Below are 112070 nucleotides of genomic sequence, written 5' to 3'. Positions count from 1 at the left end.
TATCGGCGGGAATCCGTTGAAAACGCCCGGATTCGATCCGAAAACGGTTTCGCACCGCCGGTACCACCTGCCGGGTGCGGTATGGGCCGATTTCGAATACAGCTCGAACGCGGATTTCGAGATCGACATTGTCGGCTGAGCGGCTCAAAGATCCGTGAAGGCCTCCTTCCCTACCTTCAGAGTAGGGAAGGAGGCCTTCACGGACCGTCAGTTGTGGCCCGGGCCGCGTCCCGGATGGCGTCCACGATGAACTGGTAGCCCGTGCACCGGCACAGGTTCCCCGAGATCCCCTGCCGGATCTCGGCGTCTGTCGGGTCGGGGTTCTCCTTCAGCAGTTCCACCGCCGTGGCCAGCATCCCCGGCGTGCAGAATCCGCATTGCAGGCCGTGGTGCTTCCGGAACGACTCCTGCAGCGGGGACAGTTCGCCGTCCGACGCGAGTCCTTCGATCGTGACGATCTCCGCCCCGTCCACCTGGACGGCCAGCAGGCAGCACGAACGCGCGCTCGCGCCGTCGAGGGTGATCGTGCACGAGCCGCAGACGCCGTGTTCGCAGCCGACGTGGACGCCGGTGAACCCCAGGTCGTGGCGCAGGAAGTCGGCCAGCGTCCGCCGCGGTTCGCAGTCCGCGCGGTAGGTCCGTCCGTTCACCGTCAGGGTGACCGTGATCATGCGCGCTCCTTCGCTCGCGCGATCGCCCGCCGGGTGAGGACCGCGGTCATCTCGCGCCGGTAGCCGGGCGGGGCGTGGAGGTCGGACGGTGGATCCGTCGCGGCGGCGGCGAGTTCGGCCGCGACGGCGATCGCGTCGGCCGTCAGCGCGCTGCCGACGAGTGATTCCTCCGCGGTGGTGGCCCGGATCGGCGTGGGGCCCGCGCCCCCGACGGCGATCCGCGCGGCTTCGCAGACGTCGCCCGACATCGTCACGGCGGCGAAGACGGCGACCAGCGGCAGCTCGCGGCTGCGGCGGCTCAGTTCCTCGACCGCGTGACCGCCTTGACGCGCCGGCACCGAAATCCGGGTCAGCAGTTCGCCGGGACCCAGCGCCGTCCGGTGCGGGCCGAGGAAGAAGTCGCGGGCGGCGACCAGCCGCTCACCGCCGGGACCGTGGACGCCGAATTCGGCGTCGAGCGCGACCATCACCGCGGGCAGTTCCGCGGCGGGCTCGGCGTGCGCGAGACTGCCGCCGATCGTGCCCCGGTTCCGGATCGCCGCGTGCCCCACGTAGCCGATCGCCTCGGCCAGCAGAGGGACGTCGGAGCGTACGGCTTCGGACATCTCTACGACGCGGTGCCGGGTGAGCGCGCCGATCTCCAGCCGTCCGTTGTCCGTGCGCAAAAAGGAAAGCCCGTCGAGGCGGTTGATGTCGACCACCAGCGGAGGCCGGATCTGCCGCAGGTTCAGCAGCGGTACCAGGCTCTGCCCGCCCGCCAGCACCCGCGCGTCCGGCGTACCCGCCAGCGCTTCGGCGGCCTCGTCCAGCGACGAGGCCCGGAGATAGTCGAACGGCGCGGCCTTCACCGGCGTGCTCCCCGCTTCATCGCGGCCAGCAGCCGGGGCGGGGTGATCGGCAGCGCGGTGATGTCGACGTCGTACTCGCGCAGAGCGTCTTCGACCGCGTGCGCGATCGCCGCGCCGCCGCCGATCACGCCCGCTTCCCCCATGCCCTTGAACCCGCCGGGAACGTGGTCGGCGGGCGTCGTCATATGGGACACGGAGAACGGCGGGATCTCGGTCGCGGTCGGCAGCAGGTATCCGGTGAACGAGGTGGTCTCCATCCGCCCGTCGGCGCCGTAGACCAGTTCTTCGTACAGCGCCCCACCGATCGCCTGCGCCGCACCGCCGTGCAACTGCCCGTCCACGATCATCGGGTTGATCACGGTGCCGCAGTCGTGCGCGATCAGGTAGTCCAGCAGCGTCACCACGCCGGTCTCCCGGTCGACTTCGGCGAGGACGGCGGTACAGCCGAACGAGGTCGCGACGTTGACCGGGTCGTAGACCTCGCGCTCTTCCAGCGTCGGCGTCTCGTCCTCGGGCCAGGCGCCGTTCAGCCGCCGGTATGCCGCGTCGCCGATCGCGGCGAGGGTGATCTCTTTGCCCGGTACCCCGTTCACCGAGACCACTCCGTCCTCGATGGACAGATCGTCTGGCGATACCTCCAGCAGGTGACCCGCCACGCGCAGGATCTTCGCCCGTAACCGGGTCGACGCGTTCAGCACGGCCGCGCCGCCGACGGCCGCCCCGCGGCTCGCCGCCGTGCCGTATCCGGTGTACGGGCAGCTGTCGGTGTCCCCGGAAAGCACGGTGACGTGGTCGAGCGGGACACCGAGGGTCTGCGCGGCCACCTGCGCCAGTGTCGTGTGAATGCCCTGGCCGATCGCGGACATTCCCGTGTGGATGGTCACGTGCCCGGTCGAGTCGACCCGCACGACCTCCTCGTCGAAGCCGGAATGACCGAGTCCGGCGAGGTTGACGATCCGGCTCGGCCCGAATCCGGTCAGTTCGTTGTGGAACGAATACCCGATGCCGACACCGTTTCCGCGGCGCTCCGCCCAGCCCGCGGCTTCGACCGCCTTCAGGCAAAGATCCAGGCAGTCTTCGTAGCGGCCGTTGTCGTAGACGAACACCGGGCTCTGATAGGGAAACGCCTCCGGTGGGATGAAGTTCTTGCGCCGCACCGTGTGCGCGTCCACGCCGAGGCGTTTCGCCAGCTGTTCCACGAGATGTTCGTGCACGAAGTTCGCTTTCGGCAACCCGTAACCGCGGAACGACCCGTACGGCGATCGGTTGGTCATCACGGCGACGAGGTTCAGCTCCACGTTCGGGATGGCGTACGGCCCGGTCAGCAGCGCGGTCGTCGTCCAGCACGGGCTGGCGCCGGCGGAACCGAGGACACCGCCGAGGACGCCGTACACCGTGGCACGCAGCGCGGTGATCGTGCCGTCGTCCTTGGCGGCCAGTTCGACGTCGATCTTCTGCTCGCGTGAGTGCGCGTTGGCGACGAAGCTCTCCGCGCGGTCCTCGATGAGCTTGACCGGCTTCCCCGTGCGCCGCGAGAGGATCGCCGCGACGACCTCTTCGGCGTAGAAGTCGAACTTGTTCCCGAAGCCGCCGCCGACGTCGGGGGTGCGCACGCGGATCCGGTCCATCGAGAGCCCGAAGACCTCGCCGAACAACTCACGCGCGAGGTTGGGCGCCTGCGTCGAAAGCCAGACGTCGAGCCGGTCGGCGAACGGGTCCCAGGTCGCCACCACGCCGCGCGTTTCGATCGGTGCGCCCATCTGGCGGGCGAAGCGGAACGATTCGGTGAGCACCACGTCGGCCTCGGCGAACGCGGCGCTCACGTCACCCATCGGGATCGTGCCGGTACCGGCGATGTTGTCCGGCCAGTCCTCGTAAAGCTTCGACGCGCCGTCCGCCAGCGCCTGTTCGAGGGTGCTGACGGCCGGGAGTTCCTCGTACTCGACCTCGATCAGTTCCAGCGCGTCTTCGGCGGTGGCCCGGTCCTTCGCCGCGACAGCCGCGACGGCCTGGCCGGGATACCGCACCTTGCCGACGGCGAGGGCGTGGTGCTCGGACGTCCGCATGTCCGGCAGGTTCGACCAGATCACCGGTTGCGGTGCCTTCGTACTCGAGAGCACGTCTTCGCCGGTGATAACCGCGAACACGCCGGGATGGGTGCTCGCCTCCGTGACGTCGACGCGCACGATCCGCGCATGCGGCAGGGGACTGCGGAGGACCGCGGCCTCCAGCATCCCCGGCACCTGGACGTCGTCGATGTACCGAGCCCGGCCGGTCAGCAGCCGGACGTCCTCCTGCCGGGTCACCCTCGCGCCGATCAGCCCCTCGCCCATGAGCTCACTTTCGCGCACCGACGGCCTTTCGCGCATCGTGCACATGGGTCACTCCCGAGGGCGCGCCAGGCACGCATTTAGTCCTCTAAATGCTCATGGCGGCCCGGTCGGCCTCCGGAAGCCATTGCCGCGCCGGGTCGAAGGGGCGATAACCGGACCGCACGTGCTCGATCAGCAGCGCCAGCGTGGGGTGCCGGTTCTCGCGCCGCCACAGCAGGGAGAACGGGTACACCGGCGTCGGATCGACGAGCGGGATCTGGACGACGTCCGGACGCCAGGGCACGTGCATCTTCGCGCCGACGAAACCGAGTCGGTCCTTCGACTCGCCGATCACCTCGATGTGGTGTTCGAGCCCGAAGTTCGGGCCATCGGTGTCGACGAGGATGCCGAACGCGGGGCACAGCTCCTGCCAGAACTCCGCCCATTCGCCGGCGCGCGCGTTGTACGGCATCCAGGCCGTCAGGCCGGCGAGTTCCGCCATGGCGACCCGGCGTCGCCGCGCGAGCGGGTGCCGTCGGCCGACCAGCAGGTTCGCGGGCTCCAGGTAGGCGGGCGTGCGGTCGATCGCGGGGTCCGGCACGGTGTTGACGCGGGCGAAGGCGGCATCGACCGAGTCGGGCAGCGGCGACCGTCGCTCCGCGCCCAGACCGGGCGTGACGAGTTCCAGTTCGTCGTCGTGGTCGGCGTGGAACGCCCGGATGACTTCCATGGTCGCCAGCCGCGTACCGAGGACGTCGACGCGCAGCGGGCGGCGCCTGCCCTGGAGACGTTCGACAGCCTGATCCGCGAGGCTGATCAACGCACGGGCGTGATTGAGGAACTCCTCGCCGTCTTCGGTCAGCTCAGCCCCACCACGCGTCCGTGACAGCAGCCGCACGCCGAGATCCGCTTCCAGCTTCGCGATCCGCTTGGAGATCGCCTGCTGACTCACCTCCAGCCGGATCGCCGCCTCGCCGAAGTACCGGTCTTCGGCCACCGCGACGAACGCGCGGACCGCGCCGAGATCCAGCTCCACTGTGTACTCCCTGCAACCCGGCACTCCCCACAACTTCCGGCTGTCGACTGCGGCGTGTCGATCGCGCCGCTGTTCGCCGACGCTCAGCGGCTCGGTATCGGCATCACGCCGCGCTGACCCGGATCAACCGGAGCTGCCCGATCTCGGACACGTTCTTCATCAGCTCGGAGTTCACCCAGGCGACGGTGTGGGCGAAGGTGAGGCCGGCTTCTTCGCCCCACGGGTAGGCGGAGGGAGCGTCCAGGTCGGCGTCGGTCAGGCCATCGAGGACGGCCAGCCATTCTTCGCGGAGTCCTCGCAGCCATTCGACGGCGGAGTCCCCGCCGGGCCACGTGATGTCCTCGCGCCCGCGCGGCGTCCGCCGGTTCGCGTGGTCGAGGGCGACGCTCCACCACCAGCCGATATGCCAGGTGAGCCAGGCGATCGTGGGGACGGGAACGGGGTCCGGTTCGGAGTCGGCCCAGTCGGGCCGCCAGGCGCCGTCGTCGTCCCGGTGCACGGTCCAGCAGAGATCCGCGGGTTCCCAGAGGAAATCCCCCGGCTTCAGCTCGGCCAGATGGTACTCGAACAGCGACCAGGTCAGCTCGAACTGCCAACGCGACAATTCGGAACGGGAAGCGGGCACCCGGCGGATCTTCCCCGCGTGGCCGTGAAGGGCGCAACCTGATTACCGTGGCGGGCATGAAGTCGAAGATCCTCTTGGTCGGCGCCACCGGGACGATCGGGACCGCGGTCTCCGAAGCCCTCACCGCGCGCGGGCACGAAGTGCTGCCCGCGTCCCGCTCCGGTGAGATACGGGTCGACGTCGGGCAGCCCGCCACCCTCGACGCGGTTTTCGACACCGAGCCGGGGATCGGGCACGTCGTGTGCTGCGCGGGGAGTGGCTCACTCGTCCCGGTCGACGGCGGCACCGACGAAGAGTTCGTCCAAGGACTGCACGGGAAACTGCTCGGCCAGGTGTTCCTGCTGCGGCACGCGATCCCGCGGCTGCCGGACGGTGGTTCGGTCACGGTGACCGCGGGCCGGATCCCGGAGACGTTGCGCGGCAGCGCGTTCGGTGTCCTGACGAACGTCGGCCTCGAAGCGTTCGTCGCCGCGGCGGCCCGCGAACTGCCCCGCGGCCTCCGCGTCAACGCCGTCAGTCCGGGCTGGGTGAGCGAAACGCTGGCCGCGCTCGGCGAACCGGACGGCGGCACCCCGGCGGCGGAAGTCGCACGGTGCTACGTCGAGGCAGTGGAGAGCGCGAACCTCACCGGGCGGACGCTCACACCGTAAGCCGAACGGCCGCGATTTCGCTTGACCGCCCTGCCACAGTGGATCTTCGTGGCGAACCATGACGACGACAGAAACGAACTCCTCCGACTGGCCGGGCTGGCGACGCCGATGGCGCTGCGGGTCGCGGTCACCCTCCGGTTGCCGGACCGGTTGTCCGGTGACGGCGCGAACGCCAGCGAACTCGCGGCGGAACTCGGCCAGTCCCCGCTCGCGCTCGATCTGCTGCTCGGTCATCTCACGACCTTGGGCGTCCTGGAACGGACGTCGAGCGGCTACCGCACCACCGAATACGGCGCGAATCTCCGCGCCGACGCCGGAAACGGCCTCGCCGGACTCCTGGACATGGAAGCCGCCGGCGGACGAGGCGAACTGGCGTTCGTCGAACTCGCGCACAGCGTCGCCACCGGTCAGGCGGGCTACATCCGCCGCTACGGCCAGGACTTCTGGGCCGATCTCGCCGAACACCCGCAGCTGCGGGAGACGTTCGACCGGCAGATGACCCAGCGGTTCCTGGCGCAGGTACCGAGCTTCGTCGCGGGATTCGACTGGTCCCGGTTCTCCACGATCGTCGACGTCGGCGGGGGGCACGGCAGCCTGCTCGCCGCCATCCTCACGGCCAACCCCTCGATGCGCGGTCACCTCGTCGATCTCGCGCCCACCGCGGCCGCCGCCGAAAAGGAACTGCGTGCGCAGGGCCTCGGAGACCGGATCGAGGTGACCGCGGGCAGCTTCTTCGACCCGCTCCCCGCCGGGGCGGACGCGTATCTGCTGTCCGACATCCTCCACGACTGGGACGACGAGCACGCGCATCGCATCCTGGCCCGCTGCGCCGAGGCCGTGCAGCCGGGAGGCCGCGTCCTCGTCATCGAGGCGGTCGGCGGACTCGGGGCCCAGACCGAGTGGGACCTGGTCATGCTCGTGCTCTACGGCGGCCGCGAGCGGCGTCTCGACGAGTTGCGTGAACTCGCCTTCGCCCACGGCCTGGCCTTCGACTCCCTCACCACGCTGACCGAGCAGCGCAGCCTGCTGGAGTTCCGCAAAGATATTCCTTGACAAGAATATTCCCTTCAGTGAATACTTCTCGGCATGGAGCAGATCGCAGCAGCACTGGGAGACGGAGCGAGGTGGCGCATCGTCGAGCTTCTCGCCGAGCGGCCCCGGTCCGTGGGTGAGCTCGCCGAGCTGACCGGCCTGCGGCAGCCGCAGACCACCAAACATCTCCAGACCCTCGCCCGCGTCGGTCTCGTGACGGTCTTCCCGCTCGGGCAGCGTCGCGTCTACGCGGTCGAGGCGGCTCCGCTGAAGGAATTCGAAAGCCGGCTGGGGGAGCTGATCGCGACCATCCAGGCGAACGAGGGCGAGCGAGATGTCCTCACGCGCTATCAGGCCGCGATCGGCGCGGATTCCGCCGCCGCGGACCGTGCTCGGTGGGCGGACGGGCGCGCGTTCTCGTTCGACCGCTCGCTCGCCGCGCCGCGCGACGTCGTCTGGCGGCATTGGACCGAGCCCGCCCTGCTCGCGTCCTGGTGGGCGCCGCCGTCGATGACCGTCACCGACTGCGTCGTCGAACCGAGGAAGGGCGGACGTGTCGTCCTCGACTATCGCGACGCCGAGGGGCGGTATCGCTCCGAAGGAAAGGTCCACGCCGCGAAGGAACTCGAACATCTCGAGTTCGCTCTCTCGGTGCTGGACGGCAAGGGAGAAACCTTCTTCACCGGTCACTACGACCTGAAGTTCACCGATGCGCCCGACGGGACCCGGCTCCGGCTGGATCTGCGCATCACCGAGACCACCGTCGAGGCCGTCCCCTTCATCGCCGGGATCGAAACCGGCTGGGGCCAGGTGCTCGACAACCTCGCGACCCGACTCACCACTCACGAAAAGGAATGAACGACATGACGAACTCGACCGGCCGCCGCGTCACCGCGAACATCAGCCTCAGTCTCGACGGTCACTACAGCGGCCCCGGCGGCCCTAGAGACATGGGCGCGATCGTTTCGTACGCGACCACCGATGTCGCCCGCGGTCACCTCGCCCGCATCCACGAGAACGCGACGACGGCGCTGCTCGGCAGAAAGAACGCCGAGGGTTTCCTGGGCTTCTGGCCGACCGTCGCCGCCGACGAGAACGCCGACCCGCGAGACCGTGCCTACGCGAAGTGGCTGGTGGACGCGGAAAAGGTGGTCCTCTCCACGACGCTGACCGAGTCCCCCTGGGGCCGGACCCGCGTGGTGAACGCCCCCGCCTCGGAGGTCGTCGCCGAACTCAAGGCGAGCGGCGAGGGCGACATCCTGGTCAACAGCAGCGCGAGCGTCATCAAGGCACTGCTCGCGGACGACCTGATGGACCGGCTGTACCTGATGATCTGCCCCGAGATCACCGGCGGCGGGGAGCGGCTGTTCGTCGACGGCCTGCCCGCGTCGAAGTGGAAGCTGACCTATCAGGAGGTCGGGGAGCTGGGGGAGATGGCCGTGGTCTACGACCGCGTTCGCTGATCTTCGGGTGGCGGCACTTCCCCGGTACATGAAGGCCCCCATGCTTGCGTCTAGCGCAAGCATGGGGGCCTTCATGTACTCCACGCGGGCAAGGCAACTATAAGCCGGTTACCTGTATTATAGTTGTGGTATCGGTACTATTAGTGAAACCTGTCAGAGCGGCAGTACGGAGTCGTGCCATGGACTTGAGCCGGCCGTTGATGACGGTCACCCCCACGCTCGACGGGGACGTCCTCGTCGTACTCGCCAACCACGACGGCATCTTCACCACCGGGCAGTTGCATCGGCTGCTGGCGCGGCATTCGGAGGAGGGCATCCGGAAGGTGCTGCGTCGCCTGACGAAGCAGGGTGTCGTGCTGTCTGACAGGGTCGGAAACGCCTTCGCGTACCGGCTCAATCGTGAGCACCTCGCGGCGGAGCACATCGTCGGGCTCGCCCGAATGCGCAAGACACTCCTGGAGCGCATCGAGGACCGTCTGGAGTCGTGGGAGATCCCGCCGGTGTACGCCGCTGTATTCGGCTCGGTGGCACGCGGCGAGATGACGGAAGACAGCGATGTGGACCTTCTGCTGATCCGGCCGGATGACGTCGAAGACGATCTGTGGGAAACGCAGGTTCACGAACTGGCGGTCGAGGTGACCCGCTGGGTCGGCAACGACACTCGTCCCCTGGAATTCACGGAAGCCGAACTCGTCGACCGCGCATACGACGAGGTCGTCCTGCGGGATGTGGTGCGGGACGGGTTGACCGTGGCCGGGAGCCGGGCTTGGCTGGCCAGTCACTTGAGAAAGAGAAAAGGCTGACGTGCGAACTCGGCAGTGTGACGTGAGCGTCCAACGCGGGCGCCTGGGTAAGGCAAATCAGTTCCTCGAGGCAGCCGACACGATTCGCGAACTTGCCTGCGAGCACGAAGACGTGACCGACGCGTATGTGACCTTGTGTGTGCACGCGGGCATCGCGGCGTCCGACGTCATTTGCTGCGCCAGGCTGGGGAAGCACGCGCTGGGTGAAAGTCATGACGAAGCGATCGGCTTGCTGGCCAAGGCGGACAACGACGTCGCGAAACACTTGAGGACCTTGCTCAAGCTGAAGACCAAAGCGGGTTACAGCCATACACCTGTCACCGCGGACGAGTTCAAGCGCGCGGGCCGGGCGGCTGAGACGCTGGTCGAAACGGCTCGTCGGGCAACGAACGTCTGTTGAGGACTCGACGGATCCTCCACACGCGCTGCCGCGTGTGGCAATGCCGATGTCTGGGGTGGGCCCGGAGAGACTCGAACTCTCACTGGCACGGACCTAAACCGTGTGCCTCTGCCAATTGGGCTACGGGCCCCAGTACCGCCTTGAAATCGTAGCGTGCGACACGATCGGCGTTTCTCGGCGTGGCCGGTGCCGCCGGAGGGGGTGACGTCCTCTAACGTGGGGCCCCGGCAGGTACGTAGCGGCGAGGAGGACACGTGGCCCGCGATCCGGAGACCATCGAGCGTGAGATCGAGCAGGCCAGGAACGCGCTGGTCGCCACGCTCGACCAGCTGGGCACGAAGGCGAACCCCGCGAAGCTGGTGGATTCCGCGAAGAGCGGCCTGCGCGCGAAGCTGGACGAGCCCAAGGTGAAGTACCCGCTCATCGGCGGCGCGGTGCTGATCGGCCTGCTGCTGATCCGCAAGCTCCTGAAGTAGGTCTCAGGAGGTCTGGGCCGCCTTGGCCGGTGTCTTGGCGGGCTCGTCCTTCTTGGCCTTCGCCTCGTCGACGGCCTTGGGGAGTTCCTTGCCCTGCGGCACCGGCGGTTTGCCGGCGGCCTTCTCCTTGGCCTTGCCGTTCGCCGGGGGAGGAACCTCGAGGGGCTCGATCTCCGGGAGCGTGAGCCTCGCCGTCATGTAGGCGGCGGTGAACTCGAGCGCACTGCCGTTCAGCAGGTGCACCACGGTCGACCGCTCCGGCGGGGACAGTTTCTCGACCAGCTGGTCGGCCCGGTCCCGTGCCGCGATGATGCCCGGCGCGCGACCGGTCAGTTCCTTACCGGAGCCGCTGACCGTGACTTTCCAGTCGTCGTCCTCCTGGACGTACGACGCGGTGATCGGTTCGGTCATCCGCCTCACCCCTCTCCCTCGCGAGCATGCGTCACTACTGTGGACTTCGCCACTCCGCCACCATGACGCCGCTTTCGGCAAGCGACGCCCCCTCCTGGTGGAGCTCGTGACTGTCCATCAGAGTTTCTACAGTGTCATCGATACAGTAGGACAACTCTGTGTCACAAGACACTGGTGGCGATGTGCACTGAGTGACGACCGAATGGCCTAATGCACGCGCATCTTCACAGTCGCCTCAGCGGGTCCTCGCCGACAGGCCCGCCCAGAGGATGTCCATCGCGTAGCCGGTGGCCATCTCGGGGCTGACGTCCTCGTGCCGCTCGCACCAGATCGCGAGTCGTTCGCACGCGCCGACGACGAACTCCGCGGAGGCTTCGGCGCGGAAGTCGTCGTCCGATTCGATGTAGTCGCTCATCAGCGCGGCGATCAGGTCGGTCTGCTGGCGCCGGGTCTGCTCGATCTCGTCGGCGGCCGGGGTGCCGATGAGGGCCATCTCGTGCCGGAGGAGCGACCAGGCCTGTCGTCGTTCCCGGATGAAGACGAAGAAGGCGAGCAGGCCCCGCCGCAGCGCTTCCTCGGCGGTGGTGGCGCCCACGGTCGCGCGTTCGGTGACCTCGCGCAGCGCCGCCCGCGACTGCTGGATGCAGGCCAGCAGCAGTCCCTCTTTCGAATTGAAGTACTCGTAGAGCATGGGCTTGGAGACGCCGACGCGTTCGGCGATCTCGTCCATCGAGGCCGCGGTGTAGCCGCGTTCGGAGAAGACTTCTTCGGCGATCTCGATCATCTGTCGTTCGCGCTCTGCCCGTGGCATGCGTTTGCGCTTCGCCGTCGTCACCACAACACTCTACCGAAGGTAACCTACTTCGAGTAAGGTGAACTTCCGGTAACAGGTAATGCGAACGAGAGGTCGGGGCATGGGCAACCGCACCGAGACCGGGGTCGTCATCGTCGGGACCGGCTTCTCCGGTCTGGGCATGGCCATCCAGCTGCGGAAAGAGGGCCGCGAGGACTTCGTCATCCTGGAGAAGGCCGACGACGTGGGCGGCACGTGGCGGGACAACACCTACCCCGGCTGCGCCTGCGACATCCCCTCGCATATGTACTCGTTCTCGTTCGAGCAGAACCCCGACTGGTCCCGCGCGTACTCGCCGCAGCCGGAGATCTGGCGCTACATGCGCGACGTCGCCGACAAGTACGAGCTCCGCCGCTTCATCCGCTTCGGCCAGGAGATGACCGGCGCCCGCTGGGACGCAGACGAGAACCGCTGGCACGTCGCGTCGAAGTCGGGGGACGAGTTCGTCGCGCCCGCGCTCGTCGCCGGGGTCGGCGCGCTGCACCTGCCCCAGATCCCGAAGCTGCCGGGTATCGAGAACTTCAAGGGCCGCGCGTTCCACTCCGCGCGGTGGGAGCATGACTACGACCTGACCGGCAAGCGGGTCGCCGTGGTCGGCACCGGCGCGAGCGCGATCCAGTTCGTCCCGCGGATCGCGGAGGACGTAGAGGAGCTGACGCTCTTCCAGCGGACGCCGCCGTGGATCATGCCGAAACCGGACCGCGAGATGCCGTCCGCCCTGCGGAAGGCGTTCCGCTCGGTACCGCTGCTGCAGCGCGCCTTCCGCGACGTCCTCTACTGGGGACTCGAAGCCCGCGCGATCGGCTTCAACGGACATCCGTGGGTGATGAAGATCGGCCAGCGCATCGCGAAGCACAACATCCACAAGAGCGTCAAGGATCCGGAGCTGCGCCGGAAGCTGACGCCGGACTACACCATGGGCTGCAAGCGGGTCCTGGTCTCCAACGACTACTACCCGGCACTCGCGCGCGACAACGTCGACGTCGTCACCGAGGGTGTCACGGAGGTGCGCGAACACAGCATCGTCGACGGCGCCGGGGTCGAGCACGAGGTCGACGCGATCATCTACGGCACCGGATTCCACGTCACCGACGCCTTCGACGACCTGGAGATCATCGGCCGGGACGGGCGCAACCTCGGCAAGGAGTGGGCGACCGAAGGGATGCGGACCTACCAGGGCATCACCGTGTCCGGGTTCCCGAACCTGTTCTTCCTGCTCGGCCCGAACACCGGACTGGGGCACAACTCCGTGGTGTTCATGATCGAAGCGCAGATCTCCTACGTCGCGCAGGCGCTGCGGCTCGCCCGCGGCAAGGCCATCGACCCGCGGCCGGAGGCGCAGGAGCGGTTCAACGGCGACATCCAGCGCAAACTCGCCAAGGGCATCTGGACCCAGGGCGGCTGCAAGAGCTGGTACCTGGACGCGAAGGGCGTCAACCGGACGATCTGGCCCGGCTTCACCTGGCGGTACTGGCTGGACACGCGCAAGGTGCGGCGCGAGGACTACGAACTCCTCGGTTGAACCGCCGGAAAGGGGAGGTCCGTGAGGGCCAGGATGGGGGCAAGGCCTTCACGGACCAGGGAGCGCCGCGCTCATGAGGGGTTGAGCCGGCGAAGCCTTCCGATGAGATCGACGGTGGAGATGCCGCACAGTTCGGCCATCCGCTCCAGTGCCGAAAAGTCGAGGTGGACCTCGGCGCTCCCGGCGTCGCCCGACCGGTTGAGCCGGTCGTCCGCCCACCGTCTCAGTGGGAGCAGTTCTTCCTGGTCGTCCTTGATCACCAGGCGCAGGTCGATCCGGACCCGGCCGGGTTCGTCCACGAACACGCGACGATGCACCTTGGCCAGCAGATCCTGTGGCAGCTCGTCCATCGCGACGCACAGTTCGACCAGCCGCACCACGGAACAGTGCCGGGTGCCCAGCTCGTAGGTGGCCAGCGTCTGGAGCGAGATCTCGCTCTGCAGACGCTGGTTCAGCTCCTTGCGTGTCCAGCCACGCTTACGACGGAGCTTGCGGAGCTCGTCTCCGAGTATCCGCTGGTAGTTCTCAGCGTCGATCAGCACTCCCCATCCCCTGCCTTGCCAACCTTCTCCACCGCTCACCCCGAGTGACTGACCAGGCGAGCGCACTCACGTGAAGGAAAGTCGGCAGGAGGTCCGCTCTTACGCGGTTTCGGGGGTGCTTTTCGTGGCAATTTTGTCGGCTTGCGCCAACCGGGTTAATCCTGAGCGGCCGAACAGGCGCTTCAGTTGACGCAGGGGACGCCTTCGGCCGTGATCGGCTTCTCGTCGGACTGCTCGGGCGGCGGGGCCGCGGCCGACGAACCGGCCACGTTCTGTGAGGAACCGGAGACCGGTGCGCCGCTCGCCGGCTTGTAGTCCGAGCCGAGGAAGACCATGACGTGTCCGGCTTCGACGCTCTTGTCCTCCTGGACGGTCGGGTTGCCCCCGAGTTCGGCGGCGACCGCCTTGCCCGCCTCCTGCTGTCCCTTGGCGACCCAGATCACCGTCTTCTTGCGCGCGCTGGCCGTGGCCGTGTCGCCCGCGGTGAAGCCCTTGTCGACGAGTTGCTTCAGCACCGTCGCGGCCAGTCCGTCCTTGCTCGTGGAGTTGCGGACGTCGACCGTGGTCGCCTTGTTGGGCGACTCGGTTTGTGACGGCGGCTGCTCGCCGGGCTGCGGGCCGGCGAGGTCCTGGACGAAGTCCTTGACCTGTTTCGGGTCGACCTGGATGGCGACGCCGTCCTCGGGGGTCTTGTACTCGATGTTGACGATCGGGATCGTCCGGAATTCGAGCTGACCGCCGGTAAGCCCCTTCATCTGCTGCGCGAAGCCGAAGATGTCCCAGTTCTGGTTGAGCACGACCGACTTCTTGATGGCCGCGATCAGGTCGTTGAGCCTGCCGGGGTTCGCGAGCGTGCCCGCCGAGAGCACCTTCCGCGCCATCCCGGCCATGAACACCTGCTGGCGGACCACCCGGTCGAGGTCGCCGCGCGGGAGACCGTGGCGCTGCCGGACGAAACCGAGCGCTTCGACACCCGAGATGGTGTGCGGGCCCTTGGTGAACTTCGCGCCGGAGAACTGGTCGTTGACGTCGTCGTTGAGGCAGACGTCCACCCCGCCGATGGCCTGGGTGATCTCGCTGAAACCGAGCAGGTTGATCGCGGCGTAGTTGTCGATGGTCGAGCCGGTCAGCTTCTCGACCGTCTTGATCAGCGTCTTCGCCCCGGCCTCATTGGCCTTCTGATCGATCTCCTTCGGGTCGGAAACGCCGTCTTCCTGCAGTTTCCTGCGCTCGCTGACCATCGCGCGGGCGTAGGCGGAATTGATCTTGTGCTTGCCGAAGCCGCCGGGGATGTCGACGTAGGAGTCACGCGGCAGAGAGATCGCGACGGCCTTGGAGCCGTCGTTCGGGATGTGCACGAAGATCAGCGAGTCGGTGTTCAGCTCGCCGTCGGCGACCCCGGCGCGCAGCTGCGCGAGGACTTCCTTGGACAGCGGGTTGCCCTGCGCGTCCGTACGGCTGTCAAGGCCGACCAGCAGGATGTCGCGGGCACCGTCGGCGGGCTTGTCACTTTCGTCGGAGCCGATGCCGACGTTCGCGAAGGTCAGGCCGTCCATCGCGGCCCACGCGTAGCCGGTCAGGCCCACCACCAGCAGCGAGACGAGTCCCAGCGCGATTTTGGGCCCGCGGAAGGACCGCCGGGGCGTGCGCCGGGGATCGGGGCGCCGGGCCGGCGCTCCCGCCGCTTGACGGGCCGGTGCCGGGCGGGAGCCACGGGGCGGGGCCGGACGGGGAGGAACGCGTCCGGGCGCGTCCTGCCTAGGCCGGGCGGGACGTCGGTCCCCATGCCCATTCCGAGGCGGGTACTCCACGCGGTCTGCTCCTTCTTTTCGGTACCGGTCGACGGTCTTCTCAAGGGACGCATGGTGCCTGTTGAGGGTTGTCGCAGGATTACACATCCCCCCGGAGATGTGGCACGCACCACCGGTTTGCGTTCAATGGTACGGAGAAGGCCTGGTCAGCGCTGTGTGACTCGCGGTTGGGTCAGGAGAGAACGCGGCGGGCGGCGCGTGCCGGGACCAGGCTGGCGGCGGCGGCGAGCATCGCGACGACGATCGTCGCGACGGGCAGCGCGACGGCCGCGGCACTCACCTGCGTCCCGTCGAGAGCCCCCATCAGCGGCGGCGCGCACGCGACCGCGCACACCAGCCACGTCCCGGTCATCCGGCTCGTGCCGTTGCGCACGGTGTGGAGGAGGTACACCCCGAGCAGCAGGTTGACCAGGCTCTGCACTGGCCCGAGTCGCAGCCCGAGGAGGTCGGCGTCGGCGGAGGCGCCACCGAAGCGGGCCAGCGCGAAGCCGAAGACGCCGAGCATCGCGTACGCCATCCCGACCGTCGCCGCGGCGCGGCAGAACACCGCGGCGCGCAGGCCCGGCTCGTCGACCGCCCGCTGTCGCGGTCCTGAATGGCGCTCGAACCACCAGAAGACCAGCACGGCGGGGACGGCCAGCAGGGCGAGCGCGAGCAGGACCCGCGGCCGGGCCAGCCAGCTGAGGCCGTCCACGAACGGGGCCGGCAGGTAGACGACGGCCACGAGCAGCAGCATCGCGGACAGGAAGCCGAGGTAGAGGCTCATCGGAGCGCGGAGGATGAGGCGCGCGGTGGCGGCGACCGCGGGACGGTTTCCAAGCCTGGCCAGCGGCCGCGCGAGGAGGCCGAGCAGCGCGAGCTGGACGAGACCGAGCAGGAGCACACCCCACGGCGCACCCGACAGCGCGGCCGGGGCGCCGGGGCCGCCGAGCAGCATCACCCCTTCACCGCGGACGGCGATCGCCAGGCCCAGTCCGGCGGCACCGGTGAACGCCGTCGCCAGGAGGACACCGCGCGGCGGCCGGACGCCGTCGGCGTGGGCGAACGCGAGCTGCTGGACGAACAGCGCGAGGAACAACGTTTCCGCGTAGCGCGGGATGGCCGAGCCCGACCACTGCGCCGCGACCTCGCTCGCCAGGGTCAAGGCGAGCAGCGCGGCGACGGAGGCCGTTCGCGTCCGGCGGTACAGGCACAGCAGGGCCGGCGCGAGGACGACGGTCAGCAGGAAGACGCCGAGCAGCCAGAGCGGGTGCAGCGCGATCCGCATGACGGTGGCGTTCGTGCCCGTCGGGATCCCCAGCACCTCCAGCGCGAGCGGGACGACCAGCGCGACGACGGCGAAGATCAGCGCTGGGCGCAGCAATGGACTCGCGCGGTCGGCGAGATACTGCGAATAGCGGCCGCCGGTCGCGCGGATGGAGTGCCAGCCGGCTTCGTTGATCCGTCCCACCGCGAAGAAGATCAGCGGACAGAGCTGCGCGAGCCAGGTGAACGGCCACAACGACCGCTCCGGCACGCCGGCCCAATGCACGAGCGCGACGGCGGACTCACCGAGCAGCATCAGCACGACCCCGGCGACACCGAGCAACGCCCATCGGCCGATCGGGACCACCGGCCGCGGCTCGCGGGGGAGCGTGACGGCGGTCCGGCGGGTCCGGGCCCAGCCGCGAAGGCGGAACACCAGCAGCGCGCCGATCACCAGCACGCCGACGATCATCGGGCCGAGCGGGTCGCCGCCGACCGGCGGTCCCCAGCGCTGGTGCCAGGAATTGAGCACGAGACCGGCGGTATAGAGGGAGGCGACGACCTCGCAGGTGCCGCGCGAGTCCATCGGGTTGATGACGCAGGCGGTGTGCATGTCGGCCGAGAGCCGGTCGTCCAGCGCGGTCCGCGCCTCCTGGCCGAGCGGGTGACCTTTGCGTTCGGCGTAGCGGAGGATGTCGTAACCGAGGTCGTGGGCCTTGCAGGGGACGGCGTAGTCCCACTTGGTGTTGTCGTCACCCCACGGTGCCGAGCAGCCGCCGTCGGTGTGGACGGCGCGCACGGTGCCGTCCCGCGCCGTCATCACACCAGGGGTGATGCCGCTGACCGCGGTGAAGTCGGCGGGCAGCTTCGCGATGGCGCCTTCGACCGGGCCCGGGCGCACCAGCGCGTCGACGGCGTTCTGCGCGGCGAGGATGTCACCCGTCGGTGGCCCTTGGTCCGGCGGCGACGCCGGTCGCGACGCGATCAGGCCGAAGCCGAAAACCAGGACCGTGACCAGCAGCAACCAGCCGGACGTCGACCATGGCCGCCGGATTCTGGCGGGAGGGAGGTCGGCGTCGGCTGTCGCTGGCATGGCGTCCAGGGTGCCATCCGCCGATCGGGGCCGACATCCGGATAACCCCCGGGTTCACCCTCTGGTATCCCTGAGCACGGGCGCCCACCGACCGCGTTCAGTCCTCTAAATGCGTGGCGCGGTCTTCGGGAGGAGCGGGTCGTTCCACGTCCTGGGCGAACCGCACCTGGTTCCGGCCGTTCTCCTTGGCGACGTAGACGGCGGCGTCGGCGGCGTGCAGGAGTTCCTCCAGGGAATCACCGTGACGAGGGAACAGTGCCGCCCCGATCGAGGTAGTACGACCGGCGATGGTCACTCGGCTGCCTCGTTTGTCGGTAGTCACTATATGCAGTTCGGCGATTGCGCTGCGCACTCGCTCGGCGGCGAGTTTCGCGGCCGTTTCGTCGATATCCGGGAGAAGGACAAGGAATTCCTCGCCGCCGAACCGGCCGATGACGTCGGCGGGCCGGGTGACCTCGTCCAATTTCCGCGCCACATCGCGCAGCACGTCGTCGCCCGCGGGATGCCCATATGTGTCGTTAATCCACTTGAAGTGGTCGAGATCAATCATCAGAAGGGCCAGGTTGTCGTCCGATCGGGCAGTCCTTCCGAGTGCCCGTTCGGCCGACTCCGACCATCCGCGCATGTTGAGAACACCGGTTTTCGGGTCCGTCCGCGCGTCGTTTTGCAGTTGGTCGATCTCGGCGAGGCGATTGAACACCACCGTCACCACGGCCATCACGATCACCATCGGCGGCATGATCAACAGCAGTACCGCGGTGACCGCGCCGAGGCCGATCGTGATGGCCTCCAGCAGGTTGTCCGCCGCATTGCCCAGTACGGTCGACACCGACGGCCGCTTCGGCGAGCCGAGGGTGAGGATGCCGCCGATGTAGGCGATCTGCACCGCCTCGAAGACCATCCCGGTGATGATCAGGACGCCGAATTCGCCGAGTGTGCCCCAGCCGGAAATCCGTCCCCATTCATGCGGGCCGAACGCGGCGAAGGTGAGCGACGCCAAAGTCACCGAAACGCCGTGGGTGACCGAGGAGAACACGAAGTTGTGCGCCGGCCGCCGGGCGATGAACCAATGCTGGATCCGGACGAGCGCGATGATGGAAAGGGTCAGCGAAAGCGGCAGGATCACCGCGGCCGGGAATGTCCATACGGCCGTGAGGTCGATGAGAACGGTATGGCTGCGATCGCGGCGCCTTTCCTCTTGCCGCTGGGTCAGCTGAATATGCGCCGTGGCGCCGACGGCGAGAATCGCGAATCGAACCAAGTCGATTTTTCCCGGTGCCGTCGAATTCATCGTCGCGACGAACATGATCGCGATTCCGATCGCCTCCATGGCGAAAAGGAACGCGATGAAGCGCTTCGGCCGCTGCCACAGCGCCCACGCCCTGGGGTCGTAGGGATGCCGTTGCGGCGGTTCGGCCTGGTCACCTTCCGGACTTGTCCGCCCCCGTTCGGTCACCGGGACATCGCTCGCGGCGGCGGCTGTCGCCGCCGCATCGTCAAGGTCGCCGGCATCGTCGCCGTGCTGGCGGCGATCGCCGGTCTCGGCTGGCAATTGCTACCTCTTTTCCGCGCGGACGGCACGGCTGAGTAATCTCACCGGTACCGACTGATACACCGTTCGTATTCCACGGCCGGTATCATCCCATCGCATCAGTTGTTCGACACCGGCAAGGGCGGCGGCAGCCGTGTGCCACTGACTCGCCTTGCCCGCGAACACGGACTGGAGGTGGCAATCGTGTCCCGTGATTTCTGATCTTGCTTGCTGAATGTTTTTCGAGACGCGGTGTGGAAGGGGTGACCGATAGTGTCGAGCCGTGACTTCTGAGCCCGGACAAGGTATTAGTTCCCAGCGAGGTGTGCCGGAGGTGAGTGACCGTGTCGAGCCGTGACTTCTGATCCAGAGCCGTTTCAGGTCGGATGATTGTTTCAGACCGAGGTGCCCCAGCAGTGTCCCGTCGAGATTTTCGAGTACGAACCCGCCGGGCGGCCGTGCCGCCCCAGGGGTCGTCCAGTGTGGATTCCTCATGACAACAGCGGTTCCGGGCTGGTTCCGTTGATGTGCCCCCAGCTGACCGCGACCAGGACCGCCAGCAACAGGCCGACCACGCCGGCCAGTGCGATGGCCGAGGTCGCGGCCCCGAGCCGATCGGCGGCGAGCCCGCCGAGTCCCGCCCCTACGCCCTGAGCCACCCGCAACCCCGTGCGGTACACCCCGCCCGCACCGCCCCGAAGCTCGTTCGGGACCCAGGTGATGAACGTGGCGCTCACCGTGATCAGGTACGCCCCAGCCGCACCCGCCGCCGCCAGCAGCAGCAACGCCGGGATCAGCCCCGGTTTGAGCGCGAAGGCGATCAGGGCGACCATCGGCAGTGCCGCCAGCACGCCGAGCAGCTTCCGCCGATGTTCCGCGGAGACGAACCGCGACAGCAGGAACGCGCCGACGACGAAGCCCAGCGGATCGGCGGCCAGCAGCCAGCCGACGGCTTGTTTCCCCACGCCCATCTCCGCGGCGAGCGGTGCGGCCAATCCTTCGGGGATGACGGCGAGGCCGACCAGCCACGAGAACCAGACCAGTACCCGCAGGTGACGGTTGCCGAAGACCTGCTTCACCGCGCCGAACCAGCTTCCGGTGCCGTCGGACGCGGCCGCCCGCCGGGATACGGAGAACCGGACGACGGCCGCGCTCAGCAGGAACGTCGCCGCGTCCAGCGCGAGTGCCCAGCTCGCCCCGACCTGCGACACCAGCAGCCCGCCGCCCGCCAGACCGAGCAGCATGGCGGTGTTGGTCGAGATACCGCGGATGTCCTGGCTCTTGAGATAGAGGTCGTCGTCGGTGAACACCTCGCGCGTCAACGCGTTCTGTGCCGCGTTGCCTGGCGCGTTCGCGAGCCGCGCCAGCACCACCAGCCCGCACAACAGGGCGAGCGGGGTGCCGGGAATCGCCATGATGGCGATCAGGACCGCCTGGATCAGCGAGGAGAAGACCAGAACGGTGCGCCTCGGGTAGCGGTCGGCCAGCTGGGAGAGGCCGAGACCGCCCGCCAGCGCGGGCAGGAAGGTCAGGGAGTAGACCACCGCGGAGAGCAGCGCCGAGCCGGTGCGATCGTAGACGAGGATCGCCAGCGCGACGATGGTGAGCTGATCCCCGATCAGGGACTGCACCTCGGCGAGCCAGAGTGCGCGGAACTCGCGGTTCGCCAGGGCGGCGGTCATCCGCGGCGCCGCGTTCGTCCCCACTACGTGACCACCTCCCCCCGATCGGGTGAACTCAACTCCCTCGCATTCTTGCCTGCCCTGTTACGTGGCGGACGAGGGAGTCACAGTGGAGGGCCGGCCGGACAACATTCAGTATGCCTCCGGCTACAGGGAGACGAACAGAAGACCAGTGAATCCTTACCCCGTTGGGCCGATCGGGCTACGCCGTCCGATGGGCGAGTGACGGCGACCCGACTCGTGCGCGGGTATCTGTGCGCCGATCACCCGGCACTCGCTCGGCGCAACCCGGGCGCCGCTCGCCGCCGCCCGCGTTCCGGTTGGGCTGAATGGGCCAACACTGAGGGGAGACCGGCCGGGAGGCGCAGGCCGGGCGGGTACTAAAGGGGTGAGGGCCATGAACGGTTTGCTCGACGACAAGGCCGTCGTCGTGACCGGGGCGGGGCGGGGCCTCGGCGAGGCGTTCGCGGTGCACGTGGCGAGGGCGGGCGGAGCCGTCGTGGTCAACGACGTCGACGCCGCGCTGGCCGAGCGGACGGCGGAGAACATCCGCCGGTTCGGCGGCCGGGCGGTCGCCAGCGGACACAGCGTCGCGGATCCGAAGCAGGCACAGGAGATCGTCGACCTCTGCCTCGCCGAGTTCGGCGCCATCGACGGGCTGGTCAACAACGCCGGCCTGAACTACGAGGCGCTTCCGTGGGAGGACGACGTCGAGCAGGCCCGTGAACTGGTCGAGGTGAACGTCCTCGGCGTCGTGTACACCGGCCTCGCCGCGATCAAGGCGATGGTCGCGCGCGGCACGCCGGGCTCCATCGTCAACATCTCGTCCGGTGCGTCGCTCGGCCAGCGCAAACTCGGCGTGTACGCCGCCAGCAAGGGCGCCGTCGCCTCGCTCACCTACTCCTGGGCACTCGACCTGGAGGAAAGCGGGATCCGCGTGAACGCGGTCTGCCCGCTGGCGCACACCCGGATGGTGTGGAAGTCCGAACGATCACTGCGGGCGTGCCCGCCGGACCGGACGCCGTCACGGATCGCACCGGTGGTGCTGTTCCTGCTCGGCGCCGGGTCCGACGGGATCACCGGGCAGATGATCCGCTGCAACGGGCCGCAACTGCACGTGATGGGGCAGCCGTACCTGAAGGAACCCATCCTGGAGCGCCCGGTGTGGGACACCGAGACCGTGCAGCGCGCCTTCGACGAGGTCTTCAGCGCGCACTTGGAGAACTACGGCCTCGAAAAGCGTGTCCCGCCCCGGTTGCGCAAGTGGACGGAGTCGACCCGGACCGCTTAGCCGCCTCAGCCGACGACGAACGGCAGCTTCGCGGCCAGGTCGCCGAGTTTCGCCTTCTCCGCGTCGCTCGGCTCACGACGCCCGGTGCCGATCAGCAGCGCGTCCGTGTCGGAGAACGACTCGGGGAACCTCTCCCCGGTCCGCTGCTCCAGGATCTGCCGCGTCTTGGCGAGGCTGTCGTCGGCAGGACCCTTGATGTGCGGCAGGTGCGCGACGAGGTCCAGGTGGTGCAGCGTCCACTCGAGGACGTACGCGGAGAGGAAGTCGCCCGCGGACAGGACGATGTCCCGGGTGGCGACCCGCATCCCGGGGTCGGCGAGGTCGGCGGCCCGGCCGGCGGCGGAACCGACGTCGTCGAGGTGGAACTTGAGCAGCCGGGGCTCCTGGTAGGCGGCCGCGAGCCGGACGATCAGCGCGTCGAGGTCGTCTTCGCCGGTCGGCGGTTTGTCGGAGAGCTCCCAGTAGGTGACGGCGTTGCGCGTCGGCTCGGTTTCGGCGGGGGTGGCGAGGGTGATCAGGACGTCCTGGGCGTCGATCACCAGGTGACACACCAGGTCCTGGACCAGCCACCCGGCGCAGCCGGACGGTTTGGCGAAGTCTTCGTCGGGGGTTTCGGCGACGGCGGCGAGGAGTGCCGCCCAAGAGCGGGAGAAGAGATCCACGGCGGCAAGTTAGCAGCGCGGCGCCGTGGGTGGCGACCCTTTTCGGGACTGAACCGCGCGAAGGGCCTCTTTCAGGTGCTTCGGTGAGCGAGTGCGACGGGGCACCGGACGTTCTGATGCGGTCTTGACCGTCCACAAGGGACACTCGACCTTCGCACCTTCTCAGTACATGATGGCCCCCTTCCTTGCGCTAGGCGCAAGGAAGGGGGCCATCATGTACTTCACGCCGGCAAAGACGCAGGCCAAGGCTTCGCTCTAACCTTCATCTCCACTCACGATCACCGGGACCGACGCCCGACTGTCCGTGGCGTCGGCGGGCCTCAGGAGCCGGCGGCGGGAGCGGGTTCCGGAGCGGCCGCGTAGAGATCGGCGATCGCGGGCGCGTACCGGTCGTTGATGATCCGCCGCTTCAGCTTCAGCGTCGGCGTCACCTCGCCGCTTTCCGGCGTCCACGCCTTCGGGATGACGTGGTAGCGCTTGATCTGCTCGATCCGCGCCAGCCGCGAGTTCGCCGACTCGACGGCCTTCTCGATCTCCGCGAGCACCTGCGCGTTGTCGGCGAGCGATTCGCCTTCGGTGAGCTCGATGCCGTTCGCGGTCGCCCAGCCCGGTGCGATCTCGTCGTCGACGACGATCAGCGCGGTGACGTAGGGCCGGTCGTCGCCGATCGCGACGGCCTGTCCGATCAGCGGGTGTTCCTTGAGCAGGCCCTCGATCTTCGTCGGGGCGATGTTCTTGCCGCTCGAGGTGATGATCAGTTCCTTCTTGCGGTCGGTGATCGTGACGAAGCCGCGTTCGTCGATCGTGCCGATGTCGCCGGTGGCGAGCCAGCCGTCGGCGTCGACGTCCGGTTTGATCGAGCCGTCTTCCTGCAGGTAGCCGAGGAACACGATCGGGCCGCGGACGAGGAGTTCGCCGTCCTCGGCGACCTTCACTTCGATGCCTTCCAGCGGACGGCCCACCGAACCCGCCTTGAACGCCGAGTGCGTGTTGGAGGTGACCGCACCGGTGGTCTCGGACAGTCCCCAGACCTCCTGGATCTCGACGCCGAGCCCGGCGATGAAGTACAGGATCTCCACCGGCAGCGCGGCGGCACCGCTGGAGGCGACTTCGATCTGGTCCAGGCCGAGCATGGCCCGCACCGGGGCGAGCGCGGCGGCGTCGGTCCGCGCGATCTTCTCCGCCAGTTCCGGCGGCACTTCCTTGCCGTCACTGCGCAGTTTGTAGCCCTGCTGCAACAGTTCGTTGGCGCCGAGCAGCGCGGCGCGCTTGTCCTCGGGCACCGAGCCGAGCAGGTTCTTCAGTCCCGCCACCATTTTTTCCCACACCCGCGGGACGCCGAAGAAGCTTTCCGGGTGCACTTGGCCCAGTGCGCCGACGACGCCGCTCGGGTCGCCGACGGTGTGCACGTGCCCGGCCCACACGATCGGCATGTAGATCGACAGTTCGCGTTCGGCGATGTGCGCGAGTGGCAGGTACGCGATGTTCGTGGCGTGCATCGGCGAATCGTGCAGTCGCTGGACCGCGACGGCCTGGTGGATGGCGTTGCGGTGGGACAGCACGACACCCTTGGGATCGCCCGTGGTGCCGGAGGTGTAGATCATCGACAGCGGATCGTCCGGAGCGATCGCGGACCACGTCGTCTCGAATGCCGAGGGATCGGCCGCGTGCTGTTCGGCACCGGCCGCGCGCAGGTCGGCGAAGGACAGGAACCTCTTGTCGTCCTGGGGGACCACGGACGCGTCGAGTACGACGATGTGCCGCAACGCGGGCAGGTCGTCGAGGACCTGAGACCAGCGGCCGAGTTCGTCGGCGCCGGCGAGCACGACGACACCGGCGGCGCTGTGCCGGGCGACGAACCCGATCTGCTCCGGGCTGAGCGTCGCGTAGGCGGTGCAAGGGATCGCGCCGAGATGGGCCGCGGCGAGGTCGGCGATCAGGTGTTCGGGACTGCTCGGCGCCATGATCAGCATCCGGTCGCGGGTGCCGAGCCCGAGCCCGGCGAGGCCGCGTGACACCTCGGCGATGGCGGTGCGGAAGTCACGCCAGTTCAGGGTCGGCTTGCCCTCGATGTCGAGTGACGTGACCGCCGGCAGTTCACCGAATTCTTCGGCGTTGCGGTGAAGCAGGGCGGGGATGGTCTGGCCTTCGATCTGCTCGGCGACGGTCGGCTGGGTGGTCAACGCTGGCCTCCTCGATGCTGCCTGATCAGGCACACTGTAAGGGCTGCCGGCGGTGCTGGATAGAGAATCGCGGCCACGGTCGCCGTCTGCGAAATGTCCACCTTTTCCGTTTTCACCGAGTCAGTTCCGCACAAGGAGGACTCTCGACGATGACCGGTTCGGCACGTGAGTTGATCGACGCGGTGCAGGCGGAACTCGCGCCACACGACGACGGCAACCGGCTCGTCCCGCTGGTGGCGGAGGGCGAGGCGGCGCGGGAGGTCTTCGCCGCGATCGCCGCGGAGGAGTACCGGATCGTCCGCAGTGATCGGCGCAGCTTCCTCATGCTCGCGTCGCGCTCGCAGGAGCAGGGCGCACAGGAGTTTTTCGCGACGCTGGCCTCGGGTGAAGGGCTCGCGCTCGGCAAGCTGCCCGCCCTCGCCGGGGAGTCGCCCGATTTCGAGCCGCGCGCGGGATGCCAGGCGTATCCGGCGTTCGTCGCCTGGTTGGCGCTCAACGGCGAACCGGCGGACGTCATCGTGGCGATCGTGGCCAACTTCGCCGCCTTCGGCCGGTACTGCGCCGCGATCGCCGCCGCGATGCGCGAGCGGTACGGCTTCGACGACGAGGCGTGCGCCTTCTTCGACTTCTTCGGCGCTCCGTCGCCGGAGCTGGAGGAGCTGGCCGTCAAGGCCGTGCAGGCCGCGCTCGACGCCGGGCGACTGTCCGAAAAGGACGCTCGTACGCACGCGCGACTGTTCCAGGCATACGAGCTGGACTTCTGGAACACCCTCGCCGACGATTACCGCCGTGACTGACCTCGTAGCCGAGGCCGCGGCGCTGGACGCGGCCGACCCCTTGGCGCATAAACGGAACTCGTTCGACCTTGACCAGGAGATCGCCTACTTCGACGGGAACTCGCTGGGCGCGCCGCCCAAGCAGGTGGCGGAGCGGGTCGCGTCGGTCGTCCGCGAGGAATGGGGCGGACGGCTCATCCGGTCCTGGTCGGAGGGCTGGTGGGAGGCGCCGGCGCGGGTCGGCGAGCGGATCGCGCCGCTCGTGGGGGCCGCGCCGGGGCAGGTCGTCGTGGCGGATTCGACGAGCGTGAACCTGTTCAAGGCGCTGGTCGCCGCGACCCGGCTCAAGCCCGGCCGCGACGAGATCCTCGTCGACGCGGACACCTTCCCGACCGACGGCTACATCGCCGACGAGGTCGCCGGGCTGACGGGCCGGACGGTACGCCGGGTCGTCGCCGAGGACATGCCGGGCGAGGTGAGCGAACGGACGGCCGTCGCGTTGCTCAATCATGTCGACTATGTCACCGGACGCGCCCACGACCTGCCCGCGCTGACCGAAGCGCTGCACCGCGCCGGGGCGCTGGCGCTCTGGGACCTCTGCCACAGCGTCGGCGCGCTCCCGGTCGAACTGGACGCGGCCGGTGTCGACCTCGCCGTCGGCTGTACCTACAAATTCCTCAACGGTGGACCGGGCGCGCCCGCTTTCCTCTACGTGGCAACGAAGTGGCTGGACCGGTTCGAGCAGCCGCTGGCGGGCTGGGCGGGGGATCGCGACCCGTTCGCGATGCGCGGCGCGTACGAGGCGCACGCCGGGATCGAGCGTGGCCGCTCAGGCACTCCCGACATCCTTTCGCTGCTCGCGCTGGACGCGGCCCTCGACGTCTGGGACGGCGTGGATCGCGCTCTGCTGCGGGAGAAGGGCCTCGCGCTCGGCGAGTTCTTCTTCCGGTGCGCGGACGAACTCCTCGACGGCGCGCGGATCCTGACCCCGCGCGGGAACGATCGCGGGCACCAGATCTCGGTCGTCGACGACGACGCGGCCAAGACCATGGCGGCCTTGATCGAGCGCGGGGTGATCGGGGACTTCCGCCCGCCCAACGTGCTGCGGTTCGGGCTGGCGCCGCTCTACACCACCTACGGCGAGGTGCTCCGCGCCGTCACCACGCTTCAAGAGCTCCGGAGCCGAAACAATGAATTTCATTCGGGAATCGATGGCAAATAGGTGATCACCTCGCCCCCTCGGGGGAGAACGGACGATCTTTCGCGAATTCGCTGTTAATCTCTGTATTCGCTCGCCGCGCGTGTGACGCAGATCCTTCCCCCTGTGGCGTAAGGGAAACCCGCGTCACGCGTCTTGATGGCGAGGCGCGGGCCCGGCGCCTGGAGAAGGAGGGGATCGTGTCGTTCACCTATATCACCGTCGCCGTCGCCGGTGTCGCCTCCGGTTTCCTGCTCAGCGAATTCGGCTCCCGATATCCGGTCGAGACGGTGCTCGTCGTGATCCTGATCTGCGGGGTGGCGACCCTGTGCTGGGCGGGCGTCCGGATGCTCCGGGACTCCTCCGGGAAGGTCGACGCCCTCCTCGATGACGAGCTCGGCGACACCGACGAAGATCATTTCGCCGAATCGGCGGCGATAAGTGTCCGTAATTCTCCATTTCGCGGCGCGAGGGGCGTTACGACGGCGTTCCTCCGCGGGGATGTCGTTCGCAAACCAAACGGTATGTGGAGCACTGGTCCGAAAGCGTGAGCGACGTCACGGCCAGTGTTTTTCCACGGATTTTTCACGGTGAAGCGAGCGCGACGCACTGTGACATGATCGGAGCCGGAGAGGGTCCATCAAGCCGCTGCCTGCGGTAAACCGCCAGGTGACCTACTGGTGAGTCACATGGCAGGTGCCCTGGTCCGCGTGGTGGACTCACCAGGTTCGCAACCCTCTGGTCAGGGAGTCACCGCAGTAACGCGACTACTCTTCGCGTCTGGACTTGACTCACCCGTTTGGGTCTCCTAGCGTCTTCGCGGGCGGAGCGGACCACGCTGTGTTGATCCGGCTATCGGATCCCGCGGGTGAAGAGATCCCCGGCGACCCGACACCAAACTGCCGGAAGGAAAACGGACCACGGTGAAGCAAATTCCCCTTCGACGAGGCCGCGGCTCATCGATTCGTTCGCGCGTTCTGACGATCGCGCTCATTCCGAGTGTCGCGCTGATGCTCGTCGGTCTCGCTATCGGCGGCTATCTGATCTTCGACGCGGTCGACGGACGTGACTACGCGCAGCGGATCCGGGCCGCGGAAGCGCCCACGGTCCCGTTCTTCGGTCAGATCCAGGAGGAGCGCCGGCTGACGCTGCGCGAGCTCGCGGGCGACCGTTCACAGCACGCAGCGCTCGTGGAGCAGCGCGCCAAGACCGACGTCGCCACCCAGGGCGTCGTCAGCTATCTCCAGACCTTGGTCGGCAACTCGCCCGACAGCGTGCAGCGCAACATCGCCACGGTGAACGGACTCTTCCAGAAGATGCCGCAGATCCGGCAGTCGGCAGACTCCGGTCAGTTGCCGCTTCTCGACGCCTTCACCTACTACAACCAGATCCTCGACCAGTTCGTCGAAGGTCTCACCGGTTTCGCCCAGGACGCGCCGAACGCGGAGAACGCCTACCAGCGGATCACCGCGGTGCCGCTGTTCACCGCGATCGACCAGTTGCAGCGGTCGAACTCCCTCGCCGCCGCGGCCGTGGCGGGTGGCGGCTTCACCGACGAGACCTACCGCGCGTACGTCACCCAGGTCGGTTCGTACCGGTCACTGCTCGAGTCGTCCGTGACACGGATGTCCCCGGGCGTGAAGGCGAAGTTCGACCAGCTCGTCGCGAGCGACCCGTGGAAGGCCGTCACCACGGTCGAGAACACGTTCCTGCAGAACAGCAAGGCCACGCTCCCGGTGCCCGAGCAGCTTTGGCTGCAGTCCGCCCGCGGCGTCGGTGACGCGATGATGCGCGGCTTCGTCGAACAGAGTGGCGCGGCCACGACGGAAGCCATCGACGAGGCCGACCGGACGCTGATCACCTCGGCCATCGCCGCGGCCATCGCGCTGCTGGTGGCCATCGGCGTGTTCTTCGTCGCGCTGCGGCTGTCCAACCGGCTCATCGGCAGGCTGGCCCGGCTGCGCGAGGACACCCTCGACGTCGCCGAGATCCGGCTGCCGGAACTGGTGGACCGGGTGCGGGCGGGCGAACCCGTCGACCTCGACGACAAGGGTCACTTCCTCGACCACGGCGACGACGAGATCGGCCAGGTCGCCGAGGCGTTCAACAAGGCGCAGCAGACCGCCATCGCGGCCGCCGTCGAAGAGGCGAGGACCCGTGAGGGCACCAAGGCGGTGTTCCTCAACATCGCGCACCGCAGCCAGGTCATCGTGCACCGTCAGCTCAAGGTGCTCGACCAGGCCGAGCGCAAGCAGGAGGACCCGGAGCAGCTGGAAACGCTGTTCCAGCTGGACCACCTCTCCACCCGCGCCCGCCGCAACGCGGAGAACCTGATCATTCTCGGTGGCGGTCAGCCCGGCCGTCAGTGGCGCAAGCCGGTCACCCTCGCCGAGCTGACCCGTGGCGCCTCGGCGGAGACCGAGGACTTCGCCAGGGTCAAGACGGCGAAGATGCCCGCGATCGCGGTGCAGGGCCCGGTCGTCGGCGACCTCGTGCACCTGCTCGCGGAGCTGATCGACAACGCGACCTCGTTCTCGCCCCCGCAGTCGCGGGTCGAGCTGCGCGGCAACGTCGTCGGCAAGGGTGTCGTGATCGAGGTCGAGGACCAGGGTCTCGGCATCGAGCCCGAACAGGCCGCCGAGCTGAACGCGATGTTGGCCGATCCGCCGGACTTCGGCATCATGGCCCTGTCAGCCGAGCCACGGCTGGGCCTGTTCGTGGTCGCGCGGCTCGCCGCCCGCCACGGGATCTCCGTGCACCTGCGCGAATCCGCGTACGGCGGCACCAGGGCCATCGTGCTCGTCCGCACCGACCTGCTCGCGCCGGTCCCGTCTGATCAGCCGGAGGACGAGGTGGACCCCGAGAGCACCGAGGTGCCGGACTCCGCACCGCTGCGCCCGGGCCGTCGTGCCCGGCACCGCACCGAACTCCCCGCGGAACGGCCGGAGCTCCCGGTGCCGATGCCGGTCGCGCCGCCGGCCCCGGTCTCGCAGTCGCCCGCGCATCAGCCCCCGGGACCCGACTCGCCGGGTGCCGCGCTGCCGCCGCTTCCCCCGCGCATGCCGCGGGTACCCCGGCCCGAGACACCGCGCCCCGAGCCGATCCGGCCCGAGCCCGCGCGTGCCGAGGCACGGCCGCAGCCGGTGCAGCCGCCTGCCTGGCCGCCCGCCGAATCCCGACCGCAGGACGGCCGTCCGCCGCAGACCCGGCGACCCGGCCCCGAGGCGCCCGGCAGGCCACCGCTGCCGCAGCGCCGACGTCAGACGAACCTGGTCCCCCAGCTGATGGAGGACCGGCCTGCCGCACAGCAGGAGGAGGTCCGCGAGGACACCCCCGAGCTGGCCAGGAACCGTCTCGCCGCGTTCCAGCAGGGAACCCGGCGGGCCAGGGACACCGAACCCACCGACGACTACACCGACCTCGACATGTACGGAGATCGTGACTAGATGGCCAACGCGGGAGTCAGTGAACTCGACTGGTTGCTGGATGACCTGGTCAAGCGGGTCAGCGGTGCCGACAGGGCGGTAGTCCTCTCCTCGGACGGCCTGCTCATCGGACGGTCCGGCAACCTGTCGGAGCAGGACGGCGAGCACCTGTCCGCGGTCGCGTCGGCGTTCCAGAGCCTCGCGCGGGGCACGGGACGGCACTTCGGCGGCGGCAACGTCCGCCAGACCATGGTGGAGATGGACCACGCGTTCCTCTTCGTCACCGCGGCCGGTCGCGGCGCGTGCCTCGCGCTGCTGGCCACGGAGGACGCGGACATGGGCCTCGTGGCCTATGAGATGAATCTGATGGTCAAACGGGTCGGCGCGGTGCTCACTTCGGCGCCCCGCGCCGCGACACCCACGTCGCCATGAGCGGGCGGCACGAGTCGTGGTTCGAGGACGAGGCCGGGCCGCTGGTCCGGTCGTACGCCGTCACGGGCGGGCGCACCCGCTCGGACACGATCGGCCTCGACCTGATCACCCTGGTGGTCGCCATGCGCAGTGCGCACGAGGTCGCCGGCTTCGAGCCGGAGTACGGGCGGATCCTCACCCTGTGCCAGAGACCGACCTCGGTCGCGGAGGTCGCCGCGCGCATAGATCTGCCGTTGCCGGTGGTGAAGGTGCTGCTGAGCGATCTCATCGAACAGAACCTCGTGCTGTTCCGCACCGCGACACCGGTCACCGACACCCCCAACAAACACGTACTCCAGGCGGTTCTTGATGGCATCCGGAAACTCTGAGCCCCGGCGATCCTTGACCGCGAACGCGGTCAAGGTCCTCATCGCCGGCGGGTTCGGGGTCGGTAAGACCACGATGGTCGGTTCGGTCAGCGAGGTTCCCCCGCTGCGCACCGAGGAGGTCATCACCGCGGCGTCCGAGGGCGTCGACGACCTCACCGGTGTCGAGAAGAAGACGACCACCACGGTCGCCCTCGACTTCGGCCGGATCACCATCAACCCCGAGCTGATCCTCTACCTGTTCGGCACGCCGGGGCAGGACCGGTTCTGGTTCATGTGGGACGAACTGGCCGAAGGCGCGCTCGGCGCCGTCGTGCTGGCCGACACGCGACGACTTGACAGTTGCTTCGCGGCTGTCGACTTCTTCGAGCGTCGGGGACTGCCTTTCGTCGTCGCCGTCAACTGCTTCGACAACGCGTACCGCTACGGCACCGAGGAGGTCCGGCAGGCGCTCGACGTCGGCATGGACGTCCCGCTGCTGCTGTGTGACGCGCGGGAACGCGAGTCGACGAAGCAGGTACTGACGGTGCTGATGGAGCACGTTCTGGCGCTTTCCGACTTGGCGGCCGGGTTGCCACAGGGTCGCTGACGCCTCACGTCTCGCGTCTCGCGCGCTATGAAGGACGCTTTCCTTGCAAATTTCGCAAGGAAAGCGTCCTTCATAGCATTCGGGGCGGGGTGTGGGGGGAGACTGAGCGCTCAGGACCTGCGGCGCCGAAGCAGGGTGTCGAGCGCGTAGATGCCCGGCCCCACCACCGCGAACAGCAGGAAGATCCAAGAGTACAGCGCGGCCGTCTCACCCTTGTTCTGCAAGGGCAGCAACGCGTCCGGCTGGTGGACGGCGAAGTACGCGTAGGCCATGGTGCCCGAGAGAAGCACCGCGACCGGCCGGGTGAACAGCCCGAGCAGGAGCAGCACGGAGCCGACCAGTTCGATCACTCCGGCGTACCAGCCCGGCCAGGTGCCGACGGGGACGGCGGGCTTGTCGAAGAAGCCCATCTTCTGCAGACCGTGGCAGAGGAACAGGAACGAGATCACGACGCGGACGACGGAGAGGGTCAGGCCTTGCCATTTGGCGGTGGTCGGCCCGGCCTCGGCGTTCGTGGCGGCGGCGGTCTGGGTCATGACGCATCCTTCCGGCTCAAGGTGGTCTAAACCATTGATAACCCTGAGGATGCCGGATAGCCGATGTGCGCGGTACTTGCTTTCGGGGGGTAATTTCCTGTTATGGCTTGATTCAACAACGCCGCAATGAATGAGAACGCGGTAAAGGCCTCTTTCCTGGAATCATTCCAGGAAAGAGGCCTTTCGATTTCCGTTCAGCGGCGGCGGCGCAGCGTGTCGAGCGCGAAGGTGCCGGGGCCGATCGCGGCGATCAACAGGAAGATCCAGCAGTAGAGGGTCGAAAGCTCGCCCATGTTCTGCAGCGGCAGCAGGCCTTCCGGCGCGTGGACGGTGAAGTAGGCGTAAGCCATGACGCCGGAAAGCAGCACGGCGACCGGCCGGGTGAACAGGCCGACGAGCACGAGCGCGGCGCCGACGACCTCGATCACGCTGCCGTACCAGCCGGGCCAGGAGCCGAGTTCGACGGAGCCGCCCGCGCCGTCGACCCCACCGAAGAAGCCGAATCCCTGCAAGCCGTGGCAGAGGAAGAGGAACGAGACGACGATCCGGACGGCCGACTGGATCGCGCCCTGTGCCTTGGCGGCCCGGCCGGTGGCGGCGTCCGTGGTGGCGGTGGTGGTCTCGGCGGGGGTGGTGGTCTGCGTCATCGTTCTGGTCCTTCCAGGAGAGTCTGTGTGGCGGCTTCTGACAACGCGTCGGACGGGCACGACGCGATTCGACATGCGTGCGGAAAGTTTTTTCGCGAGGCGGTCACATCACCCGATCGGCGCAAGGGCACACTGGTGGCCGTGGCGGGTAAAACGAGTGCCGGGATCCTGCTTTTCCGCAGGTCGGGCGAGCTGACCGAAGTACTGCTCGGGCATATGGGCGGACCGTTCTGGGCGAAGAAGGACGCGGGCGGCTGGTCGGTGCCCAAGGGCGAGTACGAACCGGACGAGACGCCGGAGGCCGCGGCGCGGCGCGAGTTCCAGGAGGAACTGGGGCTGCCGGCGCCGGAGGGGGAGTACCTCCCGCTCGGTGAGGTGAAGCAGTCCGGCGGCAAGGTCGTCACGGTCTGGGCGGTGGAGGGGGACCTCGATCCCGCTCAGGTGGTCCCCGGCACCTTCGAGATGGAGTGGCCGCCACGGTCGGGCCGGACCCAGGAGTTCCCCGAGGTCGACAGGGTCGCCTGGTTCGGGCTCGCCGAAGCCGAAGAGAAGCTCCTCAAAGGCCAGCGTCCGTTCCTCGCCAGGCTGGCGGAGGCGCTCAGCGGCTGAGCAACTCGCTCAGTGGCTTGTCGGCCAGCGATCCCAGCACGAGATCGGCGTGGTCGAAGTTCAGTACCGCGGTGATCGCGTTCGGTACCGCGACGCACCGCAGTCCGGCGGCCTTCGCCGCGGTGACGCCGTGGGGTGAGTCCTCGAACGCGATCGCTTCGGACGCCGGCAGGTCCAAGGCCGTGAGGGCGGCCAGGTAAAGGTCCGGACTCGGCTTCGCCTCGTGGAGGTCGCCGGTGAGGACGGCCTCGAACGCGTCCGCGAGGCCCAGCCGGTTCAGCTGCGTGGTGACCCAGTCGCCGGTCGAGCTGGACGCGATGGCCAGCCGCAGACCCTGCTCCTCCGCCTCGGCGAGGTATTCCTGTACGCCGGGGCGCGGCCCCTCGGATTCCAGCAGCGCGGTGACCCGGGCGCGCACGCCGGTGCGGACCGCGATCCGGTCGAGGTTCTCGTCGTTCTTCTCGAGCAGTTCGAACATCGCGACCGCGGTGTTCTGCGTGCCGATCACGGTGTGCCAGACGTCGAGGGGAAGCTCGCCGCCACGTTCGCGGAAGATCTCCTGCCAGGCGGTGAGGACGGCTGCCTCGGTGTCGACCAGCGTTCCGTCGAAGTCGAAGATCAAGGCACCGGTCATGGGACGAGTCTATGTCTTGACTCACTGAGTGGTACGGATTACCGTACGCATTCGTTAGGAAAGTTACCAAACGAACACTGCTTCGAGTACCACGCCGCGCACCCGTCCCTCTCAACCCGCCGCCACGGATTCCCGGGGAGATCGATGTGAAGGCCCGAACCCGACTACTGCCCTTAGGCGCGGCACTCATCCTGCTGCCCACCCTGCTCAGCGGGAACGCTCAAGCCGCTGACGTGCTTCTGTCCCAAGGAAAACCCGTCCTCGTCTCCTCGGTGGAGTCCTCCAGCTACGGCGGACCGCTCGCCGTCGACGGGAAGACCACCACCCGCTGGGCGAGTGCCGAAGGCGTGGACCCGCAGTTCATCCGCGTCGACCTCGGCGGTCCCTCCGCCATCAACCGGGTCAAGCTGAACTGGGAAGCGGCTTACGCCACCGCGTACCGGCTGGAAGTCTCGAACGACGGCTCGGCGTGGACCTCGATCAAATCCGTCACCAACGGCAACGGCGGAACCGACGATCTCACCGGGCTGTCCGGCCGCGGCCGGTACCTGCGCCTCGTCGGCACCAAACGGGCCACCAGTTACGGCTACTCCCTTTGGGAGATGCAGGTTTACGGTACGTCGGACTCCTCCGGTGACACACAGGCGCCCACCGCGCCGACGAACCTCAAGGCGGGCGCGATCACAGCGTCCACTGTGGACCTGACGTGGACCGGTTCGACGGACAACGTCGGGGTCACCGGCTACGAGGTGCTGCGCAACGGCCAGGTCGTCGGCACGACCGAAACCGCGTCCTACACCGACAGCGGGCTGAGCGCGTCCACCGCGTACGCCTACACCGTCCGCGCCAAGGACGCCGCCGGCAACACCTCGGCGGCCAGCAACCAGATCCAGGCCACCACGCAAGCCGGCGGTTCGTCGTTCGTCCTCGCCGCCTCCGGCGACATCGCCGAACAGTGCACCGCGTCCTCGTCCTCCTGCGTGCACCCGAAGACCGCCGCGCTGGTCGGCCAGATGAACCCGGCCGCGGTGATCACCATGGGCGACAACCAGTACGACGACGCCCACATCGAAGACTTCACGAGCTACTTCGACAAGACCTGGGGCAAGTACAAGAGCATCATGCACCCGATCCCGGGCAACCACGAGACCTACGACCACACGCCGCTCGGCGCGTACAAGCAGTACTTCGGCAAGATCGCGACGCCGAACGGAAAGACCTACTACAGCTGGGAAATGGGCAACTGGCACTTCGTCGCCATCGACAGCACGGAGTTCTCGCCCGGCCTCGCCGCGAACGCGATCAGCGACGAGCAGCTGAACTGGATCAAGCAGGACCTGAAGAGCAACACCAAGCCCTGTGTCGCCGCGTACTACCACCACCCGCGCTACACCTCGGGTGACCACGGAGACAACGGCAAGATGGCCACCCTCTGGGAGACCATGGTGCAGAACAAGGTCGACCTCGTGCTCAACGGGCACGACCACCACTATGAACGGTTCTACCCGCAGAACGCCAGCGGGGCCAAGGATCCGAACGGCCCGGTGCAGATCATCGGCGGTGGCGGCGGGGCGACCCTGTACCCGGTGAAGACGGAACACGCGGCCACGGCGAAGGCGATCTCGACCTACGGCGTGCTCAAGCTCAACATGTCGGACAACGCCTTCTCGACCCAGTTCGTCGGGCTCGACGGCAAGACCATCGACTCGTCTCCCACCTACACCTGCCACTGATCCCCGTGATCAGGTGCCGGGTCGCGGCTCGTGTGCACCGCGGCCCGGCACCTCCTCGCGGCGTTGGAGGTCTCGCATGTACATAGCCACCAGTCGTGGCGCGGACGCCGCGGCGGAGGTCCCGAAGAGCGGTGTGAAGCGGGCCGTCACCGGGAACGTCGTCGCGCTCGGCCTGGTCAGCCTCGTCACCGACATCTCGTCGGAGATGGTGACCGCGGTGCTCCCGCTCTACCTCGTCCTCGGTCTCGGCCTCAGCCCGCTGCAGTTCGGCGTGCTCGACGGCCTGTACTCCGGCGTCACCGCCGTCGTCCGGCTCGTCGGCGGGCATCTCGCCGACCGGTGGCAGCGGCTCAAAGCCGTCGCCTGCTTCGGTTACGGGCTTTCGGCGCTGGGCAAGATCGGCCTGATGCTGGCGGGCTCGTCCACCGTCGCGATCGGTGCCGTCCTGGCGGCCGACCGTACCGGCAAAGGCGTCCGGACCGCGCCGCGGGACGCGCTGATCACGTTGAGCAGCGATCCCGAACATCTCGGCCGCGCGTTCGGTGTGCACCGCGCGATGGACACCTTCGGCGCGTTCCTCGGCCCGCTGGTCGCGATGGCCGTGCTGTGGCTCAGCCTCGGCAGCTACGACTCGGTGTTCTTCACGAGCTTCTGTATCGCGGCGATCGGCGTGATCATTCTGCTGGTGCTGGTCAAGGACCACCAGCCGAAGCCGGGCGCCGCACGGCCCAAGGTCTCCTTGCGGGAGACCGCGGGATTGATCCGGCAGGCGTCGTTCCGCCGGATCTGTGTCTGGGCGGCGTTGCTGGGCCTGGTCACCCTCAGCGACTCGTTCCTCTATCTCGTCCTGCAGCGCCGATGGGATCTCGGCGCGGTCTTCTTTCCCTTGCTGCCGCTGGGAACCGCGGGTGTGTACCTGCTGCTCGCCGTACCGCTGGGCAGGCTTTCGGACCGGGTCGGCCGCTGGAAGGTGTTCCTCGGCGGGCATGTCGCGCTGGTCGTCGCGCTGCTGGCACTGCTCGGACCGGTGGACGGCGGCGTCCTCGCGGTGCTGGCGCTGGTGCTGCACGGTGTCTTCTACGCCGCCACCGACGGGGTGCTGATGGCCGCGGCCGGACCGCTGCTGCCCGAGCACCAGCGGGCGAGCGGGCTCGCGCTCGTGCAGACCGGGCAGGCGACGACGCGGATGCTCGCGTCCGTCCTTTTCGGACTCGCTTGGACCGCGTGGGACCTGCACGCGGCGGTCTTGGTCGCCGTCGGAGCGCTGGCCGTCGTGATCGTCGCGGCCGCCGTCATCCGTCCTTTGCGGACTTACGCATGACGGCGCGGATCGTGGGAGTGGCCGGGGCGGTCGTCCTCCTGATCGCGGCCGCCGTCGGCTACGGCCTCTACTCGCGGGATCGCGGCCCGGCCGTCAACTCCGTCGCCGTCGTCACCGGTCAGCCGGTTTCGGTGCAGGCGAAGGGGCAGTTGCTGTTCCGCAACACCGCCGAAGGCCCCGACTTCGGCCATCTCGCCACCGTCCCGGCCGACCGGCCGGGCGAACCCCGGAAGGTGGCCGGCCTCAGCTGCGACCGGTTCGCCGCTTCGGCGGGGACCGCGCTGTGCCTGGCCGCGCAGCCGGGAGTGCTGCCGCCGATGACCGACGTCATCGTGCTGGACAAGGACCTCGCCGAGCTCCGACGGGTCGAACTGCCCGGCACCCCCAGCCGCGGCCGGGTCTCGCCGGACGGGAAGCTCGTCTACTGGACGCTGTTCGTCAACGGGGATTCCTATGCGGAGACCGGGTTTTCGACCAGGGCCGGGATTCTCGACCTGAGGACCGGGAACCTGATGAAGAGCATCGAGGAGATGGGGCTCCTACTCGACGGCAAGCCGTACTACTCGTCCGACGTGAACTACTGGGGGATCACCTTCGCCCCGGACGGCAAGCGGTTCTACGCGACCGTGGGGACGAAGGGGAAGACCTACCTCGTCGAGGCGGATTACGAGAAGCTCGTCGCGAGGATGATCCGGGAGAACGTCGAATGCCCGGCCCTTTCCCCGGACGGGAAGCGGATCGCTTTCAAGAAGCGGGTTTCCGCCGATCCCGCGGCGCCGTGGCGGCTGGCCGTCCTCGACCTGGCTTCCGGCCAGGAGACCTTGCTGGCCGAGACGCGCAGCATCGACGACCAGGCAGCTTGGCTCGACGACCGGACCGTCGCGTACGGGGTGGATTCGGGGATCTGGGCGGTTCCCGCCGACGGCAGCGGCTCGGCGAAGCTGCTGGTACAAAGCGCTAGTTCGCCGGCGGGCGTGTAATGGGCTCGTGAGTGGCGTGGGTCGTTCTATCGAGGGGTAAGGCAAGGTGGTGTGGTCTGCGGCCTTGCTGGCCTGAAGTACATGATGGCCCCCTTCCTTGCGCTAGGCGCAAGGAAGGGGGCCATCATGTACTGGGAAGGGGGCCTGCACGGATCGGGTCTCAGCTGGTGAAGTACTCGATCAGGACCGGGGCCACCGCTTTCGGCTTGAGCATATGCGTTTGGCCTGCGATCGTCCGGTGTTCGGCGCCTGGGACGGCCTTGGCGAGGGCGGCGACACCGTTGCGGATCCACGCCGGGCTTTTGCCGCCGTCCATGACCAGTGTCGGCATGGAGACGCCCGCCCAGCGCTCCTCGGGCAGCGGGGTGCCGTCGTGCAGGCCGTCGAAGAGCGCGGCGTCGTAGCGCAGGGTCGGCGCGACTTTCTTCAGCTTCGGCCAGGTGGGCATGAACTGCATCATGAAAACGACCGGCGCGGGGACGCGGACGCCTTCGCGCATGAACGTCTTGATCGCGCTGCCGGGACGTCCGGTGGCGATGGCCTTCTCCAGCCGCTCCGCGTAGTCGGACGGCACCGGCGGCCGGGTGTCGTCGACGACCAGCGGGAATTCGTACACCGCCAGTTTCGTGATCGGGAGCCCGGCGTTCGCGGCTTCGAGGGCGAGCGCGGCACCGGAGGAGATCCCGTAGACGTAGGCGGTGCCGCCCGCTTCCTTGATCAGCGCGTCGAGGTCTTCGACTTCGCGGGCGATCGAGAACGGTTCGGTGTCCGTGCTCTCGCCTCGGCCGCGGCGGTCGTAGGTGTAGACGGTGAAGTGGCCGGCCAGTTCGGCGGCCAGCGGGGTGGCCGGGCCGAACTCGCGGTGGCACATGGCGCCGTCGACGAGGATGACGGCGGGACCGGAGCCGGTGCGCGTGTAGGCGATGGTGGTGCCGTCTTGCGAGGTCACGGTGCTCATGGCGAGGATTCTCCTGGTTCGGGTCAGCGGGTGGTACGGAGGATGACGGCGGTGACCCAGCCCCAGGCCAGCAGCACGGCGGCCCAGAAGGCGAGCATCACGACGGCGTTCGCGTTGCCGGAACTGATCCCGGCGAAGGTGGCGAAGAACGCGATGCCGGTGGCGCGGGAGTAGACGGCCCAGCCGCGGTGTCCCTCGCGTGAGAAGCGGCTCGCGAACACGAAGGTCGCCACGATCAGCGACAGGAAGCCGACCGAGCCGGCGGCCATGTGCAGGATTCCCGCGGTGCTGATCGTCGCCGGGCCGGTGCCGACGGGAAAGCCGTTACCCGGGTCGGCCTTGAAGACCGCGGCGAAGAGCAGGCTGGCGCCGAAGACGCCCAGCAGCCGTGGTCCCCAGACGCTCCCTCTCCCCGGCTCCAGTGCCCGGCGCAGTCCGGCGGCGCCCGCGAGCATCAGGACTCCGGTGACCAGGAAGTTCGTCACCTGGATCCACCCGGCGTCGCCGTTGCTCAACATGCTCGCCGGGTGCTTGGTGAGGTCGAAGCCGTCGCGGACGGCGGCCTGCGTGAGCGCGGTGACGAAGTACAGCGGGCCCGAGACGGCGCCGCAGGCGAGCAGGGCGCGGGTCGGGATCGCGAGGGCGGTTCGGGTGACGGCGATGGTCATCGTCTCGGCCTTTCGAAGCGGGGTTCGTTGGGCACCACTCTGGTTCCGAAGGCTGAAGTTGTCAAGACAAAAAAAATTGTCGGTGCGGCCTGACATGATGCCCGAGGACGTCGCACTTAGAGGACTAAACGCGGTTTCGCAAGGTCAAAAGGGTGATCTCGCTGGGCGCGAAGACGCGCAGCGGCGGTCCCCAGAAGCCTGTGCCCCGGCTCGTGTACAGCTGGGTGCGCTCGCCGTGGCGCGACAAACCGGCCAGAACCGGTTGGTCGAGCCGGACCAGGAGATGGAACGGCCAGATCTGGCCACCGTGGGTGTGCCCGGAGATCTGGAGGTCGATACCCGCCTCGGCGGCCTGCTTGACCTGCTTCGGCTGATGGGCGAGCAGGACGACCGGCGTGCTCGCGGGGACGCCGTCGAGCGCGGCCGGCAGGTCCGGGCCGTGACCCGGGAGGCCGGAAGCGGCGCCCGTCGGGTCGTCGATCCCGGCGAAGACGAGCGTGTCCCCGCCCTGGCGCACCGGCACGTGCCGGTTGTGCAGCGGCTCCCAGCCGAGGTCGCGCATGTGGTCGAGCCAGGCCTGCGCCTCGCCGAAGTACTCGTGGTTGCCGGTGATGTAGAACTTGCCGAATTTGGCGCGCACCTTCCCCAGTGGCGCGACCTGGCCCGCGCGTTCGGCGACCGAACCGTCCGCGAGGTCGCCCGCGTGAGCCACGACGTCGGCGTCGAGTTCGTTCACCACCTCGACGACCTTCTCCGACCACCTCGTCCGGTCCAGCGGGCCGAAATGCGTGTCGGTGATGATCGCGAACCGAAGACCGTCGAGCCCGGCGCCGAGCCGGGGGAGGACGACGTCGAGTTCCTTGAGTCGCGGAACGCGCCTGGCCTCGGCCATTCCGTACACCGCCAGTGCCACGAAGGCCACCAAGACGACACCCGACACGATCTCCGCCGCACTGTCCACTCCGGACAACTCAAGGACGAGCCGCAGCACGTTACCGAGTACGGACAGGGAGAACAGGAGCCAGATCAGGCCGAGGGTGAGGTCACCGATCTTCGCCGCGAGGTCGCGTTGCCACGGACCGTGGCCGAGGACCATGCACGCGGGCATGGTGAGCACCGCGACGGCGAAGACGGTCGTGCCGAGGTACTCGAGCGCGGCCGGGAGTCCGGGGGCGCCGACCACCGTCCACCACGGCACACCGAACAGGAGGGCGAGGGCGGCGACCAGCGTGAGAACGCGGACAAGGATGCGGGGCATGATGTCGGCCAGACTAACAGCCCATTGGTCTCTACCGCCGTTCTCGCTGAGGGGTGTCTCAGGTACGCAGGCGGGCGTACGCGCGATGTCGCTTCCTGGCCGACGCTTTTCGCGGCGCCTCGGAAGACACTCTTCGGCATGAAGGAATTACGACCGATCGAGCGAGTCGCCTACGCGACCGGGGCGTTCCTGTTCCTCAGCGGCATAGTGCACGCGGTCGTCCTGATCGCCTCGGATGGTTCGTGGACCGGGCCGCTGTCGATGCGCAAGGCGGTGACCTTCGGCCTGTCGTTCGGGCTGACGCTGGCCACCGTCGCGTGGGCGACGTCGTACGTCGCGGTGCGGCCACGGGTGCGCGACCCGCTGCTCGGCGTCTTCACCGTGGCGAGCGTCCTCGAGACGGCGCTGGTGAGCATGCAGGCCTGGCGAGGGGTGCCCTCGCACTTCAACTTCGAGACCGGCTTCGACAACGCGGTGTCGACGACGCTCGCGGCGGGTGGCGGCGTGCTCATCCTGACGGCCGTCTCGTTCACGGCCGCGGCGATGCATGGCGAAGGGGAGACCACGGCCAGCATGCGGCTCGCGGTCCGGGCCGGGCTGGTCGCGCTGCTGGTGGCACTCGGCGCGGGCGCGGCGATGATCGCGAGCGGCGTCGTCGAGGCGAGGGGCGGGAATCCGCAGGCCGCGTACACCACCGCCGGCGCGCTGAAGCCGCTGCACGCCGTGGCGATGCACGCGATCCTCATCCTGCCGGGGCTCGCCTGGCTGCTGCGGTTCGCCGACTGGACGGAACGGCGGCGCGTGCGGTGGGTGTGGACCGCGATCGGGGCTTACGCGGTGCTGACCGCCGTGGTGGGGGTGGAATCGGTGACCGGGGTTTCGCCGCTGGCGGCTTCGGCTGTCGAGATGGTGACCTCGGGGGTCGCTTTGGGGGTGCTGGGGCTGACCGGTGCAGCGGCCCTTCGTGAAGCGGTTCGTAAGCGCTCCCGAGTGCTATGAAAGGCCCCTTCATTGCAAAATTTGCAATGAAGGGGCCTTTCATAGCGTGCGTTACCGCGTTACTTGCCCACGTAAGCGCGCAGGTGCTGTGCCGTGAGGGTGGCACCGGAAGCGACCAGTTCGGCCGGAGTGCCGGTGAACACGACCTCCCCGCCGTCCACCCCGGCGCCGGGGCCGAGGTCGACGATCCAGTCGGCGTGCGCCATCACGGCCTGGTGATGCTCGATGACCACCACCGTGTTCCCGTCGTCGACCAGCCTGTCCAGCAGTGCCAGCAGCTGGTCGACGTCGGCGAGGTGCAGTCCGGTGGTCGGCTCGTCGAGGACGTAGGTCGCCGACTTCTCCGCCATCCGGATGGCCAGTTTGATCCGCTGCCGTTCCCCGCCGGACAGCGTCGTGAGCGGCTGCCCGAGCCCGAGGTAGCCCAGTCCGACGTCGGAAAGCCGGTCCAGGATCGTCCGTGCCTGCCCCGAGGGGAAGAATTCGCGCGCCTCGGCCACCGGCATCGCGAGGACCTCGCTGATGTTCTTGCCCCGCAGCTTGTACGTCAGCACCTCCGCGGTGAAACGCTTGCCCTCGCACTCTTCACAGACCGTCGCCACGCCGGCCATCATCGCCAGGTCGGTGTAGATCAGCCCGATGCCCTTGCACTTCGGGCACGCGCCCTCGGAGTTCGCGCTGAACAGTGCCGCTTTGACGCCGTTGGCCTTGGCGAACGCGGCGCGGATCGGGTCGAGCAGGCCGGTGTAGGTCGCCGGGTTGCTCCGCCGCGAGCCGCGGATGGCCGACTGGTCGAGCACCACCACGTCGTCCCTTGTGGACAGTGAGCCGTGGATGAGCGAGCTCTTGCCCGATCCGGCGACCCCGGTGACCACGGTCAGCACCCCGAGCGGGATGTCGACGCTGACGTCCTTGAGGTTGTGCCGGGTCGCGTTCCGGATCGGGAGCTGGCCGGTCGGCGTGCGGACGTCGGTGCGCAAGCGCGCGCGGTGGTCCAAATGCCGCCCGGTCAGCGTGCCCGACGCGCGCAGCCCGGCGACGTCGCCGGTGTAGCAGATCTGGCCGCCGTTCGGCCCGGCGCCCGGGCCGAGATCGACGACGTGGTCGGCGATCTCGATCGTCTCCGGTTTGTGCTCGACGACGAGGACCGTGTTCCCCTTGTCCTTCAAGAGCAGCAGCAGCCCGTTCATGCGCTGGATGTCGTGCGGGTGCAGGCCGACGGTCGGCTCGTCGAAGACGTAGGTGACATCGGTGAGGCTGGAACCCAGGTGCCGCACCATTTTCACGCGCTGGGCCTCGCCGCCCGACAGCGTCCCGGATTCGCGATCGAGGCTCAGGTAGCCGAGGCCGATCTCCACCAGCGAGTCGAGGGTGCCGCGCAGGGTCTGCATCAGCGGGCCGACCGAGGGATCGTCGAGTTTGCGGACGAAGTCGGCCAGATCGCTGATCTGCATCGCCGAACAGTCCGCGATGTTCAGCCCGTCGATCTTCGACGACAGCGCCGCCTGGTTGAGCCGGGCGCCGTCACAGGCCGGGCACCGCTGGAAGGTGACGGCCCGGTCGACGAACGCGCGGATGTGGGCCTGCGTCGCCTCCTTGTCCTTGGCCAGGAACAGCCGCTGGACCTTCACCAGAAGGCCTTCGTAGGTGGTGTTCATCCCGCCGATCTTCACCTTGGTGGCGGGTTTGTACATGAAGTCTTCCCACTGCTGAGGCGTGTAGTCCTTCAGCTTGACGGCGGGGTCGACGAACCCGGACTCGGCGAGTCCCTTCCAATACCAGCTGCCCGGCGCGAAGTTCGGGACGGTGATCGCCCCTTCGTCGAGCGAAAGCTCTTTGTCGACCAGCTGGTCGACGTCGATGCTGGACACCTTCCCGAGGCCCTCGCATTCCGGGCACATCCCCTCGGGCAGGTTGAAGCTGAACGCTCCCGACGTCCCGATGTGCGGCTGTCCCAGCCTGCTGAAGACGATCCGCAGCATCGTGTGCGCGTCGGTCGCGGTGCCGACCGTTGACCGGGAATTGGCCCCCATCCGCTCCTGGTCGACCACGATCGCGGCGCTCAGGTTCCGCAGCGCGTCCACGTCCGGCCGTCCGACGGGGGCCATGAAGGACTGGATGAAGGCGGTGTAGGTCTCGTTGATCAGCCGCTGCGATTCCGCGGCGATGGTGCCGAACACCAAGGACGACTTGCCGGAGCCGGAAACACCGGTGAAGACGGTGAGACGGCGTTTGGGGATGTCGACCGAGACGTCGGCGAGGTTGTTCTCTCTGGCTCCGCGCACCTGGATCATGTCGTGGCTGTCGGCGGCCGAAGGCATGGCTCTCCCCTGATTGGAACTCTTTAGCCTGTAAAGTGAGGGTAGCAGAGGTTAGTTTATCCTGTAAGGAGTTTGCAAGTGGTCGTCTACGCGGCGCAGGGAGACCCCCGGAAGTCGATGGCCCTGCTGTGGCGGACGGAGCAGGCGGACGCCGAGCGGCCGGGGCCGAAACCGGCGCTTTCGGTGGACCTGATCGTCGACGCCGCCATCGCGATCGCCGACGCCGAAGGCATGACGGGCCTTTCGATGCGCGCGGTCGGCGACCGGCTGGGCCGGACGGCCATGGCGCTCTACACCTACGTCCCGAGCAAGAGCGAACTGCTCGACCTCATGTACGACAAGGCGCTCGCCGAACTGCCGACCTCTCATGACGGAGCCGATTGGCGGGCCGACGCCACGCGGTGGGCGTACGACCTGTGGGACTTCTATCTGCGGCACCCCTGGGTTCTGCAGGTCTCGCAGGCGCGGCCGGTGCTGGGGCCGCACGAATACGTCGTGCTGGAGTCCCTGGTGAAGATCCTGCGCCGGACCGGACTGCCGCCGGTGGTGCTGCGACGGCTGATCAGCGCGCTGTACTCGTGTGTCCGCGAGCCAGCCAGGACGGCCGCCGAATCCCGGTCCGCGGAAAAGGTCACCGGGCAGACCGACGACGAATGGTGGTATGCCCGCTCGGCGCTCCTGCAAGAGGTGTCGCCGGACTTCGCCGAGCGGTTCCCGACGCTGACCTGGATGGAGAGCGAGCAGGCGTTCCGGATGGAGGACGAGACGGTGTCGTATCTGGAGCAGGAGGCGAGGGAGGCCTTCGAGATCTCACTGGCCGTCCTCCTGGACGGGATCGAAGTCGCGATGAAAGCGGAGTAGCCTTCTCCGCATGCCCAGTGATTTCGCCTTGAAGACCATGAACGCCGTCCACCGCGTCATCCAGAAGGTCAGTGGCGGCCGCGCCGGCTGGGAGTTCGCCGGAATGACCGTGCTCGAACTGACCACCATCGGCCGCAAATCCGGTCAGCCGCGCACGGTGCTGCTGACTTCGCCGCTGCGCGAGGGCGACGCGTACGTCATCGTGGCCTCCCGAGGCGGCGACGACCAGCACCCGGCGTGGTTCCTCAACCTCCGCGACAACCCCGATGTCCAGGTCACGCTGAAGGGTGAGACCGCGCGGCCGATGGTCGCGAGCGTCGCCGACAGCGAGCAGCGCGCCCGCCTGTGGCCCAAGATCACCGCCGACTACAAGAACTACGCGCAGTACCAGACCAAGACCGTGCGGGAGATCCCCGTCGTCCTGCTGACGCCGAAGGCGTAACGCGCGGCATCCCCCGCGTGGGCCGGGTCCATCGGCCCTACCGGCGAGTCGGTAAGCCGGGGAGCGTGGACCTCGAAGCCAACTGGCCACGAGAACGCGGGGATGCCGATGTCAGACACCTTGGGTCTCGAGACGCTCGATCGCGAGCAGTGCGTCGCGCTGCTCGCGGGTACGGGGTTGGGCCGGGTGGTGTTCACCTCCCGTGCCCTTCCGGTGATCCAGCCGACGCGGTTCGTCCTCCACCACGGTGCGATCGTGCTCCGGACGCCGTCACAGAGCGCGTTGTTCGCCGGAGTACTCGACAGTGTGGTCGCGTTCGCCGTCGACGAGTTCGCGCCCGACCTGGAATCCGGCTGGTACGTCACCGTCCTCGGCCGCGCTTCCGAGGTGCGTGACCCGATCGTGATCGACGAGCTCGCCACCCTGCCGCTGGACTGCTGGACTGGTCAGCCGGACGCCCGGTATCTCCGGATCCCGATCGAATCGGTCACCGGTCGGAGGATCCTCGGCGCTCGCGGTAACGAAGCACAGTCCGTGATCGACGCATCAGATGAGCTGTCCGGGCGCGTTTGTCATTCCTGACCCCACTGCCCGGGGAGTTACCTCGGGACGGTGACGCCAGTGCGGCGGGTGAGTGCGGCGAGTGACGCCGAGGCGCCCAGAATCCTGGACGCGGTGGCCGGGATCGCCCACGATCTCAGTCTTCCCGACGTCCTGCGGCGGATGGTCGAATCCGCCTGCGAGCTGACCGGTGCGCCGTTCGGCGCGCTGAGCGTGCTCGATTCGGACGAGTTCATCCGCTTCGGGGACGCGTGGGCGTCCCCGCCGCCGGAGGGCGAGGCCCGCGTGATGCCCGTCCGCATGCGCGGCCGCATCTTCGGGATGCTGTACCTCGCCCCCAAGCCGGAGGGCGAGGAATTCACCGAAGCCGAGGAAGACTTGCTCGTCGCGCTCACCGCGGCGGCCGGTGTGGTGATCGAGAACGCCGCGCTGTTCGACCAGGTGCATCGGCGCGAACGCTGGCTCGAAGCCTCCTACCACGTCACCGGCGCACTGCTGGCCGACCAGGATCTGACCGCGACCCTGCGCCTGATCGCCGAACGTGCCCGCGTCGTGGCCGGCGGCACCGCGGGTGCGGTGGCCCGTCCTCGTGGCGACGGCTTGCTGGTCTTCGAGATCGTCGAGCCGCCGGGTCCCGACGCCGACAAACTCGCCGGGATCACGGTGCCGGCCGAAGGCACCGCGACCGGGATGGCGTTCACGTCGGGCAAGCCCGTCGTCGTCCGGGATTACGGCGAGAAGGTGCTTGAGTATCAAGGTGACCGCGCCGCCTCGATGCCCGCGGTGATCAAGGACCTGGACTCCACGGTGGCCGTCCCGCTGATCGTCGGCGAAGAGAAACTCGGCGTGCTCCTGGTGGCGAAGTTCCGCGACAAGACCCCGTTCTCCGCCTACGACGTCCAGCTCGCCGAGACTTTCGCCGCGCACGCCGCGCTCGCGGTCGAATTCGCCCGCGCGCAACAGGACCGCCAGCGGCTCGCCGTCTTCGAGGACCGCGACCGGATCGCCCGCGACCTGCACGACCTGGTGATCCAGCGGCTGTTCGCGATCGGGCTCGGCCTGGAAGGACTCGGCAGGCTCGCGGGGGAACCCACCGTCGCCGACCGCGTGACCGGCTTCGCGCACGAGATCGACCGCACGATCCGCGAGATCCGCAACAGCATCTTTTCGTTGCAGGAACCCGCCGAGGCGCAGGGCAGCCTGCGGTCGGAGCTACTGCGCGTCGCGCTCGACGCGGGCTGCGCGTCCGAACCGAGGGTAGGGTTCGAGGGGCCGCTGGATTCGACCGTGCCGGACACGGTTCGTTCGGATCTGCTCGCGACCCTGCGCGAAGCACTGTCCAATGTGGTCAGGCACGCCGCGGCGACGGTGGTCTCGGTCGACGTCTCGGTCGACCGCGACGGACGGTGGCTGAGGCTTTCGGTGGTGGACGACGGCGTCGGCATGCCCGCCGAACCCGGCCATCGCAGCGGGGTGGCGAACCTCGCCGAACGCGCGGCCCGCTGGAACGGGTCGTTCAGCGTCGAAGCGAGGCCGGAGGGCGGGACTAGGCTCGACTGGTCGGTGGCACTGCCGGTCCGACAGGGGAGTGTGGGATGACGATTTCGGTGTTCCTGCTGGACGATCACGAACTCGTGCGCACCGGGCTGAAGACCGTCTTCGAGGCCGAAGACGATCTCACGGTGGTCGGTGAGGCGTCCACGGCCGCCGAGGCGTTCGTCCGGATCCCCGCGGTCAAACCGCAGGTCGCGGTGCTCGACGTCCGGCTGCCGGACGGGGACGGGGTCAGCGTCTGCCGCGAGATCCGCTCGTCCGTCGACCCGCCGCCCGCCTGCCTGATGCTGACGTCCTATTCGGACGACGACGCGTTGTTCGGCGCGATCATGGCCGGTGCGGCGGGATACATGCTCAAGCAGGTCTCCGGTGGCGCGCTGGTCAAGGCCGTCCGCACGGTCGCGACGGGCGGATCGCTCTTGGACAGCACGCTGACGGCGTCGGTGATGAACCGCCTGCGCGGCGAGAGTGCGCTGCCGGACCCGCGCTACGAACAGTTGAGCCCGCAGGAGCGGCGGGTGCTCGACCACATCGCCGACGGGCTGACCAACCGCCAGATCGCGGAAAAGCTGTACCTGGCGGAGAAGACGGTCAAGAACTACGTGTCGTCCCTGCTGCACAAGCTCGGCTTCGAACGCCGCACCGCCGCCGCGGTCTACGCCTCTCAGCGCCGCAAGCCCACGTCGTGAGTTGGTGATTCGGGTTCTGGCCAAGGGTGTTTTAGGTACCTACGGTGAGCCCGGTAGCCGCCTGGCCATGAAGGACTCATCGAGGGACTCAGAGTCCCCTGACCGGCCCGGGAGGTCTTCCTCAGTACATGATGGCCCCCTTCCTTGCGCCTAGCGCAAGGAAGGGGGCCATCATGTACTTCACGCAGACAAAGACGCAGGCCCCGAGTAGGGTTCTATTGAGGGGTTCGGCAGGGTTCAGGACTGACTTACAGGCCACCCTCGATGTGGAGTGTCCATAAGGACACTGCGCGCCGCCTATTCGCCCGATGATGTACTGATGTCCGGTTATTGCACGGGATCGTGTGGCAAAGAGGGTTGGAACGCTCATCGCCACTCGCGACCCCGCACAAAACGCCCGAATCGGGCACAAGGTCGCGTCTTAGTGTTCCCTGTGGACAGTGGGCGCCTCAGTCCGGCAGCCCGGTCTCCGGCACGCGACACGCCCCCTTTGCCTTACCCCGCTCTAACCCGAATCGCCGCTCACGACCTAGAAGAGCGCGAGCCCGTCGGCGAAACCCGGGTTCTGACGCAGTACGCGGCGCAGTTCGTTGAGCGCCCGGTGCTGGGTGACGCGCACCGCGCCCGCGCTCGCCACCCCGAGCGCGGCGGCGGTCTCCTCGGCGCTGAACCCGAGGATCACGCGGAACACCAGCACGTCCCGCTGTTTCGGGGTGAGCACCTTGAACAGCCGCGCGAGCCGGCGGCCACGGTCTGCCTTCTCGACCTCTTCGAAGGTCGGGTTCCACGGCCCGTGCTGTTCCGGTTCCGGGTCGGGCACCGGTGCGGACGGGTCACGGGCGAGGTTCCGCCGGACGTCGGCGACCTTGTGCGCGGCGATACCGAACACGTACGGCAGGAAACTGTCGTTCTGATAGCTGTAGCGCGGCAAGGCGACAAGGACGGCCATGAGGACTTCTTGCGCGCAGTCGTCGGCACTGGAGACCCCGCGCGTCGTCACGCCCAGTTTACCCACGCAGTAGCGGAAGACGATCGGCCGGAGAAGGCTCAGCAGGCTCCCGATGGCCGGCCGGTCGCCACTGATGGCCGCGCGGATCAGTGCGCCGTCCGGTTCTCCCGGACGAGGCGAATAGGTCGGACGCACGGCCTCGGACACGGTCATCGCGCCGGATGGGTCGTTCTCGGTGTGTACCTGTGCGTTCCCATCGTCCCCACCTCCCTGAAACCCCAGTCCTGCTTGATCCTCCAGACGTTACGGAGGGACGTACGCGCGTCACACCGGTAAAGCAGCCCGGAGTAGTCGGGTCTTTCGGCCCTGGCGTGCTCCGGCTCTGGACTTTCGCCATATTGGTCTAGACAATTAACCGGACGCGGCAGTCGGCCGCCCATGATCCGGAGAGGAATCGCGATGAGGCGTTCCAGATCCCTGGCTTTTCTGGCTGTTTTAGTGCTCACCTTCGCGGGGCTGATAGCGGGAGGCGGCACCGCGAGCGCGGCCAACCTGCTGATCAACCCCGGCTTCGAAGCCGGTTCGACGTCCGGCTGGTCCTGCGCGGCGGGCGCGGCCGTCACCACACCGATTCGTTCGGGCGGTTACGCCGTCTCGGTGACACCGGGCTCGACGACCGGGAAATGCGCACAGACGGTGTCCGTCCAGCCGAACACGACCTACGCGGTGTCGGCCTGGGTGAACGGGAACCCGGTGTACCTCGGGGTCACCGGCGGACCGTCGACCTGGACCGCCGCGACCTCCTACACGCAGCTTTCGCTGTCGTTCACGACGTCGTCGACGCAGACGACGGCCGAGGTGTACGTCCACGGCTGGTTCGGGTCGGGCACCTTCTACGCGGACGACATCAGCCTCGACGGCCCGGGCGGTGGCACCCCGGGCGCGCCACCCGCGCCGGGAAATCCGGCCGTGGGCACGGTGACGAACTCGTCGATCGCACTCTCGTGGGGAGCGTCGGCAGGCACGGTGACCGGGTATCGCGTGTACGAGGGCGGCAAGGTGGTCGCTACGGTGACCGGGACCGCGGCCACCCTTTCGGGGCTGGCGGCCTGTTCCTCGCACAGTTACTCGGTGGCCGCGTACAACAGCGCGGGCGAATCGCCGAAGACCACGGAGGTCGGCGCGACGACCGGCGGCTGCGTCGACACCGGCCTGCCGAAGCACGCGCTGATCGGTTACCTGCACGCGAGTTTCGCCAACGGCTCCGGCTACACGCGGATGGCGGACGTTCCGCCCGCCTGGGACATCATCAACCTCGCCTTCGGTGAGCCGACTTCGGTGACCTCCGGCGACATCCGGTTCACGAGGTGCCCGGTGGCGGAATGCCCGACGGTGGAAAGCGACGCGGACTTCACCGCGGCGATCCGCGCGAAGCAGGCGCAGGGCAAGAAGGTCCTGATCTCCATCGGCGGCCAGAACGGCCAGGTCCAGTTGACCACGACCGCCGCGCGGGACGCGTTCGTCAGCTCGGTGTCCGCGATCATCGACCGGTACGGGCTGAACGGGCTCGACATCGACTTCGAGGGACACTCGCTGTACCTCAATTCCGGTGACAACGATTTCCGCAACCCGACCACGCCGGTCATCGTCAATCTCATTTCGGCGCTGAAGACGCTGAAAGCCAAATACGGCGCGGGATTCGTGCTCACGATGGCGCCCGAGACGTTTTTCGTGCAGACCGGATACCAGTACTACGGCGGCCTCGGCGGTGCCGACAACCGCACCGGTTCGTACCTGCCGGTCATCCACGCGATGCGCGACGCGCTGACCGTGCTGCACGTCCAGGACTACAACTCCGGTCCGGTGATGGGCCTGGACAACCAGTACCACTTCATGGGTGGCGCGGACTTCCACATCGCGATGACGGACATGGTCAAGGCCGGGTTCACCGTGGCGTCGACCGGGTTCCGGTTCCCAGGGCTGCGGGAGGACCAGATCGCGTTCGGCCTTCCCGCGGCGGTGAGCGCCGGCAACGGGCACACCGCGCCCGCCGCGGTGCACTCGGCGCTGAACTGCCTCGTGAAGAACTCCGGATGTGGGTCGTACACGTTGCGCGGCGGTGCGTCCCCCGCGCTGCGCGGGCTCATGACCTGGTCGATCAACTGGGACCGGTACTACGGCTGGGAATTCCAGAACGCCCACGAACCCTTTCTGAACGCCCTGCCCTGAAACGCGTTTCGTCCTCTGAATGCGGTACTTGCGTGCGCATCTACCGCGTTTAGAGGACGAAACGCGGGGAGAGAGGAACGTGGAGCGGGCCCGCACCGTGCAGCTTCGGTGCGGGCCCGCAGTTCGGGGATACTTCAGGGAGAGGGACGTCAGAAGCCGGCGGTGATCCGCGTGAAGTCCCAGTCGTTCTGCGCGATGCCACTGCAGTTCTCGGCGACGCCGCCGTTAGGGCAGCCCCGGTCACGGTTGGTCGACCAGAACGCGAGCCTGGCGATCTTGTTGGTCTTGGCCCAGTTGGTGATCCGGGTCCAGGTGTCGAGGCTCGTCAGTTCCCGCTGGTCCGAGAGACCGTTCATGCCGCTGATGCCCAGGTGGCCGTACGCCGTGGCGTCGTTCCACCCGAACGTCGACTTCAGCTTGTCCCGCAGGCCGTTCGCGGCACTGATGGTGTTGCCGTACATGTCCGCGCCACCACCGAAGTCGAACGGCATGATCGTGTAGACGTCGATCCCGGCGTTCAGCGCCTTCGACTGGTCGATCAGCCGCTGGCCCCAGGAGTTCGGGCCGCTGGTCGTCGTGCCGAAGGTGAGGATGGTCTGGATACCGGGGTTGTTCGCCTTCACGATCTTCAGCGCGTTCAGGACCCGGTCCTGCACGACCGCGTTCTCGAACTCGTCGGTGTTCTCGATGTCGATGTCGATCGCCTTGAGCCCGTAGGCGTCGATCACCTTCTGGTAGGCCCCGGCGAGCGCTTCCGGCGTCGAGCAGTTCGGGCCGAGCTTGTTGCCGCTCCACCCGCCGAAGGACGGCACGATCTGCCCGCCCGCTGCCTTGATCTGCGCGATCGCGTTCGCGTCGACGCCACCCTGCAACGGCCTGCTGCCGTCCCACGCGGGATTGCACCCACCGGAGGACAGGATGAACGCCATCGTGAACCACTTGATCCCGGTCGCGTTCATGACCGTCTGCGGGTTCGGCGGGCTGCCCCAGCCCAGGTACAGATACGGCGCCCCACGGCCGCCGGGCAGCGGCGGATTGCTCGTGGTCGTCGTGGGCGGATTCGACGTCGTGGTGGTCGGAGTGGTCGGCGTCGTGGTCGGGGTGCCGCCACCCGGGTCACAGGACCCACCGTTGAGCTTGCAGTTCGCCGGGGCGACGTAGCCCCCGGAGTACTTGACGTTGAACCCGAAACTGGTGCTGCCGCCGTTGGAAAGGTTGCCGTTCCAGGTGTTCTTCACGGTCACGTGCTGGCCGGAGACGGAATAGCTGCCGTCCCACAGTGAAGCGATCGAATGTCCGGAGGGAAGATCGAATTCGACCGTCCACGTGGGAAGGGATGAGCCCGAGTTGTTGCTGATCGTGTACTTGCCTTCCCAGCCGGAGCCCCAATCGGAGCCCTTGCTGAAGGCGGCGCCGATGCCGCCGGCCGCGGAGGCCGGCGCGATCACGAGGACCGCGCCGGCCGTTGCGGCAGCGGCGGCCAGGCCCACGGCCTGGATCCAAGTCCGCTTGCCCACTGTCAAACCTCTCAGTTCAGGCCGTTGCGCATGGCCGTTACGAGTTCACCGTTGGAGGTGTCACCACTGAGCTCCCAGAAGAACGCGCCGCCGAGACCCTGGTTCTTGGTCCAGCCCATCTTTCCGTTGATGGTCGCGGGAGTGTCATAGCTCCACCAGTTGTTGCCGCACTTCGCGTACGCCGTGCCCGCGATCGTGCCGGTCGACGGGCAGCTGTTCTTGAGGATCTTGTAATCCTCGATGCCCGCCTCGTAGGTGCCCGGTGCCGCGCCGGTCGCGGTGCCGCCCGGGGCGTCCTGCGTGACGCCGGTCCAGCCGCGGCCGTAGAAACCGATGCCCAGCAACAGTTTGTTCGCCGGGACACCCTTGGCCTTGAGCTTCTGGATGGCTTCGTCGGAGTTGAAGCCCTGCTGCGGGATACCGGGGTACGAGGTCAGCGGCGAGTGCGGGGCCGTCGGTCCTTGCGCCGCCCACGCGCCGAAGAAGTCGTACGTCATCACGTTGTACCAGTCGAAGTACGCCGACGCGGGGCCGTAGTCGGCGGCGTCGATCTTGCCGCCGCTGCTGGCGTCCGCGGTGATCGCGGCGGTGACCAGGAACGAGGAGCCGAACTTGGTACGCAGCGCCTGTGCCACGTTCTTGATCGCGGCGGGACCGCTGGTGTCACAGGTGAGCCCGCAGGCGTTCGGGTATTCCCAGTCGATGTCGATGCCGTCGAACACGTCGGCCCAGCGCGGGTCCTTGATCAGCTTGTAGCAGGATTCCGCGAAGGCGGCCGGGTTCTTCGACGCCTGGCCGAAGCCGCCGGACCAGGTCCAGCCACCGAACGACCACAGCACCTTCAGGCCCGGGTACATCTTCTTCAGCTTGCGCAGCTGGTTGAAGTTACCGCGCAGCGCGCCCGCGTCCCAGCTGTCCGCGACACCGTCCACACTGGACCCGGCGTCGTAGAACTTGTCGTAGTCGGCGTAGGTGTCGTCATTCGCGGTGCAGGAGCCGTTGGTGACGTTGCCGAACGCGTAGTTGATGTGCGTCAGCTTGGCCGCGGAACCAGAAGTGTGAATGTTCTTCACGTGGTAGTTGCGCCCGTAGACGCCCCACTGCACGAAGTAGCCGAGGTTCTTCTTCGCGCCCGGGTTCGGGTTCGAAGTCGTCGTCGTGGTCGGCGGGTTGCTCGTGCTGGTCGACGTCGGGGGATTCGACGTCGTGGTGGTCGGGCTGGTCGGCGTCGTGGTCGGGTTGCCGCCACCTGGGTCGCAGGAGCCGCCGTTGATCTTGCAGTTGGCGGGCGCGGTGTAGGTGCCGGAGTACTTGACGTTGAAGCCGAAGCTGGTGGAGGCGCCGTTGGAAAGGTTGCCGTTCCAGGTGTTCTTCACCGTCACGTGCTGGCCTGAGACGGTGTAGCTACCGTCCCACAGCGAAGCGATCGAGTGCCCGTTGGCGAGGTCGAACTCCAGGGTCCAGGAGGTGAGGGCCGCCCCCGAGTTGTTGGTGATCGTGTACTTACCTTCCCAGCCGGACCCCCAGTCCGACCCCTTGGTCAGCGAGGCGCCGACCCCGCCCGCCGCGTTCGCCGGGACGGTCACCAGACCGACGGCCAGCGCGGCGACGGCCGTGAACAGGCCGATCAGATGCCATCTTTTTCTCGACATTTCACTCCTTACAACCCGGTGCAGGGAAATGATCTTGGAGAGGATTCCGTCAAAGCGAAATCAGCGACATCGCGTTGCCTCGGCGGAAGCCGGGCAGGCGGGGATGTGTCTTCATCGACCACCTCCACGGGGGAACGCTTTGTTGCGGGAGACGGTACGTGGTCTGGACCAATATGGGAAGCGTCATTACGCAGAGTGGTGATTTTCCTGCGAACGGCCTAATACGTTCGACAGCGTTAGTCGTTCACTGGTCCGGTGCCGTTATCGGCGAGGTTCGTCCATTTCGCCGAGCCGGGCGATATTCGCGGATTCATCGGGGTCCGCTGCGATACCGGAAAGGAACACGTCGGTGATTTCGACGGCCACGTCGGGGGCGAGCCGTTTGAGGCTCAGCGCCAGCACATTGGCGTCGTTCCATTTCCGCGCGCCCGCGGCGATCCAGGTGTCCCAGGCCAGCGCCGCGCGGACGCCGGGGACCTTGTTGGCCGCGATGGCCGTGCCCGTCCCCGTCCAGCACATGACGACGCCGTAGTCGGCCTCGCCGTCGGCGACCGCCTTGCCCACCGCCGCGCCGAGCTCCGGCCAGGCTTCCGACGTCACCGGGAGGAGCACCTCGTGACCGGCTTCGGCGAGGAAGGCCCGGACGGCGTCCGTGGTCGAATTCCGGTCGTCGGCCGCGAAGGCGATCTTCATGCCCGAATCGTACGCCGCGCCGACAGGTGACGAGCCGGAACTCGTGGGAGGATCGCGGCGTGGACTCGTCTGCCGAGGAGCGCCAGGTCCAGCGCGATCAGGAGATGGCGAGGAAGCGGATTCTCGACACCGCCGCCCGCCTCATCGGCGAGGGCGGCTTCGCCCGGCTGAAAATCGGCATGATCTGCGCCAGGACCGGTTATCCCAGCGGCGTCGTCTACCAGCTGTTCGGCTCCAAGGAGACGCTGGTGCAGCGGCTGGTCGAGTTCGCGGCGGAGAAGTTCGCCGACGCTTTCGGCGCCGCCGTGGCCACCAGGACCGGTGGCCTGACGCCCAGTCCGATGGACATGCTGCGCGCGCTGCTGGACATCTTCTTCGAGCTGCTCACCGACATGCCGCCGCTGAACCGGGCGTTCGTGGTGCTGTGGACGGACGCGACCGTCGGCGATCCGGCGGTGCGGTCGGCGATGACCGTGGCCGATCGCCGGTACCGGTTCGCGATCGCGCAGACCGTGGCCGCCGGGATCGCGGACGGGTCCATCTCGGGTGTCCGTGATCCCGACGCCTACGCGGCGGCGATGGTCGGGCAGCTGCGGGGAATCGCGGTGGCGGCGATCATCGATCCGGGCGGCATCGACCTGCGCGCCGTCCGCGCGGAACTGGAATACGCCGTGGACCGGCTCGCGACCTAGACCTTCTTGGCCAGCGACGCCGCACCGAAGGAGACGCTGAACCGCTCGCACCAGATGGTCACGCTCGAATAGCGCGCCAGATCGGTGCCCGCCGGCAGGGTGTAGTTCTGGCTTCCCTTGTTGCCCTTGAGTTTCCCGGCGCTCATGTGGGCGCCGTCGTCGAACACGAACCAGCCGTCCTTGCCCGGCAGGACCGGCGCGTCGGTGAGCCAGACCCGCAGATCGGGGCCGTTGCTCGTGTCGAGGTTCTCCAGGCGCAGCACCAGTGATCCGTCGGCCGCACGCAGGATCCGGACGCTGCCGCTGGTCGTGTGCTCGTGACTGATCAGTTCGCCGGTCGCCACTACGGCGGGCTCTTTCGGTGCGGGAGCGGCACTCGCGGAAGCGGCGCTCCCGGAAGGCGGGGCGGAGGTCTGGACGGCGGGCAGCGCCTCCTGGACCGTCTCGTTCACCCAGAGCTGCCAAGGCTGGAACCAGTACAGTCCCGCCGCCACCGCCACTACCAGCCCGGCCGCCAGGACGGTGAGCACCCGCTTGCGATTCATGGCGTCATTCAACCGCGAGCGGTGTCCGGAATGCCGGGTCGGCGCGCTTACCGATCTCTTACGGTGTCAGCACCACCTTGCCCGTGACCGTGCCGGATTCGGCCAGCCGCATCGCCTCCGCGACCCGGCTCAACGGCAGCCGCGCCGCGACCTGCGCCGTGATCGTGCCGTTCCGCAGCGCCGCGAAAACCTGGGTGAGGTCGGCGCGCAGGCGGGTGCGGAAGCGGTTCTTGGCGAAGGAGCGGCCTGCCCAGACGTTGAAGAAGTACGCGCTGCGGCCATTGGGCAGGCTGTTCCACCACAGGACCCGGGCGAGGATCTTGAGCACCGGCAGCTGCTTGGAGCCTTCGACGTCGCGGGTGGCGGCGCTGCCGTAGGAGACGAGCGTGCCGCCGCGGGCGAGCAACCGCCACGACGCGACCACACTGTCGCCACCGACGTGGTCGAAGATGGCGTGCACGCCCTCGGGCGCGAGTTCGCGGACGCGGGCGGGGACGTCCTCGGTGCGGTAGTCGATCGGCGTGACTCCCATGCGCCGCAACACTTCGTGGTGCCGCTTCGAGGCGGTGCCGAGCACCTTCACCCCGGTCTGGGTGGCGAGTTGCACCAGCAGTGAACCGACCCCGCCGTTCGCGCCGTGGACCAGGATCGTCTGCCCGGCGCGCACGCCGGCCTTGCGGTGCAGCATCTGCCAGGCGGTGATCCCGTTGATCACGGCGGTCTCGGCTTCCGCGGCACCGAGTCCGTCCGGGACTTCGACGACGTCGGCGGCGTCGAGGAGTACGTGGCTGGCCCAGCTCCCGACCTTCGTCAGCGCGGCGACCCGGCGGCCGGTCAGCGCGCGGTCGACTCCGTCGCCGGTGGTCAGCACCCTGCCAACCAGGTCGTAGCCGGGCACGAAGGGGAACGGCGGCTGGTCGTAGTACTTGCCGCGGCGCATCTGCTGTTCGGCGAACGAGACCCCGGTCGCCTCCATCGCGATCACGACCTGACCGGGGCCGGGCTCGGGAAGCGGACGTTCCCGCAGCTCCAGGCCTTCCGGTTCGACCTTGCCCGGCAGCACTACCTCGGTCAGCTTGCTCATCACGAACCTCTTAAGGGGATATAGCGGATGTTATAGTATGTAACCATAGTGAGCGCTGCTCTCGGTAATGTCAAGCGGGGTCACGGCTGGGTTTCGGTGCCTTGACCGGGTTGGTGCCGCTTGACACGATTGCCGCTCTGAAAAACGGCATATCGGACGGAGGCCCCTCGATGGGTTCGGCGATGTTTTCGATCCTCCTGCCGATAGCGCTGGCACTGGTCATGTTCGGACTGGGGCTGACCTTGACCGTCGGCGACTTCACCCGGGTGCTGAAATACCCGAAGGCCGCCGTCATCGCGCTGGTGTGCCAAATGATCTTGCTGCCGGCCGGCTGCGTCGGCCTCATCCTGCTGTTCGGCCTCGACGGGGTGCTCGCGGTCGGGATGATGCTGCTCGTCGCCTCACCCGGCGGGACGTCGGCGAACCTGTTCAGTCACCTGGCGGGCGGCGACGTCGCCCTCAACGTCACGCTCACGGCGATCAACTCCGTGCTGGCCGTGTTCACCCTGCCGCTCGTGGTCGGTCTGTCGATGGCGGAGTTCCTCGACGGCGACGCGTCGCTCGGCCTTCAACCGGCGAAGTTCGTGCAGGTGTTCGCGATCGTGCTGATCCCGGTCGTGCTCGGAATGGCGGTACGCGGCCGGTTCACCGACTGGGCGGAGCGGATGCGCGAACCGGTCAAGATCGCCTCCGCCGTCGTGCTCGTACTGGTGATCGCGGCCGCGATCACGCAGGAATTCCAGACCCTGCTGGACAATATCGGGACACTCGGGCCGGTGGCGCTGGCGTTGTCCGTGCTCAGTCTCACGATCGGGTACTTCGTGCCCCGTCTGTTCCGAGTGGACCGAGGGCAGTCGATCGCGTCCGCCATGGAGATCGGCATCCACAACGCCACCCTCGCGATCGCGGTGGCGATCTCCGTGCTCGGCGACGAGACGATGGCCGTCCCCGCCGGGATCTACGGCGTGCTCATGTTCTTCCCCGCCGGGATCGCCGCCTTCCTGTTGTCCCGCAGCCAGGAGCGCGCACCGGCCTGAGCTACTTTGCTGGGGTGCGACGTGTTCCCATCGGCGACATCCTCGACGTGAACGGCGTCGCCGTCCATGTCAGACAGGACGGAGCGGGCGCGCCGCTGGTACTGCTGCACGGGTATTGCGGCTCGGTGCACTGGTTCGACAGCCTTACGCGGAGCTGTCTTCGGAGCATCACGTGATCCGGGTGGATCTGCTGGGCATGGCGGGTGGAGATCGTGGAGGGTGCGGGGCATTCACCGTTTCTGGAGCGGCCGGGAAAGGTGGCTCGGTTGCTGGGGGAGTTCTCGGCCTCTTGTAAGGGATAGCCATTAGCCGACTAAGTGCGGAGGGTGTCGTAGGTTCATGCCCGCGAACGGCAAAGTCGGACGGGTCGCCCGGTCTCAGACCTTGATCAACGGAGGATCCGGGACACTCAACGTCCCCAATCTTCCGTTGATCAAGCTCATTGCCGATCACGACTCACCTGGCTCACGACTCAGAGCCCGAACTGAACGCAAGCGTCCCCGATCGCCTCATCCAGCACGGCGATCCCTTCCGCCAGTTCCTCCTCCGTCGCCGTCAACGGCGGAGCGATCCGGAACACCCCGCCCATCCCCGGCAGCTGCACGATGTTCATGTGCAGCCCCAGTTCCAGGCACCGTCGCGTGACCAGCGCGCCCAGCTCGTCCGAACTCCGCTTCGTCTCGCGGTCCACGACGAGTTCGACGCCGACCAGCAGGCCTCGCCCGCGGACGTCGCCGATGACGGGATGACGGACGGCGAGGTCGTCGAGGCCTCGACGAAGGAAGGCGCCCAGTTCGGTGGCGCGTTCGTCGAGACGGTCGCGGGTGAGGACGTCGAGCACGGTGTTCCCGACGGCCGCCACCAGCGGGTCCGCGACGTGCGTGGTGAAGAACAGGTAGCCGCGGTCGTGTGCCTCCTGTTCGAGTTCCGCGCTCGTGATCACCGCCGCCAGCGGGAGCCCGGCGCCGAGCGTTTTGGACAGGGTCAGGATGTCGGGGACGACGCCGTCGCGTTCGAAGGCGTACCAGTTTCCCGTGCGGCACAAGCCGGTCTGGGCTTCGTCGAGGATCAGGAGCATTCCGCGTTCTCGGCACTTCTCCCGCAGAGCGGCGAAATACCCCACAGGCGGTTCGACGATCCCGCCCGAGCTGAGGATCGGTTCGACGACGCACGCCGCGAGGCTGCCCACGGACTGGGCGTCGATCATCTCGAACCCGAAGTCCAGTTGGCGCCGCCAGTCCAGTTCGCCTGCACTGTCGAGGAAGTCCGGCCGATAGGAATTCGGCGCGGGGATGGCGAAGTTGCCCGGCGCCGACGGGCCGTAACCCTTGCGCCCCGCGCTGTAGGTCGCGCTCGCCGCCGCGTGCGTCATCCCGTGCCACGACCGGGCGAACGACACGATCTCGTGTTTCCCGGTCACCAATTTGGCCATCCGGATCGCGGCTTCGTTCGACTCCGCGCCGGTGGTCAGCAGTAGCGCTTTTTCCAGCGGTGACGGCAAAGTCTCGGCGAGCCGCCGGGCGAGGTCGACGACGGGACGGCTCAGCATCCCGCTGAAGAGGTGATCGAGCGAACCGATCTGGCGCCGTACGGTGGCGACGATCTCGGGATGCGAATGGCCGAGGATCGCGCTCATCTGCCCGGAGGTGAAGTCGAGGATCCGCCGCCCGGATTCGGTGAACAGATAGCTCCCGGCGGCGTGGTCGATGATCTCGCGGGTGAAGTCGCCGGCCCCGGCGTAGCGCACGAGGTGCCGGTCGGCGTCGGCCCAGAAACGGTCCGCGGAGGTCAGGTCAGTGGTCGGAGCAGCCATGCCCCGACGGTAAGGCGCTGCCGAGCGACACGTCCAGCTCACAATTCCGGCTGTGCTGTTCGGCTGATCCGTACAACAATGAGGTCATGCTCAACCCCTGGAGGCTCAGCCTGCTGAGCCGGCTGGACACCCTCGGCACGGTCCGCGCGGTCGCGAAGGCGGCCAACTTGAGCGCGTCCAGCGTGTCCCAGCAGCTCGCGGTCCTCGAGGCCGAAACGCGGACGCGGTTGCTGGAGCGCACCGGGCGGCGTGTCCGGCTGACCCCGGCCGGGTCGATGCTGGCCCGCCGGGCGAGAGCGATCCTCGATCACATGGAGACCGTCGAGGCCGAGTTACGCAGCCTCGGCGAAGCACCGGCGGGGCTGGTCCGCCTCGGCGCCTTCCAGAGCGCGATCCACACCATCGCCGTCCCCGCGGTGACCCGGCTGGCCCGCTCGCATCCGCAACTGGACATCGAACTGCTCGAACTCGAACCGCACGCCAGCCTGCCCGCGCTCCGGGTCGGCGACGCCGACGTCATCATCACCACCACGGATTTCGTCGAGCAGCCGCTGGGGCCGGACGTCGATCTCGTGCCGATCGCGACCGACCCGATCGTCCTCGTGGTCCCACCCGGTCATCCGGCCGCCGGCCGTGGCCCCGCCGACCTTTCCGCCTACGCGAACGAGCCCTGGGCGTTCGACGTCCCCCAGTCGTACATGGCGAACCTCGCCACCCGGCTCTGCCGTGAAGCCGGGTTCGAACCGCGAGTGGTGTGCCGGTTCAGCAACTACATGATGACGTTGCAGCACGTCGAGGCCGGGCTCGCGATCGCGTTGCTGCCCGGCCTCGCCGTCGACAAGCGCTACCACGTCGCCACGCGCGAACTCGCGACGCCGGTCACCCGCTCCATCACCGCGGCGATCAGGCGCGGGTCCGCGCCTCGCGCCGCTGTCGACCTGGTTCTCGAGGCGATCCGGAGTCATCCGGAGTTGCCGTTGTGAACCCGTTCCGCCGGGCCAGCAGGACCACGGCCAGCGTCGGTACCAGCAATACCAGCACGCTCCAGGGGAACGACCCGGGGCCGAAGCCGTCGAGGAGGACGCCGCCGGCGATCCCGCCGCCCGCCATCGCGGCGTTCCACAGCGTGACGAGCATGGCCTGCGCGATGTCCGCCGCGCCGCCTTTGTCGCCCGCCCGCGCGGCGGCGGTCTGCAGCAGCGTCGGGACGCCGCCCCAGCCGAGCCCCCACAAGGTCGCCGCCAGGTAGACCATTACCGGACTTTCGCCCAGCAGAGCCAGAATCGTCGCGCCAAGGGCGACGAGAAGGGTGCTCGCGACGCTCAGGAAGCGCAGTCGCCGGTCGATGAAGTGACCGACGATCCAGATACTGACCATCGATGCCAGTCCGAACACCAGCAGGATCTCCTCGACCGCGCCGCCCATCGACACGGATTCGAGGAAGGTGGCGATGTAGGTGTAGAGGACGTTGTGCGCCAACACGAAGGTCAGCGTCACGAAGAGAACCGCGGTCACGCCGGGCACGGCGAGGGTCGCCCGCACGGGGAGCCTGCCGCCCTTGTCCTGTCCCGGGAAGTCGGGGACGGCCAGCGCGATCCAGCCGAGGAGGCCGAGTGCGATCAGCGACATGAGCGAGAACGTCACTTGCCAGCCGAAGGCGCCACCCAGGAACGTGCCCGCGGGGATGCCGAGCGAAAGCGCGAGCGGGATACCGGTCATCACGACGGCGATCGCCTTGCCCTGCACCGGCTCCGGCGCCAGCCGCCGCGCGTAACCGGCCAGCAGTGCCCAGACGACACCCGCGGCGACACCGGCGACGAAGCGCGCGCCGAGCGTGAGCGGGTAGTTCGTGGACAGCGCCGTGACCGTGTTGGCGACGGCGAAACCGGTGACGCCGGCCAGCAGCAAGCGTTTGCGCCGCCAGCCGGACGTGGCCGCGGACAGGGGGATCGCGGTGAGCGCGGTGCCGATCGCGTACACCGTCACGAGTTGCCCGGTCGCGGCTTCGCTCACGCCGAGACCGGCGCTCATCGCGGGCAGCACGCCCGCGGGCAGGGCTTCGGTGAGGACGGTGACGAACGCCGCGGTGGTCAGCGCGAGGAGCGCGCCGAGTGGGAGTTTCGGAGTCATGCTCCGTATGCTCGAACCATCACATAGATGTGAAGGTCAAGTCGGCCAGGGTGAGGTGGCGCACATGCGGATCGGAGAGCTGTCCGAGCGGACGGGGACGTCGCGTCGTCTGCTGCGGTACTACGAAGAGCAGGGTCTCATCGTCTCGCGACGGCAGGCCAACGGCTACCGGGATTACGACGAGTCGTCGGTCGACAGGGTCATCCAGGTTCGCGGTCTGCTCGACGCCGGGCTGCCGACGCGGATCATCAAGCAGATCCTGCCGTGCCTGGACAAGCCCCGGCAGATCTACTTCCCGGACGCGACCCCGGAAATGCTCCAGACCCTGGAGAGTGAACGTGACCGGATGACCCGGCGCGCCGAATGCCTGCTCCGCAACCGGGACGCCATCACCGAGTACCTCCACGCCGTCCGCGCCTACGACCCCGCCGTTTCTTGACGCACCATCGTTGGTCCTCTGGAGGCGGTACATGCACGTGCAACTACCGCATCCAGAGGACGAATTGCGGAAGTGGTGTCCTGTGGGGAAAGTCCCCATCGTCTCCCGGCTACTTGACACCGCGAGAAAGCGCTTTCAAGATTGGGCGGCACCGGTCGGGGTTGCGCGCGGCCGCCGCCTGATTCTTGAGTCTCGATACTGAGAAAGCGCTTTCAAAGGAGAACGGATGACCACGCGGACACTCGGCGTCGTGATGAACGGCGTCACCGGGCGGATGGGCTACCGGCAGCACCTGGTGCGCTCGGTCCTGGCGATCAACGAGGCGGGTGGGGTCGAACTGTCCGACGGGTCACGGGTCCTGCTGGAGCCGGTCCTGGTGGGCCGTAACGCGGACAAGCTCGAAGAAATCGCCACGCGGCACGGGCTGACCCGCTGGACCACCGACCTCGACGCGGCGCTCGGCGACGACGACCTCCCGCTCTACTTCGACGCGCAGCTGACCGCCGTCCGGGAGAAGTCGATCGTCCGCGCCATCGACGCGGGCAAGCACATCTACACCGAAAAGCCGGTCGCGGAGTCGGTCGAAGGCGCGCTCGCCCTGGCGCGGCACGCGGAGGCGGCCGGGGTCAAGAACGGCGTCGTCCACGACAAGCTGTACCTGCCCGGCCTGCTCAAGCTGAAGCGGCTGCTCGACAGCGGCTTCTTCGGGCAGGTGCTCTCCGTGCGCGGCGAGTTCGGCTACTGGGTCTTCGAGGGTGACTGGCAGAGCGCGCAGCGCCCGAGCTGGAACTATCGTGCCGAAGACGGCGGCGGCATCGTCGTCGACATGTTCTGCCACTGGAACTACGTGCTGGAGAACCTCTTCGGCGCCGTCAACGCCGTGACCGCGAAGGCCGTCACCCACATCCCGGAGCGCGTCGACGAGAAGGGTGAGCGCTACCCGGCCACCGCCGACGACGCCGCGTACGCGATCTTCGAGCTCGAAGGCGGTGTCATCGCCCAGCTCAACTCGTCCTGGTGCGTGCGGGTCCATCGCGACGAACTGGTGGAGTTCCAGGTCGACGGCACGCGCGGGAGCGCGGTCGCGGGTCTGCACCGGTGCGTCATCCAGCCGAGGGAGGCCACGCCGAAGCCGGTGTGGAACCCCGATCTGGCCGAGACCCGGTCCTACCGCGCCCAGTGGCAGGAGGTGCCGGACAACGAGGAGTTCGGCAACGGCTTCCGCGCCCAGTGGGACCAGTTCATCCGGCACGTCGTGGAGGACGCGCCGCACCCCTACGACTTCATGGCGGGTGTCCGCGGCATCCGGCTCGCGGAGGCAGGCCTCGAGTCGTCACGGGAGAACCGACGGATCTCGCTGGGCTAGCGCCCGAACACGGCTTTCGGGTCTTCGGCGATCAGCACCGAGATCTCCCGGATCTTCCGGTTCGTGTGCTGTGACGCCTCCGTGAGCCACCGGAACGCCTCGTCGGCGTTCAGTTCCAGACGTGCCATCACGATGCCCTTCGCGGTGGCGATGGAGTCCCTGGTCTCCAGCGCGGCGACCAGGGACTCCGCCTGCTTTTCGGCGGCGGCCCAGCGGGACGCGGTCAGGACGATCGCCGAGATCGCCGAGGTGAACATCGCGATCAGCGCCGACTCGACCGGGTCGAAGGCGTTCTCGGAGTAGCTCCAGACGTTGAGCGCGCCTGCCAGCGGCTCGGTGTCGCGGCGCCGGTAGCCGTGCCCGTCGTCAGGGAGGAACAACGGGCAGGCCAGCGCGGTCCGGACACCCAGTTGCTCGGCGGCGGCCGCGAAATCGGGCCAGCGGACGGACGCGGTCTCCAGCCGGGTCCGGACGATCGTCCCGGTTCGGGCCGCCGTCAAGCACGGGCCCTCGTCGGCGCTGTACTGGGTCTTGTCCAAGGGAAGCAGGGACTCGTCGGTGGCGGCGACGGTGCTCGGTTCGTCGTTTTCGTAGAGCGTGACGGTGGCCGCGTCCGCTTGAGGCAGCAGGCCGACCACCTTCTTCGCCACCCGCACCAGCAGCTCGTCGCGGGACTCGTCGAGCCGGATCGACTCGGTGAGCTCTCGCAACGCCGAGGTGGTGTCGCGAAACTGATCCATCATGTCCCTTTCCCATGGCCGGCCTGGTTGCGCCGACCTTCCGAACTTACTCGGTCCGGGTTCGGGGACGTTGGACGATTCGGACTAACCATCGGCCGGTGGCCGCCCGGCTCACTGGTCAGCAGCCCCTCGCCGCGGGAGAGGCCGGGAAGCCGCCGTTCGAACCCGGTGACCTGCCCGGTTGGCAGGGTGCCGGTCAGTTCGGCCCGGTCGCCGCGGAGCACCGAACCGGTGACGATCCCGCCGAGTTCGATCAACCGGGACAGCGTCACGTTCACCACGTCGGCGGGCAACTCCAGTTCGACGCGGCTGATCGGTTCCAGTATCTCCGTCCCCGCCGCCTCCAGTGCCTCCCGTAACGCGAGCGGGGCGACCTTGCGGAAGTCGCCCGCCGCGCTGACCGGGCTGAAGTAGCCGGTGTGGGTGATGGTCACCACGCAGTCGACGACCTCCCAGCCGGACGGTCCGTGCCGCAGTGCCGCCTCGACCGCCTCCTCGATGGCCTTGTGGAAGGCGAGGGGGAGGGAGCCGAGTTCGACGTCGAGGCCGAAGTTCAGTCCCGATCCGGGAGCGCCGGGCTCCACACGGAGGCCGAGTGTCGCGAAGTACGGGTTCCGCGGTTCGGTGATCTCCCACAGTGAGGATCCGGTGCCGATCGGCCGCTCGACACAGATCGTCCGCGTGGCGGCGAACCCGACGTCGAGGCCGTGTTCCCCGGCGAGCGTTTCCGCGATGATCTCCTTCTGCACCTCGCCGTAGAGCCGTACGGAGATCTGACGGGTCTCGTCGTCCTGCGCGGCGGAGATCAGCGGGTCCTGTTCCGCCAGTTCCCGCAGGGCGGCGAAGACCGAAGGCGTTTCCTCGGACCGGCCGGGAACGACCACGGTCTCCAACGCGGGCGGCGGGAACCGGGCCGCTGCCCCTTCGGCGTCGAAGACCCCGACCTGGTCACCGATCCGGATCTCCTTGAGGCCGGTGACCTTGGCGATCTGCCCGGCCCGGGCGCGGGCCTCCACGGTGCCGTCGCCGACCTCGAAGACGCGCACCGCGCTCACCTTCGCCTCCGTCGTGACCGGCCCGCCCGGTCCCCGGCGATGGAACCTGACGACGTCTCGCGCGCCGATCTCACCGGAGAACACGCGGAGGTAGGCGATCTTCTCGTGGGCGCGGCCGCGTTCGATCTTGAACACGGCGGCCCGCAGCTGGTCGTCGATCACTGGTTTCGCCGTCCCGGCGAGGAATTCGCGGATGCCGTCGGTCAGGCCGGCGATCCCCTCGCCACTGTGCGCGGATCCGAAGAAGACCGGGGAGACGACACCGCACCGGGTCTGGCGGACGACTTCGGCTCGGTAATCCTCGGCGGTCGGCATGCCATCGAGGTACGCGGCCAGGAAGTCGTCGCTGTGCTCGGCCAGCGTTTCGGCGAGCGCGGCCGACGGCGAGACCGGGCGCGGCCGCACCTTCGCGTCCGCCGTGCCGAGGTCGTCGACGCCGGACATCGGCACGCACGCGACGCCGAGGCGTTCGGTGAGGTCGGCGAGGAGCCCGTCGAAGCGGGCGCCGGCGCGGTCGATCTTGTTGGCGAAGATCACCACGGGGATCCGCAGCCGGGTGAGGGCGCGCATGAGTACTCGCGTCTGTGCTTGCACGCCCTCGACGGCTGAGACGACGAGGACGACGGCGTCGAGCACCCGCAGCGCGCGCTCGACCTCGGCGATGAAATCCGGGTGGCCGGGGGTGTCGATCAGGTTGACCCGCAGGTCACCGACGCGAAAGGCGACGACGGCCGAGCGGATGGTGATGCCGCGGCGGCGTTCCAGTTCCATCGTGTCGGTACGCGTGTCCCCGGCGTCGACGCGGCCGAGGGTGCCGATGGCCCCGGTGTGATGGAGCAGGCGCTCCGTCAGGCTCGTCTTACCGGCGTCGACATGGGCGAGAATTCCGATGTTCAGGTGTTCCATGGATGAACGGCTCCAGGGCTGTCGAAAGGTCCGTACGACTCGGGGACTCGACAGCGCACCGCACGCCGTTCTCCTTCTCTCGGAAAACACCTGGCCGGGCCGGACGTTAGCAGCGTGTTTCCGGCCGGTCACGCGATTTATCGACGGAGCGTTGAAGACCGCATTCAGAGGACTAAACGCGTCACGGTTCTTCCGGGTGGGTGGGCACCATGCGGGCTTCACGCCGGCCGCGCCACTCCAGCAGCATCACGGTGGCGTCGTCCTGCAGGCGGTCGTTCTGGTGCCGCAGGATCGACCGCATCAGCCGTCGCAGTGTCTCCGGCGGCGAGTAACCGTCCGCTTCGTGCCGGATGACGAAGTCGGCGAACCGGTCCAGCCCGAATTCCCGGTCCGCTTCGTCGCGCGCTTCGACGATCCCGTCGGTGTAGAACAGCACCCGGTCTCCGGCTCGAAGCCGGATATCGCACGGGATCGGCGCGTCGCCGAGACCCAGTCCCATCGGTGGCGCGGGCGGACAACGCAGTTCGGCGGGCCGCCGACCTTCGCGGAGGAGTAACGGTGGCGGATGGCCACGATTGACCCATCGCAGCACACCGGACCGGCGGTCCAGCCAAGCGAGGACGCCGGTGACGAACCGCTGCCGGTCGAACTGGTCCCTGATCACCCGGTCGATGACGCCGCTCGCCGTCACCAGGTCGGCATCGGCACGACGGCAACGTCTCCAGGTCGCCGTCGCGAGGGTCGCGGTCAGTCCCGCGGAGAGGTCGTGCCCCATCGCGTCGAAGATGGACAGGAACAGGATGTCCTCGTGGACCGCGTAATCGATCGCGTCCCCGCCGACGTCGTAGGCGGGTTCCACCACCGCGGCCACGACCACGTCGGTGGTGGCGAAAGTCAGCGGTGGCAGCATGGACGTCACGATCTCCGCCTCCACCGACAGCGGACGTGAGCGCGTCAGGCGGACGATGGTGTCGCTGTACGGCCGTTTGCTGACGACCATCAACGCCACGGAGGCGGCCAGCGCGCGCAACACGGTGGCGGCTGCTTCGTCCATCGTCGTGGTCGTGGCCCGCAGGACCCCGAGTCGTTCGGTGCCGTCCAGCAGCGGGGTCCACGTATGTGTCCGTGGTGTCCGGCCGACGGTGACCGTTTCGGCGTTGCGGAACGCGCGGCCGGCGAGGGTGGTGTCGACCGACAGCGTCTCGCCGGACCCGGAAAGCCGCACCAGCTTCTCCTGGCGCACGTCCGCCAGATAGATACGTGTGTCGCGAAAACCCGCATGGGCGGCGTGCTCGGCGACACTGGCCGGAAGCTGATCAGCCGTCATCAAGTGGCTGGACTCCAGCAGTTTCGCGACGGCATCGAACGCCTGGCCGGTGTCCACTCGCCTCACCTCACTCTCTCATTACCCCGTTCGCGTGCGATGAAACGAAAGCCCAGGTGCCGGTGTGAACGGGCGCGGAGCGGGTATGCGGGAGCGCCCGACTTCCCGGACAGAGAGGCCATGTCGTGCGCGATGCCGGATATGACGCGGTGATCATCGGAGCCGGACCCGCCGGGCTGAGCGCCGCGCTGGTGCTCGGCCGGTCCCGGCGCAGCGCGCTGGTGATCGACGGCGGGGCGGGCCGTAATTCCTCCGCCATGGGGGTACACGGCCTCTTGGCCTGCGACGGGATGACCCCGGACGCGCTGCGGACGGTCGGTCGCGAGCAACTGCGGGAATATCCGACGGTCCACCTGCGCGAGGCCCGGGTCCGGGCCGTCGGTGGCGAACGCGGCGGATTCACCGTCGGATTCGAGGACGGCGACTCGGTACACGCGCGCCGGATCGTGCTGGCCACCGGAGTGATCGAAGACCTGCCCGGGATCGCGGGGCTGGCCGAACGCTGGGGAAAGAGCGTGCTCGGCTGCCCGTACTGCCACGCCTGGGAAGTCCGGGATCAACCCTTGGCCGTCCTGGCCACCGAGGGATCCCAGGACGTGTTGTTCGCCGCTCAGCTGACCGGATGGAGTTCGGAAGTCACTTTGTGCACCAACGGAATCCCGTTGTCCGGCGAGGACGAGGCCATCCTGGTCAAACGTGCCGTCCGCGTGCGTACGGAGCCGGTGCTCGCCGTGGAAGGACCCGACGACGCGGTCGAACGGGTGACGTTCCGCGACGGCGAGCCGGTGGCGTGCGCGGCGGTGTTCCTGCACGCCACCACGCAGCAGGCCGACCCGCTCGCCCGGAAACTGGGCTGTGTGCTGCTGGAGGACGGCAGTGTCCGGATCGACGACGTCGGATCGACCGACGTACCGGGGGTCTACGCGGTCGGTGACCTGGCGCGGCGTGAATCGAGCCCGTCGGGCATGACGTTCGTGGTGACCGCGGCGGCCATGGGCTTCGTGGCGGCCACCGCGGTGGATCACGAACTCTTCATGGAGGAACTGGAGTGATGGGGCGAAACCGCCCCTTCGCGGCGACCTGAGCCGGGCATTGCTGAAGTGCGGAATCCGTGCTTCACTCCTTGCGTGCCGTACCGACGTACTCCGAAGACGCAGGCGCGACTGGACTCTCAGCGCGGAGAGATCCTGGCCGCAGCCATCGCGTTGCTGGCCGAAACCGGATACGCGGGGTGCTCCATGGCCGCGGTCGCCGCGCGGGCGGGCGTCGGCACGGGCAGCGTGTACCGGCAGTTCCCGTCCAAGGCCGAGCTGGTCGTCGAGGTCTTCCGCGAAGTGGTCTCCCGGGAGGTCGCCGCCGTCGAGGCGGCAGCGTCCCGGGGCGACGTCCGGGAACGGGTGGTCGCGGTGATCGAGACGTTCGCCGGCCGGGCGTTGAAGGCCCCGCGGCTGGCGTACGCGTTGCTGGCCGAACCCGTCGACGCCGAGGTGGAGGCCGAACGGCTGGTGTTCCGCCGCGCGTTCCGCGAGGTCATCGCGAGGAATATCGCCGATGGCGTCGCCAGGGGACTCTTGCCTTCACAGGACGCGGAGGCGACCGCGGCGGCGCTGGTCGGCGCGGGTGCCGAAATGCTGGTCGGCCCGCTGGCCGGGGACGGCGGCCCGGACACGATCCCGCACCTGGTCACGTTCACCCTCCGCGCGCTGGGAGGTTTCGATGGCCTTTGAGACGCTCACTTATCGCGTCGAGGACCGGAAGGCCTACCTGACGTTGAACCGCCCCGAGCGGCTCAACGCGATCAACGACGTCATGCCCGGCGAGATCCGCCGAGCCGTGGAACGGGCGAACGAGGACGACGCGGTCCGGGTCATCGTCGTGCGCGGCGAGGGACGGTCGTTCTGCGCCGGCTACGACCTCAAGCAGTTCGCCGAGGGAGACGGCGAAGGCCGCTGGAACCAGGGCCCGGTCTGGGACCCGGTCAAGGACTACCGGGTGATGAAGCGCAACACCGACGACTTCTTCAGCCTGTGGCGGTCGCTGAAACCCACGATCTGCCAGGTTCAGGGACACGCGATCGCCGGTGGCAGTGACATCGCGCTCTCGTGCGACGTGCTGATCATGGCGTCCGACGCGCGCATCGGTTATCCGCCCGCACGGGTGTGGGGCTGCCCGACGACCGCGATGTGGGTCTACCGCGTCGGTGCCCAGCGCGCGAAGCGGATGCTGCTCACCGGCGACACCATCGACGGCGTTACCGCGGCGGACTGGGGACTCGCGCTCGACGCGGTGGAACCCGATCGGCTCGAAGCCGCTGTCGAAGAACTCGCCGACCGGATGGCGGGCGTGCCGACGAACCAGCTGGTGATGCAGAAGCTGATGATCAACCAGGCCTACGACAACATGGGCCTCTCCGGCACCCAGACCCTCGCGACCTTTTTCGACGGCATCACCCGGCACACCCCGGAAGGCCGCTGGTTCCGCGAGTTCGCCGAACGCGACGGTTTCCACGAGGCGGTGGCCTATCGCGATTCCGGACAGGTCATCCCGGACGGCGGCGGACCGCTGCCGGACAGCACCGATTCGAGGAGGTCGTCATGACCGCGAACACCGAAAGCGAACGAGTCGCCGAACGCCTGCAACGTTCCTCCGCGCGGCTTTCCTACGACCCGGACGTCGACGTCGACTGGCTGGCCCCGCTGGTCGAGGGCGCGTACGGCAAGGCGCCGGAACGTTGTTCCTTGTACGGCACCGAATTGTGGGAACGCCTCGACGAAGCCCAGCGCGGTGAACTGAGCCGTCAGGAGGCCGCGGCCGCGGCGGCGTCGGGTATCTGGTTCGAGCTGATCCTGATGCAAGGCCTCGTGCGCCACGTCTACAACAGCGATCCGACCACGCACAACGCCCAGTACGCGCTGACCGAGATCGCCGACGAATGCCGTCACAGCACCATGTTCGCCCGCTCGATCGCGAAGACCGGCGGCGTCGTCCGGCGCCCGAGCCGCTCGGCGCACCGCGCGGGCAAGGTCTTCGGCGCGATCTGCGGCCCGGCGCTGCTGTTCGCCGGAGCCATCTACGTCGAAGAACTCGCCGACGGCATGCAGCGCGAGATGATGCGCGACTCCAGCCTCCAACCGATGATCCGGATGATCTCCCGCATCCACGTCATCGAAGAGGCGCGCCACATCAGCTTCGCCAAGGACGAACTGGGCCGGGCCTGGGCCCGCCACGGGCGGATCGGCCGCGAGCTGATCCGATGGGCGATCGCCGCCATGGCCTATGTCGCGACGTCGGAGTTGTTGCACCCCAAGGCCTACACCGCTGTCGGACTGGACCCCCGCGAAGCCCGCCAGGTCGCCGCCGCGAACCCGCATTGGCGCCGGACCAAGGCGACGTGGGCGGCCAAGGCCGTCGACCACTTCACCGAAATCGGCCTCATCGGCGGCCCCAGCCGTCGGCTGTGGCGCCGCGCAGGCGTCCTCGACTGAACGAATACCCAGGAAGGCAACCCCATGTCCGCACGCACCGGCCAGGTCCTCGGCCTCACCATCGCCGCGACCGGTCTCGCCCACTTCGCCGCCCCGGCGGCCTTCGAACCCGTGACGCGGATGGCGTTCGCGGACGACGTCCGCAACTGGACCTATCGCAACGGTGCCACCGAACTCGCCATCGGACTGGCGATCGCGGCCCGGCCCACGCGGAAGGCCGGCGCCGCCGGGCTGGCCGTTTACGCCGGGTGGCTGGCGAAGCGAGTGCTCTCCCGGCGTTGAAGTGCCATCGGGATGAAGCTGCCACGGCGGACAAGGGAGCACGGCGGCGGATGGGCGGCATCGGGGACCCTTGTGGCGGGCCATCACCTCCGCTGAGGACGTGGCCGGTCGCCGTGACAGCTGGGCACAGACCGTTTGTCTCGCCTGCGTGGAGACCCTTGACCAGGTGGACGCGGCGATTCTGGCGTTGCGGGGTGGTTCGCACGCCGAGGAGGTGCGTCGGCCGCCATCACCGCCCAATTGGTCAACACCCCCGGACAATTCCTCCGTGCTGCGCCTGATCACCGAGATCGGGACGGATCTGCTCGCGGTCGCGGAGTTTGACGCAAGTCGCCACTGTCGATGATCGCCGCTGGTCGCGGCGAACGGCCGGCTCTCCGCCGGGGAGTTCTACCCTCGCCAACGGAAAGCCGGCCGTCCTGAGGGGCCGTGGGGTACGTGCTGTGCACACCGCCCACCGCTGTCGGGACTCGATGAGCGGCTACCCGCTCTGGATCGGCCCAAACCGCGCCGAGGGCCGGTGTGCCTCCCCGAGGTCTTGAGCACGGCGAAATCGTTCCTCGACGCGCTCAGACCCGGCGCTGTCAGGAGACCGCGGGTCCGGAGGCCGAAGTGCCGGACAGATCCTTCAAGTATTCGTGACACTGCTTCGCGCGTGCCGAATCCTCTTCCATGACCTTTCGGAAGAAATCGGCGATGTCCTGGCGTCCCGCGTTTTCGGCGTCCCGGACGTATTGGCCGTAATCGTGTCCTGCCTTCAACGCGTGGTACTGCACGGAGACGAGGTCGAAGCTGACGTCGTCGAAACCGGTTTCACCGGTGGCCATGTATACCTCCTGAACTCGTTCTGTCTAGCCGACCGGTGATGGATACCCCGGCCTCCACGAGCGACACGTTCCCGTGGGAAATCTTCGGTACGAAGGTGCGCCGGATCTCAGGCCGACGCCAGATGGCCACCAGCGCGGAGCTCGTCGAGCCAGACCAAAGCTTGCTCTGGGGTCAGGCACGGTATGTCCAGCTCGCGCACTCGAAGGAGTTTCGAGGTATCGGCTCGGCTGCCACGACCGCTGAGCACGACGTCGTCGGCCACAGCGCAGATCAGCGCGGGATGAGGGATCTCGACGGTCCCGAAGCCCCGAGCCGTCACGGCGCTGATGATCTCTCCGAGGGCGGTTCGGTCGCCCAGGAACAGAATCGTTCTGCCGTACGACTTCGAGGTCGCACGCTTCCACCAGGCCGGCATGAGCGACGGATGCCCCGGGCGGCGGCGGGTAAACGTGTTTTCCAGGGAACACAAGGAAGCGCCCAACCCCCAGGTTCGCGGACTTCCTCGAGCGAAAATTCCAGGACGAGCCCGCTCTTCGGGCCGTGCCGGGATCCGCCGCAGGGAGATGTCCAGGTCCTGCTGAGGCACCGGCGCCCTGCGGCACGAGTTCGAAGGAGCCGATGTCGTGGCCGAGGAACCGATCGGGGAGGAATGTGTACGGATCTCCCCACAGCTCTTCGTCGTGGTTCTGCCCCCAGGTCGAGGAGGACCATCGCGTGTTCCGGGAGGAGGTCGCCGTTCCAGGTCAGCTTCTTCACCGCGCGGCCACCGATGAACGGTGCGAACGGGTAGAACCGGCGCAGCTCGTGCGTGAAGGCTCCTCGGTCAGGGCGAGTTCAACGCAGAGCGCGATTCGGCGTCTGCTCGGCGACTCCGTGCCGGAGCGGCTGGCTCCCCTCGGCCGCGGTCGCCGTGCCGACGCTCTCGTGGCCTGGCGTTGGGGTGCCCGGGTGATCGCCGGGCAAACCCGCGGCGGGTGTAAGCGGGGCACCGCGGGATATCCCGTGGTGTGACCACACCGACGGACAAGCCGGCTTACGTCCTGCCGTTGCGGTGCGACCGCGACACGGATCTCACCGAGCTGACGGGGTATCTGCGGTGGCTTTCGGCCCGTGCGGAGGTCATGGTCGTCGATGGCTCCGCGTCGCCGTGGTTCGAACGGCACCGGCGCGCCTGGAGTGAATGGGTCGGGCATCTGCGGCCGGATCCGGCGCTGCGGTGCGCGAACGGAAAGGTGGCCGGTGTGCGCACCGGCTTGCGCCAGGTGCGGGCGAGCCGGGTGATCATCGCCGACGACGACGTGCGGTACGACGCCGTCACGCTCGCCGAGGTGACCAGAGCACTCGACGACGCCGACCTCGTGGTACCCCAGAATTACTTCCGGCCCCTGCCTTGGCATTGCCGGTGGGACACCGCCCGGAGCCTGCTCAACCGGGCTGTCGGGCACGATTACCCCGGAACGCTCGCCGTTCGCCGTGAAGCGTTCTACCGGTTCGGTTGTTACGACGGTGATGTGCTGTTCGAGAACCTCGAGCTGATCCGGACGGTGCGTGCGCGTGGTGGCGTCGTCCGCTGTCTTCGCTCGCCGCTGGTCCGGCGCCTGCCGCCGGAGGCGGGCACTTTCGCGTCGCAGCGGATCAGGCAGGCCTATGACAGTCTCGCCCAGCCATGGCGGCTGGTCGCCGAGCTGGCGATCGTCCCGGTAACCATGGCAGCGGCCCGCCGGAGCCGTAGCGCTCTCGGTGGGCTGGTGCTCGCGGCGATCCTGCTGGGGGAGGCAGGACGACGGCGCGCCGGGGGAGCGGAGGTGTTCCCGGCCGACAGCGCGCTGTGGGTGCCGGTGTGGCTCGTCGAGCGAGGAATCTGTAGCTGGCTCGCGGTGGCCACGCGGGTGCTGCGTGGTGGTGTCGCCTATCGGGACGGCAGGCTCCGGGTCGCCGCTCATTCGGTCGCCTCGCTGCGCGGAAAGTCGCGACAGGTCTCGTCCGGTGCGGGTATGGACGGGAGAAGCCGGGGTATCCGCCGTCCATGCTGATTCCGAACGTCGCGCCGGGAATCCATTGCGTCACCGAGTCGCACACTAATTTCTTCCTCGTCGAGGACGAAGGCAGGCTGCTGCTCGTCGATGCCGGGCTCCCCACGTCCTGGCGAGTACTCGAGGCGGCGTTGAGCGAACTGGGCCGCCGTCTTGGCGACATCGAGGCACTGGTGCTGACCCACGGGCACTTCGACCATCTCGGCATCGCCGAGCGCGTCCGAGCCGAACTCGGTGTGCCGGTGTACATCCACGAGAACGACGTGCCGCTGACCCGGCATCCCCGGCAGTACGGCCGCGCGCGGCCGCTGATCGCGTATCTGCTGACCCAGGTACAGGCCCTGCCGGTCGTGGCGGGTCTGCTCGCCCGCCGGGCGTGGTGGCCGAAGCCGGTGCGGAAGGTCGAGCGGATCCGGACGGAAGTCCTGCCGGTTCCGGGCAGTCCGCGGGTGCTGTTCACCCCCGGCCACACGCTCGGGCACTGTGCCCTGCATTTCCCCGACCGCGACGCCGTCATCGCCGGAGACGCCGTCGTCACCTTCGACCCGTACCGCGCGGCGACCGGGCCGCGGATCGTGTCCGGCGCCGCGACCGTGGACGAGGAACGGGCACTCGAATCGCTGGATTTGATCGCGAGGACGGGCGCGCGCACGGTCCTCGTCGGGCATGGCCCGGCCTGGACCGAAGGCGCCGAGAAGATGGTCGAACTCGCGCGGCGGCGTGGTCCGTCGTGACGCCGTCTGTTTGACGGCCGTGTGACGGGGTATGGGCAGGCATGACGCGGAGCACGGCGGGAGCGGTTTGGCAGGTTCGGTTCGTCGAGCGGTCCCGGTACCGGGTGGAGTACTGCTGCCGAGGTTCGGGCGCCGGGACGTTCGAGGTGGTGCTGACACCGTGGCTGCGCGCGGCGGTGGACCTGTCGGCGGAGGACGACGCACTGGCGCTGTGCGCGGCCGGGCTGGTCCTCGACTCGCTGCTCCCGGCCGAGACGCCGATACCGCGAGAGGTCGACCTCGAGACGTTGGCCTACGCCGATCCCTCCTTCGTCCCCGAACTACGCGGGCGCTTGCGGCACGGGACCGATCGAGAGCTGGTCACCGAATCGGCGTGAAGAGCCCGGCGGGGCCTTCTGTCCTGTGGTCATGGTTCGCGGGTCAGCGTCCGCGCGGGTCGTTGCTGGGGCCTTGGTCGTCGGGCTGGGTGGCGGAGGCGGCGAGTTCGGCGGGATCGGCGACGCCCTTGGGGTGTCCCGTCGTGCGATGTGCTTCGTCGCGGATACGTCCGATCATGTGGGGGTAGTGGAGTTCGAAGGCCGGGCGTTCGGAGCGGATGCGGGGCAGTTCCAGGAAGTTGTGCCTGGGCGGCGGGCTGGTGGTGGCCCATTCCAGTGAGTTCCCGAAGCCCCAGGGATCGTCGACGTCGACCGGTTCGCCGTAGCGGTAGCTTTTGAACACGTTCCAATGAAGGGCAGCACGGACAGACCCAGCAGGAAGGCACCGATCGTCGAGACCATGTGCATGCCGGTGAACTGGTCGCTGTGCAGGTAATCCGCATAGCGGCGGGGCATACCGGCGTTACCGAGCCAGTGCTGGACCAGGAAGGTGACGTGGAAGCCGATGAACGTGGTCCAGAAATGCCATTTCGCGAGCCGCTCGTCCATCATCCGGCCGGTGATCTTGGGGAACCAGAAGTAGATGCCGGCGAAGGTGGCGAAGACGATGGTGCCGAACAGGACGTAGTGGAAATGCGCCACCACGAAGTAGGTGTCGTGGATGTGGAAGTCCAGCGGCGGCGAGGCGAGGATGATCCCGGTCAGCCCGCCGAGCAGGAACGTCACCATGAACCCGACCGACCACAGCATCGGTGACTCGAAGGTCAGCTGCCCTTTCCACATGGTGCCGATCCAGTTGAANNAACGGCAACAGCACCGCGCCGGTGGCGAACATGTGGTGTGCCCACACCGCGACCGACAGGGCGGTGATCGCGATCGTGGCGAACACCATGGTCTTGTAGCCGAAGAGGGGTTTCCGGCTGAACACCGGGATGATCTCGCTGACGATGCCGAAATAGGGCAGGGCGATGATGTAGACCTCGGGGTGGCCGAAGAACCAGAACAGGTGTTGCCACAGGATCGCGCCGCCGTTGGCCGGGTCGAAGACGTGCGCCCCGAGATGCCGGTCGGCCATCAGCCCGAACAAAGCGGCGGTGAGGATCGGGAAGGCCAGCAGGATCAGGATGCTGGTGAAGAAGATGTTCCAGGTGAAGATGGGCATCCGCCACATCAGCATCCCCGGACAGCGCAGGCACACGATCGTGGTGATCATGTTGACCGCCCCGAGGATCGTCCCGAGCCCGGTCACGATCAAGCCCGCGATCCACAGGTCCCCGCCGACGCCGGGTGAATGCACGGCCGTCGACAAAGGCGTATAGGCCGTCCAGCCGAAGTCAGGCGGCCCGCCGGGCGTCAGGTAGCCGCCGAGCACGATCATCGCGCCGAACAGGTAGAGCCAATACGAGAACGCGTTCAAGCGCGGAAACGCCACATCGGGTGATCCGATCTGCAACGGAACCAGGAAGTTCGCGAAGGCGAACACGTTCGGCGTCGCGTAGAGCAGCAGCATGATCGTGCCGTGCATCGTGAAGAGCTGGTTGTACTGCTCCGGCGACAGGAACTGAAGACCGGGACGCGCCAGTTCCCCGCGCATCAGCAACGCGGTCAGGCCGCCGACCAGGAAGAACCCGAACGACGTGGTCATGTACATCACGCCGATCGTCTTCGGATCCGTCGTCCTCATCAGCTTCAGCAGTGCGCTTCCTCGCTTGCCTACCTGGCGAGGGGCGTGAGGAACCGGTAATGGCCGTGCCCGCATCTGGGTCATCGCGCTGCCTGTTCTTCCGGGGACGTCGCAGGCGTGTACCCGGCTTCTCGGTTCTCACACCTCGGCGGCGAGGTGTGAAGCACGGCGATACGGGAACCTACTGCCAACCGAACACTGCTCCGGGCAAGAGAAGGGAAACTCGTGGCCGACAACGAAAACGAAGACGTCATCGACCTGTTGCAGCGCCAGCACGGCGAGATCCGCCTGCTGTTCACCGAACTGGAGACCGCCGAAGGTGACCGGCGCCGGGACCTGTTCCGTGCTCTGATCCGCCTGCTCGCGGTGCACGAGACCGCGGAAGAAGAGGTGGTCCATCCCGAAGTGCGTGGCCTCCGTGGCGGTGAACACGTTGTGGAAGCCCGTATCGGGGAGGAACACCGTGCCAAACGGCTACTCGTCACCTTGACCGAGATGGGGCCGGAGGCCGAGGGCTTCGACACCCTGCTCGTCCAGCTGCGGGAGGACGTTCTCGCGCACGCCGAACACGAAGAACGGGAAGAGTTCCCGCTGCTGCGCGCCGCACACGGGCCTGAGCGGTTGCGTGCCATGGCCGCGACGGTGCGGGTGGCGGAGGCGATCGCGCCGACCCGCCCCCATCCCGGGGTCGAAAGCGCGACGGCGAACCTTTTGCTCGGCCCGCCCGTCGCGATCATGGACCGGGCCCGTGACGCCATCCGTGCCGCCCTCGGCCGCTGATCCACGAGCGAGAGAAGGAAACCATGCCCGATAATGACCAGTCTTACGACGCCCCACAGGACACCGGCGCCCCCGACCAGGTCGAGACCGATCCGGCGGCACTGTCCAGCGCCGAGGACCTCGACGAAGACCGCTTGCGCGTCGACCCGCTCGAAGAGGGTATGGACCCGCCCGAGCATTGGAGCGGGGTGACCAAGTACGGCATGACCCCCTGGGAGCAGGCGCATCCCGCCCCTCTCGGTGAGCGGCTGGCCGAAGAACGCCCGGACGTCGACGAAACGGCGGAGGCCGCCGACCGCGAGCGGAAGGAGCGTGCGGACGACATCGGACCGGGCAGCGTCGACTACGCCGAAAGCCTCGGGATCGCGGCCGATTTCGCCGGCGGTTCCGTGCCCGACGAGATCCGCACCCCACCACCGACGGACTGATCGAGCCCACCGAGCGGCACCGCGAGGAAAGGCAGACGAATGACGACAGCACGAACAGCCACCGTGGCCGCCGTGGGAGGTGCCGGCGTGGCCGCCTTCGCCGTCATCCGTGGACTGCGCCGGGCAGCGCACGGCCCGGCGGACGACCATGACGAGCGATGGCTCGCGGTGACCGTCAATCGGGCACCCGAAGAGGTGGGATCGGCGGGCTCACTGCCGGGACCTCTGGCACGGCTGGGCGACGAGATCGAACTGCGCATCGTGCCCGCCGCCGGGGACAAGGGCACCGAATTACGCGCCCGCCCGGCCGGGACCGAGGTGTCGCGCGGAGATCTGCGTTCCGCTCTCCGCAAGGCGAAGTCGCTCATCGAAACGGGGATCGTGCTCGAGGCGGATCCTCCGTCCGCTCATCCCGGCCCCCTGGGCAAGGTCCTGCGGAAGGTGACCCGCAACGCGCAGAAAGGTGGACGGCTGTGAAGGCACTGTGCTGGGAAGGTGTCAACGACGTCCGGGTGCAGAACGTCCCGGACCCCCGCATCCAGAACGACAAGGATCTCATCCTGAAGGTCGGGCTCAGCACGTCGTGCGGCTCCGATCTGCATCTGCTGACCGGGCATATCCCCTTCATGCAGGCCGGTGACGTGATCGGGCACGAGTTCATGGGTGAGGTCGTCGAAACCGGCCCGGGCGTGACCCGCCACAAGGTCGGTGACCGGGTGGTGGTGTGCTCGTTCATCGGCTGCGGTGAATGCTGGTACTGCGGCCGGGGCCTGTGGTCGTTGTGCGACAACACCAACACCAACCCGGGAATCACGCAAGGCCTCTGGGGCGCCGACCCCGGCGGCATCTTCGGGTACTCCCACGCGATGGGCGGGTTCAAGGGCAGCCACGCCGAATACGTCCGTGTGCCCTTCGCCGACCACACCGCCATCCCGATCCCGGAAGGCGTCGACGACCTGAGCGCGTTGTTCGCCTCGGATTCGGTGCCGACGGGCTGGATGGGCGCCGATCTCGGTGGGGTCCAGCCCGGTGACGTGGTCGCCGTCTGGGGCTGCGGCGCGGTCGGCCAGATGGCCGCCCGGGCGGCCCAGCTCCTGGGCGCGGAGCGGGTTTTCGTCATCGACCGGTTCGGCTATCGGCTCGACCAGGCCGCACGGACCTTCGGCGTGGAGACCTTGAACTACGAGAACACCGACGTCGGCGCCGCGTTGCGCGAAGCGACCGGCGGCCGCGGCCCGGACGTGTGCATCGAAGCGGTCGGCTGCGAAGCCCACAGCCCCGGCCCACAACACATCTACGACCAGGTCAAGAGCAAACTGAAGCTGGAGACCGACCGGCCCATCGCCGTCCGCGAAGCCATCCACAACTGCCGCAAGGGCGGCACCGTCTTCGTCCTCGGGGTTTTCGCCGGCTTCGTCGACAAGTTCCCCCTCGGCGCCGTCATGAACAAAGGCCTCACCCTGCGTGGCGCCCAGCAACACGGCCAGCGCTACATCCCCATGTTGCTGGACCGCATCGCCAAGGGAGAACTTTCGACCGGCCATCTCGCCACACACGTGCTGCCACTGGACGACGCGCCCCGCGGCTACGACCTGTTCAAGAACAAAAAGGACGACTGCGTGCGCGCGGTCTTCCGCCCTTGATCCCTGCGTGACCAAGGCCGTCTCGAGAAAACACCGGATTTCTCGAGGCGGCCTTGAGGTCTTATCCGGCGAGCTTGTCCTGGACCGCGTCGTGGGTGCCATAGAGGGCGCGGGTGCTCGCGGAGCCGAGGGCACTGATTCCGGCTGTCTGCGGATACCGTGCGCACGACCGTCTCGGCGGCTTCGTAGATGGTCGTTCGCGGTGGTCAGGCCGGGATGGGGCCGGTGGCGTGGGCGACGAACCGGATGGCGACGTCGCGGAGTTTGGTGTTCTCGCGCTGGGATTGCTCGACGAGCAGGGTGAAGGCGTCGTCGGCGCTGATCTGGCGCGAGGCCATGAGGATGCCTTTGGCCTGATCGATCACCGCGCGGTTGTTCATCGCCGTACGGAGTTGGTCGGCGGTGTCGCGGGCGCGCTGGTAGCGGGTGTAGACGCGCAGCAGTGCGGTGGTGGCGCTGGTGTAGAGGTCGAGCAGCTTCTCGTCCAGTTCGGCGAAGCCACCGAGGTGGCCGCTGTAGCAGTTGACCGCACCGGAATGTCCGTCTCCGATCACGAGGGGCGCGGACAGGAAGCTGCCGAACCCGGCCGTGTCGGCGTCCCGGGCGAATTTCGGCCATTTCTCGGCCGCATCGGTGATCGACACCCGCATGAGCTTGCCGTTTCCGGCGGCCTGGATGCAGGGCCCTTCGCCGAGGTCGTACTGGTCGTGGTCGAGTGCGGTGACGACCTCGCTGGTGCTTGCTGCCGTGGTCGGGTGGTGGTCGCGCAGCAGGGTGATGGTGGCTTCGTCGACATGGGGCACGGCGTGGACGACCTGGTCGCACATCCGGTGCAGCAGGACTGTGAAGTCTTCCTCGGTGGCCAGGATGGACGTGAGTGTTTCCAGCGCGCCGGTGACCTCGTCGAGCACCGCCGGCCAGGGCCCGTCGTGGGACTGTTTCATTGTCTGCTCTTCCTGCGGGGTGTGCCGATGGAGCGGGATCCGACGCGGCGCCACCGTCATGCCGGGACGACGAAGCCCTCGCTGAGGACAATTCGCTTTTGACGATCGGCGCGTCCTGGATCAGCGCGTCGGAAGCTGAATGTCGGGGAAATACCCCTGCCGGCCCCGCTGCTGGAACCGACAGGCCCCGGACCGCGCTCTGGTTCTGAACACAACCCTCGACAGCAGTGTCGCACGCCGCGCGAGTCGGCACAGTCCATGACGTCGCGATCGTTGACCCGCCGCCTAGCGGTGGTGGTCGTCGAGGCGCAGGTGATGGGTGAGGATGTCGCGGGCGCGGTCGATCAGGGCGCGGCCGTGGCCGAGGGCGTGTGCGTGTATCCGGACGAGTGCCTCGGCAGGGGTGATGTCGAGCTTGACGGCGAGGAAACCCGTGGCCTGGTGGACCTGTTCCGTCGGTCTGGAAGGCGTACGCGACGTCGCGAACCAGTACCGACAGCAGGCCGTAACTCGCGCCCGCGCCGGGCGCGAGCAGCGACCCCGAGGGTGCTCATCGCGATGGCCGTGGTGGCCGTACGATCCAGCCGCGGACAGGTCATGCGGGCGTTGAGAACGGCGGTCGCCGGCAAGGCCGGCACCACGATCGGGGCGACGATGGTGACCGGCCAGCGCGGTGATCTGAAGTGCCGCGCAAGCGGCCAGGGTGGCGAAGCCGAGCAACCACCGACGGTCGTGGACGACGCGCTTGGTCACGTGCCGCCAGCCGGAGACCTTGATGGCGCTGCCCGGTGGTTACCGCGTACACGGCGCCCCAAACCCGAAGATCGCCGCGGCTGATCAGCCGACATGTCGACAGAGTTCACCGGTAGAGGCGGCCAAAGCCGGCCGGGTCGAAGACGTGCGCCACAAGGCGGCGGTGAGGATAGAGAAGGCCGGCAGGATGCAGGTGAAGAAGATGTTCCGTGAAGATGAGCATCCACCGATCAGTCCGGAGGCTCTTCGCGCGGTGAGGCGCTGGGGTGCCGGGGGTCTTCGTCGAGGAATTGTCCCGGATCGACGTCGAGGTCCGGGACCTCTGGGGTGCCGGGTGAGATCGGCTGGTCAGGGCTGAGGGGCTGGGTGGGGCCGTCCATGGCTCGCGCCTTTCCTGTGGTTTCCAGGCTGGGGTATATCCCCCGGTAAGCACCCGAAACGTGGCTCCCCTGCTTCGGGGCCCGGTCCAGCGTGCTGACCTTCTCGGTCTTGCGGGGTGGTCGGTCGTTGGCGATCAGCACCGCCATCCATGGCAGCGGCACGGAAACGGCGAGTACGGCCAGTGCCAGCCACCAAATGTCCTGAAGCACCCCAGCGAGGATGAGGCACGGGAGGCGGCACGACATCAGCAGCAGGTACCGGCGCTTGCGGGCGGCGAGCTGGTCCTCGTACGAAGGTGCGGCACCCGTGATCAGCACAGGTGCGGCGCCGGTCGTCGTCATGGCGGTTCCTTCCTCGGAAAGGTGAGTGGCCGCACGGGGGCGATCGGCCCGCGCCTGGCTCACCGCGTACCACTTCGGCGGCCCCGGAAACGCCGCCGGCCGTTTCGGTCCCGCTTCCGTCCAGCGAAGGTCTCAGGGGGGTCGACCTGCGAGCGGAAACGGGAGACTGAAGGCCGGTACGGGGGTCGCCTCTCGGCGAGTGGCGCGACACGGCTCCAGCGTGACCGGTATTCCGTGAAGGCAAGGGGTGAGGCCCGGGGACACCGCCGTACCGACACTTGTTACAACGCTCCAGCGGTCCAGGTGTTCCAGTCGCGGAGTCCCGACTGTGTGACGTCCATCCCCTGACTCCGGCGGGCGACGTCGGTCTTGGTGAGCACCAGCGATTCCGGGCTTTCAAAGCGGAGCCGTGCTTTCCATGGTTCAACTCGGTCCGGCCGGGAACCCGGCCGCAGGTGGAGATGGCGTAGTCAGGAGGGCAAGCGATGAGCACACCCGAGATCGACCCGGTGACCGCCGAGAGCATGGAGGAGGACGCGGATTTCGCGGAGGAGCACACGGAGCCGACGTTCCGTGATCAGCGACCCCGCCCGGACGAAGGTCCGGCGAACGAGGGCGACGGAGGCGATCAGGGCGGCATGACGTCGGGATGACCGCGTCGACCGGTGCCACACTGCCCCGCCCTGACCGTGCTGGACTTGTCCGGCATCACCTTCCCCGGACCCGGTGATCGCCATGAGGTCATCGCGGATCAGGCCGTTTCACCTCAAGTGGTTGTGGCGACGAAAGCGGATGGCTTCGGGGTGGAGCGGGGAAGATGGTCCGGTCATGGTCGCCTCGACATGGTGAGGTCGGGGTAGTGGTGACCTGAATGCTCGAGACACGAGGGTCGGCTGACGAACGCCACGGACGGAGTGCTGCCGAATGGACGGGCACGCCGTCTCCGATCGGGCGACGGCTCCGGCATCGACCGGGGTTGGTCCGCACCAGCCGGCAGAAGTCGGAATCGGCTCATTCATGGAAAGCGTCGGCTCCGGCTCGGACGCGGTGGGGTTCGAGGAGGGCACGCTGCTCGGAGGCCCGCTCGATCAACCGCGCGAAGTCGATATCGGGCAGGCGCGAACTCAGGCCGGCGAGCCTGCCGAGCGTGTCCCACAATTGTTTCTTGCCCTCGATGCCCATGATCAGGAATTCGAGTTCTTCGAAGCGACTGAGTGGGGAATAGCTGGTCAACCTCCCATTGGGTTTGAGCCGCCCGGCGCGTTCCGCCAGCCCAGTCAGGACGCTTTTGACGGGATTACGCCGGATATCCAGCCTGCGCATGATGAGCTGGAACGTCTCGACGTCTTCGGCGATGCCCGTCGCGACGCGGGCCAGCGCGTCGCCTGCCTCGGTCCCCTTGTTGGCCTTCTGGGATCGCCGGGCCAGCTCGCGCCAGGCGATGCCCATGGCGAGCTGGTCGTTGAGGTAGATGCTCAGGAATCGGTCCATGGTCAGCTCTTTTCTCCGGCGATCCGGGGACTGGAGCCGGTCGCTTCCGGCCAGCGGCGTACCCCCGCACCTTGGGCGTAGGACAGATGCCCGCCGAGCGCGCCGCCGGCGCTCACGACGGCGAGCGCGAGGAGCCCCAGCGTGGCCCCCTCGCGGTGTTTCCCCTGTCGGCGCACGAGATAGGAAGCGGCGAAGACGGCCGTGGCGACCGTGTTCGTCACCGCGTGCAGGGTGCCGATCCGGCGCTGACGTGCGTCGAGATCGGCGTAGTCGGCCAAGCCCGCGATGATCGCCGGTGGAGTGGCAGCCAGTCCGATGGCGACCAGTTTCCGGGCCGCGTCCTCGTTCCGGGTGCCGAGATCGAAGATCGCGGAGGAGATCCAGGCGCCCAGGGGGACGGTGACGACCAGCGGATGCAAGGGATGCCCGAGCCAAGCTCCTCGCAGCAGTCCGTCGGTCCGCGTCGCATGAAGTGCGCGCCGGACCATCGTGCCCACGGCCGCGGAAGGGGAGTCCGCGGCACGGAAGGATTCCGCTGCGCGGAGAAGTTCGCGAGGTTTCATGTGCTGGGGCTACCCGTCGCGAAGCCGTCTACACCCGGGTAGCTCGCGCCTGGAGTCCGGCGACGTGTCCTCACGAACCGGCGCGGGCGAGAAGATGCGCGGTGAGGACACCGCGATGGTAGGGAAAGGTGTGCGCGCCCTCCACCGTCCACGACCCGCCATGGTTCGCCGACGCGGCCAACCGATCCATCCAGGATCGTGGTGCGAAGGCATCATGTCGGCCTCGGCCGAAGAACACCGGGCATTCCACCGACTTGATCAGCTTTTCGGGTTCGTCATGCTGTGCCGAGCGCACGAAACGTGCCAACGCCTCCGGGCCCGCCCGGAGGTAGTCCGGTCCGAGCGCTCCGACCAGTCCCGGCGGCTCGTGGAGAGCGTTACGGACAAAGGCGGCCCCCAGTCCACGGAAACGGCGGAGTTCGGGCGGGAAAGTGGGCCCAAGCAGCACCAAGCGGTGCACGCGGTCCGGCCGCGCGAGCGTCGCGTGCAACGCCGCCTGCGCACCGGTCGAGTGCCCCGCCAGTAAGACAGAGGGGCCTGGGACCTCGGACAGCCACGCGGCGACCGTCTCGGCGACCGCCGACAACGCGGGTTCGCAGGCGTTCGCGCCGACGTGCCCGAAGCCGGGGACGTCGAGCAAGAAGGCGTGGGCCCAGGCCGCGCAACGGGCAAGGGTGTCCTCCAAGTAGCGAGGCGCGCCCAAACCCGGTACCAGCACCACCACGGGACCTCCGGCGCGGTCGAACCCGGCCTCGAGACTGCGTACCCGACGTCCGCGGACGGTGTCCCACCGTTCGCGGACAACCGCGCGCGAGTCGTGAAGCATCAACAGGTCCTTTCCGCTCGGCGCGGGGATTACCGCTGGCGGCCGAGGCGAAACCGACCACGGGAAAGAGACGGCTCCTTCACACGCCGAGGGTTGCCGGGCTGATTCGCCGGGTGAACGATCCGGACCGCCGGTGATCGGAGCGGTTCAACGAGACGCCCGTCAAGCCGGAGAGTCGCCCATCCGTCTGCAAAGGAGGGGAAGAAATGGGTCTACATAGCACAAAGCCCCACGTTGCCGAAACCGAAAACGTGGGGCTTGAATGTGCGCCATCAGGGACTCGAACCCCGAACCCGCTGGTTAAGAGCCAGCTGCTCTGCCAATTGAGCTAATGGCGCCTGCTTGTTCCTGCCGCTTTGGTGTTCCCCTCGGCGACGTGGAAAACATTAACACAGGGTTGCTGACCCCCGTTTCAGGGGGGTCCCCTAGCGGCGGGCCTGGGCGTATTCGGCCATCCGGCCGCGGGCGTAGGGGCCGGTCAGGCAGACTATAGCCAGACGTTGGGGTTGGTACCACGCGAAACGGGCGGTGTGCATGAGGGTCTGGGGAGCGACGGGGCGGTCGCGGGTGGGGTTGGTGGCTGTGGTGGCCGGGTTCACACTCGCGGCGTGCAGCAGTACACCATCGAGCGAATCTCCGTCGCCGGGTGGTGCTCCCGGTGGTTCGCAGCAGAGCAGTGCGGCCGCTTCGGCCCCGAAGCCCGCCGTGATGACACTGACGCCGGCGCAGGGCGCGGCGAACGTGGCGCCCGGCGAGCCGGTCACGGTCGCCGTCGCCGACGGCAAGGTGGGCGAGGTCAAAGTCACCGGTGCCGACGGCAAGGTCGTCGCGGGCAAGCCGAAGGAGGACGGTTCCGGCTGGGAGTCGGCGGAACCGCTCGGCTTCGGCAAGACCTACACCGTCACCGCGGCCGCGACCGGGACCGACGGCAAGCCGGTCACCGCGACCTCGACGTTCTCCACGGCCAAGCCGGGCCGTCAGATCGGTGTCTCGATCAACCTCGTCGAGGGTGAGACGGTCGGCGTCGGCCTCCCGCTGATCTTCACCTTCACCGGCAACGTGCCGGACAAGGCGGCGACCGAGAAGATGCTGAAGATCGTCACCGAGCCGCAGGCCGAGGGCGCGTTCCACTGGTTCGGCGAGAAGACCGTGATGTGGCGGCCCAAGGAGTACTTCAAGGCGGGCACGAAGATCTCGGTCAACGCGGCGATCTACGGCAAGAACCTCGGCAACAACACCTTCGGCCGTGAGGACAAGCCCGCCAACGTGGTCGTCGGCGACAAACTGGTCGCGACCGCCGACGGTGGCACACACCAGATGAAGGTCGTGGTGAACGACCAAGAGGTCAAGCAGATGCCGATCTCGATGGGCAAGCCGTCGAGCAGTACCCCGGCCGGGACCTACACGGTGATGAGTGAGCACACCGGGTACACGATGGACTCGAGCACCTACGGCGTCCCGTCGGACAGCAAGGCGGGCTACCGGACGTTCGTGAAGTACGCCGTGCGGATGTCGAACAGCGGCATTTTCTACCACTCGGCGCCGTGGTCGGTCGGTTCACAGGGGAAGCGGAACGTGAGCCACGGCTGCATCAACCTGTCGACCGAGAACGCGAAGTGGCTGATGGACACCTCGAAGAAGGGCGACATCATCACGGTCACCAACTCGGGGCCGCAGGTGCTGGAGCCGACCGACGGCTGGTCGGTGTGGCAGATGTCGTGGGACGACTGGAAGACCGGCGGCGACCGGAACTGACCTGATGTCCTGAGGGGTCCCCATAGGACGAAATCCGTCCTATGGGGACCCCTCATGGCGGTTCGGGTGGAGAGGTGCCGTTGAGGTACTCCCACTTGCGTTCCGCCGCTGGTTTCGTAGCGGCACCTCTGCGAAGGGTGGAGGAGCAGGGGCCACCGTGACCGTTACCGGCAGCACCGTCGAGGTGGACGGTGGGGCGGTCACGGTCGTGACAGATATGGGCGCCGTCGGCGAAGCGGGTGCTGGGCCCGGCGGACTTCGCTCCGAACGCGCGCGAACGGCACGCCGCGTTACCGGTGCCCCGAAAAAGCGAAACCCCAGCTTGGTGGAGGGCCCGCCAGGGCCCGACCAAACTGGGGTGATGGGGTGAGCGACGGGTTTCGAACCCGCGACCTCCTGGACCACAACCAGGTGCTCTACCAGCTGAGCTACGCCCACCATCGCCGGGCTCGGGAAGCTTCCCCATCACCTCGGCCGCACTATATTAGCGTGCCCGTTTTCGGGGCTCGCAACGGGTTACTGTTCGTGGCGTTCCCGCACTTCAGCGGCTGCGGCCTTGGCCTGTTCGGTGGTCGGGCCGGGCTGCGGGACGAAGGCGACGCGGCGGTAGTAGTCGAGTTCGCCGATGGACTCCTTGATGTCGGCGAGCGCGCGGTGCGCGAGGCCCTTCTCGGGCTTGGCGTAGTAGATCCGCGGGTACCAGCGCCGGACGAGTTCCTTGATCGAGGAGACGTCGACCATGCGGTAGTGCAGGTGCCCGTCGAGGCTGGGCATGTCGCGCGTGATGAAGCCGCGGTCGGTGCCGATGGAGTTGCCGGCGAGCGGGGCGACGTTGGCCTCGGGCACGTACTCGCGGATGTACTCGAGGACGCGCTGCTCGGCCTCTTCCAGGGTGACGGTGGAGCGCCGGACCTCTTCGGTGAGGCCGGATCGCGCGTGCATCTCCCGGACGATCTCCGGCATACCGTCGAGGGTTTCGTCGTCGGTGTGGATGACGATGTCGACGCCTTCGCCGAGGACGTTGAGTTCGGCGTCGGTCACCAGCGCGGCTATTTCGATCAACGCGTCCTTGCCGAGGTCGAGCCCCGTCATCTCGCAGTCGATCCAGACTAGGCGGTCGTTCACCCCGGAACCCTAACCCGACCCGGGGATTCAGGGCGCGCGACGTGCGGGTCGAGCGCCTTACTGGCAGCGTGTGCATCCTCAGGTGAGCCATCTCACAGATCGGGGAGCGACAGTGGCCGAACAGGGTCCAGCCCAGGAGATCGCGCAGGGTTACGTGAGCGAGGGCGCCGCGGTCGAGCTCGGCGCCGTCGTGATCGACGGCAAGGCCGACGCGGGCGCGGCGGTCCGGCTGCCGTTGGCGACGCTGAACCGGCACGGGCTGGTCGCGGGCGCCACCGGTACCGGCAAGACGAAGACCTTGCAGCTGATCGCCGAGCAGCTGTCGGCCGCCGGGGTTCCGGTGGTGCTGGCGGACGTGAAGGGCGACCTGTCGGGGCTCGCCGCGCAGGGTGAGAGCAACGGCAAGATCGCCAAACGCGCGGAGGAACTGGGTGACCAGTGGGAGCCCGCCGCGTTCCCGGTGCAGTTCCTGTCGCTGGGCACGGGTGGCACGGGCTCGCCGATCCGGGCGACGATCACGAGTTTCGGCCCGATTCTGCTGTCGAAGGTGCTGGGACTCAACGAAACCCAGGAGTCGACGCTCGGGCTGATCTTCCACTGGGCCGATCAGCGCGGCCTGGCACTCCTGGACACCAAGGACCTCCGTTCGGTCATCACGCATTTGACCAGTGACGAGGGCAAGGACGACCTGAAGGGCATCGGTGGCGTCTCGGCGGCGACGGCCGGGGTGATCCTGCGGGCGTTGTCCAATCTGGAGGCTCAGGGCGGCGAGGACTTCTTCGGTGAACCCGAGCTGGACGTCCACGATCTGATGCGCCAGGTCGACGGCAAGGCGATGGTGACCTTGCTGGAACTGGACAATCTCCAGTCGAAGCCCGCGCTGTTCTCGACCTTCCTGATGTGGCTTTTGGCCGAGTTGTTCGAAGAGCTGCCCGAGGAGGGCGATCTCGACAAGCCGAAGCTGGTGTTCTTCTTCGACGAAGCGCATTTGCTCTTCAACGACGCGTCGAAGGCGTTCCTGGAGCGCATCGAGCAGACCGTGAAGCTGATCCGGTCGAAGGGCGTCGGGGTGTTCTTCTGCACGCAGCTTCCGACGGACATCCCGAACAACGTCCTGTCGCAACTGGGCGCGCGGGTCCAGCACGCGTTGCGCGCGTTCACCCCCGAGGACCAGGCGGCGCTCACGAAGACGGTGAAGACATACCCGAAAACGAAGCACTACGAACTGGATTCGGCGCTGACGTCGCTCGGTATCGGCGAAGCGATCGTCACCGTGCTGTCCGAGCGAGGCGCGCCGACGCCGGTCGCGTGGACGCGTCTGCGCGCGCCGCGCTCGAAGATGGGGTCCATCGGTGCCGAAGCGATCTCCGCGGCGACGACGTCGTCGGACCTGCACGCGAAATACTCCGAGACGATCGATCGCGAGTCGGCTTACGAGAAGCTCGCCGCGAAGGTGGCCGGGCCGCCCGCCCCCGAAGTGCCCGCCCCGAAGCCGGAGAAGGAAGAGCCGGGCATGGTCGAACAGGCCATGAAGAATCCGGCGGTGAAGTCGTTCCTCCGCTCGGCGGCGAGCGCGCTCGGCCGGGAGATCACGCGTGGTTTGTTCGGAAACCGGCGGCGCTGAGAGATACCTGACGCGTTCTGTCAGGTATCGCTGGCAAGGTCGACGTCATGAACAACACCGCGACAGCCTCGTTCACTGTGGACGGCTGGGACCCGCAGTCCACCGAGAAGGCCGAAGGCACCGAGTTCTCCCGCGTCTTGCTCGGCAAGACCTTCACCGGCGGTGTCGAGGGCACCAGCACCGTGGAGATGCTCACGGCGGTGAACGAGACGTCGTCCGCGTACGTCGCCTTCGAGCGCCTGGCCGTGTCCGTCGACGGGCGTAAGGGCGGCTTCGTCCTGCATCACTCGGCGGGGGAGAGCGGCCACCACCTGATCGTCTTGCCGGGCTCCGGTCACGGCGAACTGTCCGGCATCACCGGCACTGCCACGATCACCCAGGACGACGAAGGCAACCACACCCTCACCCTGAACTACGAACTCTGAACGCGCGTTCACCGGCTGGGCCGCCCCCTGACGCGGTCCAGCCGGTGAGGATCAGCCGACGATCTGCTCGACGATCTTCTTCGCGTCGTTGATGGGGATCGCGAAGCCGATGCCGATGCTGCCGGTCGATGCCGGGTTGTACAGCGCCGAGTTGATGCCGATGACGTTCCCCTGCGCGTCCACCAGCGCCCCGCCCGAGTTGCCCTGGTTGATCGGGGCGTCGGTCTGGATCGCGGTGTAGCTCGGCCCGCTCTCGTTCGTCGTGCGGCTGTAGGGCGAACGCCGCTCCTGGCCGCTGCTCAACTCGTCGAGCTTGCGGTTCAGCGCGCTCACGATCCCGGTGGTCACGGTGTTCTGCAGTCCGCCGGGCGAACCGATCGCGACGACCTGCTGGCCGGTGACGAGTTTGCCGGAATCCCCGAGCGACGCGGCGGTCAGCCCGCTCGCGTCTTTCGCCTGAAGGACGGCGATGTCGGCCTTGGTGTCGGCGCCGACCACGCTCGCCTTGTACTGCTTGCCGTCCGAAAGCGTGATGGTGACATCGCCCTCGGCATCGGCCACCACGTGGGCGTTGGTGAGGATGCGTCCGTCCGACGTCAGGATGACGCCGGAACCGACGGCCTCACCCTGCGCGGTGGTCACGTTCACCTGGACGACACTCGGCGTCACCTTCGCGGCGACCGCGCTGACGTCACCCGAAGCGGTGTTCCCGACCGGTTGCCCGTTGGCGACCGCGGAGGTACCAGTACCCGACGGGGACGGCGTCGATCCGAGGCCGGCGATCGCCGCGCCACCGATCCCGCCGACGAGGGCGGCACCGAGTGCCGTCGCGCTGACGAGGACGGCGAGGCGGCTCGCCTTCTTTCGTGGCGCGCGAGCCGGGGTGAAGAGCGGATTCGGCGCGGCCTGCCAAGGGGTGCTGTATCCGGGGTGCTGCGGCGGCTGGTGCCCACCGGTGGAGGCGGGGCCGGGCCGACTCTCGTTCTCGGTCATGGCACCAGATTCGCGCCCGTACTTGTGAGCCGCCTGTGGATACCCCCTGCGCTTTCCTGAGAAGAATCTCCTGAGAAGGTCAGTCGAAGAACGCCGGTACGTCCAGTGCGCCGCCCGACGCCTCGAACTCCTCGTGCACCGCCGTGCGGAGTTTCGCGTCGGCCAGGTAGTCGACGGCGGTCAGTGCCAGGCCCAGCGCACCGTCGACAACCGCCCGATCACCGTCCGGCGAACCGGCCGCGGCCGCGAACTCCTTGGTGTGCAAGGCGGTCGTCGGCCCGGCGATGGCGATCATCGGATGGATCGCCGGCATCCGGTAGGAGAGGTTGCCGAGGTCGGTCGAGCCGGTGAGGAAGTCGGGCACGATCCCCGGCGGCAGCGGTTTGCGGCCGGCGTCGACCTGATGCACCGACCAACGTCCGGCGAGCGTGGTGTTGAACCGGATCGGGAGGTACGCGGGCTGGCCGTCCCAATGCAGTTCCACGCCGCAGCCGGTCATCTCCGCCGCGCCGCGCGCGATCGCCGAGATCCGGTCGGCGAGGTCGCGCAGCGTGTCCGGTTGCGAGGAGCGCAGGTAGAACAGCAGGGCCGCGCGTTCGGGGACGACGTTCGGCCGGGCGCCACCGTCGGTGAAGACGCCGTGGACGCGGTCACTGGAGGGCAGATGCTGCCGAAGTGCCGCGACGCCCTGGTACGCGGCGACGGCGGCGTCGAGGGCGTTGCGCCCCATGAACGGCTGAGCCGAGGCGTGCGCGCCGACGCCGTGGAACACCATTTCCAGCTGACGCCTGCCGAGGAACGGGTGCATGGCGATGTCGTGGCTGAACGGGTGCAGCATGAGCACGGCGTCGACGTCGTCGAAGACACCCGCGCGAGCCAGGGTTTCCTTGCCACCGCCGCCTTCCTCCGCCGGGGTGCCGATCAAGGAGACCCGGCCGCCCAGCCGTTCGGCGACCGCCGCCGCGCCGAGGAATCCGCCGGCGCCCGCGGTGCAGATGATGTTGTGGCCGCAGCCGTGGCCGAGGCCGGGAAGCGCGTCGTATTCGGAGAGGACCGCGATATGCGGGCCGCTTCCGGGGGTGCTCGCGACCAGGGCGGTGTCCAGCCCGCCCGCGCCGATCGTCACCTCGTGGCCGTGGCGGGTGAGCAGCTCCCCGAGCGCGCGGACCGAGCGGTGCTCGGCGAATCCTTCTTCGGGGTGAGCGTGCAGGTCTTGGCTCAGTGCCACCAATTCCGTCGCCAGCGCGCGGAGCTCGGCACTGACGGCGTCCCGCGTGGCGGAATCCGCGCCGTCATGTGGCGAGCCGAGGGGTTCGGCCGCGGCGACGGCGTCCGCGGTCGCTTCGACCAGCGAACGGAGATAGCTGTCGTCGGGCGGAATCGGCGAAGCGTGCTCAGAGCGGATCATGGTCGGATGTTAACCGGTAGCGCGCCCGTGACGATTTGCGTGACACCGGAGAACCGCTCCTCCACGTGGTCGAATCCGCGCCGGAACAGTTTCCTGGAGATCTCGCCGCGGTCGAACATCCGTTGTCCGCTCAACCTGCCGAGGAAGGTGTCCGCCAGCCGCATCGGCTGATCGCTGTGCCGGGCGCTGGTCAGCAACACCAGTGAGCCACCCGGTTTCAGCACACGGGCGAAGGAGTCCAGCGCGGCGTCCGGATCGGCGAACATGTGCAGTGCGGCGAAGCAGCAGACACCGTCCACAGTGGAATCGGCGAGCGGGAGATCGACGGCGTCGGCGCGCAGATAAGCCACCGAAGCCGGATTGGGCTCGGCGAGTGCCTTCTCCAGCATGGTGACCGAACCGTCCAGTCCGATCGACAGCCCGTCCGGGCCGACGGCTTCGCCGAACGCGCGGGTGAACCGGCCGGTGCCACAGGCGACGTCCAGCGAGATCTGTCCCGGGCGCAGGCCGAGCGCTTCGATCGCGATCCGGACCTCGCCCGCCATGCTCGGGCAGTTCAGTCCTTTCGCGACCCTGCCGAGCACCGGACGCCAGTACCGCTCGTAGATCATCGGTACGGCGGAGGTGCTCATCAGCCGTTGCGCGAGGCCGGTCGGCGGCCCCGCCTGTGTGATTTCCCCGAGCAGATCGAGAAAACCTTCCGCTGCTCCGGTGGGCGTGGTGCCCGGCCGCAGCAGGCCGACAAGACGTTCGCGATGGTCCGGCATGGCTGCTCCCTTCACGGTCTCATCCGAGAATCTGCCATGACCGGCCCGTTCGCGACATTCGCGGCGCCGCGGCCCGAAACTGTCGGTGGCCGTCTCTAACGTCGGAGGGAGTCGTCGTTCCCAGCCGAAGGAGCCCGAAAATGACCGGCTCGATCCTGCAGCACACCGCCACGACCACGCTTCGCATCCCGGTGCGCGGCCCGTTCGATCTTGACAAGTCCATCCGGTTCCTGACCGATTTCCCGCCGGCGTGCCGCACTGACGCCGCAACCGAACCCGGCATCCTGCGCCTCGCCTTCCCCGTCGAAGCGGGCTGGGAGCACGTCGGCGCGGCCGTCAGACAGAGATCGCCAGGCTCGATCGAGGTGGAGGTCTTCGCCGAAGAAGGGCTCGCCGTCGAGGTCGGCGCCCAGGTGCGGCGAATTCTCTCGGTTGACATCGACGGCGTCGGTTTCGCGAAGGTCGGCAGCGCGGACCCCGTGGTGCGCCGCCTCCAGCAGACCTTCCCCGGGTTTCGGCCGGTCCTGTTCCATTCGCCGTACGAAGCGGCCTGCTGGGCGATCTTGAGCCACCGGGCCCGGATGTCGCAGGCCGCCGTGGTGAAACGGCGGCTCGCCGAGGAGTTCGGCAGGCCGGTGGATGTCGGCGGGAAGATCCTCAGGTCGTTCCCGGCGCCGGACGTCCTGGCCGGGCCGGAGGCCGGGCGCGACCTGCCGGAGGTGAAGGCCGAGCGGCTGCGGGCGGTGGCCAACGCCGCCAAGGACGGTCTGCTCGACGCCGCGTATCTACGCGCCATGCCGGTGCCGGACGCGTTGCGCTGGCTGCAGCGGTTGCCGGGGATCGGTCCGTTCTCGGCGCAGCTGATCCTGATCCGGGGAGCCGGGCATCCGGACGTCTTCCCCCGTGACGAGCCCCGGCTGCAGGAAGCCATGCGGACCGCGTACGACCTACCGCTGGCCCCGCCCGAAGAGCTGGAAGAACTCTCGACGGCGTGGCGGCCGTTCCGCAGTTGGGTCGCCTTCGCGCTGCGCAACGACCGGGAGTTTCGCATGCGCGGGATCGGGGGTTCGATGACCGCCTGACACGGGACGTATCCGGCTTGTGGTGAGCTGACGCGGTGAGCTCGTCTCCCGCCGAAACGGTTTCCGACATCGCCCAGTCCACCCCGCCCGGCACGATCACCCTGGTCACCGGTGGCCTCGCACTGCTCGTGGTGCTCTCCGGCAGGCCTTGGCGGATCGCCCGCAACCTCATCACGCTCGTCCACGAGGCAGGCCACGCGCTGGCGGCGGTGCTGGTCGGCCGACGGCTGCAGGGCATCAAACTGCATTCGGACACCTCCGGCGTCACCGTCTCCCGTGGCAAGCCCGAAGGGCCGGGGATGGCGTTCACCGCGCTGGCCGGGTACCCGGCGGCCGCGGTGCTCGGACTGGTGTTCGCCGGGCTGCTGTCGTCGGATCTGATCACCGTCGTGCTGATCGTGATGGCCCTGATGTTGCTGGGTGTGCTGGTGATGGTGCGCAACACCTACGGCGTGTTCGCGGTGGTCAGTAGCTCGGTGGTGCTCGGGCTGGTCGCGCTCGCGGCGCCGTCGTGGTTTCAGGCGATCTTCGTCTACCTGCTGACGTGGTTCCTGCTGTTCGGTGGCGTCCGGCCGGTGTTCGAGCTGCAGATCAAGCGGCGCCGGGGTGCGGCGAGGGATTCGGACGCCGATCAGCTCGGCAGGCTCACCGGAATGCCCGCGGTGCTGTGGGTGCTGGTGATGGCCGTGCTGACGGTGAGCTGTCTCTTCGCGGGCGGGTTGTGGCTGCTGGAGCCGACCGTCGCCTGACCGGGGCGGTACGGCAGACTGGTGGCTCGTTCCGCGCGGAAGGAGTCACCAGATGGACGAGGTCGCCAAGGCCGTCGAGGAATGCGCTCGATCGGCGAAACGGGCCGCGCCGTCATTGGCCGCCGCGTCCGCGGAAGCGATCGACGCCGCGCTGAACGCCATGGCGGACAAGCTGGTCGAGCACGCCGACGCGGTACTGGAGGCGAATCAGGCCGACATCGCCAAGGCGCGCGAGGACGGCATGAGCGCCGGGCTTCTTGACCGGCTCACCATCACGCCCGAGCGGCTGACCGGCATGGCCGAGCAGCTCCGCCTCCTCGCCGGTGCGCCGCACCAGGAACGGTCCGTCGACGTGTCCACTTTGGACGGCGGACTGAAACTGGTCGAACGGCGTCGTCCGGTCGGCGTGATCGGCGCGAACTACGAGGCGCGCCCGAACGTCACCGTCGATGTCGCTTCGCAGCTGGTGAAGTCCCGTAACGGCGGCGTGCTCCGCACCGGTTCCGCCGCGCTCGGTTCGGCCCAGCGCCTGCGCGAGACCGTGATCGCCCCCGCACTCGCCGACGCGGGTATCGATCCGGACGTCATCCAGCTGGTGCCGCGCGCCGAGCGCGAAGCGGCTTCCGCGCTGGTGCGTTTCCCCGCGCTCGTGCCGCTGGTGATCCTGCGGGGCAGCGGTGACAGCACCCGGGCGCTGGCCACGGAAGCGGCCGTCCACGGCGTCCGCACGCTCGCCCACGCCGACGGTGGCGGCGTACTGTACGTCGACGAAGCGGCCGACACCGACAAGGTGCGCGACCTGGTCTTCACCAGCCTCGACCGGCTCGGCGTCTGCAACCGGCTGAACCTGCTGCTGATCCACGAGGGCGCGCACGACCGCGTCTGGCCCGGCATTTCCGGCGCGCTGGCCGAGCGTGGCGTCACGCCGTCGCTCGCCCCGCACGAGCACGCCATCGGCTACGAATGGGCCCTCGACTCCGACCGCGAAGCGACCGTCACTGTCGCGAAGGTCGCCAGCCTGCCCGAAGCGGTCGAGATCGCCAACGAGCAGACCTCGGGCCTGGCCGCGGGCATCGCCACCGAAAGCCACGAAGCCGCCGACGCGTTCTTCGACGCCTATACCGGCACCGGCGTCTTCTGGAACGCCCCGACCCGGTTGCTCGACGGCTTCAAGCTTCTGGCCGTCCCCGAGACCGGCATCAACCTGGACAAGGTCCCCGGCCCGCGCGGTCCGGTGACCTACACCGACCTCTACGTGCGGCAGTACGCCGTGCTCCCCGCCTGACCTCCGCATTCAGAGGACTAAACGCGAGGGCGTCAGCGCCGTCGGCGTCGCTTGGGGCGCGGCCGAGGCGGTAACGAGTCCGCCGTGGCGTCCTCGACGCTCTCGGGCTCGGGCGTGGCCGAGGCGTCCGGAGCGGGAGGGATGCCGGGCACCAGTCCCAGCATCTCCGCGGCGAGCTGCTGCGAGGAGGCGAACATGCCGGAAGGCCGCTCCCGCGCTCGCCGCAGGGACGAAGGCCGCAGCCGGTTGTAGCCCCGCACCGACACCGGTCGCCGGGCCCGCACCTCGTAGGTGTCGAAGCCGGCCAGCTCGGTGGCGAGTTCCTTGTCGACCAGGATGGTGCCCGGCCGCGCGGTCGAGGTGAGGCGGGCGGCGATGTTCACGACCGAGCCGTAGACGTCGCCGAACCGGCTGAGGATCCGGCCCGAGGCCATGCCCGCCCGCACGCCGGGCAAGGTCTCGTCGGCGTCGGCGCGTTCGGACAGCGTCAGCGCGATCTCGGCGGCGTCGACGGCGGAATCGGCGACGAACAGCACTTCGTCGCCGATCATTTTCACGATCCGCCCGTGGTGTTCGGCGACCAGCTCGGTGGCGAGGGATTCGAACCGGTCGAGGACGGCGCTCAGCTCGTCTTCGCCGACTTGCCTGGTCAGCCGGGTGTAGCCGACCATGTCGACGAACCCGACGACCTCGGTCCTGGCCCCGAGATCTTCGTCCGTGGCCGCGAACGCGCGTCCGGCGTAGGCCGCGAGATGCCGCCGCCAGACGAAGTTCTGTACCTGTTCCAGCTCGGGCAGCAGCCGGTCGACCAGCCGCGCGATCTGCCGTTCGCTGGTGCCGACGTCCTTGTTCTCGGTGATCATCGTCCACAGCATGTGGACCTGCCATTCCGCGAGCCGCGAAAGATGCTGGCCCAGTGCGCGCGTCACCGCCAGTTCGATGCTCGGATCGATCAGGCCCGAGTGCATCAGCTGGTCGGCCGTGCGGATGGCTTCGATGTCGGCGTCGGTGAAAACGACCTCGTCGTCGTCGACGGTCGCGAAGCCCAGCGCACGCCAAAGCCGCCGAGAACGCTCTTCGGGAACGCCTGCCTTCTCGGCGACTTCGAGCCGGGTGTACTTGCGTCTGCCGCCGAGCAGGATCCGTTCGAGACGCTGCTGAAGCGCGTCGGGCGCGGGCTCGCCGGTATCGGCCATTAGGTGGTGTGGACGATGAGCACGTCCACGCCCGACTTCCGGGCGACTTCGGACGGCACCGAGCCCAGGATGCGGCCCGCGAGCGTGTTCAGTCCGCGGTTGCCGACCACCAGCAGGTCCGCGGAGCGGTCGGCGACGACCTTGCGCAGCGAGTCGACCGGGTCGCCGACGACGGCGGCGGTCTCGATGCTCTTCGCCCCGGCCTTCGCGGCGCGGTCACGGGCGGAGAGCAGGGTGTCTTCGGCCGGGGCCGAGCCGACGACCTGGTACGCCTCGTCGCCGAGGACGTCCTGCGCCTTCTCCACGGCGCCCTTGCCGGCGGGGTAGTAGGCGCACACGATGACCAGGGTCGCTCCGGAGTCCCCGGCGACCCCCGCGGCCTTGTCGACCGCGGCGAACGAGGAATCCGATCCGTCCGTGCCCACGACCACGGTCCGATATGCAGCCATCCGCAACCTCCACCGATCTGTCTGCCGCACCAGCGTGCGAGCAGCGACGATAACCGCTCGTCGGCGGCTTCGCAGGCCGTCGTGAGCTTGGTCGGATGGAAAGGTTACTCGCCAGTCGGTTTCTGCGCTGCCGCAGGTCGGGGTGAAGGCTTCGCACCCGATGTGGCCTTCGGCACATCGGCCGTCCGGAGCTGCACGGTGGCCTCCGAATCGGGTGACGGCTTCGCCTTCAGATCCGCCGGGATCTGCGGTTCGTCGCCGAGGACATGGGTCGCCTCGGCGAGCGCGGTCCGCGCGGTGCGGACCTGCTCGGCCAGGCTGGAGCGCACCTTGCGGAGCGCTTCGACCCGTTCGGTGGCCTGGGTGATCCGCCGGTTGGATTCCTCGGTGGCCTGCCGGACGCGGCGGCGGGCCTCGTCGGCCGCTTCGGCGAGCCGGGCGTTGGCCTCGGTGATCGAGTCCTGCTTGCGCTTGTTGGCGTCGGCGACGGACTCGCGCTGACGGCGTTCGATCTCGGCCTTGGCCGCGGTCTCCTCTTCGAGCACCTTCGCGCGGATGGCGGCGGCGTCCTCGGTGGCCTCGCGGACGCGGCGGGCGGCCTCGGCCTTGCTCGCGGCCTCCTGCTCCGCCAGCGCGTGCATGGCTTCGGTGCGCCGCGACGCCATCGCGATCTCGAAGTCCTCTTCGACCTGAGTGCGGCGCTGCTGCGACTCGGCGTCGAGCTTGTCCCGCTCCGCCTTCGCCTTGTCGGTGATCTCCTTGGCCTCGGCGCGCGCCTTCTCGAGCACGCCGCGGTGCTCGGCCTCCATCTCCTTGCGGCGGAGGTCGAGCTCGTTGAGCAGCTGCTCGTAGCGGGCCCGCATGGCGCTCGCGTCGGTCTCCGCCTTGGCGCGGATGTGCCCGGCTTCGGCTTCGGCACGTGCCTTGGTGTCGGCGGCCTCGTCCTGCGCGAGCCGCAGCATGCGCTGCAGGCGCTCGGAAAGGCCTTCGACGCTCGTCGGCGGCTGGGCCAGCCTGTCGACCTGGCCGCGCAGGTCGGCGATCTCGCCGCGCGCGATCTCCAGCTGCCGTGCCAGGTCGCCCGCCTGTGCGATGGCGGCATCGCGATCGGCGGTGAGCATCTTGAGATCGGCGTCCAGCCGTTCGAGATGTTCGTCGACCTGTGCACGGCTGTAACCGCGCTTCGCCACGTCGAAGCCGGCTCCCAGCGGCACTAGCTCCCGTTCCTCGCCAAGGCTCATCCTTCTACCGTAGTCGAGCTGGAGTCACGGAAGGGTGAGCACCCACTCCAACGCGCGGCGAAAGCGCGTTCTGGTGCGCTAAACGTTCCTGAACGCGTTGATCCCGTCGATGTGCTTCTCGCGCAATTCGTGGTTCCGGACGCCCAGACCTTCTTCCGGCGCAAGGGCGAGCACGCCGACCTTGCCCTGGTGCGCGTTGCGATGCACGTCCAGCGCGGCCTGTCCGGTGTCTTCGAGCGAGTAGGTCTTCGACAGCGTCGGGTGGATCAGACCTTTCGCGATCAGCCGGTTCGCCTCCCACGATTCGCGGTAGTTCGCGAAGTGGCTGCCGATGATCCGCTTCAGGTTCATCCACAGGTAGCGGTTGTCGTACTGGTGCATGAATCCGGACGTCGACGCGCAAGTGACGATCGTCCCGCCCTTGCGCGCGGCGTAGACCGAAGCGCCGAAGGTTTCCCGGCCCGGGTGCTCGAACACGATGTCGGGGTCCTCGCCGCCGGTCAGCTCGCGGATCTTCTTGCCGAACCGCTGCCATTCCTTCGGGTCCTGGTTGTGCTCGTCCTTCCAGAACCGGTAGCCCTCGGCGTTGCGGTCGATGATCAGCTCCGCGCCGAGCTTCCGGCAGATTTCCGCCTTTTCGGGGCTGGAGACCACGCACACCGGGATCGCTCCGCCGTTGATCGCGTACTGCGTCGCGTAGGAACCGAGACCGCCCGAAGCGCCCCAGATCAGGACGACGTCGCCCTGCTTCATGTCCGCGCCGTTGCGCGACACGAGCTGCCGGTAGGCCGTGGAGTTCACGAGGCCGGGCGAGGCGGCCTCCTCCCAGGTGAGGTGGCCGGGCTTCGGCATCAGCTGGTTCGCCTTGACGAGCGCGATTTCGGCGAGCCCGCCGAAGTTCGTCTCGAAACCCCAGATCCGCTGCTCGCTGTCGAGCATCGTGTCGTTGTGCCCGTCCGGGCCCTCGAGTTCGACGTTGAGGCAGTGCGCGACGACCTCGTCGCCCGGCTTCCAGTTGTGCACGCCGGGGCCGGTGCGCAGCACGACGCCGGACAGGTCCGAGCCGACGACGTGATAGGGCAGGTCGTGCCGCTTCGACAGCGGTGAGAGCCGCCCGTAGCGCTCCAGGAACTTGAAGGTCGAGACCGGTTCGAAGATCGAGGTCCAGACGGTGTTGTAGTTGATGGCGCTCGCCATGACCGCGACCAGCGCCTCGCCGGGGCCGAGTTCCGGGGTGGGGACCTCGTCCACGTGCAGCGACTTGCGCGGGTCCTTGTCCCGGCTTTCGAGGCCTTCGAACATGCCGGCCTCGTCCTTGTGCACGGTCACCCCGCGATAGGTCTCCGGCACGTCGAGCGACGCCACGGCGCCGAGGTCATCGTTCAGAATGGCCTGCTGGATCTCGCCGAGCTGCGACATCGGAACCTCCGCGAAAAAAGGGGGACGGCGTTAGCGGCATAAATTACTCACCGGTAACCAAGTCCACAACTGTACGAGACGTGGAGCACGTACCCATCCCGAAGTGTTATCGACCGGTCTTGACCGGCCGGCCAACCAAGTGGACCATGGGCCGTGGAGATCTCTCCGACCTGCAGATTTCGTCGATTCTCGGAGGTGAGCACGCATGAATGAACCCACGACGCGCCCTTGGACCCGTCCCCATGACTGGGCGGAGGTGGTCATCGGTGTCGTCGTCGCGCTTTCACCCCTCTGGATGACCACGGACAACACCGCCATGTGGACGCTCGTCGTCCTCGGCGCGCTGATCGCGCTCGACGGCCTCGCCTCGCTCGCGATGCCTGGCATGGTCTACGGCGAAGGCATCCAGATCGTGCTGGGCGCGCTGCTGTTCATTTCGCCGTGGGTGATGGGATACGCCGACCTCGTGGGCGCGTCCTGGACGGCCTGGGTCGGCGGCGTCTTGACCGTGGTGGCCGGCGCGGCGGCGATGCCGATCGCACAGGCGACCCACCGGACAGCGGGACAGCACTGACCCCGGAGGAGACAGCGTGAAAGAGGATTCGGCGAAACAGCGCATTCTGCGAGCCGCGGAGGCGCTCTTCGCCGAATCCGGTTTCGACGCGACACCCACGTCGCGGATCGCGGAACGGGCGGGTGTGCCCAAAGGGCTGGTGCACTACTACTTCCGGCGCAAGTCGGACCTGCTGGCGGCGCTGGTCGCCGAACTGCCGGACGCCCGGATCGAACCGGCCGTCGTGGTGGTTCCCGGCGACCTGGCGGGCAGCCTTCGCGGCCTCGTCGTGGAACTCGACAGGCGGTTCAACCGGTCCTTGGCGCTGTCACATCTGCTGTGGCGCGAGGCCGACACGCATCGCGCGGTCCGTGACGCGCTGGCCGACCGGTTCCAGCAACTCGTCCGCCAGGTGAAGGCGGTGATCGTCGCCGCGACCGGCGGCAAACTCCCGGTCGCCGACATCGATTCGGCGTCGGGGCTGCTCGCGAGGGCGGTCAGTCATCGGCACGCGACGGCACGGCACAGCGATGACGGGGACCCCGCCGAGATCGATCGCGAGGTCCTCTTCATCGCCGAAGCGTTGACGCGCGGTCAGTGACCGTCCGCCGCGGGTTCGACCAACTCCACGAGCACGCCACCGGCGTCCTTGGGGTGGACGAAGTTCACCCGGCTGTTGGACGTGCCGCGTTTGGCCTCGGCGTAGAGCAACCGGAGTCCCTGTGCGCGCAGTGCCGCCGCGGCGGCGTCCACATCGGACACTCGATACGCCAGCTGCTGCAGCCCGGGGCCGCTCTTCGCGAGGAACTTGCCGATCGCCGAGTCTTCGCGCAGCGGCGCGAGGAGCTGGATCGCGGTCTCGGTGCCGGCGGTGCCGGGCGCGCGCAGCATCGCCTCGCGGACGCCCTGCTCCTCGTTGACCTCCTCGTGCGCGACCTCCAGGCCGAAATGCTCGGCGTGGAAGGCGATCGCGGCGTCGAGGTCGGGCACCGCGATGCCGACGTGGTCGATGGCGGTCACGAACGGTTTCAGCGCCTGGTTCATGCGAAGCAGGATAGGTCCGCAGGCGGGCGATCCGGCGTGCGCCGCCTCACACTGGCTCCATCAAGAAGGCCATGACGCGGGTATGGTCGCGAAGACCGCCTATTGCCCTTGCGCCGATGCTTGGAGGACGCCGTGTCCGGTTCCGTGATCCTGGGTGCCGCCCGTACACCGATCGGGCGATTGCTCGGTTCCCTGAAGGATTTCTCGGGTGCGCAACTGGGCGGATTCGCGATCAAGGCGGCGCTGGAGCAGGCGGGCGTCTCGCCGGACGCGGTCCAGTACACGATCATGGGCCAGGTGCTCACCGCGGGCGCGGGCCAGATCCCGGCCCGTCAGGCCGCCGTCGCCGCCGGCATCCCGATGACCGTCCCGGCGCTGACCATCAACAAGGTCTGCCTCTCCGGTCTCGACGCCATCGCGCTCGCCGACCAGCTCATCCGCGCGGGTGAGTTCGACCTGATCGTCGCCGGTGGCCAGGAATCGATGACCCAGGCGCCGCATCTGCTGCCGAAGTCCCGCTCCGGCTTCAAATACGGCGACACCACGCTCGTCGACCACATGGCCTACGACGGCCTGTTCTGCGCCTTCGACCAGGTCGCGATGGGCGCGTCGACGGAGAAGTACAACAACCGCTACGGCGTGACCCGGGAACAGCAGGACGAGTTCTCCGCGCGTTCGCACCAGCGCGCCGCCGCCGCCATCGCGGAGGGCCGCTTCGACGCCGAGATCGCGCCGGTGTCGATCCCGCAGCGCAAGGGCGACCCGGTCGTCTTCTCGAAGGACGAGGGCGTTCGCGCCGACACCACCGCGGAAAGCCTCGCGAAGCTGCGCCCGGCGTTCGCCTCCGACGGCACCATAACCGCCGGTTCGGCCTCGCAGATCTCCGACGGCGCCGCCGCGGTCGTCGTGGCCAGCAAGGCCAAGGCCGAGGAACTGGGCCTGACCGCGCTCGCCGAGATCGGCGCGCACGGCGTGGTCTCCGGTCCGGACGCCAGCCTCCACGAGCAGCCGTCGAACGCGATCCTGGCCGCGCTGGCCAAGGAGAAGCTGACCGCGGACGCGCTCGACCTGATCGAGATCAACGAGGCGTTCGCCGCCGTCGGCCTGGTGTCGGCCGACAAGCTCGGCGTCGACGTGGACAAGGTCAACGTCGACGGCGGCGCCATCGCGCTCGGCCACCCGATCGGTGCTTCCGGTGCCCGGCTGGCCGTGCACCTGATCCACGAGCTCCGCCGTCGTGGTGGCGGGCTCGGCGCGGCCGCGCTCTGCGGTGGCGGCGGTCAGGGCGACGCCCTGCTGCTCCGGGTCCCGTAAAGCCCTTGCCGGTACAGCTGGACATCGACGAACTGGTCGGTCGCGCGCGGGACGGCGTTCCCCGCGCGATCGCCCGGTTGCTGTCGCTGGTCGAGGACGCCCATCCGCGGTTGCCCGAGGTCGCGGCGAAGCTGACGCCGTATACGGGCAACGCACGTGTCGTCGGGCTGACCGGCCCACCCGGCGTCGGCAAGTCGACATCGACGTCCGCGCTGCTCACGGCCCTGCGGGCGCGGGGGCTGCGGGTCGGGGTGCTGGCGATCGACCCGTCGTCGCCGTTCTCCGGCGGGGCGCTGCTCGGCGACCGGATCCGGATGACCGAGCACGCCACCGATCCCGGCGTGTTCATCCGGTCGATGGCCACCCGCGGGCATCTCGGTGGACTGTCGTGGGCGACCCCGCAGGCGGTCCGCGTACTCGACGCGGCGGGCTTCGACGTCGTGCTGATCGAGACCGTGGGCGTCGGGCAGTCCGAAGTGGACGTCGTGAAACTGGCCGACACCACGGTGGTCCTGCTCGCGCCCGGGATGGGCGACGGTATCCAGGCCGCGAAGGCGGGAGTGCTGGAAATCGCGGACGTGTTCGTGGTCAACAAGGCCGACCGCGAGGGCGCGGACGCGACCGTGCACGACCTCAAGCAGATGATCTCCTTGGTACGCCGGGAGATCCGCGGCCCGAGCTGGCGTCAGCCGATCGTGCGAACGGTGGCCTCACGCGGTGAAGGTGTCGACGACGTCGTCCGCGCGCTGTCCGACCACCACGCTTGGCTGGTCCAGCGGGAAGAACTGCCCCGGCGACGGGCGGCGCGGGCCAAGGACGAGGTCGAGGCGATCGCCGTCCAGCGGTTGCGCGCGGAGATCGTCGACCTGCGCCACGGCGACCGGCTCGCCGAACTGGCGGAGCGCGTGGTCGCGCGGAAGATCGACCCGTTCGCGGCGGCCGCCGAACTGATAGCCGACCTCCGCACGTGACCGGTAATGACGGTTGGAGCCGTCATTACCGGTCACGAGGATTCAGAGGATTTCGATGACGCGGACCTTCGGCGGACGATTCGGAAAACTGATATCGGTCCATCGGTTGATTCTCACGTCAGCGCCATTGCTGTCGTAGTAGATCAGGTCGTTGTTCCCGGTGTAGATCCGGTCGATCCACCAACCCCCGAAGCTGATCCTCCCGCGGTTGGCGTAGCAGTCGACGCTGGTGCTCCCGCCCAGGTGTGACCAGATCTTCAGGAAGTTCTCCCCGTCCTTGCAGGGAATGTGGTCGATGGCGAACGAGGTTCCGGTCGGCGTGAGCATGGTGAACACGGCGGCAGCGGCGGCCGCCATGGTCGCGATCCGGCCGGCTTTCTTCTTGCTCGGGATCACAGGTTCTCCTTCGGTGGAATCCGAAAAAAGGAGCTTCGCCACCGAGCATCGCGATCGCGGGCGACGGTTGTCAATTTGCCCACTGTTGCGCGGAACCGGATGGACAACCAAGTCTGTCCGTCCGGGCATGTACTGGGGAGCCTCGCGCCACGGGGCTTTGTCACGCCACGTTTGCTACCTGCCGGTAGACGTCGAATCCGTGGCCAGGCCGGAACCCGTCGCGACGCCCTCCTCGACACCTCGAAGCAGCAGAGCCTCTGCCCCAGATGGCCTACCCGGTTAGAATTCGACGTACATTTTGATGTCGCCGAAGTCGCTGTCGAGGTTGTCCAGATGGGCGATGGCGTCCTCTTTCCAGACCTCGAGCTGGTTCGCCTCGCCGAAGGTGAGCTGTTCGCCGTCGGCGACCTTGTTGGCGTAGTTCGTGATCGTGACCGTCTGCCCCCGGCAGAACTCGACTCGCTCCAGGAACCTGTCCGCCATGTCGGGGTCGAAGACGCGACCCATCCGCACGTAGCCGTTGTTGATGTGCTCCTCGCAGTAGAAATGCGCCGCGGCCGAGGCGATCCACTCGGTCAGCGAAGGGTCGCGAGGCGGCCACTTCTCGCGGACGTGCGACTTGATCTCCCTGGCGAGGCGGATGACCCGGCGCCGTTCGAGGTCGGTCAGCCCGTCCTCCTTGCGGAAGTCGAGGATCATGTCGTCGACCACCTTGGCGAGCCGGAGGATCCGCGGTTTGTCGAGCTCGGCGGGCTTGTCCGGCGGCAGCCCGGCCATGACCCTCTCGTGCACCAGGACGTACTGCGTGTACGCGTAGAGGAAGGTCAACGCGTTCAGCTGCCATTGGTGTCGTTCGGCGATCTCCACGGCTTCGACCCTAACCGCGGACCTACTTCTGGACCTGTGGAAACGGCGGGGATTCACCCTATGCTCTCTTCTTCGTCCACGGCTGGGAGGCAGGAACCGTGCAGAGGATCGCGAAGGTCGTTGTGAGCGTGCTGGGTGCCGGGCTGATGCTCGCGGCCGGTACCGGGACGGCGTCGGCGGAAGCCGCTCCGCCGAAGGTCACGAAGGGGCCCTGCCAGTACACGGAGACTCCGGACGAGCCGGCCGCGCGGCCGGTGCCGCTGCCGCCGGACCCGCGGCGCACACCGAGCCGGGGCACGGTGCCGGTGCGGCTGAAGACGAACCAGGGCAAGATCGACCTGACCCTCGATCGGGCGAAGGCGCCGTGCACGGTGCAGAGTTTCCTGCATCTGGCGGTGCACCGGTTCTACGACCGCACCACGTGTCACCGGCTGACGTCGTATCCGACGCTGAAGGTGCTGCAGTGCGGCGACCCGAGCGGCACCGGTGAGGGCGGCCCCGGCTACAAGTACAAGGACGAGCTGCCCGTCGGCCTGCCGCCCGCGCCGACCGACCCGACCGGCGCGCGGAAGGTGTACTCCCGCGGCGTCCTCGCGATGGCCAACGCGGGCCCGGCGACGAACGGCAGCCAGTTCTTCGTGGTGTACGGCGATTCCGCGTTGCGCCCGAACTACACGATCTTCGGCACTGTGGGCTCCGACGGCCTCGAAACCCTCGACAAGGTCGCCGCGGGCGGCATCCAGCCCACGCCGGAGAACCCCGCCCCGGTCGACGGCGCTCCGGTACTGAAGACCGACATCCTGCGCGCCCGCCCCTGGTACTGCTGACCCCCTCTCTCTACGCGTTTCGTCCTCTGAATGCGGTAGTCGGCACCACGAACGACCGCATTCAGAGGACGAAACGCAAGGGCGTCAGGTCACCTCGAAGATGGCCTCGCGCAGGGCCTCGGTGGCGCCGTTGAAGGCGTGTTTCGCGGCGGCGCCGTACCCGATGACGAGCCCTTCGCGCTGAGGTTCGCCGATCCAGTAGTCGCTGAGTCCTTCGAGCCCGATCGCGCGACGGCGGCAGGCGGCCAGCACCTCCATCTCCCGTGGCTCCTCGCCCGGGAACTGGAGCACCAGGTGCAGCCCGGCCGAGATCCCTTGCGGCAGCACGGAATCCGGTAGCGCCGCCAGCAGCCGGTCGCGGCGGGAGCGGTACTCGGCGCGGCAGCGGCGGATGTGCTGGTCGTAGGCACCCGACTCGATCAGTTCGGCCATCGCGAGCTGGTCCAGCAGCGCGGGCCGGGCCCCGCTCGCGGCCATCTCCGCGCGCACCGGTTCGACCAGGAACCTCGGCAGCACCATCCACCCCAGGCGCAACGACGGCGCGAGGGTCTTGCTTGTCGTCCCCACGTACACGACCCGTTCGGGTGCCAGCGCCTGCAACGCGCCGACCTGCTGATGGTCGAACCGGAATTCGCCGTCGTAGTCGTCCTCGATGACGACGGCGCCGGTTTCCGCCGCCCACCGGGTGAGTTCCGCTCGCCGTCCGGGGGCCAGGGTGACGCCCAGCGGGTACTGGTGCGCCGGGGTGACCACCACCGCGGGACTGTCCAAAGCGGACACCGCGATCCCGTCGTCGTCGACTCCGACGCCGACCACCCGCGGACCGTTGGCCGCGGCGATGTCCCGATAGATGTGCAGTGACGGGTTTTCGAACGCGATCTCGTCCGCCCCGCGCGCGTGCAGCACCCGCGCCAGTATCGCGATCGCGTGCGAGAACCCCGCGCACACCAGGATGCGCTCGGGATCGGCGACGACACCGCGGCTGCGGGCCAGGTATCCGGCGAGTGTCTCCCGCAGTTCGGCCGCGCCGGACTCGGCCGTGTAGTCGAACGCCGACATCGGCGCCCGGTGCAGCGCGCGCCGGGTCGCCGCGAGCCAGGCCGTCCTGGGGAACGCGGACAGGTTCGGCCTGCCGGGGCGCAGGTCCCAGCGCGGCGCCGGGTCGCGAGGGATGGGCCTCGGTGGTGACGCGGGCAGCGCGCCCGCCGTCGCGACGCGGGTCGGCGCGCCTTGCGAGGTCCGCAGATAGCCCTCGGCGGCGAGGTCGGCGTAGACCCGGGTGACCGTTCCCCTGGCCACCCCGAGGTCCTGCGCCAAGGCCCTGGTCGAAGGGACCGCCGCGCCCGCCTGCCAGCGTCCTTCCCGGATGGCCGCGCGGATGGCCGCGGCGAGCCCGGTCCTGCCGCTTTCCGGGCGCCAGTCCAGATGGACGTCCATTCCCGAACTGGACCACGAATTCGCCATATGACTGGACCATACTCGTAGGCCAGTTGTCGCTAGATTCGAGGTATGACCAACCGAATCCACGTGGGCAAACGAGTGCCCGAGATCTACCAGGCCATGGCCGCACTGCAGGCCGAAGTCGAGAAGGCCGCCGCCAACGCCGGTGTGGACCAGAAGATCCTCGAACTGGTGAAGATGCGTTCCTCGCAGATCAACCACTGCGCGTTCTGCCTCGACATGCACTCCCACGACGCGCTGCAGATGGGCGAGTCGCCGCGGCGGCTGTTCGTGCTGCAGGGCTGGCGCGAGACCGAGCTGTTCACCGAGCAGGAGCGGGCGGCGCTCGCGCTCACCGAGGCGATCACGAACGTCGCGACCCTGCACGACGTCCCGGACGACGTCTACGACGAGGCCACCCGCGTCTTCACCGAGGATCAGTACCGCGCCATCGTCTGGGAGGCCATCGCGATCAACAGCTGGAACCGGATGTGCGTGACCAGCCACGCGCCGCTGCCCGAGCGCGCCGAATGACGGCGGCGCGCCTGCGGGAACTGCATGTCGCGGGCACCCCGCTGCTCCTGCCGAACGCGTGGGACGCCGACAGCGCGCGTCTCGTGGAAGCCGCCGGGTTCCCTGTCGTCGCGACGAGTTCCTTCGCCATCGCCAAAACTCTCGGGTATGACGACGGGGAGGCCGCGCCCGTGAAGGAGATGTTCGCGGCGGCCGCGAGAATCGCGCGAGCGGTCTCGGTTCCGGTGACGGTCGACGTGGAAGCCGGTTACGGCCTCGAAGCGGGAGACCTCGCGGCGAGGCTGGCCGAGGCGGGTGCGGTCGGCTGCAACTACGAAGACACCGACTACGTCGCGGGTGGACTTCGCTCACTGGAGCGACAGGCGGAACAGATCGCGAAACTGCGTGAGGCCGCCGGAGACGCGCTGGTGATCAACGCCCGTGTCGACGTCTTCGTGGGCGCCTCCGACGAGCGCGCCGTACTGGACGACGCCATCGTGCGGGCCAAGGCGTATTTCGAGGCGGGCGCGGACTGCGTCTACCCGATCCTGGCGAAGACGCCGGAAGTGCTGGGCGACTTCGTGAAGGCGGTCGCGCCCGGTGCGGTCAACGCCATGCCGCTTCCCGGCGGCCCCGATCTCTCCGCGCTCGCCACACTGGGGGTGGCGCGGATCTCGCTGGGCACGGGGCTGTGGAAGTCGGTCCGCGCCGACCTGCGGGCGAAACTGACCGAACTGACGGCGGGAAAGCTGCCGTACTGAGGAAAAGGGGAACCGGGGCGTGCGGCCGGGGGGCGTGGATGCCCGGCCGCACGCCCCGGCGACTAATGGGAGATCGCCTTTTCGGCGCCCGCGCCGGTGAGGGAGCGGACCTCCATCTCGGCGTACTTCTCCTGGTTGTGCTCCTTGGACAGGACCGTGCCGAGCCAGCCGAGGAAGAACGCGACCGGGATGGACACGATGCCGGGGTTGTCGAGCGGGAACCAGTGGAAGTCGACGCCCTGGAGCATCGAGGCGCTCTTGCCCGTCTTCGGGTCTACTGGCTTGCCCGAGACCGCTGGTGAGAAGACGATCAGCAGGACGCAGACCGCGAGTCCGCCGTAGATGCTCCACAGCGCGCCCTGGGTGTTGAAGCGTTTCCAGAACAGCGAGTACAGGATCGTCGGCAGGTTCGCCGACGCCGCCACCGCGAACGCCAGCGCCACCAAGAAGGCGATGTTCTGTCCGTTGGCGAGGATGCCGCCGAGGATCGCGACCGCGCCGATCACCAGCGCGGTGATCCGGGCGACCTTCACCTCCGAAGCCGGGGACGCCTTGCCCTTCTTGATCACGTTGGCGTAGACGTCGTGCGCGAACGACGCCGACGCCGTGATCGTCAGGCCCGCGACCACCGCGAGGATCGTCGCGAAGGCGATCGCCGCGATCAGGCCGAGCAGGATCGGCCCGCCGAGTTCGAGCGCCAGCAGCGGTGCCGCCGAGTTCACCCCGCCGGGGGCGGCCTTGATCTTGTCCGACCCGACGAGCGCGCCGGCACCGTAGCCGAGTACGAGGGTGAACAGGTAGAAGATGCCGATCAGCGCGATCGCCCAGACCACCGAGCGACGGGCTTCCTTCGCGGTCGGCACGGTGTAAAAGCGCATCAGGACGTGCGGCAGCCCCGCGGTACCGAGCACCAGCGCGATGCCGAGGGAGAGGAAGTCCAGTTTGGTCGTGCCGGTCTTCCCGTACTGGTTACCCGGTCCGAGCAGCGCTTCCCCGGCCTTGCCTGCCTTGTCCACGGCGCCCTGCAGCAGCCCGGAGAAGTTGAAGCCGTACATCGCGAGCACCCAGATCGTCATCGCCAGCGCACCGGCGATCAGCAGCGCGGCCTTGATGATCTGGACCCACGTGGTGCCCTTCATGCCGCCGATGAGCACGTAGGCGATCATGATGATGCCGACGATCACGATGATCGCGGCCTGCCCGGCCTTACTCTCGATCCCGAGCAGCAGCGCGACGAGGCCACCGGCGCCGGCCATCTGCGCCAGCAGGTAGAAGAACGAGACGGCCAGGGTGGACGTCGCCGCCGCGGCCCGCACCGGACGCTGCTTCATCCGGAAGGCCAGCACGTCGCCCATGGTGAACTT

112 protein-coding genes, 3 tRNA genes and 2 pseudogenes (1 of these 117 running past the window's edge) are annotated in these 112070 nt (G+C 68.2%); 60 read left to right on the top strand and 57 right to left on the bottom strand.

Features of this window, described 5'->3' with window-relative positions; genetic code table 11:
• On the top strand, nt 1-139 hold the 3' end of the coding sequence (locus tag AVL48_RS20145; RefSeq protein WP_244162483.1) for a glycoside hydrolase family 25 protein. Its footprint begins 857 nt before the window's first position; only the last 139 of its 996 coding nucleotides appear in the window; its start codon lies off the left edge, out of view; its stop codon occupies nt 137-139.
• A gap of 58 nt (nt 140-197) precedes the next feature.
• Here AVL48_RS20145 and AVL48_RS20140 read toward each other — a convergent pair whose 3' ends face one another.
• The 5 genes from AVL48_RS20140 to AVL48_RS20120 form a co-directional block, all read right to left on the bottom strand.
• Nucleotides 198-671 carry a (2Fe-2S)-binding protein gene (locus AVL48_RS20140; protein WP_061982223.1) on the bottom strand — a complete coding sequence of 158 codons (474 nt, stop codon included), beginning with the start codon at nt 669-671 and terminating at the stop codon, nt 198-200.
• A complete protein-coding gene (locus AVL48_RS20135; RefSeq protein ID WP_061982222.1) occupies nt 668-1519 on the bottom strand; it encodes an FAD binding domain-containing protein in 852 nt (283 codons plus the stop codon). Before AVL48_RS20135 ends, AVL48_RS20140 begins: the two co-directional genes overlap by 4 nt.
• Complete coding sequence (locus tag AVL48_RS20130; RefSeq protein WP_061982393.1) at nt 1516-3852, bottom strand: xanthine dehydrogenase family protein molybdopterin-binding subunit; 2337 nt, start codon at nt 3850-3852, stop codon at nt 1516-1518. The genes AVL48_RS20135 and AVL48_RS20130 overlap by 4 nt, the downstream gene beginning before the upstream one ends.
• An 85-nt stretch (nt 3853-3937) precedes the next feature.
• Entirely contained in the window at nt 3938-4867 is a 930-nt protein-coding gene (locus AVL48_RS20125; RefSeq protein ID WP_061982221.1) for a LysR family transcriptional regulator, read from the bottom strand.
• A 103-nt stretch (nt 4868-4970) separates the two neighbouring features.
• On the bottom strand, nt 4971-5492 hold the full coding sequence (locus AVL48_RS20120) for a DinB family protein (RefSeq protein WP_061982220.1): 522 nt from the start codon (nt 5490-5492) through the stop codon (nt 4971-4973).
• A gap of 56 nt (nt 5493-5548) precedes the next feature.
• Here AVL48_RS20120 and AVL48_RS20115 point away from each other — a divergent pair, with 56 nt between their 5' ends.
• From AVL48_RS20115 to AVL48_RS20090, 6 genes are all read left to right on the top strand, one after another.
• A complete protein-coding gene (locus AVL48_RS20115; protein WP_061982219.1) occupies nt 5549-6142 on the top strand; it encodes an SDR family oxidoreductase in 594 nt (197 codons plus the stop codon).
• Nucleotides 6143-6190: 48 nt separating this feature from the next.
• Entirely contained in the window at nt 6191-7195 is a 1005-nt protein-coding gene (locus AVL48_RS20110) for a methyltransferase (RefSeq protein WP_143104726.1), read from the top strand.
• Between the two features lie 33 nt (nt 7196-7228).
• Complete coding sequence (locus AVL48_RS20105; RefSeq protein ID WP_061982218.1) at nt 7229-8032, top strand: metalloregulator ArsR/SmtB family transcription factor; 804 nt, start codon at nt 7229-7231, stop codon at nt 8030-8032.
• Between the two features lie 5 nt (nt 8033-8037).
• Entirely contained in the window at nt 8038-8637 is a 600-nt protein-coding gene (locus tag AVL48_RS20100; protein ID WP_061982391.1) for a dihydrofolate reductase family protein, read from the top strand.
• Between the two features lie 179 nt (nt 8638-8816).
• On the top strand, nt 8817-9440 hold the full coding sequence (locus AVL48_RS20095; RefSeq protein ID WP_061982217.1) for a nucleotidyltransferase domain-containing protein: 624 nt from the start codon (nt 8817-8819) through the stop codon (nt 9438-9440).
• A gap of 22 nt (nt 9441-9462) precedes the next feature.
• Nucleotides 9463-9840 carry a hypothetical protein gene (locus AVL48_RS20090; protein ID WP_244162484.1) on the top strand — a complete coding sequence of 126 codons (378 nt, stop codon included), beginning with the start codon at nt 9463-9465 and terminating at the stop codon, nt 9838-9840.
• A gap of 56 nt (nt 9841-9896) precedes the next feature.
• Here the strand turns inward: AVL48_RS20090 and AVL48_RS20085 are convergent.
• A tRNA-Leu gene (locus AVL48_RS20085) sits at nt 9897-9970 on the bottom strand.
• A 124-nt stretch (nt 9971-10094) separates the two neighbouring features.
• Here AVL48_RS20085 and AVL48_RS20080 point away from each other — a divergent pair.
• Nucleotides 10095-10316: a DUF3618 domain-containing protein gene (locus tag AVL48_RS20080; protein WP_061982216.1), complete on the top strand. Its 222-nt coding sequence runs from the start codon at nt 10095-10097 to the stop codon at nt 10314-10316.
• 3 nt (nt 10317-10319) lie between these two features.
• On the opposite strand, the gene AVL48_RS20075 is transcribed toward AVL48_RS20080, so the two are convergent.
• Nucleotides 10320-10727 (bottom strand): hypothetical protein, encoded by a 408-nt coding sequence (locus AVL48_RS20075; protein ID WP_177242278.1) that lies wholly within the window; start codon nt 10725-10727, stop codon nt 10320-10322.
• 235 nt (nt 10728-10962) lie between these two features.
• Nucleotides 10963-11538, bottom strand: coding sequence for a TetR/AcrR family transcriptional regulator (locus AVL48_RS20070; protein WP_061982389.1), 576 nt, complete (start codon nt 11536-11538; stop codon nt 10963-10965).
• 103 nt (nt 11539-11641) lie between these two features.
• Between AVL48_RS20070 and AVL48_RS20065 the strand changes: the two genes are divergently transcribed.
• Nucleotides 11642-13102, top strand: a complete 1461-nt coding sequence (locus AVL48_RS20065; protein WP_061982214.1) for a flavin-containing monooxygenase — start codon at nt 11642-11644, stop codon at nt 13100-13102.
• A gap of 71 nt (nt 13103-13173) precedes the next feature.
• On the opposite strand, the gene AVL48_RS20060 is transcribed toward AVL48_RS20065, so the two are convergent.
• The 5 genes from AVL48_RS20060 to AVL48_RS20040 all read right to left on the bottom strand — a co-directional run bounded on the left by AVL48_RS20060 (nt 13174) and on the right by AVL48_RS20040 (nt 21030).
• Nucleotides 13174-13644 (bottom strand): helix-turn-helix transcriptional regulator, encoded by a 471-nt coding sequence (locus AVL48_RS20060; protein ID WP_061982213.1) that lies wholly within the window; start codon nt 13642-13644, stop codon nt 13174-13176.
• A 182-nt stretch (nt 13645-13826) separates the two neighbouring features.
• Nucleotides 13827-15455 (bottom strand): LCP family protein, encoded by a 1629-nt coding sequence (locus AVL48_RS20055; protein WP_061982212.1) that lies wholly within the window; start codon nt 15453-15455, stop codon nt 13827-13829.
• Between the two features lie 172 nt (nt 15456-15627).
• Nucleotides 15628-17793, bottom strand: coding sequence for a phospholipase A2 (locus AVL48_RS20050; RefSeq protein ID WP_061982211.1), 2166 nt, complete (start codon nt 17791-17793; stop codon nt 15628-15630).
• Between the two features lie 97 nt (nt 17794-17890).
• A complete protein-coding gene (locus AVL48_RS20045; protein ID WP_061982210.1) occupies nt 17891-19345 on the bottom strand; it encodes a GGDEF domain-containing protein in 1455 nt (484 codons plus the stop codon).
• Between the two features lie 470 nt (nt 19346-19815).
• Nucleotides 19816-21030: an MFS transporter gene (locus AVL48_RS20040; protein ID WP_143104728.1), complete on the bottom strand. Its 1215-nt coding sequence runs from the start codon at nt 21028-21030 to the stop codon at nt 19816-19818.
• Nucleotides 21031-21403: 373 nt separating this feature from the next.
• Here AVL48_RS20040 and AVL48_RS20035 point away from each other — a divergent pair, with 373 nt between their 5' ends.
• Nucleotides 21404-22297 (top strand): SDR family NAD(P)-dependent oxidoreductase, encoded by an 894-nt coding sequence (locus tag AVL48_RS20035; RefSeq protein ID WP_061982209.1) that lies wholly within the window; start codon nt 21404-21406, stop codon nt 22295-22297.
• Nucleotides 22298-22302: 5 nt separating this feature from the next.
• Here AVL48_RS20035 and AVL48_RS20030 read toward each other — a convergent pair whose 3' ends face one another.
• Together AVL48_RS20030 and AVL48_RS20025 are read right to left on the bottom strand one after the other, a co-directional pair.
• The gene (locus AVL48_RS20030; RefSeq protein WP_061982208.1) at nt 22303-22959 is read right to left on the bottom strand and encodes a maleylpyruvate isomerase N-terminal domain-containing protein; all 657 of its coding nucleotides are present in this window, start codon (nt 22957-22959) and stop codon (nt 22303-22305) included.
• A gap of 320 nt (nt 22960-23279) precedes the next feature.
• Complete coding sequence (locus tag AVL48_RS20025; RefSeq protein ID WP_061982207.1) at nt 23280-25142, bottom strand: AMP-dependent synthetase/ligase; 1863 nt, start codon at nt 25140-25142, stop codon at nt 23280-23282.
• 149 nt (nt 25143-25291) lie between these two features.
• Between AVL48_RS20025 and AVL48_RS20020 the strand changes: the two genes are divergently transcribed.
• The 7 genes from AVL48_RS20020 (at nt 25292) to AVL48_RS19990 (ending at nt 31927) form a co-directional block, all read left to right on the top strand.
• Nucleotides 25292-25939: a TenA family protein gene (locus AVL48_RS20020; RefSeq protein ID WP_061982206.1), complete on the top strand. Its 648-nt coding sequence runs from the start codon at nt 25292-25294 to the stop codon at nt 25937-25939.
• Nucleotides 25923-27140 (top strand): kynureninase, encoded by a 1218-nt coding sequence (locus tag AVL48_RS20015; RefSeq protein ID WP_061982387.1) that lies wholly within the window; start codon nt 25923-25925, stop codon nt 27138-27140. The genes AVL48_RS20020 and AVL48_RS20015 overlap by 17 nt, the downstream gene beginning before the upstream one ends.
• Before the next feature lie 176 nt (nt 27141-27316).
• Nucleotides 27317-27667, top strand: a complete 351-nt coding sequence (locus AVL48_RS20010; protein ID WP_061982205.1) for a hypothetical protein — start codon at nt 27317-27319, stop codon at nt 27665-27667.
• Nucleotides 27668-28039: 372 nt separating this feature from the next.
• Nucleotides 28040-30562: a sensor histidine kinase gene (locus tag AVL48_RS20005; RefSeq protein ID WP_061982204.1), complete on the top strand. Its 2523-nt coding sequence runs from the start codon at nt 28040-28042 to the stop codon at nt 30560-30562.
• Nucleotides 30563-30973, top strand: a complete 411-nt coding sequence (locus AVL48_RS20000; RefSeq protein WP_061982203.1) for a roadblock/LC7 domain-containing protein — start codon at nt 30563-30565, stop codon at nt 30971-30973.
• Complete coding sequence (locus tag AVL48_RS19995) at nt 30970-31341, top strand: DUF742 domain-containing protein (protein ID WP_061982202.1); 372 nt, start codon at nt 30970-30972, stop codon at nt 31339-31341. Before AVL48_RS20000 ends, AVL48_RS19995 begins: the two co-directional genes overlap by 4 nt.
• On the top strand, nt 31322-31927 hold the full coding sequence (locus tag AVL48_RS19990; RefSeq protein WP_026466899.1) for a GTP-binding protein: 606 nt from the start codon (nt 31322-31324) through the stop codon (nt 31925-31927). Before AVL48_RS19995 ends, AVL48_RS19990 begins: the two co-directional genes overlap by 20 nt.
• A gap of 110 nt (nt 31928-32037) precedes the next feature.
• Here the strand turns inward: AVL48_RS19990 and AVL48_RS19985 are convergent, their stop codons facing one another.
• Nucleotides 32038-32463 carry a DoxX family protein gene (locus AVL48_RS19985; RefSeq protein WP_061982201.1) on the bottom strand — a complete coding sequence of 142 codons (426 nt, stop codon included), beginning with the start codon at nt 32461-32463 and terminating at the stop codon, nt 32038-32040.
• 194 nt (nt 32464-32657) lie between these two features.
• A complete protein-coding gene (locus AVL48_RS19980) occupies nt 32658-33110 on the bottom strand; it encodes a DoxX family protein (protein ID WP_061982200.1) in 453 nt (150 codons plus the stop codon).
• Between the two features lie 141 nt (nt 33111-33251).
• Between AVL48_RS19980 and AVL48_RS19975 the strand changes: the two genes are divergently transcribed.
• Nucleotides 33252-33719 (top strand): NUDIX hydrolase, encoded by a 468-nt coding sequence (locus tag AVL48_RS19975; protein ID WP_061982386.1) that lies wholly within the window; start codon nt 33252-33254, stop codon nt 33717-33719.
• Here AVL48_RS19975 and AVL48_RS19970 read toward each other — a convergent pair.
• Complete coding sequence (locus AVL48_RS19970) at nt 33709-34353, bottom strand: HAD family hydrolase (RefSeq protein ID WP_061982199.1); 645 nt, start codon at nt 34351-34353, stop codon at nt 33709-33711. The genes AVL48_RS19975 and AVL48_RS19970 overlap by 11 nt on opposite strands.
• Nucleotides 34354-34499: 146 nt before the next feature.
• Here AVL48_RS19970 and AVL48_RS19965 point away from each other — a divergent pair, with 146 nt between their 5' ends.
• The 3 genes from AVL48_RS19965 (at nt 34500) to AVL48_RS19955 (ending at nt 38387) form a co-directional block, all read left to right on the top strand.
• Nucleotides 34500-36086, top strand: coding sequence for a discoidin domain-containing protein (locus AVL48_RS19965; RefSeq protein WP_167386358.1), 1587 nt, complete (start codon nt 34500-34502; stop codon nt 36084-36086).
• Between the two features lie 76 nt (nt 36087-36162).
• A complete protein-coding gene (locus tag AVL48_RS19960) occupies nt 36163-37407 on the top strand; it encodes an MFS transporter (protein WP_061982198.1) in 1245 nt (414 codons plus the stop codon).
• Nucleotides 37404-38387 (top strand): TolB-like translocation protein, encoded by a 984-nt coding sequence (locus AVL48_RS19955; RefSeq protein WP_061982197.1) that lies wholly within the window; start codon nt 37404-37406, stop codon nt 38385-38387. The genes AVL48_RS19960 and AVL48_RS19955 overlap by 4 nt, the downstream gene beginning before the upstream one ends.
• Nucleotides 38388-38547: 160 nt before the next feature.
• Here the strand turns inward: AVL48_RS19955 and AVL48_RS19950 are convergent, their stop codons facing one another.
• The 3 genes from AVL48_RS19950 to AVL48_RS19940 all read right to left on the bottom strand — a co-directional run bounded on the left by AVL48_RS19950 (nt 38548) and on the right by AVL48_RS19940 (nt 41271).
• Nucleotides 38548-39345, bottom strand: coding sequence for an alpha/beta fold hydrolase (locus AVL48_RS19950; protein ID WP_061982196.1), 798 nt, complete (start codon nt 39343-39345; stop codon nt 38548-38550).
• A 23-nt stretch (nt 39346-39368) separates the two neighbouring features.
• Nucleotides 39369-40013, bottom strand: coding sequence for a DUF998 domain-containing protein (locus AVL48_RS19945; protein ID WP_061982195.1), 645 nt, complete (start codon nt 40011-40013; stop codon nt 39369-39371).
• A gap of 124 nt (nt 40014-40137) precedes the next feature.
• Nucleotides 40138-41271: a metallophosphoesterase gene (locus AVL48_RS19940; protein WP_061982194.1), complete on the bottom strand. Its 1134-nt coding sequence runs from the start codon at nt 41269-41271 to the stop codon at nt 40138-40140.
• Nucleotides 41272-41409: 138 nt separating this feature from the next.
• Here AVL48_RS19940 and AVL48_RS19935 point away from each other — a divergent pair, with 138 nt between their 5' ends.
• Nucleotides 41410-42270, top strand: coding sequence for a hypothetical protein (locus AVL48_RS19935; protein ID WP_061982193.1), 861 nt, complete (start codon nt 41410-41412; stop codon nt 42268-42270).
• A gap of 59 nt (nt 42271-42329) precedes the next feature.
• Here the strand turns inward: AVL48_RS19935 and AVL48_RS19930 are convergent, their stop codons facing one another.
• A complete protein-coding gene (locus tag AVL48_RS19930; RefSeq protein WP_061982192.1) occupies nt 42330-44591 on the bottom strand; it encodes an ATP-binding cassette domain-containing protein in 2262 nt (753 codons plus the stop codon).
• Nucleotides 44592-44669: 78 nt separating this feature from the next.
• Here AVL48_RS19930 and AVL48_RS19925 point away from each other — a divergent pair, with 78 nt between their 5' ends.
• The 5 genes from AVL48_RS19925 (at nt 44670) to AVL48_RS19905 (ending at nt 48698) form a co-directional block, all read left to right on the top strand.
• Nucleotides 44670-45452: a TetR/AcrR family transcriptional regulator C-terminal domain-containing protein gene (locus tag AVL48_RS19925; protein ID WP_061982191.1), complete on the top strand. Its 783-nt coding sequence runs from the start codon at nt 44670-44672 to the stop codon at nt 45450-45452.
• Nucleotides 45453-45462: 10 nt separating this feature from the next.
• On the top strand, nt 45463-45894 hold the full coding sequence (locus AVL48_RS19920) for a nitroreductase family deazaflavin-dependent oxidoreductase (RefSeq protein ID WP_061982190.1): 432 nt from the start codon (nt 45463-45465) through the stop codon (nt 45892-45894).
• Nucleotides 45895-46002: 108 nt separating this feature from the next.
• Nucleotides 46003-46476 carry a pyridoxamine 5'-phosphate oxidase family protein gene (locus AVL48_RS19915; protein ID WP_244162485.1) on the top strand — a complete coding sequence of 158 codons (474 nt, stop codon included), beginning with the start codon at nt 46003-46005 and terminating at the stop codon, nt 46474-46476.
• 30 nt (nt 46477-46506) lie between these two features.
• On the top strand, nt 46507-48054 hold the full coding sequence (locus AVL48_RS19910) for a GAF domain-containing sensor histidine kinase (RefSeq protein ID WP_061982188.1): 1548 nt from the start codon (nt 46507-46509) through the stop codon (nt 48052-48054).
• The gene (locus tag AVL48_RS19905) at nt 48051-48698 is read left to right on the top strand and encodes a response regulator (protein WP_061982187.1); all 648 of its coding nucleotides are present in this window, start codon (nt 48051-48053) and stop codon (nt 48696-48698) included. The genes AVL48_RS19910 and AVL48_RS19905 overlap by 4 nt, the downstream gene beginning before the upstream one ends.
• A gap of 529 nt (nt 48699-49227) precedes the next feature.
• Here AVL48_RS19905 and AVL48_RS19900 read toward each other — a convergent pair.
• On the bottom strand, nt 49228-49860 hold the full coding sequence (locus tag AVL48_RS19900; protein ID WP_061982186.1) for a sigma-70 family RNA polymerase sigma factor: 633 nt from the start codon (nt 49858-49860) through the stop codon (nt 49228-49230).
• Between the two features lie 246 nt (nt 49861-50106).
• Here AVL48_RS19900 and AVL48_RS19895 point away from each other — a divergent pair, with 246 nt between their 5' ends.
• Nucleotides 50107-51876, top strand: a complete 1770-nt coding sequence (locus tag AVL48_RS19895) for a chitinase (protein ID WP_061982185.1) — start codon at nt 50107-50109, stop codon at nt 51874-51876.
• Nucleotides 51877-52025: 149 nt separating this feature from the next.
• Here AVL48_RS19895 and AVL48_RS19890 read toward each other — a convergent pair whose 3' ends face one another.
• The 3 genes from AVL48_RS19890 to AVL48_RS19880 all read right to left on the bottom strand — a co-directional run bounded on the left by AVL48_RS19890 (nt 52026) and on the right by AVL48_RS19880 (nt 55738).
• On the bottom strand, nt 52026-53366 hold the full coding sequence (locus AVL48_RS19890) for a cellulose binding domain-containing protein (RefSeq protein ID WP_425266111.1): 1341 nt from the start codon (nt 53364-53366) through the stop codon (nt 52026-52028).
• Between the two features lie 38 nt (nt 53367-53404).
• Nucleotides 53405-55045, bottom strand: a complete 1641-nt coding sequence (locus AVL48_RS19885; protein ID WP_061982183.1) for a glycosyl hydrolase family 18 protein — start codon at nt 55043-55045, stop codon at nt 53405-53407.
• Nucleotides 55046-55306: 261 nt separating this feature from the next.
• On the bottom strand, nt 55307-55738 hold the full coding sequence (locus AVL48_RS19880; protein WP_061982182.1) for an RpiB/LacA/LacB family sugar-phosphate isomerase: 432 nt from the start codon (nt 55736-55738) through the stop codon (nt 55307-55309).
• 59 nt (nt 55739-55797) lie between these two features.
• Between AVL48_RS19880 and AVL48_RS19875 the strand changes: the two genes are divergently transcribed.
• Nucleotides 55798-56430 (top strand): TetR/AcrR family transcriptional regulator, encoded by a 633-nt coding sequence (locus AVL48_RS19875; RefSeq protein WP_061982181.1) that lies wholly within the window; start codon nt 55798-55800, stop codon nt 56428-56430.
• Here the strand turns inward: AVL48_RS19875 and AVL48_RS19870 are convergent.
• Together AVL48_RS19870 and AVL48_RS19865 are read right to left on the bottom strand one after the other, a co-directional pair.
• On the bottom strand, nt 56427-56975 hold the full coding sequence (locus tag AVL48_RS19870) for a DM13 domain-containing protein (RefSeq protein ID WP_061982180.1): 549 nt from the start codon (nt 56973-56975) through the stop codon (nt 56427-56429). The two genes, AVL48_RS19875 and AVL48_RS19870, sit on opposite strands and share 4 nt — an antisense overlap.
• Before the next feature lie 58 nt (nt 56976-57033).
• Nucleotides 57034-58059, bottom strand: coding sequence for a medium chain dehydrogenase/reductase family protein (locus AVL48_RS19865; protein ID WP_061982179.1), 1026 nt, complete (start codon nt 58057-58059; stop codon nt 57034-57036).
• 170 nt (nt 58060-58229) lie between these two features.
• On the opposite strand from AVL48_RS19865, the gene AVL48_RS19860 reads away from it, so the two are divergent.
• Together AVL48_RS19860 and AVL48_RS38415 are read left to right on the top strand one after the other, a co-directional pair.
• Nucleotides 58230-59096, top strand: a complete 867-nt coding sequence (locus AVL48_RS19860) for a bile acid:sodium symporter family protein (protein ID WP_061982178.1) — start codon at nt 58230-58232, stop codon at nt 59094-59096.
• Nucleotides 59097-59110: 14 nt separating this feature from the next.
• Nucleotides 59111-59272, top strand: a complete 162-nt coding sequence (locus AVL48_RS38415) for an alpha/beta fold hydrolase (RefSeq protein ID WP_244162486.1) — start codon at nt 59111-59113, stop codon at nt 59270-59272.
• 296 nt (nt 59273-59568) lie between these two features.
• Here the strand turns inward: AVL48_RS38415 and AVL48_RS19855 are convergent, their stop codons facing one another.
• Nucleotides 59569-60909: an aspartate aminotransferase family protein gene (locus AVL48_RS19855; RefSeq protein WP_061982177.1), complete on the bottom strand. Its 1341-nt coding sequence runs from the start codon at nt 60907-60909 to the stop codon at nt 59569-59571.
• A gap of 86 nt (nt 60910-60995) precedes the next feature.
• Here AVL48_RS19855 and AVL48_RS19850 point away from each other — a divergent pair, with 86 nt between their 5' ends.
• A complete protein-coding gene (locus tag AVL48_RS19850) occupies nt 60996-61892 on the top strand; it encodes a LysR family transcriptional regulator (RefSeq protein WP_061982176.1) in 897 nt (298 codons plus the stop codon).
• On the opposite strand, the gene AVL48_RS19845 is transcribed toward AVL48_RS19850, so the two are convergent.
• Entirely contained in the window at nt 61813-63039 is a 1227-nt protein-coding gene (locus AVL48_RS19845; protein ID WP_061982175.1) for an MFS transporter, read from the bottom strand. The two genes, AVL48_RS19850 and AVL48_RS19845, sit on opposite strands and share 80 nt — an antisense overlap.
• A 64-nt stretch (nt 63040-63103) precedes the next feature.
• Here AVL48_RS19845 and AVL48_RS19840 point away from each other — a divergent pair, with 64 nt between their 5' ends.
• Both AVL48_RS19840 and AVL48_RS19835 read left to right on the top strand, forming a co-directional pair.
• The gene (locus AVL48_RS19840) at nt 63104-63478 is read left to right on the top strand and encodes a MerR family transcriptional regulator (RefSeq protein WP_061982174.1); all 375 of its coding nucleotides are present in this window, start codon (nt 63104-63106) and stop codon (nt 63476-63478) included.
• 226 nt (nt 63479-63704) lie between these two features.
• On the top strand, nt 63705-64844 hold the full coding sequence (locus AVL48_RS19835; RefSeq protein ID WP_061982173.1) for a Gfo/Idh/MocA family protein: 1140 nt from the start codon (nt 63705-63707) through the stop codon (nt 64842-64844).
• On the opposite strand, the gene AVL48_RS19830 is transcribed toward AVL48_RS19835, so the two are convergent.
• The 3 genes from AVL48_RS19830 to AVL48_RS19820 form a co-directional block, all read right to left on the bottom strand.
• A complete protein-coding gene (locus AVL48_RS19830; protein ID WP_061982172.1) occupies nt 64841-65584 on the bottom strand; it encodes a GAF and ANTAR domain-containing protein in 744 nt (247 codons plus the stop codon). The genes AVL48_RS19835 and AVL48_RS19830 overlap by 4 nt on opposite strands.
• A complete protein-coding gene (locus tag AVL48_RS19825; RefSeq protein ID WP_061982171.1) occupies nt 65584-67545 on the bottom strand; it encodes an elongation factor G in 1962 nt (653 codons plus the stop codon). The genes AVL48_RS19830 and AVL48_RS19825 overlap by 1 nt, the downstream gene beginning before the upstream one ends.
• A gap of 181 nt (nt 67546-67726) precedes the next feature.
• Nucleotides 67727-68929: a PP2C family protein-serine/threonine phosphatase gene (locus AVL48_RS19820; protein WP_208616237.1), complete on the bottom strand. Its 1203-nt coding sequence runs from the start codon at nt 68927-68929 to the stop codon at nt 67727-67729.
• Between the two features lie 125 nt (nt 68930-69054).
• On the opposite strand from AVL48_RS19820, the gene AVL48_RS19815 reads away from it, so the two are divergent.
• From AVL48_RS19815 to AVL48_RS19795, 5 genes are all read left to right on the top strand, one after another.
• A complete protein-coding gene (locus AVL48_RS19815; protein ID WP_061982170.1) occupies nt 69055-69981 on the top strand; it encodes an NAD(P)/FAD-dependent oxidoreductase in 927 nt (308 codons plus the stop codon).
• 75 nt (nt 69982-70056) lie between these two features.
• A complete protein-coding gene (locus AVL48_RS19810) occupies nt 70057-70656 on the top strand; it encodes a TetR/AcrR family transcriptional regulator (protein WP_061982169.1) in 600 nt (199 codons plus the stop codon).
• Nucleotides 70646-71527: a crotonase/enoyl-CoA hydratase family protein gene (locus AVL48_RS19805; protein ID WP_061982168.1), complete on the top strand. Its 882-nt coding sequence runs from the start codon at nt 70646-70648 to the stop codon at nt 71525-71527. Before AVL48_RS19810 ends, AVL48_RS19805 begins: the two co-directional genes overlap by 11 nt.
• Nucleotides 71524-72414 carry an AurF N-oxygenase family protein gene (locus AVL48_RS19800; protein WP_061982167.1) on the top strand — a complete coding sequence of 297 codons (891 nt, stop codon included), beginning with the start codon at nt 71524-71526 and terminating at the stop codon, nt 72412-72414. The genes AVL48_RS19805 and AVL48_RS19800 overlap by 4 nt, the downstream gene beginning before the upstream one ends.
• A gap of 24 nt (nt 72415-72438) precedes the next feature.
• Nucleotides 72439-72696, top strand: a complete 258-nt coding sequence (locus AVL48_RS19795; RefSeq protein WP_061982166.1) for a hypothetical protein — start codon at nt 72439-72441, stop codon at nt 72694-72696.
• A gap of 584 nt (nt 72697-73280) precedes the next feature.
• Here AVL48_RS19795 and AVL48_RS19790 read toward each other — a convergent pair.
• Together AVL48_RS19790 and AVL48_RS39075 are read right to left on the bottom strand one after the other, a co-directional pair.
• A complete protein-coding gene (locus AVL48_RS19790) occupies nt 73281-73523 on the bottom strand; it encodes a hypothetical protein (RefSeq protein ID WP_061982165.1) in 243 nt (80 codons plus the stop codon).
• A gap of 107 nt (nt 73524-73630) precedes the next feature.
• Nucleotides 73631-73939: a hypothetical protein gene (locus tag AVL48_RS39075; RefSeq protein ID WP_063054118.1), complete on the bottom strand. Its 309-nt coding sequence runs from the start codon at nt 73937-73939 to the stop codon at nt 73631-73633.
• 592 nt (nt 73940-74531) lie between these two features.
• Here AVL48_RS39075 and AVL48_RS19780 point away from each other — a divergent pair.
• Genes AVL48_RS19780 through AVL48_RS19770 form a run of 3 tightly spaced genes read left to right on the top strand, consistent with a single transcriptional unit; the run spans nt 74532 to nt 76668 of the window.
• Nucleotides 74532-75557, top strand: coding sequence for a glycosyltransferase family 2 protein (locus AVL48_RS19780; protein WP_061982163.1), 1026 nt, complete (start codon nt 74532-74534; stop codon nt 75555-75557).
• Nucleotides 75551-76291 (top strand): MBL fold metallo-hydrolase, encoded by a 741-nt coding sequence (locus AVL48_RS19775; RefSeq protein ID WP_061982162.1) that lies wholly within the window; start codon nt 75551-75553, stop codon nt 76289-76291. The genes AVL48_RS19780 and AVL48_RS19775 overlap by 7 nt, the downstream gene beginning before the upstream one ends.
• A 41-nt stretch (nt 76292-76332) precedes the next feature.
• A complete protein-coding gene (locus AVL48_RS19770) occupies nt 76333-76668 on the top strand; it encodes a hypothetical protein (protein ID WP_061982161.1) in 336 nt (111 codons plus the stop codon).
• Nucleotides 76669-76711: 43 nt separating this feature from the next.
• Here AVL48_RS19770 and ctaD read toward each other — a convergent pair.
• Nucleotides 76712-78436, bottom strand: a pseudogene (gene ctaD / locus AVL48_RS19765) (aa3-type cytochrome oxidase subunit I).
• A gap of 141 nt (nt 78437-78577) precedes the next feature.
• Between ctaD and AVL48_RS19760 the strand changes: the two are divergent.
• From AVL48_RS19760 to AVL48_RS19745, 4 genes are all read left to right on the top strand, one after another.
• A complete protein-coding gene (locus AVL48_RS19760; protein ID WP_061982160.1) occupies nt 78578-79132 on the top strand; it encodes a hemerythrin domain-containing protein in 555 nt (184 codons plus the stop codon).
• 23 nt (nt 79133-79155) lie between these two features.
• Nucleotides 79156-79560, top strand: a complete 405-nt coding sequence (locus AVL48_RS19755; protein ID WP_061982159.1) for a hypothetical protein — start codon at nt 79156-79158, stop codon at nt 79558-79560.
• An 87-nt stretch (nt 79561-79647) separates the two neighbouring features.
• Nucleotides 79648-80037 carry a hypothetical protein gene (locus AVL48_RS19750; protein ID WP_208616238.1) on the top strand — a complete coding sequence of 130 codons (390 nt, stop codon included), beginning with the start codon at nt 79648-79650 and terminating at the stop codon, nt 80035-80037.
• Nucleotides 80034-81203 carry a zinc-dependent alcohol dehydrogenase gene (locus AVL48_RS19745; RefSeq protein WP_061982157.1) on the top strand — a complete coding sequence of 390 codons (1170 nt, stop codon included), beginning with the start codon at nt 80034-80036 and terminating at the stop codon, nt 81201-81203. Before AVL48_RS19750 ends, AVL48_RS19745 begins: the two co-directional genes overlap by 4 nt.
• Before the next feature lie 206 nt (nt 81204-81409).
• On the opposite strand, the gene AVL48_RS19740 is transcribed toward AVL48_RS19745, so the two are convergent.
• From AVL48_RS19740 to AVL48_RS40140, 3 genes and pseudogenes are all read right to left on the bottom strand, one after another.
• Complete coding sequence (locus tag AVL48_RS19740) at nt 81410-82147, bottom strand: GAF and ANTAR domain-containing protein (protein ID WP_061982156.1); 738 nt, start codon at nt 82145-82147, stop codon at nt 81410-81412.
• Nucleotides 82148-82432: 285 nt separating this feature from the next.
• The gene (locus tag AVL48_RS39070) at nt 82433-82900 is read right to left on the bottom strand and encodes an ANTAR domain-containing protein (RefSeq protein ID WP_061982155.1); all 468 of its coding nucleotides are present in this window, start codon (nt 82898-82900) and stop codon (nt 82433-82435) included.
• A 455-nt stretch (nt 82901-83355) separates the two neighbouring features.
• Nucleotides 83356-83622: pseudogene (locus AVL48_RS40140) on the bottom strand (DUF3099 domain-containing protein); the annotation flags it as partial.
• A 485-nt stretch (nt 83623-84107) separates the two neighbouring features.
• Here AVL48_RS40140 and AVL48_RS39595 point away from each other — a divergent pair.
• Entirely contained in the window at nt 84108-84275 is a 168-nt protein-coding gene (locus AVL48_RS39595) for a hypothetical protein (protein WP_167386359.1), read from the top strand.
• 358 nt (nt 84276-84633) lie between these two features.
• Here AVL48_RS39595 and AVL48_RS19730 read toward each other — a convergent pair whose 3' ends face one another.
• The 4 genes from AVL48_RS19730 to AVL48_RS19715 all read right to left on the bottom strand — a co-directional run bounded on the left by AVL48_RS19730 (nt 84634) and on the right by AVL48_RS19715 (nt 86840).
• Nucleotides 84634-85113: a hypothetical protein gene (locus tag AVL48_RS19730; RefSeq protein ID WP_061982154.1), complete on the bottom strand. Its 480-nt coding sequence runs from the start codon at nt 85111-85113 to the stop codon at nt 84634-84636.
• Between the two features lie 2 nt (nt 85114-85115).
• Nucleotides 85116-85676, bottom strand: coding sequence for a DUF2231 domain-containing protein (locus AVL48_RS19725; protein ID WP_061982153.1), 561 nt, complete (start codon nt 85674-85676; stop codon nt 85116-85118).
• Nucleotides 85677-85746: 70 nt separating this feature from the next.
• Nucleotides 85747-86502 (bottom strand): alpha/beta fold hydrolase, encoded by a 756-nt coding sequence (locus AVL48_RS19720; RefSeq protein WP_061982152.1) that lies wholly within the window; start codon nt 86500-86502, stop codon nt 85747-85749.
• Between the two features lie 265 nt (nt 86503-86767).
• Nucleotides 86768-86840: transfer RNA gene (locus AVL48_RS19715), tRNA-Lys, on the bottom strand.
• Nucleotides 86841-87036: 196 nt separating this feature from the next.
• Here AVL48_RS19715 and AVL48_RS19705 point away from each other — a divergent pair.
• Nucleotides 87037-88257, top strand: a complete 1221-nt coding sequence (locus AVL48_RS19705; RefSeq protein ID WP_208616239.1) for a L,D-transpeptidase — start codon at nt 87037-87039, stop codon at nt 88255-88257.
• Nucleotides 88258-88619: 362 nt separating this feature from the next.
• Here AVL48_RS19705 and AVL48_RS19700 read toward each other — a convergent pair.
• Nucleotides 88620-88695, bottom strand: a tRNA-His gene (locus AVL48_RS19700).
• 78 nt (nt 88696-88773) lie between these two features.
• Nucleotides 88774-89382, bottom strand: a complete 609-nt coding sequence (gene orn / locus AVL48_RS19695) for an oligoribonuclease (protein WP_074038201.1) — start codon at nt 89380-89382, stop codon at nt 88774-88776.
• A gap of 112 nt (nt 89383-89494) precedes the next feature.
• On the opposite strand from orn, the gene AVL48_RS19690 reads away from it, so the two are divergent.
• Together AVL48_RS19690 and AVL48_RS19685 are read left to right on the top strand one after the other, a co-directional pair.
• Entirely contained in the window at nt 89495-91006 is a 1512-nt protein-coding gene (locus AVL48_RS19690) for a helicase HerA-like domain-containing protein (RefSeq protein WP_061982149.1), read from the top strand.
• A gap of 47 nt (nt 91007-91053) precedes the next feature.
• Entirely contained in the window at nt 91054-91431 is a 378-nt protein-coding gene (locus tag AVL48_RS19685) for a DUF3224 domain-containing protein (protein WP_061982148.1), read from the top strand.
• A 51-nt stretch (nt 91432-91482) separates the two neighbouring features.
• Here AVL48_RS19685 and AVL48_RS19680 read toward each other — a convergent pair whose 3' ends face one another.
• The 3 genes from AVL48_RS19680 to AVL48_RS19670 form a co-directional block, all read right to left on the bottom strand.
• A complete protein-coding gene (locus AVL48_RS19680) occupies nt 91483-92424 on the bottom strand; it encodes a S1C family serine protease (protein ID WP_061982147.1) in 942 nt (313 codons plus the stop codon).
• Between the two features lie 79 nt (nt 92425-92503).
• Nucleotides 92504-93832 carry a M20 family metallopeptidase gene (locus tag AVL48_RS19675; RefSeq protein WP_061982146.1) on the bottom strand — a complete coding sequence of 443 codons (1329 nt, stop codon included), beginning with the start codon at nt 93830-93832 and terminating at the stop codon, nt 92504-92506.
• Nucleotides 93829-94599 (bottom strand): class I SAM-dependent methyltransferase, encoded by a 771-nt coding sequence (locus AVL48_RS19670; protein WP_061982145.1) that lies wholly within the window; start codon nt 94597-94599, stop codon nt 93829-93831. Before AVL48_RS19670 ends, AVL48_RS19675 begins: the two co-directional genes overlap by 4 nt.
• A 140-nt stretch (nt 94600-94739) precedes the next feature.
• Here AVL48_RS19670 and AVL48_RS19665 point away from each other — a divergent pair, with 140 nt between their 5' ends.
• Genes AVL48_RS19665 through AVL48_RS19655 form a run of 3 tightly spaced genes read left to right on the top strand, consistent with a single transcriptional unit; the run spans nt 94740 to nt 97715 of the window.
• Nucleotides 94740-95681 carry a DNA-3-methyladenine glycosylase family protein gene (locus tag AVL48_RS19665; protein ID WP_061982144.1) on the top strand — a complete coding sequence of 314 codons (942 nt, stop codon included), beginning with the start codon at nt 94740-94742 and terminating at the stop codon, nt 95679-95681.
• Between the two features lie 35 nt (nt 95682-95716).
• A complete protein-coding gene (locus AVL48_RS19660; protein ID WP_061982143.1) occupies nt 95717-96430 on the top strand; it encodes a M50 family metallopeptidase in 714 nt (237 codons plus the stop codon).
• Between the two features lie 52 nt (nt 96431-96482).
• On the top strand, nt 96483-97715 hold the full coding sequence (locus AVL48_RS19655; RefSeq protein WP_061982142.1) for an aldehyde dehydrogenase family protein: 1233 nt from the start codon (nt 96483-96485) through the stop codon (nt 97713-97715).
• 32 nt (nt 97716-97747) lie between these two features.
• Here AVL48_RS19655 and AVL48_RS19650 read toward each other — a convergent pair whose 3' ends face one another.
• The 4 genes from AVL48_RS19650 to ccrA all read right to left on the bottom strand — a co-directional run bounded on the left by AVL48_RS19650 (nt 97748) and on the right by ccrA (nt 102020).
• Entirely contained in the window at nt 97748-98911 is a 1164-nt protein-coding gene (locus AVL48_RS19650) for an adenylate/guanylate cyclase domain-containing protein (RefSeq protein WP_061982141.1), read from the bottom strand.
• Nucleotides 98911-99360, bottom strand: a complete 450-nt coding sequence (locus AVL48_RS19645) for a universal stress protein (protein ID WP_061982140.1) — start codon at nt 99358-99360, stop codon at nt 98911-98913. Before AVL48_RS19645 ends, AVL48_RS19650 begins: the two co-directional genes overlap by 1 nt.
• A 104-nt stretch (nt 99361-99464) precedes the next feature.
• Nucleotides 99465-100574, bottom strand: coding sequence for a coiled-coil domain-containing protein (locus AVL48_RS19640; RefSeq protein WP_061982139.1), 1110 nt, complete (start codon nt 100572-100574; stop codon nt 99465-99467).
• 105 nt (nt 100575-100679) lie between these two features.
• A complete protein-coding gene (gene ccrA / locus AVL48_RS19635) occupies nt 100680-102020 on the bottom strand; it encodes a crotonyl-CoA carboxylase/reductase (RefSeq protein ID WP_061982138.1) in 1341 nt (446 codons plus the stop codon).
• Between the two features lie 205 nt (nt 102021-102225).
• Between ccrA and AVL48_RS19630 the strand changes: the two genes are divergently transcribed.
• Together AVL48_RS19630 and AVL48_RS19625 are read left to right on the top strand one after the other, a co-directional pair.
• On the top strand, nt 102226-102594 hold the full coding sequence (locus AVL48_RS19630; RefSeq protein WP_061982137.1) for an SPW repeat protein: 369 nt from the start codon (nt 102226-102228) through the stop codon (nt 102592-102594).
• 16 nt (nt 102595-102610) lie between these two features.
• Complete coding sequence (locus tag AVL48_RS19625) at nt 102611-103174, top strand: TetR/AcrR family transcriptional regulator (RefSeq protein ID WP_061982136.1); 564 nt, start codon at nt 102611-102613, stop codon at nt 103172-103174.
• Here AVL48_RS19625 and mce read toward each other — a convergent pair.
• On the bottom strand, nt 103168-103617 hold the full coding sequence (mce, locus tag AVL48_RS19620) for a methylmalonyl-CoA epimerase (RefSeq protein WP_061982135.1): 450 nt from the start codon (nt 103615-103617) through the stop codon (nt 103168-103170). The genes AVL48_RS19625 and mce overlap by 7 nt on opposite strands.
• A gap of 132 nt (nt 103618-103749) precedes the next feature.
• On the opposite strand from mce, the gene AVL48_RS19615 reads away from it, so the two are divergent.
• Both AVL48_RS19615 and meaB read left to right on the top strand, forming a co-directional pair.
• Nucleotides 103750-104931 (top strand): acetyl-CoA C-acetyltransferase, encoded by a 1182-nt coding sequence (locus AVL48_RS19615; protein WP_061982382.1) that lies wholly within the window; start codon nt 103750-103752, stop codon nt 104929-104931.
• A gap of 5 nt (nt 104932-104936) precedes the next feature.
• Nucleotides 104937-105902 carry a methylmalonyl Co-A mutase-associated GTPase MeaB gene (gene meaB / locus AVL48_RS19610; protein ID WP_061982134.1) on the top strand — a complete coding sequence of 322 codons (966 nt, stop codon included), beginning with the start codon at nt 104937-104939 and terminating at the stop codon, nt 105900-105902.
• A gap of 42 nt (nt 105903-105944) precedes the next feature.
• Here meaB and AVL48_RS19605 read toward each other — a convergent pair whose 3' ends face one another.
• Both AVL48_RS19605 and AVL48_RS19600 read right to left on the bottom strand, forming a co-directional pair.
• Entirely contained in the window at nt 105945-106298 is a 354-nt protein-coding gene (locus tag AVL48_RS19605) for a beta/gamma crystallin domain-containing protein (RefSeq protein WP_177242280.1), read from the bottom strand.
• A gap of 279 nt (nt 106299-106577) precedes the next feature.
• Nucleotides 106578-107165, bottom strand: coding sequence for a hypothetical protein (locus AVL48_RS19600; RefSeq protein ID WP_061982133.1), 588 nt, complete (start codon nt 107163-107165; stop codon nt 106578-106580).
• 146 nt (nt 107166-107311) lie between these two features.
• Between AVL48_RS19600 and AVL48_RS19595 the strand changes: the two genes are divergently transcribed.
• Entirely contained in the window at nt 107312-107992 is a 681-nt protein-coding gene (locus AVL48_RS19595) for a peptidylprolyl isomerase (protein ID WP_425266112.1), read from the top strand.
• An 84-nt stretch (nt 107993-108076) separates the two neighbouring features.
• On the opposite strand, the gene pdxR is transcribed toward AVL48_RS19595, so the two are convergent.
• Entirely contained in the window at nt 108077-109456 is a 1380-nt protein-coding gene (pdxR, locus tag AVL48_RS19590) for a MocR-like pyridoxine biosynthesis transcription factor PdxR (protein WP_061982132.1), read from the bottom strand.
• 45 nt (nt 109457-109501) lie between these two features.
• Here pdxR and AVL48_RS19585 point away from each other — a divergent pair, with 45 nt between their 5' ends.
• Both AVL48_RS19585 and AVL48_RS19580 read left to right on the top strand, forming a co-directional pair.
• A complete protein-coding gene (locus AVL48_RS19585) occupies nt 109502-109966 on the top strand; it encodes a carboxymuconolactone decarboxylase family protein (protein WP_061982131.1) in 465 nt (154 codons plus the stop codon).
• Nucleotides 109963-110706, top strand: a complete 744-nt coding sequence (locus AVL48_RS19580; protein WP_061982130.1) for an isocitrate lyase/PEP mutase family protein — start codon at nt 109963-109965, stop codon at nt 110704-110706. The genes AVL48_RS19585 and AVL48_RS19580 overlap by 4 nt, the downstream gene beginning before the upstream one ends.
• A gap of 62 nt (nt 110707-110768) precedes the next feature.
• Here AVL48_RS19580 and AVL48_RS19575 read toward each other — a convergent pair.
• Nucleotides 110769-112070: solute symporter family protein (locus AVL48_RS19575; RefSeq protein ID WP_063054117.1), on the bottom strand; the 1302-nt coding region annotated here is incomplete at its 5' end.

Origin of the sequence: Amycolatopsis regifaucium, from assembly GCF_001613935.1 — a bacterium.
In the GTDB taxonomy this organism is placed as follows: Bacteria; Actinomycetota; Actinomycetes; order Mycobacteriales; family Pseudonocardiaceae; genus Amycolatopsis; species Amycolatopsis regifaucium.
Note: the sequence above shows the minus strand (reverse complement) of the source record. Positions and strands in the feature narration are given on the sequence as shown.

Coding starts and splice junctions, on each gene's coding strand:
- AVL48_RS20140 (WP_061982223.1), bottom strand. CDS start 671: ATGATCACGGTCACCCTGACGGTGAACGGACGGACCTACCGCGCGGAC.
- AVL48_RS20130 (WP_061982393.1), bottom strand. CDS start 3,852: ATGGGCGAGGGGCTGATCGGCGCGAGGGTGACCCGGCAGGAGGACGTC.
- AVL48_RS20115 (WP_061982219.1), top strand. CDS start 5,549: ATGAAGTCGAAGATCCTCTTGGTCGGCGCCACCGGGACGATCGGGACC.
- AVL48_RS20105 (WP_061982218.1), top strand. CDS start 7,229: ATGGAGCAGATCGCAGCAGCACTGGGAGACGGAGCGAGGTGGCGCATC.
- AVL48_RS20100 (WP_061982391.1), top strand. CDS start 8,038: ATGACGAACTCGACCGGCCGCCGCGTCACCGCGAACATCAGCCTCAGT.
- AVL48_RS20095 (WP_061982217.1), top strand. CDS start 8,817: ATGGACTTGAGCCGGCCGTTGATGACGGTCACCCCCACGCTCGACGGG.
- AVL48_RS20075 (WP_177242278.1), bottom strand. CDS start 10,727: ATGACCGAACCGATCACCGCGTCGTACGTCCAGGAGGACGACGACTGG.
- AVL48_RS20070 (WP_061982389.1), bottom strand. CDS start 11,538: ATGCCACGGGCAGAGCGCGAACGACAGATGATCGAGATCGCCGAAGAA.
- AVL48_RS20065 (WP_061982214.1), top strand. CDS start 11,642: ATGGGCAACCGCACCGAGACCGGGGTCGTCATCGTCGGGACCGGCTTC.
- AVL48_RS20050 (WP_061982211.1), bottom strand. CDS start 17,793: ATGCCAGCGACAGCCGACGCCGACCTCCCTCCCGCCAGAATCCGGCGG.
- AVL48_RS20035 (WP_061982209.1), top strand. CDS start 21,404: ATGAACGGTTTGCTCGACGACAAGGCCGTCGTCGTGACCGGGGCGGGG.
- AVL48_RS20020 (WP_061982206.1), top strand. CDS start 25,292: ATGACCGGTTCGGCACGTGAGTTGATCGACGCGGTGCAGGCGGAACTC.
- AVL48_RS20000 (WP_061982203.1), top strand. CDS start 30,563: ATGGCCAACGCGGGAGTCAGTGAACTCGACTGGTTGCTGGATGACCTG.
- AVL48_RS19995 (WP_061982202.1), top strand. CDS start 30,970: ATGAGCGGGCGGCACGAGTCGTGGTTCGAGGACGAGGCCGGGCCGCTG.
- AVL48_RS19990 (WP_026466899.1), top strand. CDS start 31,322: ATGGCATCCGGAAACTCTGAGCCCCGGCGATCCTTGACCGCGAACGCG.
- AVL48_RS19985 (WP_061982201.1), bottom strand. CDS start 32,463: ATGACCCAGACCGCCGCCGCCACGAACGCCGAGGCCGGGCCGACCACC.
- AVL48_RS19980 (WP_061982200.1), bottom strand. CDS start 33,110: ATGACGCAGACCACCACCCCCGCCGAGACCACCACCGCCACCACGGAC.
- AVL48_RS19970 (WP_061982199.1), bottom strand. CDS start 34,353: ATGACCGGTGCCTTGATCTTCGACTTCGACGGAACGCTGGTCGACACC.
- AVL48_RS19960 (WP_061982198.1), top strand. CDS start 36,163: ATGTACATAGCCACCAGTCGTGGCGCGGACGCCGCGGCGGAGGTCCCG.
- AVL48_RS19955 (WP_061982197.1), top strand. CDS start 37,404: ATGACGGCGCGGATCGTGGGAGTGGCCGGGGCGGTCGTCCTCCTGATC.
- AVL48_RS19950 (WP_061982196.1), bottom strand. CDS start 39,345: ATGAGCACCGTGACCTCGCAAGACGGCACCACCATCGCCTACACGCGC.
- AVL48_RS19945 (WP_061982195.1), bottom strand. CDS start 40,013: ATGACCATCGCCGTCACCCGAACCGCCCTCGCGATCCCGACCCGCGCC.
- AVL48_RS19940 (WP_061982194.1), bottom strand. CDS start 41,271: ATGCCCCGCATCCTTGTCCGCGTTCTCACGCTGGTCGCCGCCCTCGCC.
- AVL48_RS19935 (WP_061982193.1), top strand. CDS start 41,410: ATGAAGGAATTACGACCGATCGAGCGAGTCGCCTACGCGACCGGGGCG.
- AVL48_RS19930 (WP_061982192.1), bottom strand. CDS start 44,591: ATGCCTTCGGCCGCCGACAGCCACGACATGATCCAGGTGCGCGGAGCC.
- AVL48_RS19920 (WP_061982190.1), top strand. CDS start 45,463: ATGCCCAGTGATTTCGCCTTGAAGACCATGAACGCCGTCCACCGCGTC.
- AVL48_RS19915 (WP_244162485.1), top strand. CDS start 46,003: ATGTCAGACACCTTGGGTCTCGAGACGCTCGATCGCGAGCAGTGCGTC.
- AVL48_RS19905 (WP_061982187.1), top strand. CDS start 48,051: ATGACGATTTCGGTGTTCCTGCTGGACGATCACGAACTCGTGCGCACC.
- AVL48_RS19900 (WP_061982186.1), bottom strand. CDS start 49,860: ATGACCGTGTCCGAGGCCGTGCGTCCGACCTATTCGCCTCGTCCGGGA.
- AVL48_RS19895 (WP_061982185.1), top strand. CDS start 50,107: ATGAGGCGTTCCAGATCCCTGGCTTTTCTGGCTGTTTTAGTGCTCACC.
- AVL48_RS19885 (WP_061982183.1), bottom strand. CDS start 55,045: ATGTCGAGAAAAAGATGGCATCTGATCGGCCTGTTCACGGCCGTCGCC.
- AVL48_RS19880 (WP_061982182.1), bottom strand. CDS start 55,738: ATGAAGATCGCCTTCGCGGCCGACGACCGGAATTCGACCACGGACGCC.
- AVL48_RS19870 (WP_061982180.1), bottom strand. CDS start 56,975: ATGAATCGCAAGCGGGTGCTCACCGTCCTGGCGGCCGGGCTGGTAGTG.
- AVL48_RS19865 (WP_061982179.1), bottom strand. CDS start 58,059: ATGAGCAAGCTGACCGAGGTAGTGCTGCCGGGCAAGGTCGAACCGGAA.
- AVL48_RS19860 (WP_061982178.1), top strand. CDS start 58,230: ATGGGTTCGGCGATGTTTTCGATCCTCCTGCCGATAGCGCTGGCACTG.
- AVL48_RS19855 (WP_061982177.1), bottom strand. CDS start 60,909: ATGGCTGCTCCGACCACTGACCTGACCTCCGCGGACCGTTTCTGGGCC.
- AVL48_RS19850 (WP_061982176.1), top strand. CDS start 60,996: ATGCTCAACCCCTGGAGGCTCAGCCTGCTGAGCCGGCTGGACACCCTC.
- AVL48_RS19845 (WP_061982175.1), bottom strand. CDS start 63,039: ATGACTCCGAAACTCCCACTCGGCGCGCTCCTCGCGCTGACCACCGCG.
- AVL48_RS19840 (WP_061982174.1), top strand. CDS start 63,104: ATGCGGATCGGAGAGCTGTCCGAGCGGACGGGGACGTCGCGTCGTCTG.
- AVL48_RS19835 (WP_061982173.1), top strand. CDS start 63,705: ATGACCACGCGGACACTCGGCGTCGTGATGAACGGCGTCACCGGGCGG.
- AVL48_RS19830 (WP_061982172.1), bottom strand. CDS start 65,584: ATGGATCAGTTTCGCGACACCACCTCGGCGTTGCGAGAGCTCACCGAG.
- AVL48_RS19825 (WP_061982171.1), bottom strand. CDS start 67,545: ATGGAACACCTGAACATCGGAATTCTCGCCCATGTCGACGCCGGTAAG.
- AVL48_RS19805 (WP_061982168.1), top strand. CDS start 70,646: ATGGCCTTTGAGACGCTCACTTATCGCGTCGAGGACCGGAAGGCCTAC.
- AVL48_RS19800 (WP_061982167.1), top strand. CDS start 71,524: ATGACCGCGAACACCGAAAGCGAACGAGTCGCCGAACGCCTGCAACGT.
- AVL48_RS19795 (WP_061982166.1), top strand. CDS start 72,439: ATGTCCGCACGCACCGGCCAGGTCCTCGGCCTCACCATCGCCGCGACC.
- AVL48_RS19790 (WP_061982165.1), bottom strand. CDS start 73,523: ATGGCCACCGGTGAAACCGGTTTCGACGACGTCAGCTTCGACCTCGTC.
- AVL48_RS39075 (WP_063054118.1), bottom strand. CDS start 73,939: ATGCCGGCCTGGTGGAAGCGTGCGACCTCGAAGTCGTACGGCAGAACG.
- AVL48_RS19775 (WP_061982162.1), top strand. CDS start 75,551: ATGCTGATTCCGAACGTCGCGCCGGGAATCCATTGCGTCACCGAGTCG.
- AVL48_RS19770 (WP_061982161.1), top strand. CDS start 76,333: ATGACGCGGAGCACGGCGGGAGCGGTTTGGCAGGTTCGGTTCGTCGAG.
- AVL48_RS19755 (WP_061982159.1), top strand. CDS start 79,156: ATGCCCGATAATGACCAGTCTTACGACGCCCCACAGGACACCGGCGCC.
- AVL48_RS19740 (WP_061982156.1), bottom strand. CDS start 82,147: ATGAAACAGTCCCACGACGGGCCCTGGCCGGCGGTGCTCGACGAGGTC.
- AVL48_RS39595 (WP_167386359.1), top strand. CDS start 84,108: ATGAGCACACCCGAGATCGACCCGGTGACCGCCGAGAGCATGGAGGAG.
- AVL48_RS19730 (WP_061982154.1), bottom strand. CDS start 85,113: ATGGACCGATTCCTGAGCATCTACCTCAACGACCAGCTCGCCATGGGC.
- AVL48_RS19725 (WP_061982153.1), bottom strand. CDS start 85,676: ATGAAACCTCGCGAACTTCTCCGCGCAGCGGAATCCTTCCGTGCCGCG.
- AVL48_RS19720 (WP_061982152.1), bottom strand. CDS start 86,502: ATGCTTCACGACTCGCGCGCGGTTGTCCGCGAACGGTGGGACACCGTC.
- AVL48_RS19705 (WP_208616239.1), top strand. CDS start 87,037: ATGAGGGTCTGGGGAGCGACGGGGCGGTCGCGGGTGGGGTTGGTGGCT.
- AVL48_RS19685 (WP_061982148.1), top strand. CDS start 91,054: ATGAACAACACCGCGACAGCCTCGTTCACTGTGGACGGCTGGGACCCG.
- AVL48_RS19680 (WP_061982147.1), bottom strand. CDS start 92,424: ATGACCGAGAACGAGAGTCGGCCCGGCCCCGCCTCCACCGGTGGGCAC.
- AVL48_RS19675 (WP_061982146.1), bottom strand. CDS start 93,832: ATGATCCGCTCTGAGCACGCTTCGCCGATTCCGCCCGACGACAGCTAT.
- AVL48_RS19670 (WP_061982145.1), bottom strand. CDS start 94,599: ATGCCGGACCATCGCGAACGTCTTGTCGGCCTGCTGCGGCCGGGCACC.
- AVL48_RS19665 (WP_061982144.1), top strand. CDS start 94,740: ATGACCGGCTCGATCCTGCAGCACACCGCCACGACCACGCTTCGCATC.
- AVL48_RS19655 (WP_061982142.1), top strand. CDS start 96,483: ATGGACGAGGTCGCCAAGGCCGTCGAGGAATGCGCTCGATCGGCGAAA.
- AVL48_RS19650 (WP_061982141.1), bottom strand. CDS start 98,911: ATGGCCGATACCGGCGAGCCCGCGCCCGACGCGCTTCAGCAGCGTCTC.
- AVL48_RS19645 (WP_061982140.1), bottom strand. CDS start 99,360: ATGGCTGCATATCGGACCGTGGTCGTGGGCACGGACGGATCGGATTCC.
- ccrA (WP_061982138.1), bottom strand. CDS start 102,020: ATGTCGCAGCTCGGCGAGATCCAGCAGGCCATTCTGAACGATGACCTC.
- AVL48_RS19630 (WP_061982137.1), top strand. CDS start 102,226: ATGAATGAACCCACGACGCGCCCTTGGACCCGTCCCCATGACTGGGCG.
- mce (WP_061982135.1), bottom strand. CDS start 103,617: ATGAACCAGGCGCTGAAACCGTTCGTGACCGCCATCGACCACGTCGGC.
- AVL48_RS19595 (WP_425266112.1), top strand. CDS start 107,312: ATGCTCGCGGCCGGTACCGGGACGGCGTCGGCGGAAGCCGCTCCGCCG.
- pdxR (WP_061982132.1), bottom strand. CDS start 109,456: ATGGCGAATTCGTGGTCCAGTTCGGGAATGGACGTCCATCTGGACTGG.
- AVL48_RS19585 (WP_061982131.1), top strand. CDS start 109,502: ATGACCAACCGAATCCACGTGGGCAAACGAGTGCCCGAGATCTACCAG.
- AVL48_RS19580 (WP_061982130.1), top strand. CDS start 109,963: ATGACGGCGGCGCGCCTGCGGGAACTGCATGTCGCGGGCACCCCGCTG.